At 71.7% G+C, this 112295-nt stretch carries 94 protein-coding genes, 1 pseudogene and 1 riboswitch (1 of these 96 running past the window's edge); of the genes and pseudogenes, 44 read left to right on the forward strand and 51 right to left on the reverse strand.

Features of this window, described 5'->3' with window-relative positions:
- From CLV43_RS13555 to ald, 6 genes are all read right to left on the reverse strand, one after another.
- Positions 1-1790: the 5' end (the start) of an ABC transporter ATP-binding protein gene (locus CLV43_RS13555; protein WP_170155829.1), read on the reverse strand. Its footprint begins 1981 nt before the window's first position; only the first 1790 of its 3771 coding nucleotides appear in the window; the start codon lies at positions 1788-1790; its stop codon lies off the left edge, out of view.
- A gap of 456 nt (positions 1791-2246) precedes the next feature.
- Positions 2247-3122, reverse strand: coding sequence for an ABC-2 transporter permease (locus CLV43_RS13560; protein WP_106187434.1), 876 nt, complete (start codon positions 3120-3122; stop codon positions 2247-2249).
- On the reverse strand, positions 3122-4294 hold the full coding sequence (locus CLV43_RS13565) for an ATP-binding cassette domain-containing protein (RefSeq protein ID WP_106187435.1): 1173 nt from the start codon (positions 4292-4294) through the stop codon (positions 3122-3124). The genes CLV43_RS13560 and CLV43_RS13565 overlap by 1 nt, the downstream gene beginning before the upstream one ends.
- A gap of 82 nt (positions 4295-4376) precedes the next feature.
- Positions 4377-4904: a hypothetical protein gene (locus CLV43_RS49235; RefSeq protein WP_245886391.1), complete on the reverse strand. Its 528-nt coding sequence runs from the start codon at positions 4902-4904 to the stop codon at positions 4377-4379.
- A 6-nt stretch (positions 4905-4910) separates the two neighbouring features.
- On the reverse strand, positions 4911-5111 hold the full coding sequence (locus tag CLV43_RS13575) for a hypothetical protein (RefSeq protein ID WP_106187436.1): 201 nt from the start codon (positions 5109-5111) through the stop codon (positions 4911-4913).
- Between the two features lie 437 nt (positions 5112-5548).
- Positions 5549-6661 (reverse strand): alanine dehydrogenase, encoded by a 1113-nt coding sequence (gene ald, locus CLV43_RS13580; protein WP_106187437.1) that lies wholly within the window; start codon positions 6659-6661, stop codon positions 5549-5551.
- A gap of 231 nt (positions 6662-6892) precedes the next feature.
- Positions 6893-6985: riboswitch (glycine riboswitch) on the forward strand.
- 152 nt (positions 6986-7137) lie between these two features.
- Here ald and gcvH point away from each other — a divergent pair.
- Genes gcvH through galE form a run of 3 tightly spaced genes read left to right on the forward strand, consistent with a single transcriptional unit; the run spans position 7138 to position 9900 of the window.
- Positions 7138-7518, forward strand: coding sequence for a glycine cleavage system protein GcvH (gene gcvH / locus CLV43_RS13585; RefSeq protein ID WP_106187438.1), 381 nt, complete (start codon positions 7138-7140; stop codon positions 7516-7518).
- Positions 7519-8892 (forward strand): L-serine ammonia-lyase, encoded by a 1374-nt coding sequence (locus CLV43_RS13590; RefSeq protein ID WP_106187439.1) that lies wholly within the window; start codon positions 7519-7521, stop codon positions 8890-8892.
- A gap of 60 nt (positions 8893-8952) precedes the next feature.
- Positions 8953-9900 (forward strand): UDP-glucose 4-epimerase GalE, encoded by a 948-nt coding sequence (galE, locus tag CLV43_RS13595; RefSeq protein ID WP_106187440.1) that lies wholly within the window; start codon positions 8953-8955, stop codon positions 9898-9900.
- A 760-nt stretch (positions 9901-10660) separates the two neighbouring features.
- On the opposite strand, the gene CLV43_RS13600 is transcribed toward galE, so the two are convergent.
- Positions 10661-11149, reverse strand: coding sequence for a glutathione peroxidase (locus tag CLV43_RS13600; protein ID WP_106187441.1), 489 nt, complete (start codon positions 11147-11149; stop codon positions 10661-10663).
- 253 nt (positions 11150-11402) lie between these two features.
- On the reverse strand, positions 11403-11780 hold the full coding sequence (locus CLV43_RS13605) for an SSI family serine proteinase inhibitor (RefSeq protein ID WP_106187442.1): 378 nt from the start codon (positions 11778-11780) through the stop codon (positions 11403-11405).
- Between the two features lie 340 nt (positions 11781-12120).
- Between CLV43_RS13605 and CLV43_RS13610 the strand changes: the two genes are divergently transcribed.
- Positions 12121-13416: an MFS transporter gene (locus tag CLV43_RS13610; protein WP_106187443.1), complete on the forward strand. Its 1296-nt coding sequence runs from the start codon at positions 12121-12123 to the stop codon at positions 13414-13416.
- On the opposite strand, the gene rdmE is transcribed toward CLV43_RS13610, so the two are convergent.
- Genes rdmE through CLV43_RS13625 form a run of 3 tightly spaced genes read right to left on the reverse strand, consistent with a single transcriptional unit; the run spans position 13376 to position 16760 of the window.
- Entirely contained in the window at positions 13376-14905 is a 1530-nt protein-coding gene (gene rdmE / locus CLV43_RS13615) for an aklavinone 12-hydroxylase RdmE (protein ID WP_106187444.1), read from the reverse strand. The genes CLV43_RS13610 and rdmE overlap by 41 nt on opposite strands.
- Positions 14906-14931: 26 nt before the next feature.
- Positions 14932-15801, reverse strand: coding sequence for an NAD(+)/NADH kinase (locus tag CLV43_RS13620; RefSeq protein ID WP_106187445.1), 870 nt, complete (start codon positions 15799-15801; stop codon positions 14932-14934).
- Positions 15798-16760 carry an SPFH domain-containing protein gene (locus CLV43_RS13625; RefSeq protein WP_106187446.1) on the reverse strand — a complete coding sequence of 321 codons (963 nt, stop codon included), beginning with the start codon at positions 16758-16760 and terminating at the stop codon, positions 15798-15800. Before CLV43_RS13625 ends, CLV43_RS13620 begins: the two co-directional genes overlap by 4 nt.
- A gap of 84 nt (positions 16761-16844) precedes the next feature.
- Between CLV43_RS13625 and CLV43_RS13630 the strand changes: the two genes are divergently transcribed.
- Positions 16845-17522: an NUDIX hydrolase gene (locus tag CLV43_RS13630; protein ID WP_106187447.1), complete on the forward strand. Its 678-nt coding sequence runs from the start codon at positions 16845-16847 to the stop codon at positions 17520-17522.
- Between the two features lie 42 nt (positions 17523-17564).
- Here CLV43_RS13630 and CLV43_RS13635 read toward each other — a convergent pair whose 3' ends face one another.
- Positions 17565-18602 carry a Gfo/Idh/MocA family oxidoreductase gene (locus CLV43_RS13635; protein WP_106187448.1) on the reverse strand — a complete coding sequence of 346 codons (1038 nt, stop codon included), beginning with the start codon at positions 18600-18602 and terminating at the stop codon, positions 17565-17567.
- A gap of 208 nt (positions 18603-18810) precedes the next feature.
- On the opposite strand from CLV43_RS13635, the gene CLV43_RS13640 reads away from it, so the two are divergent.
- Positions 18811-20112, forward strand: coding sequence for a bifunctional o-acetylhomoserine/o-acetylserine sulfhydrylase (locus CLV43_RS13640; protein ID WP_106187449.1), 1302 nt, complete (start codon positions 18811-18813; stop codon positions 20110-20112).
- A gap of 10 nt (positions 20113-20122) precedes the next feature.
- On the forward strand, positions 20123-21193 hold the full coding sequence (metX, locus tag CLV43_RS13645; RefSeq protein ID WP_106187450.1) for a homoserine O-acetyltransferase MetX: 1071 nt from the start codon (positions 20123-20125) through the stop codon (positions 21191-21193).
- Positions 21194-21250: 57 nt separating this feature from the next.
- Here the strand turns inward: metX and CLV43_RS13650 are convergent, their stop codons facing one another.
- Positions 21251-22822 (reverse strand): cellulose binding domain-containing protein, encoded by a 1572-nt coding sequence (locus CLV43_RS13650; protein ID WP_106187451.1) that lies wholly within the window; start codon positions 22820-22822, stop codon positions 21251-21253.
- A gap of 262 nt (positions 22823-23084) precedes the next feature.
- Positions 23085-23585, reverse strand: coding sequence for a hypothetical protein (locus CLV43_RS13655; RefSeq protein WP_106187452.1), 501 nt, complete (start codon positions 23583-23585; stop codon positions 23085-23087).
- A 175-nt stretch (positions 23586-23760) separates the two neighbouring features.
- Between CLV43_RS13655 and CLV43_RS13660 the strand changes: the two genes are divergently transcribed.
- The 4 genes and pseudogenes from CLV43_RS13660 to CLV43_RS50450 form a co-directional block, all read left to right on the forward strand.
- A complete protein-coding gene (locus tag CLV43_RS13660; RefSeq protein ID WP_211304343.1) occupies positions 23761-24903 on the forward strand; it encodes a sensor histidine kinase in 1143 nt (380 codons plus the stop codon).
- Positions 24900-25553, forward strand: a complete 654-nt coding sequence (locus tag CLV43_RS13665; protein ID WP_106187453.1) for a response regulator transcription factor — start codon at positions 24900-24902, stop codon at positions 25551-25553. Before CLV43_RS13660 ends, CLV43_RS13665 begins: the two co-directional genes overlap by 4 nt.
- 51 nt (positions 25554-25604) lie before the next feature.
- Entirely contained in the window at positions 25605-26372 is a 768-nt protein-coding gene (locus tag CLV43_RS13670) for an alpha/beta hydrolase (RefSeq protein ID WP_106187454.1), read from the forward strand.
- Positions 26369-27250 (forward strand): annotated as a pseudogene (locus CLV43_RS50450) (acyltransferase family protein); the annotation flags it as partial. The gene CLV43_RS13670 and the pseudogene CLV43_RS50450, both read left to right, overlap by 4 nt.
- A gap of 9 nt (positions 27251-27259) precedes the next feature.
- On the opposite strand, the gene CLV43_RS13675 reads toward CLV43_RS50450, so the two are convergent.
- Positions 27260-29344 (reverse strand): phospholipase A2, encoded by a 2085-nt coding sequence (locus CLV43_RS13675; protein WP_245886398.1) that lies wholly within the window; start codon positions 29342-29344, stop codon positions 27260-27262.
- 265 nt (positions 29345-29609) lie between these two features.
- Entirely contained in the window at positions 29610-30215 is a 606-nt protein-coding gene (locus CLV43_RS13680) for an SACE_7040 family transcriptional regulator (protein WP_281262156.1), read from the reverse strand.
- A gap of 201 nt (positions 30216-30416) precedes the next feature.
- On the opposite strand from CLV43_RS13680, the gene CLV43_RS13685 reads away from it, so the two are divergent.
- The 4 genes from CLV43_RS13685 to CLV43_RS13700 all read left to right on the forward strand — a co-directional run bounded on the left by CLV43_RS13685 (position 30417) and on the right by CLV43_RS13700 (position 36033).
- A complete protein-coding gene (locus CLV43_RS13685) occupies positions 30417-31211 on the forward strand; it encodes an SGNH/GDSL hydrolase family protein (RefSeq protein ID WP_106187457.1) in 795 nt (264 codons plus the stop codon).
- A gap of 119 nt (positions 31212-31330) precedes the next feature.
- Entirely contained in the window at positions 31331-32935 is a 1605-nt protein-coding gene (locus CLV43_RS13690) for a carboxyl transferase domain-containing protein (protein WP_106187458.1), read from the forward strand.
- A 5-nt stretch (positions 32936-32940) separates the two neighbouring features.
- Positions 32941-34878, forward strand: coding sequence for an acetyl/propionyl/methylcrotonyl-CoA carboxylase subunit alpha (locus tag CLV43_RS13695; protein ID WP_106187601.1), 1938 nt, complete (start codon positions 32941-32943; stop codon positions 34876-34878).
- Between the two features lie 3 nt (positions 34879-34881).
- Positions 34882-36033 carry an acyl-CoA dehydrogenase family protein gene (locus tag CLV43_RS13700; protein ID WP_106187459.1) on the forward strand — a complete coding sequence of 384 codons (1152 nt, stop codon included), beginning with the start codon at positions 34882-34884 and terminating at the stop codon, positions 36031-36033.
- Between the two features lie 51 nt (positions 36034-36084).
- Here the strand turns inward: CLV43_RS13700 and CLV43_RS13705 are convergent, their stop codons facing one another.
- Positions 36085-36750, reverse strand: coding sequence for a maleylpyruvate isomerase N-terminal domain-containing protein (locus CLV43_RS13705; RefSeq protein WP_106187460.1), 666 nt, complete (start codon positions 36748-36750; stop codon positions 36085-36087).
- Positions 36751-36752: 2 nt separating this feature from the next.
- Entirely contained in the window at positions 36753-38357 is a 1605-nt protein-coding gene (locus CLV43_RS13710) for an acyl-CoA dehydrogenase family protein (protein ID WP_106187461.1), read from the reverse strand.
- Between the two features lie 112 nt (positions 38358-38469).
- Between CLV43_RS13710 and CLV43_RS13715 the strand changes: the two genes are divergently transcribed.
- The 3 genes from CLV43_RS13715 to CLV43_RS13725 all read left to right on the forward strand — a co-directional run bounded on the left by CLV43_RS13715 (position 38470) and on the right by CLV43_RS13725 (position 41843).
- Complete coding sequence (locus tag CLV43_RS13715; RefSeq protein ID WP_106187462.1) at positions 38470-39867, forward strand: FAD-binding oxidoreductase; 1398 nt, start codon at positions 38470-38472, stop codon at positions 39865-39867.
- Positions 39868-39881: 14 nt separating this feature from the next.
- A complete protein-coding gene (locus tag CLV43_RS13720; RefSeq protein ID WP_106187463.1) occupies positions 39882-41114 on the forward strand; it encodes an SAM-dependent methyltransferase in 1233 nt (410 codons plus the stop codon).
- 126 nt (positions 41115-41240) lie between these two features.
- On the forward strand, positions 41241-41843 hold the full coding sequence (locus CLV43_RS13725; RefSeq protein ID WP_106187464.1) for a dihydrofolate reductase family protein: 603 nt from the start codon (positions 41241-41243) through the stop codon (positions 41841-41843).
- A gap of 6 nt (positions 41844-41849) precedes the next feature.
- On the opposite strand, the gene CLV43_RS13730 is transcribed toward CLV43_RS13725, so the two are convergent.
- Positions 41850-42854, reverse strand: coding sequence for an SDR family NAD(P)-dependent oxidoreductase (locus CLV43_RS13730; RefSeq protein ID WP_106187465.1), 1005 nt, complete (start codon positions 42852-42854; stop codon positions 41850-41852).
- Positions 42855-42927: 73 nt separating this feature from the next.
- On the opposite strand from CLV43_RS13730, the gene CLV43_RS13735 reads away from it, so the two are divergent.
- Positions 42928-43833 (forward strand): AraC family transcriptional regulator, encoded by a 906-nt coding sequence (locus CLV43_RS13735; protein ID WP_106187466.1) that lies wholly within the window; start codon positions 42928-42930, stop codon positions 43831-43833.
- A 341-nt stretch (positions 43834-44174) separates the two neighbouring features.
- Here the strand turns inward: CLV43_RS13735 and CLV43_RS13740 are convergent, their stop codons facing one another.
- The 5 genes from CLV43_RS13740 to CLV43_RS13760 all read right to left on the reverse strand — a co-directional run bounded on the left by CLV43_RS13740 (position 44175) and on the right by CLV43_RS13760 (position 50200).
- Positions 44175-45038: a S1C family serine protease gene (locus tag CLV43_RS13740; protein ID WP_211304344.1), complete on the reverse strand. Its 864-nt coding sequence runs from the start codon at positions 45036-45038 to the stop codon at positions 44175-44177.
- Between the two features lie 65 nt (positions 45039-45103).
- Positions 45104-47245, reverse strand: coding sequence for a putative bifunctional diguanylate cyclase/phosphodiesterase (locus tag CLV43_RS13745; protein WP_106187467.1), 2142 nt, complete (start codon positions 47243-47245; stop codon positions 45104-45106).
- 362 nt (positions 47246-47607) lie between these two features.
- Positions 47608-48534 (reverse strand): ABC transporter substrate-binding protein, encoded by a 927-nt coding sequence (locus tag CLV43_RS13750; protein ID WP_245886402.1) that lies wholly within the window; start codon positions 48532-48534, stop codon positions 47608-47610.
- Positions 48534-49049: a GNAT family N-acetyltransferase gene (locus CLV43_RS13755; protein WP_106187468.1), complete on the reverse strand. Its 516-nt coding sequence runs from the start codon at positions 49047-49049 to the stop codon at positions 48534-48536. Before CLV43_RS13755 ends, CLV43_RS13750 begins: the two co-directional genes overlap by 1 nt.
- A complete protein-coding gene (locus tag CLV43_RS13760) occupies positions 49046-50200 on the reverse strand; it encodes an LLM class flavin-dependent oxidoreductase (protein WP_106187469.1) in 1155 nt (384 codons plus the stop codon). The genes CLV43_RS13755 and CLV43_RS13760 overlap by 4 nt, the downstream gene beginning before the upstream one ends.
- Positions 50201-50573: 373 nt before the next feature.
- Between CLV43_RS13760 and CLV43_RS13765 the strand changes: the two genes are divergently transcribed.
- Genes CLV43_RS13765 through CLV43_RS13775 form a run of 3 tightly spaced genes read left to right on the forward strand, consistent with a single transcriptional unit; the run spans position 50574 to position 54156 of the window.
- The gene (locus tag CLV43_RS13765; protein ID WP_106187470.1) at positions 50574-51491 is read left to right on the forward strand and encodes an amino acid ABC transporter permease; all 918 of its coding nucleotides are present in this window, start codon (positions 50574-50576) and stop codon (positions 51489-51491) included.
- Entirely contained in the window at positions 51488-52252 is a 765-nt protein-coding gene (locus CLV43_RS13770; protein ID WP_106187471.1) for an amino acid ABC transporter ATP-binding protein, read from the forward strand. The genes CLV43_RS13765 and CLV43_RS13770 overlap by 4 nt, the downstream gene beginning before the upstream one ends.
- Positions 52249-54156, forward strand: a complete 1908-nt coding sequence (locus CLV43_RS13775; RefSeq protein ID WP_106187472.1) for an FAD/NAD(P)-binding protein — start codon at positions 52249-52251, stop codon at positions 54154-54156. The genes CLV43_RS13770 and CLV43_RS13775 overlap by 4 nt, the downstream gene beginning before the upstream one ends.
- Before the next feature lie 39 nt (positions 54157-54195).
- On the opposite strand, the gene CLV43_RS13780 is transcribed toward CLV43_RS13775, so the two are convergent.
- Positions 54196-54696, reverse strand: a complete 501-nt coding sequence (locus CLV43_RS13780) for a flavin reductase family protein (RefSeq protein WP_106187473.1) — start codon at positions 54694-54696, stop codon at positions 54196-54198.
- A complete protein-coding gene (locus CLV43_RS13785; RefSeq protein ID WP_106187604.1) occupies positions 54696-55250 on the reverse strand; it encodes an NADPH-dependent FMN reductase in 555 nt (184 codons plus the stop codon). Before CLV43_RS13785 ends, CLV43_RS13780 begins: the two co-directional genes overlap by 1 nt.
- 252 nt (positions 55251-55502) lie before the next feature.
- On the opposite strand from CLV43_RS13785, the gene CLV43_RS13790 reads away from it, so the two are divergent.
- A complete protein-coding gene (locus CLV43_RS13790) occupies positions 55503-56009 on the forward strand; it encodes a DinB family protein (RefSeq protein WP_106187474.1) in 507 nt (168 codons plus the stop codon).
- Between the two features lie 246 nt (positions 56010-56255).
- Here CLV43_RS13790 and CLV43_RS13795 read toward each other — a convergent pair whose 3' ends face one another.
- On the reverse strand, positions 56256-57911 hold the full coding sequence (locus tag CLV43_RS13795; RefSeq protein WP_106187475.1) for an FAD-binding dehydrogenase: 1656 nt from the start codon (positions 57909-57911) through the stop codon (positions 56256-56258).
- A gap of 543 nt (positions 57912-58454) precedes the next feature.
- On the opposite strand from CLV43_RS13795, the gene CLV43_RS13800 reads away from it, so the two are divergent.
- The gene (locus tag CLV43_RS13800) at positions 58455-61739 is read left to right on the forward strand and encodes a S8 family serine peptidase (protein ID WP_106187476.1); all 3285 of its coding nucleotides are present in this window, start codon (positions 58455-58457) and stop codon (positions 61737-61739) included.
- Positions 61740-61845: 106 nt separating this feature from the next.
- Here CLV43_RS13800 and CLV43_RS47090 read toward each other — a convergent pair whose 3' ends face one another.
- Positions 61846-62289: a hypothetical protein gene (locus CLV43_RS47090; protein WP_146174757.1), complete on the reverse strand. Its 444-nt coding sequence runs from the start codon at positions 62287-62289 to the stop codon at positions 61846-61848.
- A gap of 105 nt (positions 62290-62394) precedes the next feature.
- Here CLV43_RS47090 and CLV43_RS13810 point away from each other — a divergent pair, with 105 nt between their 5' ends.
- Positions 62395-64626, forward strand: a complete 2232-nt coding sequence (locus CLV43_RS13810) for an alpha-N-acetylglucosaminidase (protein WP_106187478.1) — start codon at positions 62395-62397, stop codon at positions 64624-64626.
- A 57-nt stretch (positions 64627-64683) separates the two neighbouring features.
- Here CLV43_RS13810 and CLV43_RS13815 read toward each other — a convergent pair whose 3' ends face one another.
- Positions 64684-65703: a hypothetical protein gene (locus CLV43_RS13815; RefSeq protein WP_106187479.1), complete on the reverse strand. Its 1020-nt coding sequence runs from the start codon at positions 65701-65703 to the stop codon at positions 64684-64686.
- Between the two features lie 99 nt (positions 65704-65802).
- On the reverse strand, positions 65803-66423 hold the full coding sequence (locus CLV43_RS13820; protein ID WP_170155831.1) for a TetR/AcrR family transcriptional regulator: 621 nt from the start codon (positions 66421-66423) through the stop codon (positions 65803-65805).
- Positions 66424-66492: 69 nt separating this feature from the next.
- Between CLV43_RS13820 and CLV43_RS13825 the strand changes: the two genes are divergently transcribed.
- The 3 genes from CLV43_RS13825 to CLV43_RS13835 are packed head-to-tail and all read left to right on the forward strand — an operon-like array spanning position 66493 to position 69871.
- Positions 66493-67347, forward strand: a complete 855-nt coding sequence (locus CLV43_RS13825; protein ID WP_106187481.1) for a metal-dependent hydrolase — start codon at positions 66493-66495, stop codon at positions 67345-67347.
- Positions 67347-68252, forward strand: a complete 906-nt coding sequence (locus CLV43_RS13830; protein WP_106187482.1) for a PDR/VanB family oxidoreductase — start codon at positions 67347-67349, stop codon at positions 68250-68252. The genes CLV43_RS13825 and CLV43_RS13830 overlap by 1 nt, the downstream gene beginning before the upstream one ends.
- Complete coding sequence (locus CLV43_RS13835) at positions 68249-69871, forward strand: SDR family oxidoreductase (protein WP_106187483.1); 1623 nt, start codon at positions 68249-68251, stop codon at positions 69869-69871. Before CLV43_RS13830 ends, CLV43_RS13835 begins: the two co-directional genes overlap by 4 nt.
- Here CLV43_RS13835 and CLV43_RS13840 read toward each other — a convergent pair.
- The 5 genes from CLV43_RS13840 to CLV43_RS13860 form a co-directional block, all read right to left on the reverse strand.
- A complete protein-coding gene (locus CLV43_RS13840) occupies positions 69868-71145 on the reverse strand; it encodes a M1 family metallopeptidase (RefSeq protein WP_106187484.1) in 1278 nt (425 codons plus the stop codon). The genes CLV43_RS13835 and CLV43_RS13840 overlap by 4 nt on opposite strands.
- Positions 71136-74978 (reverse strand): Pls/PosA family non-ribosomal peptide synthetase, encoded by a 3843-nt coding sequence (locus CLV43_RS13845; protein WP_245886404.1) that lies wholly within the window; start codon positions 74976-74978, stop codon positions 71136-71138. Before CLV43_RS13845 ends, CLV43_RS13840 begins: the two co-directional genes overlap by 10 nt.
- A gap of 261 nt (positions 74979-75239) precedes the next feature.
- Positions 75240-77021 (reverse strand): DUF4153 domain-containing protein, encoded by a 1782-nt coding sequence (locus CLV43_RS13850; protein ID WP_245886406.1) that lies wholly within the window; start codon positions 77019-77021, stop codon positions 75240-75242.
- Positions 77022-77056: 35 nt separating this feature from the next.
- The gene (locus CLV43_RS13855) at positions 77057-78085 is read right to left on the reverse strand and encodes a HAMP domain-containing sensor histidine kinase (RefSeq protein WP_106187606.1); all 1029 of its coding nucleotides are present in this window, start codon (positions 78083-78085) and stop codon (positions 77057-77059) included.
- Between the two features lie 23 nt (positions 78086-78108).
- Positions 78109-78795 (reverse strand): response regulator transcription factor, encoded by a 687-nt coding sequence (locus CLV43_RS13860; protein WP_211304345.1) that lies wholly within the window; start codon positions 78793-78795, stop codon positions 78109-78111.
- 84 nt (positions 78796-78879) lie between these two features.
- Between CLV43_RS13860 and recD2 the strand changes: the two genes are divergently transcribed.
- Positions 78880-81084 carry an SF1B family DNA helicase RecD2 gene (gene recD2, locus CLV43_RS13865; protein WP_106187487.1) on the forward strand — a complete coding sequence of 735 codons (2205 nt, stop codon included), beginning with the start codon at positions 78880-78882 and terminating at the stop codon, positions 81082-81084.
- A gap of 78 nt (positions 81085-81162) precedes the next feature.
- Positions 81163-81771, forward strand: coding sequence for a DUF3558 domain-containing protein (locus CLV43_RS13870; RefSeq protein ID WP_170155832.1), 609 nt, complete (start codon positions 81163-81165; stop codon positions 81769-81771).
- Between the two features lie 332 nt (positions 81772-82103).
- Here CLV43_RS13870 and CLV43_RS13875 read toward each other — a convergent pair whose 3' ends face one another.
- On the reverse strand, positions 82104-82346 hold the full coding sequence (locus CLV43_RS13875; RefSeq protein ID WP_106187489.1) for a DUF2630 family protein: 243 nt from the start codon (positions 82344-82346) through the stop codon (positions 82104-82106).
- Positions 82347-82516: 170 nt separating this feature from the next.
- Here CLV43_RS13875 and CLV43_RS48465 point away from each other — a divergent pair, with 170 nt between their 5' ends.
- Positions 82517-84259 (forward strand): M14 family zinc carboxypeptidase, encoded by a 1743-nt coding sequence (locus CLV43_RS48465; protein ID WP_245886408.1) that lies wholly within the window; start codon positions 82517-82519, stop codon positions 84257-84259.
- 90 nt (positions 84260-84349) lie between these two features.
- On the opposite strand, the gene CLV43_RS13885 is transcribed toward CLV43_RS48465, so the two are convergent.
- Complete coding sequence (locus tag CLV43_RS13885) at positions 84350-85666, reverse strand: hypothetical protein (protein ID WP_106187490.1); 1317 nt, start codon at positions 85664-85666, stop codon at positions 84350-84352.
- 150 nt (positions 85667-85816) lie between these two features.
- Positions 85817-87442 (reverse strand): glycosyl hydrolase family 18 protein, encoded by a 1626-nt coding sequence (locus CLV43_RS13890; RefSeq protein WP_106187491.1) that lies wholly within the window; start codon positions 87440-87442, stop codon positions 85817-85819.
- A gap of 289 nt (positions 87443-87731) precedes the next feature.
- Between CLV43_RS13890 and CLV43_RS13895 the strand changes: the two genes are divergently transcribed.
- From CLV43_RS13895 to CLV43_RS13905, 3 genes are all read left to right on the forward strand, one after another.
- Positions 87732-88838, forward strand: a complete 1107-nt coding sequence (locus CLV43_RS13895) for a serine hydrolase domain-containing protein (RefSeq protein WP_245886410.1) — start codon at positions 87732-87734, stop codon at positions 88836-88838.
- Positions 88839-89192: 354 nt separating this feature from the next.
- Positions 89193-89951 (forward strand): bestrophin-like domain, encoded by a 759-nt coding sequence (locus tag CLV43_RS13900; protein ID WP_106187492.1) that lies wholly within the window; start codon positions 89193-89195, stop codon positions 89949-89951.
- Complete coding sequence (locus CLV43_RS13905) at positions 89948-91060, forward strand: DUF6923 family protein (RefSeq protein WP_106187493.1); 1113 nt, start codon at positions 89948-89950, stop codon at positions 91058-91060. Before CLV43_RS13900 ends, CLV43_RS13905 begins: the two co-directional genes overlap by 4 nt.
- 103 nt (positions 91061-91163) lie before the next feature.
- Here the strand turns inward: CLV43_RS13905 and CLV43_RS13910 are convergent, their stop codons facing one another.
- From CLV43_RS13910 to CLV43_RS13925, 4 genes are read right to left on the reverse strand one after another with little or no spacing between them, the layout of a single operon-like run.
- The gene (locus CLV43_RS13910) at positions 91164-91529 is read right to left on the reverse strand and encodes a hypothetical protein (RefSeq protein WP_106187494.1); all 366 of its coding nucleotides are present in this window, start codon (positions 91527-91529) and stop codon (positions 91164-91166) included.
- A 36-nt stretch (positions 91530-91565) separates the two neighbouring features.
- On the reverse strand, positions 91566-92378 hold the full coding sequence (locus CLV43_RS13915; protein WP_211304346.1) for an SAM-dependent methyltransferase: 813 nt from the start codon (positions 92376-92378) through the stop codon (positions 91566-91568).
- Positions 92375-92851 carry a heme-degrading domain-containing protein gene (locus CLV43_RS13920; RefSeq protein ID WP_106187495.1) on the reverse strand — a complete coding sequence of 159 codons (477 nt, stop codon included), beginning with the start codon at positions 92849-92851 and terminating at the stop codon, positions 92375-92377. Before CLV43_RS13920 ends, CLV43_RS13915 begins: the two co-directional genes overlap by 4 nt.
- Positions 92848-93894 (reverse strand): Gfo/Idh/MocA family protein, encoded by a 1047-nt coding sequence (locus CLV43_RS13925; protein ID WP_106187610.1) that lies wholly within the window; start codon positions 93892-93894, stop codon positions 92848-92850. Before CLV43_RS13925 ends, CLV43_RS13920 begins: the two co-directional genes overlap by 4 nt.
- A gap of 69 nt (positions 93895-93963) precedes the next feature.
- Between CLV43_RS13925 and CLV43_RS13930 the strand changes: the two genes are divergently transcribed.
- The 3 genes from CLV43_RS13930 (at position 93964) to CLV43_RS13940 (ending at position 95902) form a co-directional block, all read left to right on the forward strand.
- A complete protein-coding gene (locus CLV43_RS13930) occupies positions 93964-95040 on the forward strand; it encodes an ROK family transcriptional regulator (protein WP_146174758.1) in 1077 nt (358 codons plus the stop codon).
- Positions 95041-95114: 74 nt separating this feature from the next.
- Positions 95115-95594, forward strand: a complete 480-nt coding sequence (locus CLV43_RS13935; protein ID WP_106187496.1) for a hypothetical protein — start codon at positions 95115-95117, stop codon at positions 95592-95594.
- Complete coding sequence (locus tag CLV43_RS13940) at positions 95591-95902, forward strand: winged helix-turn-helix domain-containing protein (protein ID WP_106187497.1); 312 nt, start codon at positions 95591-95593, stop codon at positions 95900-95902. Before CLV43_RS13935 ends, CLV43_RS13940 begins: the two co-directional genes overlap by 4 nt.
- On the opposite strand, the gene CLV43_RS13945 is transcribed toward CLV43_RS13940, so the two are convergent.
- On the reverse strand, positions 95899-96795 hold the full coding sequence (locus CLV43_RS13945; protein ID WP_106187498.1) for a serine/threonine protein kinase: 897 nt from the start codon (positions 96793-96795) through the stop codon (positions 95899-95901). The genes CLV43_RS13940 and CLV43_RS13945 overlap by 4 nt on opposite strands.
- Before the next feature lie 18 nt (positions 96796-96813).
- Positions 96814-98556, reverse strand: coding sequence for an N-6 DNA methylase (locus CLV43_RS13950; protein ID WP_106187499.1), 1743 nt, complete (start codon positions 98554-98556; stop codon positions 96814-96816).
- A 76-nt stretch (positions 98557-98632) separates the two neighbouring features.
- On the opposite strand from CLV43_RS13950, the gene CLV43_RS13955 reads away from it, so the two are divergent.
- Positions 98633-99382, forward strand: a complete 750-nt coding sequence (locus CLV43_RS13955; protein WP_106187500.1) for a PP2C family protein-serine/threonine phosphatase — start codon at positions 98633-98635, stop codon at positions 99380-99382.
- 27 nt (positions 99383-99409) lie between these two features.
- Here the strand turns inward: CLV43_RS13955 and CLV43_RS13960 are convergent, their stop codons facing one another.
- The gene (locus tag CLV43_RS13960) at positions 99410-100108 is read right to left on the reverse strand and encodes an ArsR/SmtB family transcription factor (protein WP_106187501.1); all 699 of its coding nucleotides are present in this window, start codon (positions 100106-100108) and stop codon (positions 99410-99412) included.
- Between the two features lie 64 nt (positions 100109-100172).
- Here CLV43_RS13960 and CLV43_RS13965 point away from each other — a divergent pair, with 64 nt between their 5' ends.
- Together CLV43_RS13965 and CLV43_RS13970 are read left to right on the forward strand one after the other, a co-directional pair.
- Positions 100173-100736, forward strand: a complete 564-nt coding sequence (locus CLV43_RS13965; protein WP_106187612.1) for a hypothetical protein — start codon at positions 100173-100175, stop codon at positions 100734-100736.
- Positions 100733-101479 (forward strand): isocitrate lyase/PEP mutase family protein, encoded by a 747-nt coding sequence (locus CLV43_RS13970; protein ID WP_106187502.1) that lies wholly within the window; start codon positions 100733-100735, stop codon positions 101477-101479. The genes CLV43_RS13965 and CLV43_RS13970 overlap by 4 nt, the downstream gene beginning before the upstream one ends.
- Positions 101480-101524: 45 nt before the next feature.
- Here the strand turns inward: CLV43_RS13970 and CLV43_RS13975 are convergent, their stop codons facing one another.
- Complete coding sequence (locus tag CLV43_RS13975; protein WP_106187503.1) at positions 101525-102742, reverse strand: alginate lyase family protein; 1218 nt, start codon at positions 102740-102742, stop codon at positions 101525-101527.
- A gap of 165 nt (positions 102743-102907) precedes the next feature.
- Between CLV43_RS13975 and CLV43_RS13980 the strand changes: the two genes are divergently transcribed.
- The 3 genes from CLV43_RS13980 to CLV43_RS13990 all read left to right on the forward strand — a co-directional run bounded on the left by CLV43_RS13980 (position 102908) and on the right by CLV43_RS13990 (position 106036).
- A complete protein-coding gene (locus tag CLV43_RS13980) occupies positions 102908-103783 on the forward strand; it encodes an alpha/beta fold hydrolase (protein WP_106187504.1) in 876 nt (291 codons plus the stop codon).
- Positions 103784-103883: 100 nt separating this feature from the next.
- Positions 103884-105569 (forward strand): PHP domain-containing protein, encoded by a 1686-nt coding sequence (locus tag CLV43_RS13985; RefSeq protein WP_106187505.1) that lies wholly within the window; start codon positions 103884-103886, stop codon positions 105567-105569.
- Positions 105569-106036, forward strand: a complete 468-nt coding sequence (locus CLV43_RS13990) for a hypothetical protein (protein WP_106187506.1) — start codon at positions 105569-105571, stop codon at positions 106034-106036. Before CLV43_RS13985 ends, CLV43_RS13990 begins: the two co-directional genes overlap by 1 nt.
- Positions 106037-106090: 54 nt before the next feature.
- Here CLV43_RS13990 and CLV43_RS13995 read toward each other — a convergent pair whose 3' ends face one another.
- From CLV43_RS13995 to CLV43_RS14015, 5 genes are all read right to left on the reverse strand, one after another.
- On the reverse strand, positions 106091-106981 hold the full coding sequence (locus tag CLV43_RS13995; RefSeq protein ID WP_106187507.1) for an SDR family oxidoreductase: 891 nt from the start codon (positions 106979-106981) through the stop codon (positions 106091-106093).
- A 348-nt stretch (positions 106982-107329) separates the two neighbouring features.
- The gene (locus CLV43_RS14000) at positions 107330-108058 is read right to left on the reverse strand and encodes an SDR family oxidoreductase (protein ID WP_106187508.1); all 729 of its coding nucleotides are present in this window, start codon (positions 108056-108058) and stop codon (positions 107330-107332) included.
- Positions 108059-108140: 82 nt separating this feature from the next.
- Positions 108141-108815 (reverse strand): TetR/AcrR family transcriptional regulator, encoded by a 675-nt coding sequence (locus tag CLV43_RS14005; RefSeq protein ID WP_106187509.1) that lies wholly within the window; start codon positions 108813-108815, stop codon positions 108141-108143.
- A gap of 115 nt (positions 108816-108930) precedes the next feature.
- Entirely contained in the window at positions 108931-111180 is a 2250-nt protein-coding gene (locus tag CLV43_RS14010; RefSeq protein ID WP_106187510.1) for a penicillin acylase family protein, read from the reverse strand.
- A gap of 118 nt (positions 111181-111298) precedes the next feature.
- The gene (locus CLV43_RS14015; RefSeq protein ID WP_106187511.1) at positions 111299-111853 is read right to left on the reverse strand and encodes an ArsR/SmtB family transcription factor; all 555 of its coding nucleotides are present in this window, start codon (positions 111851-111853) and stop codon (positions 111299-111301) included.
- 90 nt (positions 111854-111943) lie between these two features.
- Here CLV43_RS14015 and CLV43_RS14020 point away from each other — a divergent pair, with 90 nt between their 5' ends.
- Positions 111944-112240 carry a FadR/GntR family transcriptional regulator gene (locus CLV43_RS14020; RefSeq protein ID WP_106187512.1) on the forward strand — a complete coding sequence of 99 codons (297 nt, stop codon included), beginning with the start codon at positions 111944-111946 and terminating at the stop codon, positions 112238-112240.
- Positions 112241-112295: the final 55 nt, after the last annotated feature.

Here is a 112295-nt window from a genome sequence, read left to right on the forward strand (position 1 = left end):
TCCGCACGGGTGTCGACCTGCTCGATCGCGTCGGTCGGCCCGGCCAGCAGCTCCCGGAACAGCGCGCACCGCCCGTCCAGCTCCTCGCGCGTCCCCACGTCCACGACCCGGCCGCGGTCGAGCACCGCGATCCGGTCCGCCAACGCCAGCGACGACCGGCGGTGCGCGATCAGCAACGTCGTCCGCCGCGCCGTGACGGCCGCGAGCGTGCGGTGGATCGCGGACTCGGTCGCCGTGTCCACCGCGGAGGTCGCGTCGTCCATGACCAGCACCCGCGGGTCGGTCAGCAGAGCGCGCGCCAACGCCACCCGCTGCCGTTGGCCACCGGACAGCGTGAGCCCGCGCTCGCCGACGACCGTGTCGTAGCCCGCGGGCAGGGCGAGGATGAACTCGTGCGCCTCGGCGGCCTTCGCCGCGGCGACGACCTGCTCGTCGGTGGCGTCCGGGCGGCCGTAGGCGATGTTGGCGCGCAGGGTGTCGGAGAAGAGGAACGCCTCCTCGAACACGACGCCGACGGTGCCGCGCAACGACGACAGCCGCAGGTCGCGCACGTCCACACCGCCGACGGCGATCGAGCCGGCGTGGACGTCGTAGAAGCGGGGGAGCAGCAGCGACACCGTGGACTTGCCGGAGCCCGCCGTGCCGACCAGCGCCAGCGTCTCGCCCGGCCGGACGTCCACGGTGACGTCGGACAGGACCGGTTCGCTGCGGGTGTAGCCGAAGGTCACACCGGACAGGGAGATGCCGACAGGCCCGTCCGGGACGTCCTGGGCACCTTCCTTGTCGACCACGTCCGGCTGCGAGTCGATCAGCTCGTAGACCCGCTCGACACCCGCGCGGGCCAGCTGGGCGTTGACCACCAGACCGGACAGGAGCCGGGTCGGGCCGACGAGGTTGGCCACGTAGGTCGCGAACGCCAGGAACGTGCCGAGGCTGACCTGCCCGTGCAACGCCATCCAGCCGCCCAGCGCGAGCACCGCCACCTGGCCCACCGCGGGCAGCGCCGTCAGGGTCGCCGTGGGCTGGGCGGTCAGCCGGGCCGCCCGCATCCGCTCGGCGAACAGCGACCGGGCCTGCCCCTCCAGCTTGGCGACCTCCCGCACCTCCTGGCCGAAGCCCTTGACCACCCGCACCCCGGTGACCGTCTCCTCGACGTGCTGCGCGAGGTCGGCCGCCCGCTGCTGGGCGGACCAGGTGGCCGGGAACAGGACCAGCCTGCTGCGCGTCGCGATCCACGCCACCGCCGGGACGACGACCAGCGCGATCACGGTGAGCAGCGGCGACAGCCACAGCATCGCGACGATCGCGGCGGCGGTGAACACCACCGTCCCCACGGCCAACGGGACCATCGACAGCAGGCCCTGCACCAGCTGGAGGTCGGTGATCGAACGCGAGACGACCTGACCGGTGCGCAACACGTCCTGCTTGGCGCCGTCGAGACGCTGGACAGCGCCGAAGACGCCCTGGCGGAGGTCGTGCTGGACGTCCAGCGCCAGGCGACCGCCGAGGTAGCGGCGGAGGAACGCGGTCGCGAAGGTGAGCAGCTCCATGCCCACGAGGACCGCGACCAGCAGGGCTAGGCGTTCGGTGCGGCCGATCACGGCGTCGTCGACGGCGAGCTTGACGAGCAGGGGACCGGCGGCCTGGAGACCGACGCCGAGCACGGCCGCCACGACGGAGAGGAGCACCAGGGAGGGGTGCTGCCAGCAGGCGCGGGTGAGCTTGCGGATCCAGCCGGGGGTGTCTGGTGTGTCGGGGGTGCTGGATGTGTCGGGGTCGGAGGTAGTCACGGGGTTCAGGTTAGGGCGGTGCGGGGGAGGGGGTCGGGTTGTTTGCCCTCCCGCTGTGGGAGGCTCTCGGCCCTCTCACTCCGCGAGTTCGGCTCTTGGTCCTCCTACCCCTGGGGAAGCCCTGCCCTGCCCTCCCACCGTGCGAAGCCCGGCCCCCGGCCGTTTCACCCCCTGGGGAAGCCCAGCCCCCGGCGCGCGATTGTCTCAATGCCCGATCTTCGTTGTCAAGACGATAGAGCTGTCTTGACAACGAAGATCGGGCAGGAGGGCGCTGTGGATCGGGGGCAGAGGGGAAGTCTGGCTTCGCCAGCATCGAGCTCCGCTCGACTCAAGCATCGGACTCCGTCCGACACTGCATCCTCGCTGCGCGTCGGACAAGGCCCCAGGCGCTTCGCGCCGGATGCGCGCTGGCGGGCTTCGCCCGTCGTGGTGGGGTGGGTGGTGGGTATCGGCTTCTTAGGTGATGTCCTTGCGTTGGGTTGCGGCCCAGCCGCCCAGGAAGAAGACGGCGGTCCACACGAGGAAGATGAGGCCGCTGAGCCACCAGTCGAAGGCGCCGAGGGCGCCCGCGATGCCGCGGATGACCTCGACGAGTTCGTCGGGGACCACGCCGGCGGTGGAGAGGAAGATGGTGGCGGCGACGGAGCCGGTGAGGCCGTTGACGGAGCCGTTCGGCAGGAAGCCGATGACGGGGACGAGGTCCTGGGCGGCGAGGACCAGTTGGATGCCGTTCTCGAGGATGAGCATGTAGAGCAGCAGCACGATGGTGGTGCCGATCGGGCTGGTCATCAGGGCGCCGACGCCGACGCCGAGCATGGTCATGAGGATCGAGGAGAGGACGCCGACGGCGGCCATGGCGATCCAGCCGGCGGGGTCCGGGAGGGCGGCGGAGTCGGAGGTGAAGGCGATGCCGATGCTGACGGCGGCGACGATGGCGATGCCGTAGATGGCGCCCCAGGCGATGTAGACGATGAGCTTCGCCGACAGCGCGCCGACCCGGTTGGGGGCGGTGAGGAACGTGGTGGTGATGGTGCGCCGGTTGATCTCGTTGGAGATCGCGAGACCGCCGAAGATCATCGGGAAGACGGTGGCGATGTTGATGCTGCGGGCCATCCCGAACACCGACACCTGCCACTGCGACGAGTCGATGCCGAGCAGCTGGGTCAGCTCCTCGGCGTCGGCGCCGTTGACGACGTCCATGACGCTCTTGCCGATGGCACCGGTGCCCAGCGCCCAACCGAGCGCCAGCAGGACCGTGGGGATCATCAGACCCCACCACAGCCCGGTGGTGGTGGTCTTGCGGAACTCCGCCTTGACGAGGTTCATCAACATCAGACGCCGCCCCCGTATCCACCCTGGCCCGGCTGCTGGTAGCCCGGAGGAGGTGTTTGCTGCTGTTGCTGTTGGTAGTCCTGCGGTGGGTACTGCGCGGGCGGGTAGCCCTGCGGCGGGTACTGCTGCGCCGGGAACTGCTGGGACGGGAACTGCTGGGACGGGAACTGCTGGGACGGGGTCGGCGGGGCGTAGTAGCCGCTCTGGTTCGGCGGGCCCGCGTACGGGTTCGGGGCGCCGTAGGGGTTCGGGTTCGGGCCCGCGCCGGTGTACTGGCCGTTGGTCAGCTGGAAGAACAGCTGCTCCAGGTCGACCCGCTCCTCCTGGATGCCGTAGATCGACACCCCGGCCTTCAACGCGCTGTCCGCGACCTGCTTGGCGTCGATGCCGCTGATCGCGAGCCTGCCGTCCGGCACCTGCTCGATCCCGGTCACACCGTCCGCCTGCAACGCCGTGACCAGCGCGGACGCGTCCGACGGCTGGACCAGGACGCGGCTGCGCTGCGACCCGCGGAGCTGGTCGAGGCTGCCGTAGTACATGGTCTGGCCGCGGCTGACGATCACCACCTGGTCCACGGTCTGCTCGACCTCGGCCAGCAGGTGGCTGGAGATCAGCACCGTGCGGCCCTGGCGGGCGTAGCTCTGCAGGAACGTCCGCAGCCACGCGATGCCCTCGGGGTCGAGGCCGTTCGCGGGCTCGTCGAGCACCAGCACCTGCGGGTCGCCGAGCAGCGCGGTCGCGAGCGCGAGCCGCTGCTTCATGCCCAGCGAGAACGCGCCCGCCTTGCGGTGTGCGGCCTGGCCGAGGCCGACCAGCTCCAGCACGTGGTCGGCGGCCTGGTCGGGCACGCCGATCGCCGCCGCGTACACCCGCAGGTGGTTGCGGGCGGAGCGCTTGGGGTGGAACCCCTGCGCCTCCAGCACCGCGCCGACCACCCGACCGGGGTTGCCCAGGTTCCCGAACGGCTGCCCGTTGATCAGCCCGATGCCCGCCGTCGGCGTGACCAGGCCGAGCAGCATGCGCAGGGTCGTCGTCTTCCCCGCGCCGTTCGGACCCAGGAAGCCGGTGACCGAACCCGGTTCCACCGTGAAGCTCAGGTTCTGCACCGCGGTGACCGGACCGAACTGCTTGGTCAGGTTCTGCACCACGATGCGCCCACTGCCGTCGTGCACGCGTTCCCTCCCGATGGCGGGTGTCGTGGCCCCGCTCGGGGTCATCCTGCCTTAACGGGAACGCCCGCCCCGGACGATCGGGTCAATCCGGCAGGGCGTGGCGCGGCCTGCCCGCCACCGGGGCGCGGTGCACGGCCCGTTCCGCCATGTCGGGGATGGGCGGCAGCTCGGTGGTGCGCTCCGTGAGCGACTCGGGCGGCACGACCTCCTCATCGGGGTGGTAGCCGTGCTCGTCGTACTCCGTCGTGGGGAACGCGGGCTCCTCAGCCGCGGATGGCCCGGACGTGGACTCGGACCCTCCCGATCGGGTGAACGGGTTGCGCAGCGGCCTGCGCCGGTCGCGGTGCGCCACGCCCTCGCCGATGAGGTGCTGGTGCGCCATCGTCCAGATCTGGCAAGGCCACCGCCTGCGCCGCAGCCAACCGGGGCACGCACGGCAACGGCTGTCCTCGTCGGGCTGGTGCACGGTCAGCAGCAGCCGCCAGCCGTCCGCGAGCCGGTGGATCTCCGCGCGCGCGAGCGGCACGAGCGACTCCGCTTCGCCCTGTTCAGCGACCTTGTCGAGCAGCGCGAGCCGTTGCAGCACGGCCTTGCGCAGAGCCTCCTCCACCCCGTCTCACCCCTCCGCTGACGAGGCGCTGCTCGCCGCGGCCTGGTCGAGCAGCCGGTGCAACCGCCGGGTCTGCGTGGCGGACATCACAGCCGATTCTCCGGGCGGCGCGACCAGCAGAACACGGTCGTTCTCGACCAGAACGGTCATCGACCGGTCGCGACCGAAGGGGTCGTGGCAGTCGATCCAGCCCTGTGGTTCAGCCATGTGCTCTCCGATCGGAGTGTGCCTGGGCTTCCTGGGTTGACGGGGTGAGAGCGGTCGAACCCGCTGCGTAACGATGTCGCCCCCTGCTAGGTGCATCGGTTCCCGAGGTCCCGAGGCGTACTGGTCCAGGGGGAATTCACTCGTTTGTTTGAGGGCCGAACACGGGCAGTGGTCCACCACCCCGAAGTTCCAAGTCTCGAATCGGTGGGGCAACTGGGCACAACGCCCTGTTGTTGTCTAAGCTTGTGCTCGGCGACCCGCTCCCAGTGACCCCCAGGCTGGTTGAGCGGGTCGCCTCTTTCGTCCCCCGGCTCCTCGTGGGCACAACACCCGAGGGCACGCCATCTCCCCGGACGGCCTCCACCACGTCATCGAGGGCAGCAAAACGCGAACCGGGCGGCTACCTCGGTAGCCGCCCGGCCCGCTGCGCAACGCGATCAGACGACCTGGTCCAGCGGCGTGGAGGCAAGCTCGTGCGCTTGCGCCACCGGGAGGTTGACGAGCTGACCGTCGTGGACGTTCAAGCCCGGCGCGAGCGACCTGTCCGCGCGCAGGGCGGGCAGCCAGCCCTTGTCCGCCAACGCCGCCGCGTAGGGCAGCGTGACGTTCGTGAGGGCGTAGGTGGACGTGCGCGGCACGGCACCGGGCATGTTCGCGACGCAGTAGAAGACGGTGTCGTGCACCGCGTACGTCGGGTCGGCGTGGGTCGTGGGCCGCGAGTCGGCGAAGCAGCCGCCCTGGTCGATCGCGATGTCGACGAGCACCGCGCCCGGCCTCATCCGCGACACCAGCTCGTTGCTGACCAGCTTCGGGGCCTTGGCACCGGGCACCAGCACCGCGCCGATCACCAGGTCGGCCTCGCGCACGGCCTGGTCGACGGCGTAGCTGTTGGACGCGACGGTGCGCAACCGGCCGCCGAACTGGGCGTCGATCTGCCGCAACCGGTCCACGTTCGTGTCCAGGATCTCCACGTCCGCCCCCATGCCGACGGCGATCGTCGCGGCGTTCAGACCCGCGACACCACCACCGATGACGACGACCCGCGCCGGAGCCACACCGGGCACACCACCGGGCAGCACACCACGCCCACCGGACGGCTTCATCAGCGCGAACGCGCCGACCTGCGGGGCCAACCGGCCCGCCACCTCCGACATCGGGGCCAGCAGCGGAAGAGCGCCGTTCGCGGTCTGCACCGTCTCGTAGGCGATCGCGGTCGTACCGGACCCCAGCAGCGCCTCGGTCAACGGCCGGTCCGCAGCCAGGTGCAGGTAGGTGAACAGCACCTGACCCGCCCGCAACCGCGGGTACTCCTCCGCGATGGGCTCCTTCACCTTGAGCACCAGCTCACCCTCGGCCCACACCTCGTCGGCCGTGGCCAGCACCTTCGCCCCGGCCGCCGCGTACTCGGCGTCCGCGATCGCGGAACCGAGACCGGCACCCGCCTCGACGAACACGTCGTGCCCGCGACCGGTCAGCTCGTGCGCACCGGCCGGCGTCAACGCGACGCGGTACTCGTGGTTCTTGATCTCGCGGGGGACGGCGATCCGCACGGTGACTCCTTCGACCTAGGAGAGCGGGAGCTGGGCTGTTGACTCCAAAGGTCCGGCAAGGCCGCGGCACTGTCATCGTGCCGACCGCACCATCGGGTAGGGGGTCGCTTGTGTGAACAGCACAACACCTCGGGGTTTGCGCGTCCGTACGCGCGTTGACACCCGTCCGACGGCGACATAGCTTTCAGCCGTTCGCCAACTGAAGAACGGCCGAGGCGCCCACCGGGCGCCGCACCCCGAGCGGGAGAGCCCCCGGCAGCAGCCGAGGCGCCGAAGGAGCAAGCACCCCGCACACTCTCAGGCACCAAGAACCGCTCGGGCGAGGCGACTCTGGAAAGCGTGCTCCGGCGCGCACCCACGGTGCAAGCCGCGCCCGCGCGGTGAAGCTCTCAGGTCCCATGACAGAGGGGGAGTCGGACCGACCCGAGCGTCGGCGCGGTTGACGCGCGCCGGCCACGAGCCCGTGGAGTGCCGCTGTGGAGTTCCCCGAACACCTCCTCTACACCCCCGAACACGAATGGGTCGACTGGACGCCCGGCACCCAGGAACCGGTCACCGTCGGCATCACCGCCTACGCCGCCGAGTCCCTCGGCGACCTCGTCTACGTGCAGCTGCCCGAGGTCGGCGACCGCGTCACCTCCGGCGCCGTGTGCGGCGAACTGGAGTCGACCAAGTCCGTGAGCGACCTGTACGCACCGGTCAGCGGCGAGGTCGTGGAGACCAACAAGGCCGTCGCCGACGACCCCGCACTGATCAACACCGACCCCTACGCGGCGGGCTGGCTCTTCCGCGTCCGCGTCGAGAACGCCGAAGGCCTCCTCACCGCCGCGAAGTACGCGGAACTGACGGTCAGCTGAATGGCCATCAGCGTCTTCGACCTCTTCTCCGTCGGCATCGGGCCGTCCAGCTCCCACACGGTCGGCCCGATGCGCGCCGCCTCGATGTTCGCCGACCGCCTCCGCGACCGCGGCCACCTCGACGCCGTCACCCGCGTCCACGCCGAGCTGTACGGCTCGCTCGGCGCCACCGGCCACGGCCACGGCAGCCCCAAAGCCGTCCTCCTCGGCCTGGAGGGCCTGCGCCCCGAAGAGGTCGACCCGACCGAGGCCGACGTCCGCGCCGAGGAGATCCGGCTGACCGGACGACTCCGCCTCGCGGGCACCCACGAGATCGGGTTCGTCCACGACAAGCACCTCGTGATGCACCGCCGCAAGTCCCTTCCCCTGCACCCCAACGGAATGCGCTTCGAAGCGTTCACCGCCGAAGGCGCCTCGCTCGACCACGCCGTCTACTACTCGGTCGGCGGCGGCTTCATCGTCGACGAGAACGCCAGCGGCACCGACCGCATCAAAGCCGACACCACACCACTGCCCCACCCGTTCCTGACCGGCGACGACCTCCTCGCCCGCACCAGGGAGACCGGCCTCCCGATCAGCTCGGTCATGCTCGAGAACGAGCAGTCCTGGCGCACCGAGACCGACATCCGCACCGGCCTCCTGCACATCTGGCACGTGATGCAGGAATGCGTCGAACGCGGCTGCACCGTCCACGGCGTCCTCCCCGGCGGCCTCAAAGTCCGCCGACGCGCCGCCGAGATGCGCAAAACCCTCGCGGGCGAACACTTCGCCACCGACCCGCTCCGCGTCATGGACTGGGTCACCCTGTTCGCACTCGCCGTCAACGAGGAGAACGCCGCGGGCGGCCGCGTCGTCACCGCCCCCACCAACGGCGCGGCGGGCATCGTCCCCGCCGTCCTGCACTACTACACCCGTTTCGTACCAGGCGCCTCCGACGACGGCGTCGTCCGCTTCCTCCTCACCGCGGGCGCGGTCGGCGTCCTGTTCAAGGAGAACGCCTCCATCTCCGGCGCCGAGGTCGGCTGCCAGGGCGAAGTCGGCTCGGCCTGCTCCATGGCCGCGGGCGGACTCGCCGAAGTCCTCGGCGGCACCCCCGAACAGGTCGAGAACGCCGCCGAGATCGCCATGGAGCACAACCTCGGCCTCACCTGCGACCCCATCGGCGGCCTCGTCCAGATCCCCTGCATCGAACGCAACGCACTGGCCGCCATCAAAGCCATCACCGCCGCCCGCATGGCACTGCGCGGCGACGGCTCCCACTTCGTGTCGCTCGACAAGGTCATCAAGACCATGCGCGACACCGGCCGCGACATGTCCGTGAAGTACAAGGAGACCGCCCGCGGCGGCCTCGCCGTCAACGTGATCGAGTGCTGACCGCCGGCACCCCCGCGTAGTGTCGTCCCCGCATCGGCAACGACAACTCGGGAGTCACGGATGAAGCTGCTGGTCACAGGTGGTGCCGGGTACATCGGCAGCGCCACGGTCGCCGCACTGCTGGCCGCGGGCCACGCCGTGGAGGTGCTCGACGACCTGTCCACCGGCTTCGCCGACAACGTCCCCGACGGCGCCGTGCTCCACGAACTGCCCCTGAACGCGGCGGCGCAGGTGCTCGACCCCACCTACGACGGGGTCCTGCACTTCGCCGCCAAGATCTCCGTCGCCGAGTCCGTCCGCAAGCCCGACCTGTACTTCGACGTGAACGTCCGCGGCACCATGTCACTGCTCGACGCCATGCGCGCCAACGACGTCAAACGCCTGATCTTCTCCTCCACCGGCTCGATGTACGCCTCCGCCGGCCTGGAACCGCTGACCGAGGAGTCACCGGTCGACCCGCAGAACCCCTACGCCGCCAGCAAGTCCATTGTGGACATGATGCTCCCCTGGGAATGCCAGGCCTCCAGCCTCGGCGCCGTCAGCCTCCGCTACTTCAACGCCGCGGGCGCCAGCGGCCACCTCGGCGAACGCCACACCCCGGAAACCCACCTCATCCCCATGGTGCTCGACGTGGCAGCAGGCAAACGCGACGAATTCCTCCTCTTCGGCGACGACTACCCCACCCCCGACGGCACCCCCGTCCGCGACTACATCCACATCGAAGACCTGGCCACCGCACACGTACTCGCCCTGGCCGCCGCCGAACCCGGCAAGCACAAGATCTACAACCTCGGCAACGGCCGCGGCTTCTCCAACCGCGAAGTCGTCGACGCCGTTCGCTCAGTCACCGGCCGCCCTGTTCCGGTGCGCACGGCGCCTCGGCGGGAGGGTGACGCGGTGGCGAGCGTGGCTTCGGCGGAAAAGGCGCGGACGGAGTTGGGCTGGCGGCAATCGAAGCCGGAGTTGAGGGAGATCATCGCGGACGCTTGGGCGTTCCACAGCGCTTGAGGTGGGGGTCCCACGCCCCGAAACGCGTGAGGCGAGTGGCAAGCCTTGGGCCACGGGACGCACGAGACGTGCCGGCCTCGAACTGGGCCGTGCGCGGGTGGTCGGGGGCTGGGTCGCACGGGGGCGCTCAGAGCGCGTTGCGCAAAGCAAGTGGAACCCCGGACCGCGAACGCATACGGTGAGCGGCCCCTGGCACTCCGGCGCGCGAGGCGCGCGAAGACTCCCGAGCTGCGTAGGGATGCCGGGCTCTCGAACTCCGCACGTGCGTGACGCAGAATGCCCAGACCTCCGACGCAGAATGCCCACCCCTCGCAGCACGTGCCACGAGCGGGGCCCGGATCCCGTATCGGGCGAGCCGGCCTGGAAGCCCCCGGACCATTCGGGAAGCCGCTGGACCATGCGGGACGAGCGGAGCTCCAACCGCGTTGCTGGAGCCCTCGAACCACCTTGCCTGTGCCCTTGAACCGCGTAGCCGGGTCCCGAACCGCGCAGCGCGTCGGTGCGAGCAGTGAGCCCCGGAGGCGAGCAGCGAACTCCGGACGTGAGCAGGTCCGTACGCGAGAAGGGGAGCCCTGGGGGCGAACAGGGAGCTCCGGACGTGAGCAGGTCCGGCTGCGAGCAAGGGGGCCCTGGAGGCAAGCAGGGAGCTCTGGACGCGAGCGGGCCCGGATGCGCGAGCAGGGGAGCCCCGGTTGGTGGGGCTCCCCGGTGCGGCTCAGGCCGGTGCGGCTCAGTCTGGTGCGGCTCGGGCTGGTGCCGGTCAGGCGGGCAGGGCGGCCTCGATGGCCTTGACCACGGCCTCGTCGTCGGGGGTCGTGCGGGGGCGGAAGCGGGCGATCACTTCGCCCTCGGGGCTGATGAGGAACTTCTCGAAGTTCCACGTGACGTCACCGGCGGCACCGTCGGCGTCGGCGGTCTTGGTGAGTTCGGCGTAGACCGGGTGGCGGGCGTCGCCGTTGACCTCGACCTTCTCGAACAGGGGGAACGTGACGCCGTAGGTGGTGGAGCAGAACGTCTCGATCTCCTCGGCGGTGCCCGGCTCCTGGCCGGCGAACTGGTTGCACGGGAACCCGACGACTGAGAAGCCGCGGTCGCCGTACTCCTTCTGGAGCTGCTCGAGGGCCGTGTACTGCGGGGTGAGGCCGCATTTGGAGGCCACGTTCACGACGAGCAGGGCTTTGCCGCGGAGTGGGGCGAGGGTGGTGGGGTCGCCGGAGATGGTGGTGACGGGGATGTCGTAGATGCTCAAGTCTTCGTCGCCCTTCGAGTTGACCTGTCTCCTTTCACCCTACTTCTGCGGGGCGGTGGTGGGTCGGGTGTGTGACGACCTCGGTGGTGGGTGGTGACTGATCTGTTCTCCACAACGTTGAGAGCGCTTCCACGGGTTGCTCCCATCGCTGGTCGTCGGGGCCGAAAAGCCAGTGTTCATGATTTTAGTGAGGGCTGCTACCTGGGGAAACAGTGAATCCATCACCCGATTGGGGGAACTTGGGGTGTGGGGCTCAGAACTGGAAGATGGCGCCGGTGCGGCCGTGCATCACGCAGGTGTTGGAGAAGGTCTGGTCGTACTTGCGGGGCTGGCCGTGCCAGGTACCGGTGGCGGTGGCGTGGACGGGGTCGTAGACGAGGGGGCAGATGGGGTTGCCCTGGGGGTGGGTGCCGATGTGGCCGTCGACGCGTTGGAGTGCGTCGCACGCGGACTGGGCGTGGGGGTGGGTGCCGCCCGCGGGGTCGCAGAGGAGGTCAACGGTGCGCAGGGCGCGGTTCGTGCTGTCCGAGATGGTGAGCACGATCGTGGAGGCGGGGAGGAGTTCGGCGGTGGGTGGGGGGACGGTGGTGAAGGGGAGCAGTGCTGCCAGTAGCAAGGGGAGTGGTGCCATGGGTCCACATTGGCGGGCGTGGCGGCGGATCCACGACCCAACTGGGCGGTAACACCGGATCGGGTGGTCGGCCGCGATGGTTTGTCCGGTGGTCGGACCAGGGCGTCGGATCGGATGACCGGCTGCCGTGGGTGGCCTGGTGGGAGCGGGTCTTGGGCTGGGACGCGGGGTTGGACGGGCGATTGCCTTGGGTGGTTGCCCTGGCTAGAGAGGCGCAGAGCAAGCCGCCGGATCGGGGTGGTCGGCTGTCGTGAGAGGTGGTCTGGCGGGAGTGGGTCGCGGGCCGGGACGCGAACAACCGGTCTGGTCAGAACAAGATCTACTCGGCACGCTGGGACCCATGGGGTCATCAGGGGTGCGTCGGGTCGCGTTCGCCAGTTCCGCGGGCAATGCCGTGGAGCTCTACGATTTCCTGCTCTACGGCACCGCGTCCGCGTTGGTGTTCGACAAGCTGTTCTTCCCCTCGTTCGACGAGCGGATCGGCACGTTGCTGTCGTTGGCCACGTTCGGGGTGGGGTTCCTGGCGCGGCCGTTGGGCGGGGTGGTGATCGGGCACTTCGGGGATCGGGTCGGGCGGCGGGCGATGCTCGTGGTGACGTTGACGGTCACGGGGGTGTGCACGGCGTTGATCGGGGTGTTGCCGACGTACTCGTCGGTCGGTCTGCTGGCGCCGGTGCTGCTCGTCCTGCTGCGGCTGGTGCAGGGGTTCTTCCTGGGTGGTGAGCAGGGCGGGGCGACGTTGATGGTGGTCGAGCACGCGCCACCGGACAGGGCGGGCTGGTACGGCAGTTGGACGTTCCTGGGCTCGCCGTTGGGGTTGTTGCTGGCGAGCGCGGCGATGTCGTTGTCGGTCAGCGCTTCCGGCGAGGACTTCCTGGACTGGGGGTGGCGGGTGCCGTTCCTGGTCAGCCTGGTGCTGGTCGGGGTCGGGTTGTACGTGCGGTTGTCGGTGCAGGAGAGCCCGGTGTTCCGGGAGACCCGTGCCAAGGGCGAGACGGTGAGGTTGCCGATCGCGGAGGTGCTGCGCGGGCACTGGCGCCGGGTGCTGCTCGGGGCGGGGGTGAACTTCGGGTTCAACATGTTCATCTTCGTGCTGGCCACGTTCGCGGCGTCCTACGGGACGAAGCAGCTCGGCATGCCGCGGTCGGTGCTGCTCAACGCGACGCTGGTCGGCTCGTTCGCGCAGGCCGTCGCGATCCTGGTGTTCGCGAGGCTGTCGGACCGGGTCGGGCGGCTGCCGGTGATGCTGGGTGGCGCGGGGTTCCTGGCGGTGTTCGCGTTCCCGCTGTTCTGGTTGCTCGACACCCGGCAGCCGGGTCTGGTGGTGCTGGCGATGGTGATCGGGTTCGCCGGGTCGGCCGCGATCTTCGGGCCGATGCCCGCGTACTACGCGGAGCTGTTCGGCCCGAAGATCCGCTACACCGGGGTGTCGGTGAGCTACCAGCTGGGCGCGGTGCTCGGCGGCGGGCTCTCCCCGGTGGTCGCCGCCGCGCTGCTCGGCCTGACCGCGGACCACGCCAGCTGGCCGGTGTCGCTCTACCTCGTCGGCGGCGCGCTGGTGAGCGGGCTGTGCGTCGTGGCGATCGGCGAGACGATCAGCGGTCGAGCACGACGGCCAGAACCCGCCGAACGCTAGCGGCGGGGTCGATGACGAGGTCCGGGCTGCGCCACGCGACGACGCCGTCCGGGCGGACCAGGGACGCGCCGCGCTCGCCGATCCCGTACTTGGCCGCGAGCTGCCCGGACGGGTCGGTGAGCGCGGGAACCTCGACGCCGCAACCGCTCCACGCGGGGTCGAGGGTGACGAGCACCCACCCGTGGCCGAACAGGTCCACAGTGGACACCTGTTCGCCGCCGCGCTCCACGACCACGTGCGGCGCGCGGAAACCCGCGCGGCCACTGGGTTCGTAGGGGTTCTCCAGCACGTCGTCGTCCTCCGCGAGGACGGCGCCGGACAGGCAGCGGAAGCCGAAGCCCAGCTCGACCGGGTCGATCCCCTCGGGCACGTCCGGCCCTTTCAGCTGCGGCGCGAGGCGTTCCACGTAGTTGTGGTACGACGTGTCGACCACGGCCTGCGCGTACGGCCTGCGCTCCTGGTCGTAGCTCGCCAGCAGCCCCGGCCCCGCCTCGCCCTTCAGCACGGCGGCGAGCTTCCACGCGATGTCGTACCCGTCCTGCACGGCGGTGTTGCCGCCCAGGCCCCCGGTCGGCGGTGTCACCTTCGCCGCGTCGCCGACCAGGAACACCCGGCCGGAGGAGAACCGGTCGGCCATCCACGCGGCCATCTCCCACCGGGCGATGTCGACGATCTTCGGCTCCAGGTCCGGCACGTCGGTGGCGGTCCGCAGCAGCTCGACGCACCGCTGTTCCGGGTAGTCGGCCGCGGACTCGCCGCGCTCCGGGTGGTACTCGACGGTGAGGACGTTGCGGCGCTCGGTGTTCGTCGTGACGAACGCGCCGGTGAACGCGGGGTTCTGGAGGTAGTAGAGGGTCGTCTTGTCGGGCGCTGTGTGGCCGGTGAGGTCCGCGTCGAACACGACCCCGATGTGGTGGGACAGCGACCCGCGGCCGTGCCGTTCGATGCCGAGGCCTTCGCGGACCTTGCCCCGGTGGCCGTCGGCGGCGACGAGGTAGTCGGCCCGCACCGTGCCGATCCGCCCGGTCGGCAGGTCCAGCAGCCGCGCGGTGACACCGGTGTCGTCCTGGGTGAACGACACCAGCTCGGTGCGGAACCGCACCTCGGCGCCGAGCTCGCGGGCGCGGTCCAGCAGCACCGGTTCGACGTGGTCCTGCGAGGCCATGCCGAACGGGGCGGGTGACAGCGCGGACAGGTCGAACTCGCCCTCGTCCGGCACGATCGTCTGGAACACCCGCCCCTTCAGGCTTTCCGCGACCTTGATGACGATCCCGCCGACGCTGCCCGCCATCACCGCGTCCTCGACGCCGCCGAGCCGCATCATCTCCATCGTCCGCGGGGTCTGGCCCGTCGCCTTCGGGTGGACGGCCGTGTGCGCGTGCTTGGCGACGCCGAGCACGCGAATCCCTTGCCTGGCCAGGAAAAGGGTGGCTGACAGCCCACCGAGACCGGCCCCGACCACAAGCACCTGCACATTTTCATCTCCCATGAAAAGTATCTTAGACACTAAGAGTTTCAGTTGACAAGACGCAGGGTGGTCCGCGCCTGGCCGACCTCAACCCGCTGCCCCCAGCCCAGCCGCACCGAGTCCTGCTCGATGCCGTCGCCGAACACCACCAGCCCGTCCGACTCCACGTCGATGACGAGCGGCGAGTCCGTCAGCGACCCCTCGGTGTGCTCGACGCCGGTACCGGGCGACGGCCACGCCTCCCGCACGAACCACGCCAGCCGCCGCTCGGTCGGGGTGGGCAGCACGACCGTGCTGCCGCGCTCCCGCCACACCGACCCGCACCACCCGGTCGCCCCGGTCCCGGTGCCGACCAGCACCCCGGACGACGCCTGCCGCTCCAGGCCCGCGATCCGGTAGCGCGCGGTCTGGTGGCCGGGGTGGCCGATGTAGACCTCGTTCAACGCCAGCAACCTCTGCCCGTCGTCGGACACGGCCTCGACCATCGTGCGCTCCTCGGCCACCGCGGTCCCGTCCGCGACCGCCCGCAGCAGCCGTGCCGCGGCGGCGGGCGCGTGCCGGGCCAGCACGCCGCCGGGTGCGGGGTTCACGCCGATCACCGGCTGCCCGTCGAGGTACTTGGCCACGTTCGCCACCAGTCCGTCCTGGCCGACGACGACCACGACGTCCTCCGGCGCGAACAGGAACCGGGCCAGGTCGTCGCGCTCCACGGAGCCGCGCCGCCAGTCCAGCGGGATCGCCGCCGCCACGGTCGCGAGCGCGGCCTGGTCGGCCGCGTCGCGCCGCGTCACCTCGTCGAGCGTGCGGCCGCGGGTGCCCAGGAAGAAGTCGACCTGCCCGCGGGTCCCGTGGTGGGCCAGCAGGTCCGCGAGCTCGGTCCGCCGGTGCACCACGACGATCCGCGGCGGCAGGCTCACTTCGCGCCCAGCTTCGCGAGCAGCGGCACCAGCATGTCCGGCGTGACCACCAGGCTGTCGATCTTCGGCAGGTGGCCCGCGAGCTCCTTGAGCGCCAAGCCCTGCAGCACGGCGGCGGGCACGTCCCGGTAGGCGGCGAGGTGCGCCGCCTCGGCCGCGGCACGGGCCTCGCCCAGCTCCCGCACCGAGTTCGCCTTGGCCTCGGTCTCGATCGCCGACGCCGCCGCGGCGTCCTCGGCCTGCCGCTTCGCGTTCGTGCCGCGCTGCACGACCAGCTGCTCCTCCCGCTTCGCCAGCTCGATCTGGTTCTGCAGCTCGTTCTCGCCGATCGCCCGCTCCCGCTCGACGGCGCGCGCCCGCCGCTCGTAGGTCGCCCGGTCCGCCTCCTGCTGCACCTGCTCGCGCGCGGTCGTCCGCAGTGCCTTCTCCATCTCCGGTTCCGGCCGGATCGCCACGACCCGCACGTCCACGACCGTGATCCCGGTCTGCGCCGACCGGCCGTCCCCGCCGAGGCCCTCGCCGACCCGGTCGCGCACCGCGCGCACGCCGTCCACCAGGGCGTCGGCCAGCGGCGACCGCGCCAGCACGTCCAGCGCGTGCTGCTGCGCGCTCTCGGTCAGCAGCCCGGCGATCTGCGCCAACGGGTCCCCGCGCCACGAGCCGGTGCCGGGGTCGATCGAGAAGTCGACGCGAGCGGCCGCCAGCGCCGGGTCGGCGACCCGGTAGGTGAGGGTCATCTGCACCGTCACGTCCTGGAAGTCGGCCGTGCGCGCGTGGAACAGCATCGGCAGCTCCCGGTCGTCGACCGGCACCTCCGACAGCACCGCGCTGCGCGGCCGGAACCAGAACGACAGCCCCGTCCCGTCGTGCACGACCTTGCCGTGCTTCACGTGCCGGACGTGCACGGTCGGGGTCCCCCGCAGGTGCTTCAGGCCGGGGTAGCCGGTGATGTCAGCCATGGTGCTGCTCCTTCCGAGTGGTTTTCGTCGGGTTGACGATATGTGCGCCGAGCGTTCTCGTCAACCTGACGATATGATCCTCGCATGGAGCGCTACCCGATTTTCGCGGTGACCGCGGACCTGGTCGTCCTGACGATCAGGGACGACCGGCTGTGCGCGCTGGTGGTGCGGCGCGGGGAGGCGCCGTTCCAGGGCGAGTGGGCGCTGCCGGGCGGGTTCGTGCGGCCGGACGAGGACCTGGACCGGGCGGCGGCGCGGGAGCTGGAGGAGGAGACCGGGCTGGCCGTGGGGACCGTCCACCTGGAACAGCTGCGCAGCTACGGGGCGCCCGCCCGCGACCCGCGGCAGCGGGTGGTGACGGTGGCCTACCTGGCCTTGGCGCCGGACCTGCCGACGCCGAAGGCGGGGACGGACGCGGCCGACGCCCGGTGGGTGCCGGTGGAACGCGCGCGGTCACTCGCGTTCGACCACGACGCGATCCTGGCCGACGGGGTGGAACGGGCGCGGGCGAAGCTGGAGTACACGCCGCTGGCGACCGCGTTCTGCGCGGAGGAGTTCACGGTGGCGGAGCTGCGGCGGGTCTACGAGCTGGTGTGGGGGGCGGAGCTGGACCCGCGGAACTTCCACCGCAAGGTGACCGGGGCGGCGAACCTGCTGGTGCCGACGGGCAGCACGACCACCCGTGACGGCGGACGCCCGGCGCAGCTGTTCCGGCGGGGCACGGCGACGACGCTGCACCCGCCCATGCCGAGGACCGCCTGAGCCGCACGCCTCAGCGGAGGACCGGCCGTGGGAGGACGAGGGCTAGTCGAGCGGCACGACCTGCCGCGTCCGAGCCGAGAGCGCCGCCGCCTCGATCACCTCCAGGCCGATCACCGCGTCCCGCGCGTCCACCGGCGGCGCGTCGCCGTGCAGCACGGCCTTGGCCACGCCCGCGTAGAACAGCTGGTAGGCGCCCGGCTCGGTGCGCACCGGCGACGACTCGGTGCCCGCCCGCAGCTCGCCCCAGGCGGACTCGGGCTCCTCGCCCCAGCCGTCGCCTCCCGGCGCGGTCCCGGCCTTGAGCAGCTCCTCCTGCGGGTCCATCCCGTGCTTCACGTAGGCGGCCTTGTCGCCGAGCACCCGGAACCGCGGTCCGAGGTCGGCGACCAGGGCGCCCGCGTGCAGGTGCGACCGGGTGCCGTCGCGGTGGGTCAGCGACAGGAAGGCGTCGTCCTCGGCCTGGGCGCCGTCGCGCAGGGTCGCGATCTCCGCGTAGACGTCCACCGGCCGTCCGAAGAGGGCGATGGCCTGGTCGACCAGGTGGCTGCCGAGGTCGTAGACGACGCTGCCGAGGTCGGCGGGGTCGCCGGACTCCTTCCAGGTGGCCTTGGGTCGCGGGCGCCAGCGTTCGAAGCGGGACTCGAAGCGGTGCACGGCGCCGAGCGCCCCGTCGGCCAGCAGCTTCTGGACGGTGCGGAAGTCGCCGTCCCAGCGCCGGTTGTGGAACGGGACGAGCACGAGGCCCCGCGCGGCCGCGAGGTCCACCAGGTCGCGCGCCTCGGCGGCCGTGCCGGAGAACGGCTTGTCGACCACGACGTGCAGACCGTGCTCCACAGCGGACCTGGCGTGGGCGTGGTGGAAGCGGTTGGGCGTGGTGACGACGGCGAGGTCGTAGTCGCGGGACCACACGTCGTCGACTGAGGAGAGGATCTCGGCCTCGGGGTAGCGGGCGCGCACCTCGGCCTGGCGGTCGGGGTTGCCGGTCACGACGGCGCTCAGCTCGAGTCCGGGTGTCGTGTGGACGAACGGCGCGTGGAAGGCCGAGCCGCCGAGGCCGTAGCCGATCAGTGCGGTGCGCATGGGACGAACGATAGGCGTCCCACGAGCTGGACGCCCTGTTGCAGGATGTGCACACCGCACTAACGTCGCCGACATGAGCTTGCTCGTGGCACGGCGGCACGCGAACCGCGTGCGCGTCACCGGCATGGCCTGTCGCGGCCTCGCCTGACCCACCGCGTCGCCACCCTCCTCCACCAGCGTGAAAACCTTTACGAAACAGGAGACAGCCATGTCCGCCGACACCACGGCCTGGTCGTTCGAGACCAAGCAGGTCCACGCAGGCGCCACACCCGACCCGGCCACCGGCGCCCGCGCCACGCCGATCTACCAGACGACGTCCTACGTCTTCCGGGACACCGCCCACGGCGCCGCGCTGTTCAGCCTGGCCGAGGCGGGCAACATCTACACGCGCATCAACAACCCGACCCAGGACGTGCTGGAGCAGCGGGTGGCCGCGCTCGAGGGCGGCGTCGCGGCGGTGGCGTTCGCGTCCGGCTCGGCGGCCGTGACGGCGACGATCCTGAACCTCGCCCGCTCGGGCGACCACTTCGTGTCCAGCGCCTCCCTCTACGGCGGCACGTACAACCTGTTCCACTACACGCTGCCGAAGCTGGGCATCGAGGTCACGTTCGTCGACGACCCCGACGACCTGGAGCAGTGGCGCGCCGCGGCGCGGCCGAACACCAAGCTGTTCTTCGCCGAGACGCTGGCGAACCCGCGCTCGCACGTCCTCGACATCACCGCGGTGGCGGAGGTGTCGCACGAGGTCGGCGTGCCGCTGGTCGTGGACAACACCGTGCCCACCCCGTACCTGGTGCGGCCGATCGAGCACGGCGCGGACGTCGTCGTGCACTCGGCGACCAAGTACCTGGGCGGCCACGGCACGACGATCGCGGGTGTCGTGGTGGACGGCGGCACGTTCGACTTCGGCACGGACCGCTTCCCGGACTTCACCGAGCCCGACCCGAGCTACAACGGCCTCCGGTACTGGCCCGCGCTGGGCCCCGGCGCGTTCGCCGCGAAGCTGCGCGTGCAGCTGCTGCGCGACACCGGTGCCGCCATCGCCCCGCTCAACAGCTTCCTGATCATCCAGGGCATCGAGACCCTGTCGCTGCGCATCGACAGGCACGTCGCGAACGCCCAGGCGCTGGCCGAGTGGCTGGAGCGGCGCGACGAGGTCGAGAAGGTCCACTACGCGGGCCTGCCGTCGAGCCCGTGGTACGACAACGCCCGGAAGTACCTGCCCAAGGGCGCGGGCGCGATCGTGTCGTTCGAGCTGCGCGGCGGCGTCGAGGCGGGCCGGGCGTTCGTGGACGGCACCGAGCTGTTCAGCCAGCTCGCGAACATCGGCGACGTGCGCAGCCTGATCGTGCACCCGGCCAGCACCACGCACAGCCAGCTGTCGCCCGACGAGCAGGTCACGACCGGTGTGACGCCGGGGCTGGTGCGGCTGTCGGTCGGCATCGAGGGGATCGAGGACCTCAAGGCCGACCTGGAGGCGGGGTTCCGGTCGGCGAAGTCCGCCCAGTGACGGCGGAGCCGTGACAGCTCAGTCCCCTCGCACCACCGGCGGGTGGCGCGAGGGGGACCCCGTGGGGCGGCGGTCGTGGATCGAGCACGACGGGCCGCTCGCCGGGCTGCCGGGGTTCCGGTTGGCCTACGAGACGTGGGGGACGCTGAACGAGGACCGGTCGAACGCGGTGCTGGTGCTGCACGCGCTGACCGGGGACAGCCACGTGGCCGGGGTGGTCGAGCCGGGACACCCGACACCGGGGTGGTGGGACGCCCTGGTCGGACCGGGCAGGGCGCTGGACCCGGCGCACTGGTTCATCGTGGCGCCGAACGTGCTGGGCGGGTGCCAGGGGAGCACCGGGCCGCTGTCACCCGCACCGGACGGGAAGCCGTGGGGCAGCCGGTTCCCGCTGGTGACCGCCCGCGACCAGGTGGCGGCCGAGGTGGTGCTGGCCGACCGGCTGGGGATCGGCTCGTGGGCAGGCGTGCTGGGCGGGTCGATGGGCGGGATGAGAGCGGTCGAGTGGGCGGTGGGGGAACCGGACCGGGTGCGGGCGCTGCTGCTGCTGGCGGTGCCCGCGGCGTCGTCGGCCGAGCAGATCGCGCTGGCGTCGGCGCAGATCCACGCCGTTCGGGCGGATCCCCTGCTGGGGTTGGGGATCGCACGGCGGATCGCGCACATCAGCTACCGGACGGAGGTGGAGTTGGGGGCGCGGTTCGGGAGGCGGGAGCAGGGGGACGGCAGGTTCGCGGTCGAGTCCTATCTGGACCACCACGCGGAGAAGCTGGTGCGGAGGTTCGACCCGGACAGCTACGTGGTGCTGACGGAGTCGATGAACAGCCACGACGTCGGCCGCGACCGGGGCGGGGTGAAGGCCGCGCTCGGCCGGGTGACCGCGCGGACGATCGTCGCGGGCATCGACACCGACCGGCTGTTCCCACCGGCCCAGCAGGCGGAGTTGGCCGCGGGCATCACCACCGCGGACGACCTCCGGGTCGTCACCTCGGAGTACGGGCACGACGCGTTCCTGATCGAGTCGGAGCAGGTCGGCGCGCTCGTCCGCGAACTGCTCCCGACACGGGTGCCCTCCGACGCGTAGGTCGGAGGGCACCCGGTTTCCTCGCCGGGACGCCTTCGGGGGCGCCTGGCGGAGGGCTCAGAAGCCCGCGGTGATGCGGGTGAACTCCCAGTCGGTCTGGACGATGCCGCTGCAGGAGGCGCTCAGCTCGCTGCCGCCGCCGGGGCAGGTGCGGTCGCGGTTGACGGACCAGAACGCGAGCCTGCCCAGGCCGTTGGACTTGGACCAGGCGGTGATGTTGGACCAGGCGGCGGTGGTCGTCGTCTCCCGCTGGTCGGACACGCCGTTCATGCCGGAGATGCCCACGTGGGAGAAGGCGGTGGCGTCGGACCAGCCGAAGGTGGTCTTGAGCTTGTTCTTGAGTCCGGTGGCGGCGTTGACGGTGTCGGTCTCGATGTTCGAGCTGCCGAAGTCGAACGGCATGATGGTGAAGATGTCGATGTTGGCGTCCAGGGCCTTGGCGCGGTCGATCAGCCTGCCGCCGTAGTAGTTCGGGCCGGTGGTGGTGGTGCCGAACGTGACGATGGTCTGGATGCCGGGGTTGTTCTGCTTGACGATCTTCAGGGCCGTCAGGATGCGGTCCTGGACGGTCTCGTTCTCGAACTCGTCGGAGTTCTCGATGTCGATGTCGATCGCCTTGAGGCCGTAGGCGTTGATGACCTGCTGGTAGGCGCCCGCGAGGGCTTCTGGGGTGGAGCAGTTGGGGCCGAGCTTGTTGCCGCTCCAGCCGCCGAACGAGGGGACGATGTCGCCGCCGTTGGCGCGGATCTCGGCGATGGCGGCGGCGTCGGTGCTGCCGGACAGCGGGCGGCTGCCGTCCCAGGCGGGGTTGCAGCCGCCGGAGGACAGGATGAAGGCCATGGTGAACCACTTGACGCCGGTGTCGCGCATGACCGCGGCCGGGCTGGGCGGGCTGCCCCAGCCCATGTAGAGGTACGGGGCGGCGGACTTCGAGCCGGTGCCGGGATCGGTGCCGCCGGGCTGGGTGGTGGCGGTGACCTGGTTGCTGGCGCCCGAGGTGTTGCCCGCGGCGTCGCGGGCCTTGACGGTGAACGTGTACGAGGTGCCGCCGGTCAGGCCGGAGACCGTGGCGGAGGTGCCGGACGTGGACGTGGCGACGGAACCGTCGCGGTAGACGTCGTAGCCGGTCACGCCGACGTTGTCGGTCGACGCGGTCCAGCTCAGGGACACCGAGCTCTTGGTGGTGCCGGTCGAGCGGAGACCGGACGGGGTGCTGGGGGCGGTCGTGTCGCCGCCGCCACCGCCGGTGCAGGGACCGCCGTTGACGGTGCAGTTGGCCGGGCCGCCGGAACCGGAGCCGACGACGCCGAACGAAGCGGATGCGCCGACACCGACGTCGCCGTTGTAGCTCTTGTTCACCGCGACGTAGTGGTCACCGGATCGGGTGAGGGTCGCGTCCCAGGCGCTGCCGATCGCGGTGCCGGAAGGCAGGTCGAACTCGACGCGCCAGCTCGTGAGGGCGCTGGAGCCGCCGTTGGCGACGGTGAACCGGCCCTCGAATCCGGACCCCCAGTCGCTGGTCTTGACGAACGTCGCGGTCACGCCCGCGGCGGCCGAGGCGGAAGGGGACGTGACGGCGGCGAGTGCCAGTGTGCTCGCTGTCAGCAGGGCGCCGAAGCGGAGTCTCATGGTTCTCCCTGGAGGGGATGGCGGGTGCAGGGGGTGACCGCCCGTTCAGCCTCGGGAAACGTCGGGGCTGGTCAGAGACGAACGATGGTCTGGACCAAATCCCTTGTCAAGGCCTGGAACCGGTCGTGACCGCATTCGCGCAGGCCCGACCGGGACAACATCTCCGAGAACACGACCGACTGCCTTGTCCGCATCACGGCGAACAGGTGACCGGGCGGCCTCCAGGTTCCCTGTCAAGGGCTCTGCCAGGCCGAACGCGCTGTCACTCCTCCAGGGAGTCGGTGATCCAGTCCGGGACCTCGAGGTCGCGCGTCTGGCACTCGGCGGCGAGCTTCACCGTCCACCGCAGCGCCTGGAGCACGACCGTCGCCAGCTCCTGCGGGGCGCCGTTCGTGAGCGCGATCTCGATCTGCTCGGCCGCGGCCTCCTCGTCGCCGTGCACCTCGGCGAGCAGGGTGCGGATCGCCGTGCGCACCGGCGGGTCCGCGTCGTCGATCGGGACCTCCTGGCCGTCCTCGTCGAAGACCTGCATCTTCACCGGGGTGGCACCGCCCGAGCCGAGCGCGGCGACCATGCCGCTGCACTCGGAGAAGAGCAGCAGGACCAGCTCCCTGATCTCCTCGTTGCCCTCGGGAGACCCGCTGAGGTACCCGGTGACCAGGTCGACCGCGACAGCGTCCTCCCCGACCTTGGCCGCGGCCAAGGCCTCGCCCGCCACGGCCGTGAGCCGCGACCAGCGATCCGGATCATGCTGCGAGGTCATCCCACCATCTTTCAACACTTCGGCCGCAGGCGTCCGATCGCCCGTCCTCTGCCCACTGCCTACCGGTTGGTGATCGGGTGCCGCAATGGCTTGTGGTGGTCGGGGTGCGGTGGTACCGGGGTAGGTCACCCCACGGGTGCATGTCCCGCGGACCCGGTCGACCTAGCATCGGCTGGTGATCCGCTCCTTGTTCCAGGTCGTGGCGCTGCGGGACCGCACGCCGGTCCTCGGCACCGTGCCGGGCCACCTGACCCGCGTCGGTCATGCTGTGATCATCGTCTACGCGGTCGTGGTCGCCATCGTGGCGAGCGCGGACTACGTGCGCCAGTACGAGCCAGACGGCCTCTGGGTGGTCTACTTCGCGGTCATCGTCGTCACCTACGGGCTGATGATCCGGTCGCCGCTGGACGCCTGGCGGCTGGGGACGGCGGGGCTGTTCGTCGACCTGGTGCTGCACGGCTCCCCGGCCCCGCTGATGTCGGGCTGGCAGTGGTGCTTCTACGTGCCCGTGGTCCTGGCGGTCGCGGTGCACCACTCCCGGTCGGTCGTGTTCACCACGGGTGTCCTCACCCTGGCCGTGCTCGGGTACGCGGCGGCGCTCAGGGAGGCGGGCTTCTACTGGGAGTCGGCGATCGTGCTGGTCCTGGTGCTGCTGGTCGCCTACACGTTCGGCGCCCGCGGCCGCGCGGAGCAGGTGATCGAGCTGGAACGGGCGGAGAAGGGCGCGCTGGAGGAGCGCGCCCGGATCGCCCGCGAGATGCACGACGTGGTGGCGCACCACATGTCGATGGTGGTCGTGCGCTGCGAGACCGCCCCCTACCGGATCGCGGGCCTGCCGGACGCGGGCGTGCGCGAGTTCGCCGAGCTGGGGGACGCGGCCCGCGGGGCGATCACCGACATGCAGCGCCTGCTCGGCGTGCTGCGCGGCGCCGACCAGGAGGCGGACAAGGCGCCGCAGCCGGGGCTCGGGCAGATCCCCGAGCTCGCCGAGCGCGCGGGCGCGACCGTGGACGTGCCGGAGCTGGACGTGCCGGGGGCGGTCGGGCTGACCGCCTACCGGATCGTGCAGGAGGCGCTGACCAACGCGGCCCGGCACGCGCCGGGCGGTGCGGTGTCGGTCGTGCTGCGGTCCGCGGACGGCGACCTGGAGGTGGTGGTGCGCAATACTCCCGGTGGCGCCTCGCTCGGCGGTGGCGGCGGGCACGGGCTCGCCGGGATGCGGGAACGCGTCGCGGTGCACGGCGGCGAGCTCGCGGCCGGGGCGACCGGGGACGGCGGGTTCGAGGTGGCGGCGCGGATTCCGTTGGGGGACAAGTGATCAGGGTGCTCGTGGTCGACGACCAGGAGATGGTGCGCGAGGGCTTCTCGGCGTTGCTGGACGCGCAGGACGACATCGAGGTCGTCGGGTCCGCGGGTGACGGCGTGGCCGCGGTGACCGCGGTCCGGCGGCTGCTGCCCGACGTGGTGCTGATGGACATCCGGATGCCCGAGATGGACGGGCTCGCCGCGACCAGGCTGCTCGCCGCCGACGAGCACCCGGTGAAGGTGCTGGTGCTGACCACCTTCGACCTCGACGACTACGTGTACGAGGCGCTGCGGGCCGGTGCCAGCGGGTTCCTGCTCAAGCACGCGCCCGCCCGCGAGCTGCTCGACGCCGTCCGGGTCGTCGCCCGCGGCGAGGCGCTGCTCGCGCCCTCGATCACCAAGCGGCTGATCGAGGACTTCGTGCGGTCCCAACCGGTGCAGGGGGTCCGGCCGCGCGCGCTGACCGCGTTGACCGACCGCGAGACCGAGGTGCTGCGGCTGGTCGCGCAGGGGCTGTCGAACACCGAGATCGCCGGACACCTCTTCCTGGCCGAGCAGACCGTCAAGACGCACGTGAGCCGGGTGCTGATGAAGCTCGGCCTGCGCGACCGGGCGCAGGCCGTGATCGCGGCGTACGAGAGCGGGCTCGTGGTACCGGGGTAGCGGGTCCCCGGTGTGACGAACCGGAGGCCGTGGTCTTCCTAGTTTTCGGCCATGCCGAAGACGATCGCGCTCCTCACCGCGCTGCTGATCCTCGCCCCGCCGGTGACCCCGTGGACCGGCGACGACACCCGCGTGCAGGTGCTGCCCGCGTTGCCGGACGACGTGCGGGTGCTGCACTTCGACCCGCGCGGCCGGGGCAGGCTGGTGGCCGCCCTCGGGGATCCCCTGCACGCCAAGCACATCGCGGTCGTGGTTCCGGGGTCCGATGTGGACGTTCCCCGGTTCGGCGCGGTGCTGGCGATGGCGCGGGCGGTGCACCAGGAGGCCGGGCGGCCCGACGACCTCGCGGTGGTCGCGTGGCTCGGGTACGACACCCCGGAGGGAGTCGGCGTGGACGCGGCGACCGGGCGGCTGGCCCGTGCGGGCGCCGAGGCGCTGACCGCGTTCGTGCGGGACCTGCCCCCGACAGCACTGGTCCACCTGCTGTGCCACAGCTACGGGTCCGTCGTCTGCGCGCTGGCGGCGCACGACCTCGACGTGGCCGACATCGTGTTCACCGGCAGCCCCGGTGTGCGGGCCGGGTCGGTGGCCGAGCTCGGCACCGGCGCGCGGGTGTGGGCCGCGCGGGCGGGCCGCGACTGGACGCGGTGGGTGCCGAAGGTGCGGCTGGGGGACCTCGGCCACGGCACCGACCCGACCGGCGCCGGGTTCGGGGCGCGGGTGTTCGACGCGGGCGACGGCAAGCACGACGAGTACTACCGCGCGGGCGGCGACTCGCTGCGGACGATCGCGCGCATCGTGGTCGGGGACGCGCGATGACCGGGCGCGACCCCGTGGTCGACACCGTGCGGGCCGTCGCGGTCGTCGGCGTGGTGACCGGGCACTGGCTGGTCACGTCGCTGGTGGCGGGCGCGGACGGGTTCACGATCGACAGCCCGCTGCGGACGATGCCGTCGTTCACGCCGCTGACGTGGGTGCTCCAGACGCTGGGGCTGTTCTTCTTCGTCGGCGGGTTCGCCGCCACCCGGTCCACGTCGTCGCTGCCCGCGAAGGCGCGGCGGCTCGCCGTGGCGGTCGCGGTGCTGCTCGGGGTGTGGGCGGTCGTCCTGGTGGGGCTGTCGACGCGGGGCGTCCCGCAGAACACCGTGCGGGCGGTGGCGCACCTGGTCGTCACGCCGCTGTGGTTCCTCGGCGTCCACCTCGCGCTGTCGGCGCTGATGCCGGTGTGCCGGTACCTCGACCGGCACCTGGGGGTGGCCGCCGTGCTGCTGCCGGTCCTGCTCGCCCTCCCGGGGGTCGGTGCGGTGAACGTCGTCGCGGTCTGGTGGGCGCCGTGGCAGCTCGGTGTCGCGGTGTCCCGGCTCGGGACGCGGCGCTCGTGGGGGCCACCGCTGCTGGCGGCCGGGATCGCCGGGTACGCGCTGCTGGTGGGCGTGGGCGGGTACCCGGCCAGCGCGGTCGGCGTGCCCGGCGAGCGGTCGAACCTGGCGCCGCCGACGGTGGCGACGCTCGCGCTGGCGTTCGCGCAGATCGGCCTGGTGCTGCTGCTGCGGCCCGCGTTCCTGCCGCGGGTCGTGGCGTGGGTCAACCGGAAGGCGCTGCCGCTGTTCCTGGTGCACCAGAGCGCGCTGCTGGCCGTGGCGCTGCTGGGCTCGGCGTTCGGCAGGCTGCCCGGCCTGCACACCGCGCCCACCGGGCCGCAGTGGCTACACCAGCGCCTCCTGTGGCTGCCGGTGTTCGGCCTTGTCGCTTGGGTGCTGCTTCGAGACGGCGGCCAGCAGCGCCAGCACGATCGTCGTCACGTGCAGGACCACGCCGAGGGTGTTCGGCTCCAGCACCAGCAGCGGCGGCACGCACGCCATCGCGGCCAGCAGCCACGACCGGCGGCCGTGGCAGGTGCCCGCCCGCGCGGTGTGCAGCAGGTACCAGCCGAGCAGCAGGTGGACGAGGTTCTGCAGCGGGTCGACCTGGAGCACGATCAACGTGGCGCTGGTGCCCGCGAACCCCGTCGCGACGAACCCCAGCACGCCGAACGCGCCGAAGGCGACCCCGAGGGTGGCCGCGAGCCTCGACCGGTGCGACTCCGCGGTCGTCCAGCGGGCGCCGGGGAACAGCGACGCGTGCCGCTCGAACCGGTGGAACAGCAGGAGGACCGGCATCAGCAGGAGCACCAGCACGGCCAGCCACCGGGGCCGGGCGAGCCAGTCCGCCACCGTGAACGCGGCCGCGTCCGGGGCGTCGAGCAGCCCGAGCACGCCGACCACGGCGGCGAGGACCGTGAGGTAGCCCAGGTACACGGTCATCGGGGCGGTGCGCGCGAACGCGACGACGCTCCACTGCCGCCTGCCCGCCAGCCACGCCGAGGCGCGGTCGCGCAGCAGGGCCACCAGGCAGATCTGGCCGATCCCGAGGACCAGCAGGCACACCGTCGGCGGGCTCAGGTTCGACGCCGCCTCGCCCGGTAGCGCCATCATCGTGCGCGGGTAGCCGCCGTAGGTGATCAGCGCCAGCAGCACGGGCACCGTCAGCGAGGCGACCACGCTGAGGACCTTGCGGGAGATCCGCCGCAGGCTGCCGTCGGCGTAGAAGAAACCGAGCTGCTGCAGGAGGACCGCGCCGAGCAGCAGGTTCAGGTAGCCGCCGGTGCGCCAGTCGAAGATCGCCCGGACGCCGTCGACCGACACCATGACCACCAGCAGCACCAGCGGCGTGCCGAGCCGCAGCGTCCGGTGCAGCCACGCCATCAGCGGCGTCACCGCGACCGCGACCAGGTAGACGCCGAGGAACCACAACGGGTACGCGATCAGCCGCCCGAACGCCTCCACCCGCACCTTCGGCACGTCCAGCAGCTCCAGGGGCAATGGGAGGACCAGCCACGCCAGCACGAACCCGAGCACGGGCCGCAGCAGCCACGAGATCCGGCTCGACAGGTACCGCCCGTACCCGCCGTGGTCGGCCTGCACCTCCTGCCAGCTCAGCAGGTTCGCGTGGCCGCCCGCGAAGAAGAAGACCGGGACGGCCTGGAGCACCCAGGTCAGCAGCCACAGCCAGTTCGCGCTGACCCCGGCCCAGTGCATGACCGTCAGCACCGACTGGCCGAGCACCACCAGCCCCAGGCTCGCCAGCCGCAGGAACGTCGCGTACCGGTCCTGCGCCGCGGGCCGGGGCGTGAACCCGGCGGGCGCGACCTCCTTGCGGCGCCGCCCCGGCAGCCGGGCGAGCAGGAGGAAGACGACCATCGCGCTGCCGAACCCCCAGGCGAGCACCGGCTCGTGACCCGGAGGGCCCCACCGCTGCCGCCACGAGTTGAACCCGAGCCCGCCCGCGTAGAGCTGCGCCACCGCCCGGCACTGCGTCTCGGAGCCGCGCGGGTTCGCGTGGCACCGCGCCTGCATGTCCCTGGACAGCTGCGCGTCGATCTCCTTGCGCGCGTCCGGTCCCAGCGGCTGGCCCTTGGCCTCGGCGTAGCGCAGCAGGTCGTACCCCAGGTCGTGCGCCTTGCACGCCAGGCTGAAGTCCCACTCGGTCTCGCCCGCGGGCCCGGAGCACTCGCCGGTCGGGTGGAACGCGCGCAGCGTCCCGTCCGCGGTCCGCACCACCTGCGGACTGCGGCCCTGGACCTGGCCGAAGTCGGCGGGGAAGTCGTCGAGCGGGTCGTGCGTCCTGCTCGGGTGCGTCATGGCCTGCACGGCTTTCGCCGCCGCGGCCACCTCACCGCTGAGAGGTCGGTCGTCCGTCGCGCCCGCCGGTCGGGAGGCGATCACGCCGCACACGAACACGGCGAGAGTCACCACCAGGAAGCGGAACCACGTGGGAAAGCGGGACAGGAGCCGGACTCCCGGCCACCCGCCACTGTCGTTTGCCGGTGCGTCACCCATTGGAAAGCCAGGTTACGGAATGACAACGCCCGCTGGCCAGTCGGGTGTTTAACCCCAGGTCAGAGCGTGTGAAGAACTGCATAGGGCGATGATTGAACCTTGTGGTCGGTTCGTTTCACGTCGAAATGGTGCAAAACGCCGCGGTGCCCACTCGGGTCGGATGTCCTGTCGCTCGGTGTCAGACGACAGGTGAGGGATCTTCTTCCAGTACGCCCGTCGTGGTAATCGACGCGAGCGCCATTCTCGACAACAGGGCCGCCATTTGATCCCGGTCCAGATGCGCGCTGTGCGGGGTGGAATTGATCAGCCCGAAAACCGCGTGGGCCGCCGCCCGCGCCGTCGGCTCGTCGACCTCCCGGACGGTCCGCTGGATCGTCTCCACCCACACCTCGACGTACCGCCGCTGCAACGCCCGCACCCGCCGCCGGTCGGGGTCCGTGAGGTTCGCCAGGTTCCGGATCTGCACGGTGATCAGCGCCGGGTCGTCCAGCGCGAAGTCGACGTGCCACCCCACGAGCGCCCGCAGCGCGTCCTCGGGTCCGTCGGAGGCGTCGACCCGCGCGAGCCCGCCGTCCAGCAGCCGCTCGCTGATCGACGTCAGCATCTCCCCGAGCATGGCGTCCTTGCTCCGGAAGTGCCGGTACAGCGCGGGTCCGGAGATGCCCACGGCGGCCCCGATGTCATCGATTCCCACCCCGTGGAACCCGTGGCGGGCGAAGAGCTCGGCGGCCGCGGTCAGGATCTGCTCGCGCCGGTTCGGCTTCGCGGCATCGGTGGTCGACACGTCGGCCATCCTAGGTGCACGCCGTTAGCGGTTGCTAACCATTCGCCCTCGGGGTGGTCTCAGCGGGGTCCGCGGCGGCGATTAACAAGATCAATTCACACGTCGTTAACTCTTGACCCGCCCTATTTATATAGACATATCCCCTGGTAACACTTGATGTGCTTGGCATCACACCCTGCTTGACCCCCTGGGGAGACACCGATGCGCCCTGCCCGCTTGCTGCTCATCGCCGCCTTGGCCGCTGCCGCCGCCCTGTCGACGGCCCTGCCCGCGGCCGCCGCGCCCGCGGCGATCAACTACGTCGCCCTCGGCGACTCCTACTCCTCCGGTCTCGGCACCGGCACGTACATCTCGGGAAGCGGCAGCTGCAAGCGCAGCAACTACGCGTACCCGGCGCTCTGGGCCGCCGCCCACTCGGTCAGCACGTTCACCTTCGTGGCCTGCTCGGGCGCCAAGACGGGTGACGTGGTGGCCAACCAGGTGGCCTCGCTGAACTCCTCCACGACCCTCGCGAGCATCTCGATCGGTGGGAACGACGCCGGGTTCACCGACGTCATCACCACCTGCACCTTCGGGTCGGACCAGGACTGCGTGAACCGCACGAACACCGCCAAGGCCTACGCCCAGAACACCCTGCCGGGCCTGCTGGACAACGTGTACGGGCAGATCCGCGGCAAGGCGCCGTCCGCCAAGGTCGTCGTCCTGGGCTACCCGCGCATCTACAAGGTGCCCGGCTCGTGCAACGTCGGGCTCAGCGACACCAAGCGCGCGGCGATCAACTCCGCGTCCGACGTCCTGGCCACGGTCATCTCGGGCCGCGCGAGCGCCAGGTCGTTCACCTACCAGGACGTCCGCACGGCGTTCACCGGGCACGAGATCTGCTCCGGCGACTGGTGGCTCAACAGCCTCAGCTTCCCGGTGGACGAGTCCTACCACCCGAACCGGAACGGCCAGAAGCTCGGCTACCTGCCCGCGCTCACCGCCGCCACCGGCTGACGTCCGGCCAACCGCGGGGGCCGGGTCGACGACCCGGCCCCCTTCGTGTGGACGGGGTGGTTAACAAGCGCTAACATCCACGGTGGTTAACGACTGCTAACTACCGTCGCGAGGAGACCATGGACGCCCCGGTCCTGCGCACGACCGCCGACCTGTCCGGCGAGGCGTTCCAGCGGTACGCCAAGGAGCACACCACGCTCGTCGACGAGCTGCGCGCCAAGTTGGCGAAGGCGGCACGGGGCGGGCCGGAGAAGTCGCGGGAACGGCACGTGGCGCGCGGCAAGCTCCTCCCGCGCGACCGGGTCGACGCGCTGGTCGACCCCGGCTCGCCGTTCCTGGAGCTCTCGCCGCTGGCCGCCGACGGCCTGTACGGCGACGAGGCACCGGCCGCGGGCATCATCACCGGCGTCGGCCGGGTGTCCGGCCGCGAGTGCGTGGTCGTCGCGAACGACGCCACGGTCAAGGGCGGCACGTACTACCCGATGACCGTCAAGAAGCACCTGCGCGCCCAGGAGGTCGCGCTGCACAACAACCTCCCCTGCGTCTACCTGGTCGACTCGGGCGGCGCGTTCCTGCCCCGCCAGGACGAGGTGTTCCCCGACCGCGAGCACTTCGGCCGGATCTTCTTCAACCAGGCCACGATGTCCAGCCGCGGCATCCCGCAGATCGCCGCGGTGCTGGGGTCGTGCACAGCGGGCGGCGCGTACGTGCCCGCGATGAGCGACGAGGCCGTGATCGTCCGCGGCCAGGGCACGATCTTCCTGGGCGGTCCGCCGCTGGTGAAGGCCGCGACCGGCGAGGTCGTGACGGCCGAGGAGCTGGGCGGCGGCGACCTGCACTCGCGCACCTCCGGCGTCACCGACCACCTCGCGGACGACGACCAGCACGCGCTGCGGATCGTCCGGTCGATCATCGGCACCCTCGGCCCGCGCGCCGAGCGGCCGTGGACGCTGGAGCCGACCGAGGAGCCCGCGGTCGACCCGGCGCAGCTCTACGGCGTCGTGCCGACCGACAGCCGCACCCCCTACGACGTGCGCGAGGTGATCGCGCGGATCGTGGACGGCAGCCGGTTCCAGGAGTTCAAGAAGGAGTACGGCGCGACGCTGGTCACCGGCTTCGCCCGGATCCACGGGCACCCGGTCGGCATCGTCGCCAACAACGGCATCCTGTTCGGCGAGTCCGCCGTCAAGGGCGCGCACTTCGTCGAGCTGTGCGACCAGCGCTCGGTGCCGCTGGTGTTCCTGCAGAACATCAGCGGGTTCATGGTCGGCCGCGAGTACGAGGCGGGCGGCATCGCCAAGCACGGCGCCAAGATGGTCACGGCGGTCGCGTGCGCGCGGGTGCCGAAGTTCACCGTCGTCATCGGCGGCTCGTTCGGCGCGGGCAACTACTCGATGTGCGGCCGGGCGTACTCGCCGCGCTACCTCTGGATGTGGCCCAACGCCCGCATCTCCGTCATGGGCGGCGAGCAGGCGGCCTCGGTCCTGGCGACCGTGCGCCGCGACCAGCTCGGCGACGAGTGGTCGGCGGAGGACGAGGAGGCGTTCAAGGAGCCCATCCGCGCGCAGTACGAGGACCAGGGCAACCCGTACTACTCCACGGCCCGGCTGTGGGACGACGGCGTGATCGACCCGATGGACACCCGGACGGTGCTCGGGCTCGCGCTGTCGACGGCGGCGAACGCGCCGCTGGACCCGGTCTCCTACGGCATCTTCCGGATGTGAGCGGCATGTTCGACAGTGTGCTGGTGGCCAACCGCGGCGAGATCGCGGTCCGCGTGGTCAGGGCGTTGCGGCGCCTGGGGATCCGGTCGGTGGCCGTGTACAGCGACCCGGACGCCGACGCCCGGCACGTGCGCGAGGCGGACGCCGCCGTGCGCATCGGCCCGGCCTCGGCGCGGGAGAGCTACCTCTCGATCGAGCGGATCGTGGACGCCGCGGTGTCCTCGGGCGCGCAGGCCGTGCACCCCGGTTACGGCTTCCTGGCGGAGAACGCCGAGTTCGCCCGCGCGTGCGAGAAGGCGGGGCTGGTGTTCATCGGCCCGAGCCCGGACGCGATCGAGGCGATGGGCGACAAGATCCGCGCCAAGCTGACCGTGCGCGCGGCCGGTGTCCCGGTCGTGCCCGGCCGCACCGAGCCCGGCATGTCCGACGACGCCCTGGTCGACGCGGCCGCCGAGATCGGCTTCCCGGTGCTGCTCAAGCCGTCCGCGGGCGGTGGCGGCAAGGGCATGCGGCTGGTGCACGAGGAGTCGGCGCTGCGCGACGCGATCGAGTCGGCCCGCCGCGAGGCGCGCGGCTCGTTCGGCGACGACACGCTGCTCATCGAGCGGTTCGTCACCAACCCGCGGCACGTCGAGATCCAGGTGCTGGCCGACGCGCACGGCGGCGCCGTGCACCTCGGCGAGCGCGAGTGCAGCCTCCAGCGGCGGCACCAGAAGATCATCGAGGAGGCGCCGTCCCCGCTGCTCGACCCGGAGACCCGCGCGGCGATGGGGCGGGCGGCGGTGGACGCCGCGAAGTCCGTCGGCTACCTCGGCGCGGGCACGGTGGAGTTCATCGTCGACGGCGCGTCCGGCGACTACTTCTTCATGGAGATGAACACCCGCCTCCAGGTCGAGCACCCGGTCACCGAGCTGGTCACCGGCGTCGACCTGGTCGAGTGGCAGCTCAGGGTGGCCTGCGGCGAACCGCTGGACTTCACCGAGGTCCCGCTCGCCGGGCACGCGGTCGAGGCGCGCATCTACGCCGAGGACCCGGCCCGCGGGTTCCTGCCGACCGGTGGCGAGGTGCTGGCGCTGCACGAGCCGGACGACGTGCGGGTCGACTCGGCGCTCCAGGTGGGGCTGCGGGTCGGCAGCGACTACGACCCCATGCTGGCGAAGGTGATCGCGCACGGCCGCACCCGCGAGGAGGCGCTGCGCAAGCTGCACGCCGCGCTCGGCCGGACCGTGCTGCTCGGCGTCACCACGAACATCCCGTTCCTGCGCGCGCTGCTGTCCGATGTGGACGTCCGCGCCGGACGGCTGGACACCGGGCTGGTCGAGCGCAAGCTGGACGAGTTGGTGACCCACGACGTGCCGGACGAGGTGCTGGCCGCCGCCGCGCTCGAACGGCAGCTGGCGCTCGCGGGTCGCGGCACGGACCCGTGGGACCTCACCGGCGGCTGGCGGATCGGCGAGCACGCGTGGACCACCTGGCGGGTCGACGTCGCCGGACGGGACACCACCGAGGTGCGGGTCCGCGGCGACGAGGTCGCGGTGGGGCAGGCGGAACCGGTGCGCCTGCGGGCGGTGGTCCGCGACGGCGAGCTGGTCGTCGGCACCCGCCGCTACGCGATGGCCCGTGCCGGCCGGGTGCTGTGGCTCGGCGCCGAGGGCCGGTCGTGGGCGTTGACCGAGACCGAGCCGCTGGCCGCCGCGGGCGCGGGCAAGGCCGGTGCGGCCGGACCGGTCACCAGCCCGATGCCCGGCACCGTGCTGGTGGTCCGCGCCGCCGTCGGCGACGAGGTCGTCGCGAACCAGGCGTTGTTCGTGGTCGAGGCCATGAAGATGGAGCACACCGTCGTGGCACCCGTCGACGGCGTGCTCGCCGAAGTGAACGTCCAGGCGGGCCAACAGGTCGCGCTGGACCAGACCCTAGCCGTCGTCGTCCCCCACCAGGAGTGACCGATGTTGGACTTCCGCCTCGATGAGGAATACGAAGCGCTGCGCAAGACCGTCGAGGAGTTCGCCCGCGACGAGGTCGCCCCGGTCATCGGCGACCTCTACGAGCGCAACGAGTTCCCCTACGGGATCGTCGCCAAGATGGGCCGCATGGGCCTGTTCGGCCTGCCGTTCCCCGAGGAGCACGGCGGCATGGGCGGTGACTACTTCGCGCTCTGCCTGGCACTGGAGGAGCTGGCCCGCGTCGACTCCTCGGTCGCGATCACCCTGGAGGCGGGCGTCTCGCTCGGCACCATGCCGCTGTTCCGGTTCGGCACCGACGAGCAGCGCGCCCAGTGGCTGCCGCGGATGTGCACCGGCGAGGTGCTCGGCGCGTTCGGGCTGACCGAACCGGGCGGCGGCAGCGACGCGGGCGCCATGCGCACCACCGCGAGGCTGGAGGACGGGCACTGGGTCCTCAACGGCACCAAGGCGTTCATCACCAACTCCGGCACGGACATCACCGGGCTGGTCACGGTGGCCGCCGTCACCGGCACCAAGGAGAACGGCCGCAAGGAGATCTCCGCGATCATCGTGCCCGCCGGCACGCCGGGCTTCACCGTGTCGAAGAAGTACTCCAAGGTCGGCTGGAACGCCTCCGACACCCGCGAGCTGTCCTTCGCCGACTGCCGGGTGCCCGAGGCGAACCTGCTGGGCGAACGCGGCCGCGGCTACGCCCAGTTCCTCCAGACCCTGGACGAGGGCCGGATCGCCATCGCGGCCGTCGGCGTCGGGCTGGCGCAGGGCTGCGTCGACGAGAGCCTGCGCTACGTCGGCGAGCGCGAGGCGTTCGGGCACAAGATCGGCGAGTACCAGGCGATCAAGTTCAAGATCGCCGACATGGAGGTGCGCGCCTACAACGCCCGGCTGGCCTACTACGCCGCCGCGGCCAAGATGCTGCGCGGCGAGCCGTTCAAGAAGGAGGCCGCCATCGCGAAGCTGGTGTCCTCCGAGGCGGCGATGGACAACGCCCGCGAGGCCACCCAGATCTTCGGCGGCTACGGCTTCATGAACGAGTACCCGGTGGGCCGGTTCTACCGCGACGCCAAGATCCTGGAGATCGGCGAGGGCACCAGCGAGGTCCAGCGCATGCTCATCGCGCGCGAGCTGGGGCTGTGACCCGCGCGGGTCGAACCCCCGGCACGGGGTGTCCGGGGTTCGACCCGCGGGTCACGTGGCGTTCATCGCGGTGGTGAGCAGTCGCTTGACCTGGGCGATCCGCTGGAGGTCGCCGCTGACCGACACGTCCCCGCCCCGGTTGTAGAGCCACAGCAGCACCGCGCCCGGCGCGCCCCGCACGGTGGCGTCGGCGTTCTCCGCGTCGACGGGTGCGACGTCGACGCCGAGCGGGTGCACGTCGACCCGCCAGTCGGCGACCCGCAGCCAGTGCGCGCCCCACTCGGTCAGGTCGGCCGCGTAGTCCTGCGGCCAGGTGTGCGTCTCCCGGCGCAGGAACACGTCCAGCATCTCGCCGATCGCGTCGACGGCGAAGTCCTCCGGGAACGGAGTGAGCGGGGCGCCGAGGGCGAGTTCGGCGTCGAACCGGTGGATCGCGGCCTCCTGGGCCATCCGGCGGATCCAGAAGCGGTCCGGACGTTCGGCGAACGCCGCAACGAGAGCGCCGTAGGCGTGGTCCAGCGTGGCGACCGGGGTGAGGTCCGCGGGCTCGGACTCCTTGCCGACCACGGTGCGGAAACCGCGCGCTACGTGCTCCACGAGGTCGCGCACCGACCAGGCGGGGCAGGTGGGCACGGGCACGTCGAGGTCGCCGCCCGCCAGCACGCGCAGGCGGCGGACCTCGTCCGCGAGGATGTCGAGCAGCCGGGAGCTGTCCACGGTCAAGGCTTCGACAGGCCGCGCTCGATGATCGCGCCGGTGTCCACGCCGCGCGGCAGCGTGCCGAACGCGACACCCCAGTCGCCCGCGAGCCGGGAGGCGCAGAACGCGTCCGCGACGGCCGGGTGGCCGAACCGGACGAGCAGGGATCCCTGCAACGCCAACGCCATCCGCTCGACCAGCCGCCGGGCGCGCAGCTCGACGTCGGCGGTGTCCGCCAGCTCGGTCTTCAGGCCGTCGACCGCCGCGTCCAGCCGGTGGTCGGCGCCGCGCGCGGAGTCCAGCTCCTCGAAGAACGCCTGCACGGTCTCGGGCTCGCGGCCCATGGCGCGCAGCACGTCGAGCGCGGCCACGTTGCCCGAACCCTCCCAGATGGACAGCAACGGGGCCTCCCGGTACAACCGGGGCATACCGGACTCCTCGATGTACCCGTTGCCGCCCAGGCACTCCAGCGCCTCGGCCGCGTGCGCGGGCCCGCGCTTGCACACCCAGTACTTGGTCACCGCCAGCGCGAGCCTGCGGAACGCGCCGGACGCGCCCGCGAGGTGCAGGCCGACCGTGGTGGCCGCCTCGGACTCGACCGCCAGGTCCGCGAGGACGTTGCGCATCAGCGGCTGGTCGACCAGGTAGCAGCCGAACGCCTTGCGGTGCGCGGCGTGGTGGGCGGCCTGGGTCAGGCCGAAGCGCATCCCGGACGCGGTGCCGACCACGCAGTCCAGCCGGGTCGTGTTGACCATCTCGATGATGGTCCGCACTCCCCGGCCCTCTTCGCCGACCAGCCAGCCGACCGCGCCGTCGTACTCCAGCTCCGCGGACGCGTTGGACTTGTTGCCGAGCTTGTCCTTGAGGCGCTGCAACGAGATCGCGTTGCGGGTGCCGTCGGGCAGGACCCTGGGCAGCAGGAAGCACGACAGCCCGCCGGGCGCCTGCGCCAGGGTGAGGAACAGGTCGGACATCGGGGCGGAGGTGAACCACTTGTGCCCGGTCAGCAGGAACGCGCCGTCGCCCGCCGGACGGGCGGTGGTGGTGTTCGCGCGGACGTCCGAGCCGCCCTGCTTCTCGGTCATCGACATGCCCGCGATCAGGCCGCGCTTGCCCTCCGGGGCGCGCAGGCCGAAGTCGTACTCCCTGGAGGCGAGCAGCGGCTCGAACCGCTCCGCCAGCTCGGGGGTGGTGCGCAGGGCCGGCACGGCGGCGTAGGTCATCGAGATCGGGCAGCCGTGGCCCGCCTCGGCCTGGTTCCACACGTACATCTTCGCCGCGCGCGCGAGGTGCGCGCCGGGCCGGTCGTCGCGCCACGGTGCCGCGTGCAGGCCGTGACCGACCGCGGTCTCCATCAGCCGGTGCCACGCCGGGTGGAACTCGACCTCGTCGACCCGGTGGCCGTACCGGTCGTGGGTGCGCAGCACCGGCGGGTTCTCGTTCGCCTGCCGCGCGAGGTCCGCGGTCTCCGGCAGCCCGGCGAGCCTGCCGAGCTCGTGCACCTCCGGCTCGGCCCAGCCCGCGCCGCCGCGGTGCAGCGCGTCCAGCAGTGCGGGGTCGGCCGCGACGTCGTGACCGGACAGCGGGGGCACCTGGTTCGTGACCTCGTGTGTGGCGTGCGTCATGCGGACAGGGTAGTCCGACTTCTACTCGTCGGTAATGTCCGGTTCTTCGTTGCTCGGAGGTTTCGCTCGACCACTGTGTGGGATTGGACCGCACCAGTCGGGTGATTTGGGGATGCCGAGAACGATTGATCGGCCTAACGTCGGACCTGTGAGCAGCCACCCTGCGCAGGCGGCTCCGCCAGGAGCCCACCTCGAGGCCGTCACGGCACTGCGCCAGCAGTACGCCGCGATCCCCGCGGGCAGTCCCGTGCGCCTCGCCAAGCCCACCTCCAACCTCTTCCGATTCCGCCAGGACCAGTCGGGCGGGCTCGACGTCGCCCGGTTCGACCGGGTCCTGTCGGTCGACCCCGAGGCCCGCACCGCCCAGGTGCAGGGCATGACCACCTACGAGGACCTGGTCGACGCGACCCTCCCGCACGGGCTGATGCCGCTCGTCGTCCCGCAGCTCAAGACGATCACCCTGGGCGGCGCGGTGGCCGGGCTCGGCATCGAGTCCAGCTCCTTCCGCAACGGGCTCCCGCACGAGTCCGTGACGGAGCTGGAGGTGCTGACCGGCGACGGCGAGGTGGTCGTCGTCCACCCGGAAGACCCGCTGTTCCGGGGTTTCCCCAACTCCTACGGCACGCTCGGCTACGCGCTGCGGCTCGAGATCGAGCTGGAGCCGGTCAAGCCGTTCGTCCGGTTGCGGCACGTCCCGTTCGGCGACGCGCGCGAGTGCGCCGAGGTGATCGCGGGCGTCTGCGCGGACGGCGAGTACCAGGGCGAGCGGGTCGACTTCGTCGACGGCACGGTGTTCGGCGGCACGGAGATGTACCTGACGCTGGCCGACTTCGTCGACGAGGCGCCGGGCACGTCGGACTACACCGGCGACCGGATCTACTACCGCTCGATCCAGGCCCGCCGGACCGACCACCTGACCGTGCGCGACTACATCTGGCGCTGGGACACCGACTGGTTCTGGTGCTCGCGGGCGTTCGGCGCGCAGCAGCCGCTGGTGCGCAAGCTGTGGCCCAAGCGCTACCTGCGGTCCGATGTCTACCGGAAGATCGTCGCGTTCGACCGCAGGCACGGCATCAGCGACCGGCTCTCGAAGGCGGTCCAGGAGCCGGTCATCCAGGACGTGGAGATCCCGGTCGACAAGCTGCCGGAGTTCCTCGACTTCTTCGAGCGCGAGGTCGGGATCAGCCCGGTGTGGCTGTGCCCGGTCCGCCTGCGCGACCGCGCGGGCTGGCCGCTCTACCCGATGGACGCGGAGACCCTGTACGTCAACGTCGGCTTCTGGTCGACCGTGTCGCTGCGTCCGGGGGAGGAGATGGGCAGCCGCAACAGGTCGATCGAGGCGAAGGTGTCCGAGCTGGGTGGGCACAAGTCGCTGTACTCCGACTCCTACTACGAGGAGTCGGAGTTCTGGCAGCACTACAACGGCGAGGCCTACCTGGCCTTGAAGGGGCGGTACGACAAGGGGAGTCGACTCCCCGGCCTGTACGCCAAGTGTGTTCTCCGAAGGTGAAAGGAGCCGGGGTCATGCGGTTGGCGGAGGTGTTCCAATCGGTGGTCGGCAGTGACCAAGCCGTCGAGTTCAGCGCGTACGACGGCAGTCACGCGGGCCCCGAGGGGGCAGGGGTGCGCATCGAGGTGCGCACGCCGATGGCGTTGTCCTACCTGGCTTCCGCGCCAGGCGAGCTCGGGCTGGCCCGCGCTTACGTGACGGGCAACCTGGAGATCATCGGCGACGTGCACGGTGCGCTCGCGCACCTGTCGGAGCTGAGCCTGAGCGAGGTGCCGTGGTCGCAGCGGCTCAACCTGCTCGCACTGCTGGGCAAGGTGCGGGTGAACAACAGGGTGGAGGTGCCCGCGCAGGAACGGCGCCTGCACGGCATGCGCCACTCGAAGGCGCGCGACCGCGAGGCCATCGCGCACCACTACGACGTGGGCAACAAGTTCTACGAGTGGGTCCTCGGCCCGTCGATGGCCTACACCTGCGCGGTGTACCCGGAGGCGGACTCGACCCTAGAGGAAGCCCAGTTCGCCAAGCACGACCTCGTGGCCAGGAAGCTCGGCCTCAAGGAGGGCATGCGGCTGCTCGACGTCGGCTGCGGCTGGGGCGGCATGGTGATGCACGCCGCCAAGCACTACGGCGTCCGCGCGGTCGGCGTCACGCTGTCGCGCAACCAGGCCGAGTGGGCCCAGAAGGCGATCGTCGAGGCCGGGCTGTCGGAGCTGGCCGAGGTCCGCTTCCTGGACTACCGCGACGTCCGCGAGGAGGGCTTCGACGCCATCAGCTCCATCGGCCTGACCGAGCACATCGGCAAGGCCAAGCTGCCCGCCTACTTCCGCTCCCTGTACGGGAAGCTGAAGCCCGGCGGCCGGATGCTCAACCACTGCATCACCCGGCCCAACAACCTCCAGCGGGCGCGCACGGGCGGCTTCATCGACCGGTACGTGTTCCCCGACGGCGAGCTGGTCGGGCCCGGCCACATCGTGTCGCTGATGCACGACACCGGGTTCGAGGTGCGGCACGAGGAGAACATCCGGGAGCACTACGCGCTCACGCTGGCCGCGTGGGGCCGCAACCTGGACGACCACTGGGACGAGGCGGTGGCCGAGGTCGGCGAGGCGCGGGCCCGCGTGTGGCGGCTGTACCTGGCCGCCAGCAGGCTCGGGTTCGACCGGAACAACATCCAGCTGCACCAGGTGCTCGGCGTGAAGCTCAAGGGGACGCAGTCCGGCATGCCGTTGAGGCCGGACTGGGCCTGAGCACATCCGGTTCGGCGACGGGCCGCTCCCTGCCGGGGGCGGCCCGTTCCCGTGTCGCGATGAGTTCCCGGCGGCGCCGCTGTCCAAGTACCGAAGGACTTCGCGGGCGTTCGCAGAGGAGGAGCCATGGGTTCGGTCGTCGTGGACCTGAGCATGTCGTTGGACGGGTTCATCGCGGGCAGCGGGGACGGGCCGTCGAGCCCGCTCGGGCGCGGCGGGGAGGCGCTGTTCCGGTGGATGTCCGCCGGGCCCGAGGAGAACCGGGTCGAAAGCCGGCTCTCGCCGCCGGACGCGAGCAAGGCGGTGGTGGACGAGTGGATGACCGAGGGCGGGGCGATCATCAGCGGCCGCCGGACGTTCGACATCGCCGGTGGCTGGAAGGACGGCCACCCCGTCGACGTGCCGATCTTCGTGGTGACGCACGAGGCGCCCACGAGCGGGCAGTGGAGCCCGCGGGTCAGCTTCGTGACCGACGGGCTGGACCACGCCCTCGAACTCGCGCAGGAGGCCGCCGGGGACCGGACGGTGGCGATCTCCGGCGCGAGCCCCGCCCAGCAGCTGCTGCGGGCGGGGAAGCTGGACGAGATCCAGGTGAGCCTGGTGCCCGTGCTGCTCGGCGGCGGCGTGCGGCTGCTGGAGCACTTCGGCGACGAACCCGTGCAGCTGGAGCAGGTTCGGGTCGTGGAGTCGGAGGGCGTCACGCACCTGAGGTACCGGGTGGTGCGTTGAGCACGGTCAGCCCTTGACGAGCTGTTCGCTCAGCTCCCACAGCCGTCGGGCGGAGTCGGGGTCGACGGAGTGGGGGACGACCTCGGACGGGACGGTCTTCTCGGTGGTGAGGTCGATGGGGCGCGGGGTGTCCATCGGGGAGATGTCGTTGTCCTTCAGGTAGACACCGCCGATGTCGGCGAGCAGCGGGCTGGTCGCGGCGAACACGCTGGTGCTGGCGCCCTGCTGCACGGTCTTCATCCCGCGCTCGGGGGCGATGATCGGGCGCCCGTCCTCGTCGACGAGGCCCATGGCCCGGCGCTGATCCGCCGTCACCGCGCGCCCGTCCTCCGATCGGGACGGTCCCAGGTCGGTGCCGATGATGACGCCGGGGTGCACGGCGTAGCCGCGGATCCCCTCGTCGGCGTAGCGGCGGTCCAGCTCCACGGCGAACAGGACGTTGGCGGTCTTGGACTGGGCGTAGGCCAGCATCGGGTCGTAGCCGGTGGTGAACTGCGGGTCGTCCCAGCGGAAGTCGGCCACCCGCTGGGCGCCGGACGACAGCGTGACGACCCGTGCGCCGTGCGCGGCGCGCAGCGCGGGCAGCAGGGCGAGGGTCAGCTGGAAGTGGCCGAGGTGGTTGGTCGCGAACTGCGACTCGTACCCGCGCGCGTCCCGGAGCAGCGGGCCGCCCATGATGCCCGCGTTGTTGAGCAGGACGTGCAGCGGGCGACCGGAGTCGAGGTAGCGGGCCGCGAACGCCTCGATCGACCCGGGGTCGAGCAGGTCCAGCCGGTAGGTCTCCACGCGCTCGATGCCTGCCAGCGCGGCGGCCGCCGCTTCGGGGTCGCGCGAGCCGACGGTGATGGACGCGCCCGCCGCGCTGAGCGCGCGGGTGGTCTCCAGGCCGAGCCCGACGTGGCCGCCGGTGATGACGACGTTCCGGCCCGACAGGTCGACGCCCCGCAGGACGTCGTCGGCGGTGGACGCCGCGGTGAAACCGGAACCGAGGGGGTGCTGTTTGTGGGTCACACGGCAAAGCTAGGCGCGGTCGGCCGTCCTTTGAATGATTGACGATCCGCTTTTCTTGCTCAAGAGTACGGGCATGGCCGGTGATCAGCTGTCCCAGGTGTTCGACCTCGTCGAGGTCCGCGGTGTGGTGTCCGGCGGGCTCGTGGTGCGCGGCCCGTGGGTGTCGAGCGCGGCCGTCGACTCCTCGCTGAAGTTCTGCGCGGTCGTCGCGGGCCGCGCCCGGCTGTCCGTCGACGGCCTCGCCGAGCCCGTCGACCTGGAGTCGGGCGACGTCGCCGTCCTGACCAACCGCACCTGGCTGCGCGTCGAAGGCGGCATCGGCGACGGACCGCCCCAAGAGGTCGTGCCGGACTGGGACTTCACCACCGACCGCGCCCTCGACCTCTCCTCCGACGACGTCCTCATCGGCGGCCACGTCGACCTCGACCCGGCGGGCGAGGAACTGCTGCTGCGCGCACTGCCGCCGGTCGCGCACGTGCGGTCGTCGGGGCGGTCGGGGGCGAACCTGCGGGGAAGCCTGTACCGGCTGTTCGACGAGATGGCGGCGAACCGGATGGGAGCCTCGTTCGCGATCCGGCAGCACTGCCAACTCCTGCTGCTGGAAGTGATGCGGGCCTACGTGGGACAGGCGGACCTGCCCGCGGGATGGCTGAGGATGCTGGCGGACGAACGGCTGCGGCCCGCGGTGCGGCTGATGCACGAAGAACCGGGAAGGCCCTGGGGGCTGGAGGAACTGGCGCGGGCGGCGGCGATGTCGCGGACGACGTTCGCGGAGAGGTTCCGGGTGGTGGGAGGGGTGCCGCCGCTGACGTACCTGAACCGGTGGCGGATGTTGTTGGCGCGGAAGGCTTTGCGGGGAGGGGATGTGAGGGTGGGGGCGTTGGCGGTGGAGTTGGGGTATGGGTCGGAGAGTGCGTTCAGTACGGCGTTCAAGAGGGAGGTGGGGGTGTCGCCGTTGGGGTATCGGAGGGGGGTGTAGAGGGTTGGGGCGGCTTGGTCTGGTTCGTACGGGGTTCTTGGTTGCGTGGGTGGGTGTGGTCGATTTGACTTGGGGCCCCTCTTTTTGGGCCTCGTCGGGCGAAAAAGGGCAGGTGGTAGAGCTTGCCCGCCGACTCATTGTAGGCCCAAAAACCCCAAGTAAAATCGACCACGGTTGGGTGCTTTTGTTGCGTGCCAGCGGGTTTGGGGTGGTTTGGGGGGTGCTTTGAGCTGCCTTGAGCTGCCTTGAGCTGGCTTGTGGTGCTGTGGGGTGCTTTGGGGTGCTTCGTACGTGAGACCGGCGGTCGCCTGGGGGCGGCCGCCGGTGGTGGGTGGGGTGGGTTAGTTGGCGGAGGCGACCAGTTGGTTGGCGATCTGGGTGGCCTGGTTGCTGGGGATGGAGAAGCCGATGCCGACGCTGCCTGCTTGGTCGGAGGCGGTCGCGGGGGAGTAGATGGCGGAGTTGATGCCGATCACCTGGCCCGAGGAGTTGATGAGCGGGCCGCCGGAGTTGCCGGGGTTGATGGAGGCGTCGGTCTGGATGGCCTGGTAGCTGGTGCCGGCGGAGCGGCGGGTCTCGCCGGCGATGTTGACGGTGCGGTCGAGGGCGCTGACGATGCCGGAGGTGACGGTGCCCTGGAGGCCTTCCGGGGAGCCGATGGCGACGACCTGGTCGCCGACGGCGACGGTGGAGGAGTCGCCGAAGGTGGCGGGGGTCAGGCCGGAGGCGCCGGTGAGCTTGAGGACCGCCAGGTCGCTGTTGGGGTCGGCGCCGATGACGGAGGCGGCGTACTCCTTGCCGTCGTTGGTGGTCACGGAGATCTGCTGGGCGCCGGAGATCACGTGGTTGTTGGTGAGGATCCTGCCGTCGGCGCTGAGCACCACACCGGACCCGATGCCGCTGCCCTGCGCGGCGGTCATGTCGACCTGCACGACGCTGGGGAGCACGGAGGAGGCGATGGCGCTGACGTCCTCTGTGGACGAACCGGTGGAGGTCTTCGCGATCGTGGAGCTGGTCACGGTGGCGTTGACGGCGGTCGGGACGGCGGCGGCCCCGATGAGTCCACCGGCGGTGCCGGCGACCACGGCCGCGGCGAACGCCGCGGCGGTCAGCTTGGTGGACGTGCGGCGCCAGAACCCCGGCGCCTTGGCCTCGTCGTCCAACGACCCGCTCATCGCGGGGAAGCCCTGTCGCATCTCGGTCATGGCTCCACTGTGCCGCCGCCAGTTGTGAGGAACCTGAGCGAACACCCAGGACTTGCCAAGAAGAATCAGCCCGCGAGCACCGCCCGGATGGCGGCGGCGTCGACGGCCTCGCCGAAGAGCGGGCCCTGGGCGAAGGTGACGCCGAGCTCGGCCAGGCGCAGGGCGACGGTCTCGTCGTGGACGCCGTCGGCGAGCAGGGGCTTGCGCAGGACGCCCGACCAGCGGATCAGCGACGTCGCCGCGCTCTCGTCGACGAGGTTCGCGCCGCCGGCGAGGGCGGAGACGATGGAGCCCGCGAACTTGATGCCGTGCAACGGGATCTCGCGCACGCGCTTGCTGGTGACGGCGCCGCCCGTCAGCTGGTCCAGCACCAGGCGGACGCCGCGGCTCGAGAGGATGTCCAGCTCGTCGGCCTGCTCGTCGGTGATGATCGCGGGCAGCGTCTCGTGCAGCTCGAACTGGAGCAGCTTCGGCGGCACGCCGGTGCGCTGGAGCAGCCCGCCGATCTCGGCGACCAGCTCGGGCTCCTGGCAGTGCCGGGCGATGAGGTCCACGCTCATCAGCGGTGCCGCGTCGCCGAACTCGGCGTACCAGCGGCCCGCGTCCTCGCACGCGCGCTCCAGGACCCAGCGGCTCAGCCGCATCACCATGCCGGTGCTGGTGGTCAGCGGCATGAACTGGTCGGGGTCGAGCACCCCGCGGTCGGGGTGGTCCCAGCGCAGCTTCGCCTCCACCGCGACCAGCGCCCGGTCGGACAGGCGGACCACGGGCTGGTAGTCGACCCGGAACTCGCCCAGCTCCAGACCGCCGGGGATGGAGGCGGCGAGCACGCACATGTCCCGGTCGCGCAGGTCGCGCTCGCGGTCGTAGAGCGCCCACTGCGCCTTGCCGTCCGCCTTGGCCCAGCCGAGCGTGATGTCCGCGCAGCGCAGCAGCTCCGAGGCGTCGGCGCCGCGCGACCGGCGGGCGACCACGCCGACGCTGGCCGTCACGGCGATGCCGTGCGCCTCGACGTAGACCGGCTCGGCCAGCAGCTCCAGCGCGTTCTCCACCAGGACGATCACCGAGCGGGTGTCCTTGGGGTCCCTGACCAGCACGCCGAACTCGTCGGGGCCGATCCGGGCGACCTGGCCGACGCCGTCGAACACCGCGCGCAGGTGGTTCGCGACCTCCACCAGGATCCGGTTGCCCACGTCGTGGCCGAACGCGTCGTTGACGACCCGGAACCCGTCGATGTCGAAGTGCGCGAGCACGATGGTGTCCGGGCCCTTGCTGCCCGCGGCGTTCTCCAACCAGCCGAGGTACTGCGCCCGGTTGGCCAGACCGGTCTGCACGTCGTGCAGGCTCTGCCGGACCAGCTGCGTCTGCAGCGCGCGCAGCTCGTTCATGTTCTCGATCATCGCCACGTAGTACGCGGGCTCGCCGGCGGGCGTGCGCACCAGCGAGAGCGCGAGCAGGACCTCGACGACCTCGCCGTCGTGGCGCAGCATCCGGCGCTCGCCGCGCAGGTGGTCGACCTCGCCGGAGGCGAGCTGGTCGACGGCCAGCGCCAGCGACGCCCGGTCGTCGGGGTGCATCAGCGAGCCCGCGGTGAGCTTGCGCAGGTCGGCCGCCGGGTGGCGCAGCAGGCCGACCAGCGCCTCGTTGAAGTCGAGCAGGTGGTCGTCCAGGCCGATCACGGCGATGCTGACGGCGGAGGAGTTGAACACCGCCCGGAACTTCGTCTCGCTGTCGTGCTGCGCCTGCTGGGCGCGGCGGGTCGCGATGACGGCGGCGGTCTTGCTCAGCTCCTGCTGGTCGAGCGTGCGGTCGCGCAGCCCGTCGCTGAACCCGGCGGCCAGCGAGCCCAGCAGCCGCATCAGCCTGCCGTTCCACGACGCGGGCAGGTGGAAGTGGGTGAGCAGGTGCTCGCCGACGAACGCGACCGAGCGCTCCAGGGTCTCCGAGGCGATGAAGTCGTGCTCGACCATCGCCCGGCCGATCCGACGGGCGTGCTCGGGGTCCTCGGGGTCGGCGGAGATGGCCTTCAGCAGCTGCGTGGTGAGCGCGGCGAGCAGCTGTTCGAGCTCCGGGCGCGAGATGTTCGCGAGCACCGTGGCGGAGATCAGGGCGGTCCAGCGGTGCGCGAAGTCCTCTCGGACGAGCGGGAACTCGTCGAGCGCGGTGCCGGGATCGGGAGTCGCCCCCGAGTGGTCGACCATCGCCATTCAGACCCGCTGACCATTTGTGGAATGAAGACCGGTCGTTCCACGGGAACGGCAGGTGCGCACGTCGTGGCTGACTCCTCGCCGAGCGCTGTGCACTGACGCTCCCATTTCACTCGTTCGGGGCTCGCGGGCGGTGCGGGAAGGCAGGTCGACCGCCCCGCGCCGTTCGCGGCACACTCCGTCATAGTCCGCTGGCTCCGGGTGAGCTTACTGACCTGGGTGTGCGTACCCAACCCGAGCACCCGATTTTCGTCCGGATGCGCACTGTGGGCGGCAGGGGGTGCCTACCCGCCGGTAGCCTGCTAAACGAGTTCGGGCCGGACCACCTCGACATGAGGGGGCCCGGCCCGTCCGACGGCCGGTCAGGGGTGTTCCGGCGGGCTGATCCGCGATTCCGGGATGGCCGAGTCCCCGGTGCCCCATTTCGCCAACACGCGCTGGTACGTGCCGTCCTTGATGAGCTTGTTCACCGCCCCCTGGAATGCCGGGGCGAGCGGTGATCCCTTCTTGAACGCGAATCCGACGTCGAGCCGTTTGAATTCGTTCAGGAACGCCAGGTTCGGCTGTCCGGCGGCGGCGTGCCGCAGTCCGTTGATCGTTCCCATGATCACGTCGATGTGCTGCTGCTGGAGACCCAGGAACACCGCGGCGTTGTCGGAGAAGCTCAGCACCTGGTATTCGGGTCTGCCCGCGTCCGGGCAGACGTGCTTCTCCCGTTCCAGGGTCGCCTCGAAGGTGGTCCCGGCGCCCGTGCCGACCTTCAGCCCGCACAGCTGGGTTAGGTCCTTGACCTCCTTGAGCCGGGTGTCGTCCTTGCGCACGGCGAAGCCCTGGCCGTCGTTGATGTAGGTGACGAAGTCGATCGTCTTCTTGCGCGCCTCGGTCACGCCGAAGTTGCCGGTGCCGACCTCGTACTTCCCGCTGGCCAGCGCGGGCAGGATCGCCTCGAAGGAGGCGATCTCGCGGTCGATCCGCACGCCGAGCACCTGCCCGACGGCCGCGGCGATCTCGATGTCGACGCCTTGGAGGGTCTTGTTGTCCTCGGCGTAGAAGGCGGCGGGCGGGACGCTGCCCACCGACGAGGCGAACTTCACCACCCCGGCCTGCCTGGTCGCCTCGGGCAGCAGGGCGGCGATGGCGTCGTCCTTCACGACCGACGCGAGCACGTCGGCGGTCGGCGCGGTGCCGGCACCGGCGTCGGCGGCGCCGCAGCCCGCCGTGGCGAACGCGACGGCGAACGCGAGCATCAGCGCCGCGTAGATCTGGGAGCGCTTGGTCTTCTCGGCCATCAGGTCCAGTGCTCCTCGTAGGGCGGGGTTCTGCACGGCAGGGTCTTCCCGAACGGCAGGGGCCCGGAGGTGGGTGGGGCGGCGTCCACGTCGAACAGCGGCGTGTAGCCGAGGGCCAGGTAGAGCGCCTTCGCCTCGGGCTGGCGGGTCCCGGTGGTGAGGTACACCCGCCGGTAGTCCAGTGCCGCGGCCTCGCGCTCCAGCTCCAGGACGACCCGGCGGCCCAGCCCGCGCCTGCGGTGGCCCGCGGCCGTCCAGATCCGCTTCAGCTCCGCCGTGCGCTCGTCGTAGCGCTTGAACGCGCCACCGGCCACCGGTTCGCCGCCCTCCACCAGCAGCAGCAACGTCCCGTCCGGCGGCTCGAACACCAGCGTCGGGTAGCGCGCCATCTCCTCGCGGGCGCGTTCGCCGTAGCGGGTCACGTACTCGTGCGTCAGCTCGGCCATCATCGGCGCGGTCGCCGGGTCGGCGGGGCTGACCCGGCGCACCTCCAGCCGCACCTGGTCGACGGTCATCCGTCGACCGAGATGGACTCGCGCACGGGCTCCTGGGCCTTCGCCTGGGCCGCTGCCCGCTCGCGGTCGCGCTTGGCGACCTCCTCGCGGACGATCGGGATCACGTACCGGCCGAAGTCGATGGCGTCGTTCAGGATGTGGTAGCCGCGGGCGGACAGGATGTCCACGCCGAGGTCGTAGTAGTCCAGCAGCGCCTCCGCCACCGTCTCCGGCGTGCCGACCAGGGCGTTCGAGTTGCCCGCCCCGCCGGTGGCCGCCGCGGTCGGCGTCCACAGCGCGCGGTCGAACCGCTCGCCCTGCGCGGCGAGCGCGAGCAGCCGCTGGGACCCGGTGTTCTCCGGGTTCGTCAACGAGTGCCGCCTGGTCAGCGTCGCCGTGCCGCCCCTGGTGCGGTTCTTGATCGCCTCCACGGTCCGGTGCGCCTTCTCCCACGCCAGCTCCTCGGTGGCGCCGAGGATCGGTCGGAACGCGACCTGGACGCGCGGCACGTCGGTGCGCCCGGCGTCGAGCGCGGCCCGCTTCACGGACTCGATCTGCTCCGCGGTCTGCGCCAGCGGTTCACCCCACAGGCAGTAGATGTCCGCCTCGGCTCCGCCCGCCCGGTACGCCGCGGGCGAGGAACCGCCGAACGAGACGCCGATCCTGGGCTGCTGCACGGGGAACGTGTCGCTGACGAAGTCGGCGAACCGGTAGTGCGTCCCCTCGTGGTCGAAGGGCTCGTGCGAGGTCCAGGCCTTCTTGACGATCCCGATGTACTCGCGGGTGCGGTCGTAGCGCTCGTCCTTGGTCAGGTAGTCGCCCTCGCGCTGCTGCTCGTGGTCCGTGCCGCCGGTGATGAAGTGCACGGTGAGCCTGCCGTCGCTGATCTGGTCCAACGTGGCGAACGTCTTCGCGGCGAACGTGGGGTAGGACACGTTCGGCCGGTGCGCGAGCAGGATCTGCAGCTTGTCCAGCCGGGTGGCGACGAACGCGGCGACCTGCGCGGGCTCCGGCGAGCCCGAGCCGTAGGCGAACAGCACGCGGTCCCAGCCGTTGTCCTCGTGGGCGCGGGCCAGGCGCAGCGTGTAGTCCTTGTCGAAGGCGGCACCGGTGCGCGCACCGGTCTCCGAACCGTCGTTGGTGCCACCGATACCCAGGAACTCAACAGGCACGTCAGTACTCCCCAGATGTGGTGCGGAGAACGCGCCCCGCGGCGGTGCGGGCGCGAAAGAGGGCACAGCGAGGGCAAGGGCGGACCCGTTGCCGGGGAAGGGAACTCCGGACGGCGCGTTGAGGGAGACGCGCTCGGCGTGGGCTCAGCGCGGACAGGAGGCCGACCACACGCGACCGAGGTCGATGTGGTCGCGGGTGACCAGTCGCAGGCTTCTCACGCCCCCACTGGACCAGCGCCGGGCGCCCCGGTCAACGACCGTCCACATCCCGGAATGCCTTGACGCGCAGCAGTTGCGCGCGCCTACCATCGGGTGCGGCGTTGAGGGACGCGGCACACGTTCCCGTGCACTCCCCCGCCCCCGGAGACCGTCGATGACCGCGTCCACCGATCTCGCACCCCCGCCGACGACCCGAACCGCGCCCGTGGACACCGTCGTGCCGCTGCGCAGACCAGGCCGGTGGGTGTCCGCCGCGCTGGTGCTGGTGGTGCTCGCCGCCGCCGTCCGCTCCATCGTCACCAACGACGCGTTCCAGTGGGACGTCGTCGCCGAGTACTTCACCGCCGACGTCGTGCTGCGCGGACTCGGCACGACGCTGTGGCTGACCGTCCTGACCCTGGTGCTGGGCTTCGCGCTCGGCACCGCGCTGGCCGTGCTGAGGCTGTCGGGCAACCCGGTGCTCGTCGGCGTCAGCTGGGGCTACGTCTGGGTCTTCCGGTCGGTGCCGATGCTGGTGCAGCTGCTGTTCTGGTTCAACATCGGCGCGCTGTACCCGACGCTGTCGTTCGGCATCCCGTTCGGACCGGACTTCGTGAGCGTGAGCTCGACGAACCTGGTCGGCCCCACCGCGGCCGTCGTCATCGGGCTGACCCTGCACGAGGCCGCCTACGCCGCCGAGATCGTCCGCGGCGGCGTCGTCTCGGTGGAACAGGGGCAGGTCGAGGCGGCGTTGGCGCTGGGCATGGGCCGCGGCCGGATCCTGCGCCGGATCGTGCTGCCGCAGGCGATGCGGTCGATCGTCCCGGCCGCGGGCAACGCGCTGATCGGCACGCTCAAGGGCACGTCGGTCGTGAGCGTGCTGGCGGTGCAGGACCTGCTGTTCTCGGTGCAGCTGATCTACAACCGCAACTACCTGATCATCCCGCTGCTGCTGGTCGCGACGGTCTGGTACGTGGTGGTGACCAGCGTGCTCAGCGCGGCGCAGTACTACGTCGAGCGGTACTACGCGCGCGGAGCGGCGCGGGCGCTGCCGCCGACGCCGTGGCAGAGGCTGAAGGGACGGCTGCGATGAGCGCGGCGCTCGTGCGGATCAGCGACCTGCACAAGAGCTACGGCATCACACCGGTGCTGCGCGGTGTGGACCTGGAGGTGCGGCAGGGGGAGGTCACCTGCGTGATCGGGCCGTCCGGGTCGGGCAAGAGCACGCTGCTGCGGTGCGTCAACCACCTGGAGAAGATCAACGCCGGCGAGGTGGAGGTCGACGGCGAGCTGATCGGCTACCGCAGGCGCAGGGGCAGGCTGCACGAGCTGAAGGACCGCGCGATCACCAGGCAGCGCGCGGCGATCGGCATGGTGTCCCAGAACTTCAACCTGTTCCCGCACCTCACCGTGCTGGAGAACGTCATCGAGGCGCCGATGGGCGTGCTGGGCCTCGGTCGGGCCGAGGCCGTGGCGCGGGCCACCGAGCTGGTCGCCCGCGTCGGGCTGGCGGGACGGGAGTCGTCCTACCCGCGGCAGCTCTCCGGCGGGCAGCAGCAGCGGATCGCGATCGCGCGGGCGCTCGCGATGGAGCCGAAGCTGATGCTGTTCGACGAGCCCACCAGCGCGCTCGACCCCGAGCTGGTCGGCGAGGTGCTGGCCGTGATGGCGGACCTGGCGGAGGCGGGGATGACGATGGTCGTGGTGACCCACGAGATGGCGTTCGCCCGGCAGGTCGCGGACACCGTGGTGTTCCTCGACGAGGGCCGGGTGGTCGAGTCCGGGCCACCGGGGGAGCTGCTGGTCGCCCCGCGGCACGCGCGCACCCGCGAGTTCCTCGCCAGGGTCCTGTGAGCGCGCCGCCGGTGGTGCTCGTGCTGGTCGGCGGCGGCCCGCGCGCGGCCGGGCTCGTCGAGCGGATCGCGGTGAACGCGCCGGAGCTCTTCCCCGACGCCCGGCTGGAGGTCCACGTCGTGGACCCGCACCCGGTGGGAGCCGGGCGGGTGTGGCGCTACGAGCAGTCCGGGCTGCTGCGGATGAACTCGATGGCCGCGGACGTCACGATGTTCACCGACAACAGCGTCGTGTGCGACGGTCCGGTGCGGACCGGTCCGTCGCTGGCCGAGTGGGCCGAGGCGGTGCGCTCGGGCGGACTGTCCGATGTGGACCTCCCGGACGACGTGGTGGACGAGCTGGACCGGCTGCTGCCCACCACGTTCCCGAGCAGGCGGCTGCAGAGCGCCTACCTGGCCTGGTTCTACCGGGACGCGGTCGCCGCGCTGCCCGACGGGATCACCGTGCGGCAGCACCGGACGAGGGCGCTGCGGGTCACCGGGTCGCCGCACGGCAGGCAGCGGGTGTGGCTCGCCGACCGCGACCGGCCGCTGGTGGCCGACGCCGTGGTGCTGTCGTTGGGGCACCTGGACGCGGAGATCGGCGCGGGGGAGCGGGAGCTGCTGTCCTACGCCGACGAGCACGGTCTCGCCTACCTGCCGCCGGACTACTCCGCCGACAGCGACCTGTCGGCCGTCCGGGCGGGGGAGGACGTCGTGCTGCGCGGGTTCGGGCTGGCGTTCATCGACCTGATGGTGCTGCTGACCCAGGGCCGCGGCGGGAAGTTCGTGCCGACACCGGACGGGCTGCGCTACGAGCCGTCCGGGCACGAGCCGCGCATCCACGTCGGCTCGCGGCGCGGGGTGCCCTACCACTCCAAGACCGGCTACCGGATGCAGGGCGACCCGCTGCCGCTGCCGCGCTTCTTCGACGCCGCCGTGGCCGACGAGCTGCTCGCCAGGCAGGACCCGTTCGACTTCAAGGCCGACGTGTGGCCGCTGCTGGCCAAGGAGATCGGCTGGGGCTACTACCACGAGCTGTTCACCGGCCACCCCGACCGCGTCCGCCTGCCGTGGCCGGACTTCGCCGCGGCGTACACGGCGCTGTCCTGGTACGACGAGGGGATGACGGCGCTGGTCGAGGCCGCCGTGCCCGCCGTGGAGGACCGGCTCGACTTCGAACGGCTGGACCGGCCGCTCGCCGGGCTGGCGTTCGACGACGGCGAGAGCCTCCAGGAGCACGTCCGGCGGTACGTCGAGGCCGACGTGGCCCGGCGGTCGGACGCGGCCTTCAGCGCGGACCTGGGGGCGTTCATGGCCCTGCTGTCGGTCTACGGGCAGCTGCCCAGGGTGCTGGTCTCGCCCAAGCTCGACCCCGGCTCGAGGCTGGCGCACGCCGACGGGTGGTGGACGGGGTTCTTCAGCTACCAGGCCAGCGGGCCGCCGCCGGACCGGCTGGAGGAGCTGCTCGCGCTGTCCCGCGCGGGGATCGTGCGGTTCCTCGGCGCGGACATGTGGGTGCGGCCGGAGGACGGCGTGTTCCTCGCGGGCAGCGCGAGCGCGCCGGACGTCGTGCGCGCCACCGGGCTGGTCGAGGCCAGGCTGCCCGCGCACGGGCTGGCGGCGACCGCGGACCCGGTGCTGGCGGCGTTGCGCGGGGCCGGGGACGTGGTCGAGGAGCTGCTGTCCGACGGGCGGTCCACCGGGCTGGTCAGGGTCGCCGAGGACAACCGGCTGATCGGCCGCGACGACGCTCCGCACCCGAGGCGGTTCGCGCTCGGGCCGTTCACGACCGGCCGCGCGTTCGCCGCGTTCGCCCGGCCGCGCACCAACGCGCCGGGGTTCCGGCAGAACGACGGGGTGGCCAGGACGCTGCTGCGCTTCCTGGCCGAGGAGGCCGGGAACCGCTCCGAGAGCGTGGCCTGACGCGGGCCGCCGCCGGCGGGTCCGGCGGCGGCCGTCCGGTCAGTCCACCGAGGTGTAGCGGCCCTGGAAGCGGACCAGCGGCGGGGTGCCGCCGGTGTGCTGGATCTCCAGCGGCTCGCCCACCAGCGCGACGTGGTCGCCCACCGCGATCCGCCGCGCCGTCCGGCAGCGCAGCCGCAGCGGGGCGTCCAGCAGGTGCGGCACACCGTCCACATCGGACTCCCAGTTCGTCGTCGGACCGAACCGGTCCGACCCCGTCCTGGCGAACAGGTCCGACAGCTCGCTCTGGCCCGCGTGCAGCAGGTGCACGGCGAACAGCGGCGCCGTCCGCAGCACCGGCCACGCCGACGCGCCGTCGCCGATCCACACCACGATCAGCGGCGGGTGCAGGCTGGCGGAGGTGAACGAGCTGACCGTGACGCCCACCGGGCCGTCCGGGCCCTGCGCGGTCACGATGCTGACCGCCTGCGGGTGGTCGCGCAGCGCCCCGCGCAGGTCGTCGGCCAGGTCCCGCTTGCCCCGCGGAGGAACGACGCCCATCAGGAAACCCCCACTGCCCGTGCCGATCCGACGAGTGCGTTCAGCGTGTCGGCTGTCCCGGTGGCGGTCAACTGCTCGACCAGCGCGGCGGTGAGGGCCTCGTGGTCACCGGTCAGCCGCGCCTCGTTCACGAACAGGCCGGGCCCCGGCACCCGCGCGCCCAGCTCCACGAGGACCGGCCGCAGGTGCAGCTCCACCGCCAGCGCGTGCTTGTCGGAGGCCGCGACCAGCAGCGGCACCGCCACCCGCCCCCTGAGCCACCCGGCGGGCGCCTGGTCGAGCACGGACTTCAGCAGCCCCGTGTAGGTCGCCTTGTAGGTCGGCGAGGCCACCACCAGCACGTCGGCGGCGCCCAGCAGCCCCAACGCCTCCTTGACCCGTGTCCCGCCGGGCGTGAACACCTCCTGCGCGAGCTCGGCCGAGTCCACCACCGCGCCGTTCTCGGCGCCCGCGGTCAGGACCTGGCCGATCGCGTCGCGCAGGGCCAGCGCGGCGTTGAGGGTGCGGGACGCGGGCCTGGGGTTGCCGACCAGGGTGCCGATCACTGCGGACATCGTGAGCTCCTTGCTGCGCAACGGGAATCGGCCGGGTCGTCCGGGTCACCGACAGCGGCAGGAGCACGTGCGGGCGAAGTCCACGTGGCGACGGCGGGTCAGCGGCTCTCCTCGGTTCACACCTCCGAGCATGCGAAGGCGGGCACACCGCGTCAAGGTGGTCCACGGAACGGGACCGACCGGTACCTGACGCGACCTGTCAGGTACGGCTGCCACCGTGACCGCGAGCAACCACCGAAACGGAGACCCGCCATGCCGTCGTTCGTGCCACCCGTCCCCGATGAGCGCACGGCCCTGCTGGGCTACCTGGACAAGCAGCGCGTCGGCCTGCGCAACGCCGTGCGCGGGCTGGACGACGAGCAGCTGGCCAAGGTCCCGAGCGCCAGCGCCCTGTCCCTCGGCGGCCTGCTCAAGCACGTGACCCGGTCCGAACGCCGCTGGGTCCAGGCCGGCCTGGCCGGCCTCCCGTTGCCCGGCCTCTGGCCGATCGTCGACTTCGAGTCCGACTTCGTGCTGACCGCGACCGACACGGCCGAGTTCCTGCTCGCCGACTACGCGGCCTGCGCCCGCGAGACCGAGGACGTCCTGTCCGGCGTCGCCGACCTCGGCGCCCCCTGCGCCCTGCCGGAGGCCGCGCACTGGTCGGCGCGCTGGGTGCTGCTGCACGTCATCGAGGAGACCGCCCGGCACGGCGGCCACGCGGACATCATCCGCGAGTCGCTGGACGGCCGGACCGCGGGCACGCTGGACGCGCCGTGACCCCTCATTCGCCCCGACGGGATTTTCGCGCGCCCCGGCCCGGCGGTTTCGAATCCGCCGTCCCGTGACGTGCGCGCGGTTATCGGGCTGCGCCGGGTAGTACCGGAACGATTTGGTGGTGCCCCGCGCTCGGACGCGTCCGGGAATCACCACTCCGCAATCGGCGACCCTCCCCGGAATGCGCGCGGATCCGGGTGGAATGGAAAAGCCCCCTGGAAGGAGGTGATTCCTCCCAGGGTCGGAAGGTCAGGCGGTGGCCGCCGCCGCGGCCCGGCCCGCCGTGCGGCCGGAGAAGACGCAACCGCCGAGGAAGGTGCCCTCCAGCGCCCGGTAGCCGTGCAGGCCGCCGCCGCCGAACCCGGCGGCCTCACCGGCCGCGTACACGCCGTCCAGCGGCGTCCCGTCGTCCTTCAGCACCCGCGACGACAGGTCCGTGTGCAGGCCGCCCAACGACTTGCGGGTCAGCACGGAGAGCCGGACGGCGATCAGGGGGCCTGCCTTCGGGTCGAGGATGGGGTGGGGCTCGACGACCCGGATCAGCTTGTCGGTCAGGAAGTGGCGGGCCATCGAGATCGCGTTGACCTGCATGTCCTTGCCCAGCCCCGAGGTGACCTGGCGGTCCCGTTCGACGACGACCTTCTCCAGCGCCGACGCGGAGATCAGGTCGCTGCCCACCAGCGCGTTCATCCCCTTGGCCAGCTCGGCGACCGACCGGCCGAAGATGAACTCGGAGGACTGCTTGGCGAAGGCCTCGACGGGGGCCACCGCGCCCGGCAGGGCGCGCTTGAGGACGAGCTTCACGTCCTTGCCGGTCAGGTCGGGGTTCTGCTCCGACCCGGACAGGGCGAACTCCTTGCCGATGATCCGCTGGTTCAGCAGGAACCACGAGTGCTGGTGGCCGGTCTTGACGATGTGCTCCAACGCGCCCAGCGCGTCGAAACCGGGGAACAGCGGGATGGGCAGCCGCTGCCCGGTCGCGTCCAGCCACAGCGACGAGGGGCCGGGCAGGATGCGGATGCCGTGCCTGCTCCAGATCGGCGCGTAGTTCGCGATGCCCTCGGGGTAGTGCCACATGCGGTCTTCGTTGATGAGCCCGCCGCCGGCCTTGCCGACCACCTCGAGCATCTTCCCGTCGACGTGGTCCGGGACGCCGGAGAGCATGTGCTCCGGCGGCGTCCCCATGTTCTTGGGCCAGTTCTTGCGCACCAGGTCGTGGTTGCCGCCGATGCCGCCGGAGGTGACGACCACGGCCTGGGCGCGCAGCTCGAAGTCACCGGCGACCTCGCGGGAGCTCTTCTCGCCGCGCGCGGCGGTGCTCGCCTCCAGCACCTCGCCGCGCACGCCGTCGACCGCGCCCGCGGTCGTGGTCAGCTCGGTGACCCGGTGCCGGAACCGCAGCGTCACCAGGCCCTTCGCCACGCCCTCGCGCACCCGGCGCTCGAACGGGGCGACGATGCCGGGGCCGGTGCCCCAGGTGATGTGGAAGCGCGGCACGGAGTTGCCGTGGCCGCCCGCGAGGTAGCCGCCGCGTTCGGCCCACTGGACGAACGGGAACCACCGCACGCCCTGCGCGTGCAGCCAGGAGCGCTTCTCGCCCGCGGCGAAGTCGACGTAGGCCTCCGCCCACTTGCGCGGCCAGTGGTCGCTGTCGCGGTCGAACGCCGCGGAGCCCATCCAGTCCTGCAGCGCGAGCTCGGCGGAGTCCTTGACCCGGAGCCTGCGCTGTTCGGGGGTGTCGACCAGGAACATGCCGCCGAACGACCAGAAGGCCTGGCCGCCGAGCGACGCCTCCGGCTCCTGGTCGAGCAGGATGACCTTTCGACCTGCGTCCACGAGCTCCGCGGTGGCGACCAGCCCCGCCAGACCCGCGCCGACCACGATGACGTCCGCGTCCTGTGCCATGGGGCGCAGTGTAGGAGGGGTGCCGCCGATCGCGCAGCAGGCGGGACGCCGGACCCGAAAAGTTTTCGCGTCTGGCGGGTCAGGGGGCCGTCGGCCGGTCCCGGAAGGGGGGATTTCCGTCCGGCCGACGGCTGGTCGGCGAGCGGGGGCGCGCCACGGGGCGTCTCGGGGGGATTCGCACCGGCGAGGGGGCACCCGTGCGAACCGACGCCGGGCGCAGCACCCCTGTGCCGACCACTGGTAGAACGGGTGGTGGGGTGCCGATGTTCCCCGCGTGCCGCAGGTCACCACCGGGCGACCCCTGAAAAGGCCGCATCGACCGCCGGGAGGATTTGTTACCGAATTCGGCGGGGAACGTCGTGTTCACCGTTGACACGGGTTGACATTCCCTTCCTTCAGCCCTTGACTGGAGCTGTTCTGCGCCAACCGTTATGAAAATAGGGGTGTCTACCCCTTGGTGGTGTCCGGGACAAGCGACCGTTCAGTCCAATGTGGACTTCATCAATGGGCTGCTTGTCCTATTGTCCGTTCGTGCGCGGGGAGATGTGCTTCCACCATTCCTCCCCCACGAAGGGTCTTTGCGTCGTGATCAAGTCAGGACTTCGGTGGAGACACCGCACCAGCGTGGCACTCCTGGCCGCCGTGCTGGGTTCGACTGGGTTCGGCTTCGCCGCCACCCCCGCACTCGCGCAGCCCGTGCCGCCCGCTCAGGCCGACAAGCAGCTGGACAAGCAGGACCGCGCGCTCATCGCCGAAGCCGAGCAGCAGGGCAAGGCGGACGTCACGCTCCTCGTCGCCGCCGAGGACGGCAAGGTCGAAGCCGCCACCGCCGAGCTGAAGGCGCTCGGCGCGGTCGTCGAGACGACCGACCGGAAGGTCGACTACCTCAAGGTCACGCTGCCCCGCGACAACGCCGAGAAGGCCGCGAAGCTGGCCTCGGTCAACGCCGTCGACGTCGACGGGCTCGTCGAGCTCGACGACCCGAAGATCGAGGGAGCCGCCACGCCGCTGCCGCAGAAGGCACCCGGCGCGAAGACCCCCAAGGACAACCCGTACATGCCGATCGCCGACACCGGCGCGGCGTCGTTCGCCCAGTCCCACCCCAAGTGGGACGGCCGCAACACCACGATCGCCATCCTCGACTCCGGCGTCGACCTGGACCACCCGGCGCTCGCGACCACCACGACCGGTGAGCGCAAGATCGTCGACTGGTACAACGCCAACGCGCCGACCGAGAACGACGGCACGTGGGTCGCGATGTCGAAGGAGCGCTACACCGGCAAGTTCGTCGTCGGCGGCGTCACCTACACGGCCCCGGCCACCGGCGGCCCCTACGCGGTCGGCTTCCTCAAGGAGACCGCGAAGGACCTGGGCGACCCGACCAGCGAGACCGGCGGCGACCTCAACCGCGACGGCGACCGGGTGGACTCGTTCCCCATCCTGCAGGACGTCCTGACCAAGGAGGTCCGGGTCGACCTGGACGGTGACGGCGACTTCACCGACCAGACGGCCATGATCGACTACAAGGTCAAGAAGGACGTCGGCTTCTTCGGCACCGACAACCCGGCCACGCCGATCGCCGAGCGCATGGCGTTCGTCGTGCAGACCAACAGGTCGGTGTACGACAACGGCGGCACCGCCTTCGTCAACATCGGCATCGCGGGCGCCGAGCACGGCACCCACGTCGCGGGCATCACCGCCGCCAACAACATGTTCGGCGGCAAGATGACGGGCGCGGCCCCCGGCGCCAAGCTGATGGCCGTCAAGGTCTGCCTCACCTCGTCGTCCTGCACCAGCAGCGGTCTGCTGGAGGGCGTGCTCTACGCCGCCCGCAACGGCGCCGACGTCGTGAACATCTCCATCGGCGGCCTGCCCGCCCTCAACGACGGCAACAACGCCCGCGCGGAGCTCTACAACCGCACGATCGCCGAGTACAACGTCCAGCTGTTCATCTCGGCGGGCAACAGCGGCGCGGGCGCCAACAGCGTCGGCGACCCGTCGGTGGCCACCGACGCCGTCAGCGTCGGCTCCTACATCTCCAAGGAGACCTGGCTGTCGAACTACGGTTCGGTGACCAAGCAGGGCGACAACCTGCACGGCTTCTCCTCGCGCGGCCCGCGCGAGGACGGCGGCTTCAAGCCGGACATCATCGCGCCCGGCGCGGCCATCTCCACCATCCCGCGCTGGGAGGCCCCCGGCCCCGTCGCGGGCACCTACGAGCTGCCCGCCGGCTACGCCATGCTCCAGGGCACCTCGATGGCGTCCCCGCAGGCGACCGGTGCCGCCGCGCTGCTCATCAGCGCGTACAAGGCGACGCACAACGGCGAGCGCCCCAACGCCGCGAAGCTCCGCAACGCCATCAAGTCCGGCGCGGACTTCCAGAGCGAGTTCGGCGCCTACGAGCAGGGTGCCGGTCTCTTCGACGTCAAGGCCGCCTACAACATCCTCAGCCGCTCCGGCGCCACGGACACCGTGACGACGTCGGTCGAGGTGCACACCGTGCTGTCCGGTCAGCTCAAGCCGACCCCCAACACCGGCGTGGGCATCCACGACCGCGAGGGCGTGACCATCGGCAAGGACTACACCCGCACCTACACGCTGACCCGCACCACGGGCTCGGCGAAGCCGGTGAAGTACAAGGTCGACTGGGACGGCGACAAGAGCGCGTTCGACTCGGCGGGCAGCGTCACGCTGCCGCTGAACACCCCGGTCAAGTTCGACGTGAAGGTCAAGCCGAGGAAGGCGGGCGCCCTGTCCGCGGTCCTCAGCCTGGACAACCCCTCCACGCCGGGTGTCGACGTGCAGACGATGAACACCGTGTTCGCCGCGGCGGACTTCACCGCGGCCAACAAGTACGCGGTCTCGCAGTCCGGCGACATCAGCCGCAACCAGGTCAGCAGCCTCTTCGTGCGGGTGCCCCAGGGCGCCAGCGCGCTGAAGATCGACCTGGTCGGCGGCGGCGACCCCGGCAAGGGCCAGGTGCGCTTCCTGCGCTTCGACCCGACCGGTGTGCCGATCGACCCCACGGCCACCACGTCCTGCTACAACCCCGACGCGGGCGCGGGCTGCTCCACCGGCTCCGCCACCAGCCGCACGGTCAACAACCCGCTGCCGGGCGTCTGGGAGGTCGTGGTCGAGGCCCGGCGCACGTCGGACGCCGACCGCGCGCCGTACAAGGTGACCGCTTCGGTGCTCGGCACCGCGGTCAGCCCCAACCCGGACGTGATCGCGTCCGCGACGCTCGGCACGCCGGTCGCGCGGACCTACCAGGTGACGAACTCGTTGGGCGCGCTCAACGGCCACCTCGTCGGCGGGCCGCTGGCCAGTGCCAGGATCGCCCGTCCCAGCATCGCCAACGGGACGTCGCAGACCTACGACCTGACGGTGCCCGCGGGCGCCACGGCGGTCAGCGCGACCATCGGCAAGACCAGCGACGCCACCGCGGACCTCGACCTGGTCCTCTACAACTGCACCACGGGCACGTGCGTGGTGGCGGGGTCGTCGGCCGACGGCGACTCCGAGGAGTCGGTGACCCTGGCCAACCCGGCCGCGGGTGCGTGGCGGGTCCTCGTGGACGGCTACTCGGTGCCCGCGGGCACCACGGAGTACGACTACATCGACCTCTACGCCGCTCCCTCGCTGGGCTCGGTCGTGGTCAGCGACCCGCTCGCCGACCACGCCGCGGGCACCACGTGGACCGTCGGCGGCACGGTGACCGCCACCGGTCAGCCCGGTGCCGGTCGGGTGCTGCGCGGTGAGCTCCTCGTGCAGACCTCGGAGGGCTCCACCGTCGGCCGCGGCACGGTGGTCGTGCAGTCGGTCGTCTAGCTCCACCGGTCAACGGCGGCGGCCCCCGCACCCACCAGGGGTGCGGGGGCCGCTCCGCGTATTCAGCGGCGGCCCCGCGTGTCCTCGCGCGAGGCCGCCGCGCCCGTCAGGGAGTCGGGTCGGGGACGCCGACGGGTTCCTCGACGTCCACGTGGGTGATGCCCTCCAGGGTGGCCGCCCGCGCGGCCAGCGCGACCGGCACGGTGGCGCGGATGTAGCCGACGGTGCCGTCCTCCGACTCGACCGTCGCGCCCAGGGCGCGCAACGCCCCGGCGGTCGACGCGGTCCGGCCGTCGGCGGTGGCGATGGCGAGCACGACGGTCTCCTGCCGCGCTTGGCGGGCGGCGTCGATGCGCTCCTTGACGGCGGGCGCGGGCGGCGGGCCGGTCGTCGGGGCCGCCGTCAGGTCGGTCGCCGGACCGGGTGTCGTGGCGGGCGCCCCAACGGGTGACGTCGCGCCCGCCGGGGGTGCCGAAGCCCGCCCAGGGGTATCCGAAGGGCGTTGCCCGCATCCCCCGAGCACCCCTGCCATCATGATCGCCACCAGCACGCCTCGCGTCCACCGTCCCACCGTCACCTGGGAAGACGGGGCGAGGCGGCTGGGGGGTTGCACCGTCCGTAAGATCCGAACCTCCCGCCGAAGTGGAGTCCACCCGTGCAGCGCAGAGCACTCGCCGGTGCTGTCGTCCTCGTCCTGCTGGCCGCTCTGGTGGTCACCGACGTGCGGACGACGGGCAAGGCGTTCGTGGACGTCTCCTCGGCGAAGTCCGCGATCACGCGGCTGCTGGGCGGCGACTCGGCCCGCGCGGCGCAGATCGAGGTGCGCACCACCCCGGCGAGCGCGGGCACGGCCGACTCGTTCCGCGTCGGCGGCACCGCCGGGCACGTCCAGCTCTCCGGCACCAGCCAGGTCGCGATCGTGTCCGGGTTCAACTGGTGGCTCAAGTACGTGGCGGGCGGCCACCTGTCCACCAACGGCGACCGCCTCGACCTGCCGCAGACGCTGCCCGCGCCGGAGAAGCCGATCAGCAAGCGCACGACGCTGAGCGACCGGTACGCCTACAACTTCACCGTCTACGGCTACACGATGCCGTACTGGACGTGGACCGAGTGGGAACGCGAGATCGACTACCTCGCGGCCAGCGGCGTGAACCGCGCGCTCGTGCTCGTCGGCCAGGAAGCCGTCTGGTACGACACCTTCCAGTCGTTCGGCATGTCCGAGTCGCAGGTGCGCGACTGGATCGCGCAGCCCTCGTTCCAGCCGTGGCAGTGGTACGGCTCGACGACCGGCTACGACCCGTCCGGCGGCGTGCACGCGGGTCCGGTCAGCGCGGACCTCATCAAGCGCCGGGCCGAGCTCGGCAGGCGCGTGGCGGACCGGATGCGCGAGCTCGGCATCACCCCGGTGTTCCCGGCGTTCGAGGGCCACGTGCCCGACCAGGTGTTCGCCGACGCCAACCCCGGCGCGAACGTGATCCCGCAGGGCGGCTACTCCGGCCACCCTCGGCCGTTCTGGCTGGCGCCGACGGACCCGCTCTACGCCAAGGTCGCCGCGAAGTTCTACGAGGTGCAGAGCAAGCGCTTCGGCGACACCACGCACTACTCCAACGACCTGATGCACGAGGGCGGCGAGCTCGGCGGCGTCGACCTCGGCGAGGCCGGCAAGGCCGTGCAGGACGCGCTGACCCGTGCGCACCCGGACTCCACCTGGGTGCTCCAGGCGTGGCAGGGCAACCCGGAGAAGGACCTGATCGACGCGATCGACCGCAAGCGCGTCCTCGTGCTCGACCTGGACGCCGACGACGGCCCGTCGTGGGAGAAGACCGACGCGTTCTGGGGCGCGCCCTGGGCGTGGGGCACGATCCAGAACTTCGGCGGCAGGCTCGGCGTGTTCGGCAACCTCACCGAGCCCGGCCAGACCCTGCCCGAGATCCGCGCCAAGTCCACCGGGGAGCGCGGCAACCTCGTCGGCACCGCCATGGTGCTGGAGGGCACCCACCTCAACCCCGTGGTGCAGGACCTGTTCGGCGAGATGGTGTGGCGCGACAAGGCCGTCGACCTCGACTCGTGGATCCTCGACTACGCCAAGCGCCGCTACGGCGCGGGCGACGACCCGCACGTCGCCGAGGCGTGGGAGGTCCTGCTCAACACCGCGTACTCGTTCCGCGCCACCGGCCACCAGAGCGGCGAGGGCCCGTACGAGAGCCCGTTCGCCGCGCTGCCCGCGCTGAAGGTCACCTCGGCCTCCTACTTCGGGCCCCCGGAGCCGCGCTACTCCGCGCAGGACTTCGAGCCCGTGCTGGGCGAGCTGCTCCAGGCCGACGCGGCCGTGCGCGAGGAGGAGACCTACAAGTACGACCTGGTCGACGTGACCCGGCAGATCCTCGCGAACCGCGGCCGGTCGACGTTGCAGGAGATCGCCAGGGCGTACGCGGCCAAGGACGTGGCGGCCCTGGACACCCTGACCGACCGCTTCCTCGGGTACATGAAGAGCACCGACGAGCTCCTGGGCACCCAGCGGGACTGGCTGCTCGGCACCTGGCTGGAGAGCGCGAAGGCCTGGGGGAAGACGCCCGAGGAGAAGGCGGCGCTGGAACGCGACGCCCGCGGCATCATCAGCATCTGGTCGGAGAAGGCGTGCGACACGCTCCGCGACTACGCCAACCGCGAGTGGCAGGGCATGGTCTCGAGCTACTACCAGCCGCGCTGGGAGCGGTTCTTCGCCGAGCTGGCCGGGACCGTCGAGAGCGGCGTGCCGCCGACCATCGACTGGTGCGCCAACGGCGTCCAGTGGACCTCGCAGACCACGGAGTTCCCGACCGAGCCCACCGGCGACACCTACGAGGTCGCGAAGCGCATCGCCCAGGAGCTGGGCCTGGAGAACTAGGGCCGGTTCCCCGGATCCGCGGTCGTGCGGTCGTGCACCCGGATCCGGGGATCCGAACTAGCCCCGCGACCAGGGGAACCGGCGGGTCCTGGTGAGCTTGGCCAGCGCACGTCGTGCCTTGGCTGCCAGGTCCTCGTCGTCGGACCGGACGGCCTGTTCGAACGCCGCGACGGCGCCGGGGGTGTCCTTGCGGTCCTTGAGCAGGAGGCCCAAGCGGTAGGCGGAGGTGTGGCTGCCGCGCTCGGAGCCCCGGCGGTAGGCGGCTTCGGCGGCGGCGAGGTCGCCGCGGTCCTGGAGGACGACGCCGTGCTTGTGCGCGCCGTCGGCGTCGCCTCGTTCGTCCATCATCCGCAGCAGCGCCTCGACCTGGTCGGTGTTGCCCAGCTCGCGCACCAGGTCCGGCACGTCCATCCGCTCCAGCGCGGGCTGCCGGGCGCGTTCGGCGAGGTCGGTGCGCCAGTCGGTGCCGGGCAGCGCCGACCCCGGTATCCCGGTGGGCTTCCCCTCCGCCATGTCCTCGCGGATCCGCTCGACCTGCTGCGCCAGGCGTCGGGCGCCCGCGCGGAAGTCCTCCGACACCTCGCCCGCGGCGGGCTCGTCCAGCAGGCGCAGCACCTCGGCGATGGCGTCGGCGGCCTCGGCGAGCCGGGTGCGGCACAGCGCCCGCACGAAGGCGAACGACTGGAGGGCTTGGACGTACTCGTCCCGCACGAGCGGTTCGGGTTGTGCGGCCACGACGTCCCGCAGCAGCCGCACCGCTTCCGCGGTCCGGTCGAGCGCGGGGTCGACGCGGACGCGCAGCGCCTCGATCGTGCCGATGTTGCGCAACCCGTGCGCGGTGCGGAAGTCCACCGCGCGGTCGAGCTGCTCGTCGCGGACGGCGCCCGCGTCCAGCGCGGCGGCCACGGCGTCGCGGAGCACGTCGCCGTCCTGCCGGAACACGTCGGCGGCCTCGGCGAGGCGGCCTGCCCGCAGGAGCTCCTGCGCCTCCTCGTCCAGTGCGGCGATGCCGAAGGTGAAAGCCTCGAAGCCGGTCAGCCGGATCTCCGGCTCACCGCCGGGTAACGCGTCCTCCACAGTGCACCTCTCTCGGGCAGGCGGGGTGTCCCGGTGTGCGGGGGCGTCCCAGTAGTAGCAGCGCCCGTGCGAACTGACCAGGGACCGCGACCGGCCCGGCTACTCCCCGCCGGGGAGCAGGTGCGCGATCCGACCGACGAAGGCCACCACCCGTTCCGGCGTGAAGTGGGCGGAGTCGGTCAGCACCAACCGCCCCGCCATCTCGCCCAGGGCGAGCATCGCGTGGCCGAGCAGTTCGGGGTCGACGTCGGCCGGGCCGCCGCGGGTCTGGAGACCGAGCGCCGCCAACGCCTCCACCTGCGCCAGCAACCCCGCGCGGACCTCCTCCACCCGCGCCCGGAACTCGCGGGGCGTCCCGTCGGGCGGCATCAGCACCAGCCGCCACCGCTCCGGCGCCTCCAGCACCGCGCGGACGAACACCTCGACGGCGTGGGCGAAGGCGTCCTCCGGTCCGCGTTCGGCGAAGTCGACGGGCAGCGCCGCCAGCACCTGCTCGGTGGCCCGCTCCGCCTCGCGCGCCAGCAGGGCGTCGACCACCTCGGCCCGGTTCGCGAACTGCTCGTAGAGCACCGGCTTCGTCACCCCGGCCTCGCGGGCGACCGCCTCCATGGTCAACACCCCGAACCCGTCGCCGATCAGCCGCAGCGCACCGTCGAGCAGCTGGTCCCTGCGCTGTTCGGGTGGCAGGCGGGCGGCGTACTTGCGACGTGTTGTGCGCACCACACCATATTGCTACGGTGGCGTAGCTTTCACAAAGCTACGCAGGCGTAGTAATTGCCGGAGGTCGCGATGGAGCCCGACAACCTCGTGCTGCAACCGAGGGACGTGCACTTCGACTGGACCGCGCTGCCGATGCACTGGGTGCCGGAGGAACCGGTCACGACGCACGTGATGAACGTGCTGCACCTGCTGCTCCCGGCGGGGGAGCGGTGGTTCGTGCGCACGTTCCGGCAGGCCGTCCCGCTGATCACCGACGACGACCTGCGCGAGGACGTGCTGGGCTTCATCGGGCAGGAGGCGACGCACGCCGAGGCGCACGGCGGGGTGCTGGACCACCTGCTGGCGAAGGGCCTCGACCCGCGGCCGTTCACCGACCGGGTGGAGTGGGTGTTCGACCGCGTCCTGGGGGACCGGCCGGGGCTGACCGCCGGGCAGCAGCGGGAGCAGCTGGTCGAGCGGATCGCGATCGTCGCGGCGGTCGAGCACTTCACGGCGTACCTCGGCGACTGGATGCTCAACGCGACGGCGTTCGACCGCGCGGGCGCCGACCCGACGATGCTGGACCTGCTGCGCTGGCACGCCGCCGAGGAGGTCGAGCACCGGAGCGTGGCGTTCGACCTGATGCGCCACCTCGACCGCCGCTACACCCGCCGCGCCCGCGCGATGCTGCTCAGCGCGCCACCTCTGCTGCACCTGTGGGTCCAGGGCGCCCGGTTCCTGATGGCGGCCGACCCGGACGCCGGACGGCTGGCGCTGCGGGACTTCCGCCGCGCGGGCCGCCGCGGCCTGCTGCCGACCGGGTACGACCTGACCCGCGCGTTCCTGCGCTACTTCCACCGCGGCTACCACCCGAAGCAGGAGGGCTCGACCAGCCAGGCCGTCGCGTACCTGGCCACGTCTCCCGCCGCGCGGGACGCGCACTGATGGACCGCTTCCTGCGCGGTCTGGCCCGGTTCACCGACGGCTACCTGAAGGTGTTGCCGCTGCTGGGGAAGGCCGTGCCCGACCGGCCGAACGCCCCGCTGGTGCTGGAGGTCGCGCGCCGGACGAGGGTCGCGCCGGACGTGGTCGCGCTCCGGCTCGTCGGGGACGGCCCGCTGCCCGCGTGGCAACCGGGCTGCCACCTCGACCTGCACCTGCCCTCCGGGCTGCGCAGGCAGTACTCCCTGTGCGGCGACCCCGCCGACCGCGACGGCTACCGGATCGCCGTGCGCCGCGTCGGCGCGGGCTCGGCCGAGGTCCACGACCTGCCGACGGGAACCCGGATCACCGTCCGCGGGCCGCGCAACGCCTTCCCGTTCGTCGCCGGAGGTCCGGTGCTGTTCGTCGCGGGCGGCATCGGCATCACGGCGATCCTGCCGATGGTCCAGGCGTCCCGGCGCGACGGCCTGGACTGGCGGCTGGTCTACGTCGGCCGGGCGCGCGCGATGCCGTTCCTGGACGAGCTGCCGGACGACCGGGTCGAGGTGCGGACCGGCAGGTCGGCGGACCTGCTCCGCGACGCCCACCCCGAGGGCGCGGTCTACTGCTGCGGCCCGCCGTCCATGCTGGACGCGGTCCGGCGCGACTTCGCCTCGGCACGGCTGCACTTCGAGCGGTTCTCACCACCGCCCGTCGTGGACGGACGGCCGTTCTCCCTCGAACTGCGCCGCAGCGGCGTGGTGCTGCCCGTGCCCGCCGACCGGTCCGCGCTCGACGTGCTCAAGGACCTCCGCCCGGACGTCCCCTACTCGTGCCGCCAGGGGTTCTGCGGCACCTGCGAGGTGGGCGGCGTCCGGGTCTGCGTGCAACGCCCGACCGGTGACCGACTCGTGCTGGAGGACCTGTGAACGTGCTGTCCGGTGACGTGCGCCTGGCGGTCCAGGTGCAGGGCGACCCGACCGCGCCCACCGTCGTGCTCGTGCACGGCTACCCCGACACGCACGCCGTGTGGGACGACGTGGTCCCGTTGCTGGTCAAGGACTTCCGCGTCGTCACCTACGACGTGCGCGGCGCGGGCGCCTCCGACCGGCCGCGCGGGCGGGACGCCTACCGGCTGGAACTCCTGAAGCAGGACCTGTTCGCCGTCGTCGACGCGGTCAGCCCGGACCGCCCGGTGCACCTCGTCGCGCACGACTGGGGCTCGATCCAGTCCTGGGAGGCCGTCACCGAACCGGGCGCGCGCATCGCGTCGTTCACCTCGATCTCCGGGCCCTGCCTCGACCACATGGGCCACTGGCTGCGGTCCCGGCCGTCGGTCGCGCACCTGCGGCAGCTCCTGCGGTCCTGGTACGTCCTCGCCTTCCACCTGCCGGTGCTCGCCCCGCTGGTGTGGAAGCTGGGGCTGGCCCGCCGCTGGGGCAACGTGCTGCGCAGGGCCGAGGGCGTCACGCGGAGCCCCGCGCGGACCCTCAAGGCCGACGCCGTCCAGGGGATCGCCCTCTACCGCGCCAACGTCCTGCCCCGCTTCAAGGCACCGCGCCCCCGCCGCACCGACATCCCGGTCCAGGTCGTCCAACCCCTGCGCGACGCCTACGTCGACACCACCCCGTTGGACCTGGAGCGCTGGGTCACCACGCTGCGCCGCCGCACCCTGGCCTGCGGCCACTGGGCACCGCTGACCCACCCCGCGGCCGTGGCGCGCATGGTCGCCGAGTTCGTCCACGACACGTCCCCGAGGCGCGAGCTGGTCGTCGTCACCGGCGGCGGCAGCGGGATCGGCCGTGCCACCGCGCTGGCGTTCGCCAGGCAGGGCGCGCTGGTCGTGGTGTCCGATGTGGACATGGTCAAGGCGCAGGAGACGGCGGCGATGGTCGGCGGGCACGCCTACCGGGTCGACGTGTCCGACGGGCGGGCGATGCGCGCGTGGGCCGAGGAGGTCGCCGCGGCGCACGGCGTCCCGGACGTGCTGGTGAACAACGCGGGCGTCGGGCACTCCGGCTCGTTCCTCAGCACGTCCACCGAGCAGTGGCGGCGCGTCCTGGACGTGAACCTCTGGGGCGTCGTCAACGGCTGCCGCGCGTTCGGCGAGCTGATGGTGGACCGCGCCGAGGGCGGCCACGTCGTGAACCTCTCCTCGGCCGCCGCCTACCTGCCGTCGAAGGTGCTCTCCGCCTACGCCACCAGCAAGGCCGCCGTGTTCATGCTCTCCGACTGCCTGCGCGCCGAGCTCGCCCCCGCGGGCATCGGCGTCTCGACGATCTGCCCCGGTGTGGTGAAGACCGACATCACCGCCACCACCACGTTCTCCGGCGTCGGCGAGGAGGAACAGGCCTGCAAGCAGGCCCGTTCGTCGCGGCTGTACGCACTGCGCGGCTTCGGCCCCGACCGCGTGGCCGCCGAGATCGTCCACGCGGTCCGCACCGGCAAGGCGGTCGTGCCCGTGACGGTGGAGGCCAAAGCGGCCCGCCTGCTGAGCCGGGCCGCACCCTCCGCGCTGCGCGCGATCGCGAAGCTGGACGTGCTCTAGGGCAGCTTCCCGGTGTACAGCCAGGACTGGAAGAACGCCGCCAGCGGGCGGGCCGTGTGCCGCTGGGCGACCGCGATGAACTGGTCCGTGGTGGCGGTGCGGTGCCGGTAGGTGTGCGTCCACTCGCGCAGCGCCGAGAAGAACGCCGCGTCGCCCAGCACGGTCCGCAGGGTGTGCAGGGTGAGCGCGCCGCGCTTGTACACGCGGTCGTCGAACATGTCGTCGACCCCCGGGTCGCCGATGCGGATGTTCTGGCCCTGCCGCAGCAGCGCGACCCTGGTCCTGGTCGCGATGGCGGACGCGGTGGCGCCGCCGGACTCCTCCGACCACAGCCACTCGGCGTACGCGGCGAACCCCTCGTTGAGCCAGATGTCGCGCCAGTCGGCCAGCCCGACGCTGTTGCCGAACCACTGGTGCGCCAGCTCGTGCGCGACCAGCCGTTCGAAGCCGCGCTTGCCGTCGACGTGGTTGGCACCGAACACCGACACGCCCTGCGCCTCGATCGGCACCTCCAGGTCGTCGTCGGTGACCACGACCGAGTACTGGCCGAACGGGTAGGGCCCGAACAGCCGCTCGAACAGCTCCACCATGGCGGGCTGGCGGCCGAAGTCGTGGGCGAACTTCGCGACCAGCCTGGAGGGCACGGCGGCGGGCTGGCCGTCGGTGAGCTCCAGCTCCTCGTACTGTCCTATCTGGACGGTCGCGAGGTAGGTGGCCATCGGTACGTCCTGCTCGTACACCCACGTCGTGGTGCTGCCGCCGACCTTGCCGTCGACCAGGACCCCGTTGGCCACCACGGTGTAGGGCGACGGCGCCGTGACGGTGATCCGGTAGGTCGCCTTCTCCCGCACGGTGTCGTTGCACGGGAACCACGACGGCGCGCCGATCGGCTGGCTGGCCACGATCGCGCCGTCGGCCAGCTGGTCCCAGCCGAGGTCGCCCCACGCCCGCGTGCGGATCGGCCGCGGTGTGCCGACGTAGCGCACCTCCACGGTGAACCGCGTGCCCGCCGCGATGGGCCTGGCCGCCCGCACCCGCAGCTTGCCGCCGCCGTGGGTGAAGCGGACCGGCCTGCCCTCGACGAGCACCCGGTCGACCTTGAACGTGCCGAGGTCCAGCACGAGGCCGGTCAACGCCACGCCCGCGACGACGGTGAGCCGCGCGCGCCCGGACAGCCGGGCGGCGATCGGCTTGTAGTCGAGGTCGAGGTCGTAGTGTGCTACCCGGTACCCCGCGTTCCCGTGCGCTGGGAGGTAGGAGTCCTTCAGCGCCATGCCGAGATCGGGTTTCCGAGCCAGCGGGTGCCCGACGGCACGTCCTCGCCGCGCATCACCAAGGATGCGGGGCCCACCGTCGTGTGCGCGCCGATCGTCGAGCCCGGCAGCACGATCCCGTGCGGCCCGAGCGTCGCGCCCGCGCAGAGCGTCACCTGGTCCATGCGCAAGATCCGATCATGGAACAGGTGCGTCTGCACCACGCACCCCCGGTTCACCGTTGCCCCTTGGTCCAAACGGACCAGGTCGGCCTCCGGCAACCAGTAGGTCTCGCACCACACCCCGCGCCCGACCCTGGCGCCCATCGCGCGCTGCCAGAGCGCCATCAGCGGCGTGCCCGAGACCGAGCCCACCAGCCACGGCACGGCCAGGACCTCGACGAACGTGTCCGCCAGCTCGTTGCGCCAGACGAACGCGCTCCACAGCGGGTACTCCCGCGCGCGGAACTTCCCGACCAGCGACCACTTCGCCACCACGGCCACCGCGCACGCCACGACGCCCGCGGTGAGCAGCAGCACACCACCACCGAGCGCGGCGGCCCAGAAGCCGTTCGCGGCCAGGAACTCGAAGCCCGCCAGGGCCAGCACGGCCAGTGCGAGCGACGCCATCACGGGCACGATCCGGCACAGCTCCACCAGCGCCCGCGCGACCACCAGCCGCCGCGGCGGGGCGAACGTGCGGCTGTCGTCGCCGGCCTCGACCGTGCGCGGCAGCTTGATCGGCGGCATCCCGAGGTAGGAGCTGCCCGCCTTGGCGCGCTTCGGCGTGGAGGACAGGACGCCGACCAAGCCGCGGTTCGGCACCGAACGGCCGGGCGCGGTCATGCCGGAGTTGCCGAGGAACGCGCGCTTGCCGATGCGGGCCGCGGCGATCCGCAGCCAGCCGCCGCCCAGTTCGTAGGAGGCGACCATGGTGTCGTCGGCCAGGAACGCGCCGTCGCCGACCGTGGTCATCTTCGGCAGCGCCACGACCGTCGAGGCCTCGACGTGACGACCGACCTTCATGCCGAGCGCGCGCAGCCACACCGGCGTGAACAGGCTGGCGTACAACGGGAACAGGCCGCCGCGCGCCATGTTCATCAGGCGTTCGGTGGTCCACGCCTGCCAGGCGATCCGGCCGTGCACCGGGTGGTAGCCCTCGCGCAGGCCGATGCTGAGCAGCCGCACCGACACCAGCACGACCAGCGCGTAGGACGCCATCCACGCGAGCGTCGCGACCGGCACGGTCAGCAGCGCGGTGCCCAGCGCGTCGGCGGGACCGGTGGTGGAGCTGAGGAAGTAGCCGACCAGCAGCAGCGCGGGCAGCGCCGTGACGGCCGACAGGGCGGACAGGCCGAACGAGGTCACGCCGTAGGCGAGCGACCAGCGGCGGGACCGCGGCGGCCGGGCCTTGGGCCAGCGGTGCGACGACCGGCCGTCCTTCATCGCGGGCACGCCGGACCAGCGCTGGCCGGTCGGCACCGAGCCGACCACACCGGAGCCGGGGGCGATCTCGGCGCGCTTGCCGATGCGCGCGCCGGGGAACAGGGTGCTGCGCGCGCCGACCGCGGCGCCCGCGCCGACCCGGATCTTGCCGATGTGCAGGCGGTCGCCGTCCAGCCAGTGCCCGGACAGGTCGACCTCGGGCTCGATGGCGCTGTTCTTGCCGAGCTTCAGCATGCCCGTGACCGGTGGCAGCGAGTGCAGGTCCACGCCGGGCGCGACCTTCGCGCCGAGGGCCCGCGCGTAGTGCGTGACCCACGAGCCCGCGAGGTTCGTCGCACCGCTCAGCTCCGCGAGCCGTTCGGCGGCCCACAGCCGCGTGTGGACGCTCCCGCCGCGCGGGTACGTGCCGGGGCGGACGTCGCGCAGCAGCAGCCGGGCACCGCCGGCGGCGATGGCGAGCCGTCCGGGCGGGCTGATCACCAGCGCCCAGCCGACCGCGACCCACGCCCACGAGATCGTCGGGGCCCAGGTGTAGGTGCCGGTCAGCGCCAACACGTTGTTGATCGCGGCCAGCGCGACCGTCCACCGCAGGCCGACCAGCGTGAACAGCGGGACCATCAGCAGGGTCTGGAGCGCTTGCGTCGAGCGGGGCGTCGGCGCGACCTCGCGCACGGACGCGGTCTCGGCGGCGTACTCGTCCAGCCGCGCGGCCAGCGCGCCGAGCGCGGGGTAGGAGTAGATGTCGCTGACCGAGCAGCTGGGGAAGCGGGCGCGGATCAGCGACACGAGCTGCGCACCCGCGAGGCTGCCGCCGCCGCTGGCGAAGAAGTCGTCGGCCGGGCTCGTCGCGGGGGAGCCGAGCAGCTGCCCCCACAGGTCCGCCAGCCACGCCTGCGTGCCGTGCATCCGCACGACCGGGCCTGCGGCGTCCAGTGACGGCAGTGGCCACGGCAGGGCGTCGCGGTCGACCTTGCCGGACGTCTTGGTCGGCAGCGTGTCCACGACGGCCAGCAACGGCACCAAGGCGGCGGGCAGCGCGGCCCGCAGGCGTTCCACGGCGTCCGCTTGGTCGAACTCGTCACTGACGACGTACCCCACGAGCAGCTGCGTGCCCGCCTTGTTCGTGCGCACGGCCGCGGCGGCGCCGGCGACGTTCGGCAGCGCCTGGAGCGCCGCGTCCACCTCGCCCAGCTCGATCCGGCGGCCGCCCAGCTTGATCTGCTCGTCCGCGCGGCCCAGGAACAGCAGGCCCTCGGCCTCGGCGCGGACCAGGTCGCCGCTGCGGTAGGCGCGGTCCCAGCCCAGCGCGGGCAGCGGCGCGTACTTCTCGGCGTCCTTGACCGGGTCGAGGTAGCGGGCCAGGCCGACGCCGCCGATGACCAGCTGGCCGGTCCCGCCCATCGGCACGACCTCGCCCCGCTCGTCCACGACGGCCAGCTCCCAGCCGTCCAGCGGCAGCCCGATGCGCACGGGCCCCTCGCCGGTCAGCCGGGCCGCGCACGCCACCACGGTCGCCTCGGTGGGCCCGTAGGTGTTCCACACCTCGCGCCCCTCCACGGCCAGCCGCTCGGCCAGCTCGGGCGGGCACGCCTCGCCGCCGAAGATCAGCAGCCGCACGTCGTCCAGCGCCTCGGTCGGCCACAGCGCGGCCAGCGTCGGCACCGTGGACACCACGGTGATCTCCTGCTCGACCAGCCACGGCCCCAGGTCCATGCCGGTGCGCACCAGCGAGCGCGGCGCGGGCACCAGGCACGCGCCGTGCCGCCAGGCGAGCCACATCTCCTCGCACGAGGCGTCGAACGCGACCGACAACCCGGCCAGCACCCGGTCGTCCGGGCCGATCGGGTCGTCGGCCAGGAACAGCCGCGCCTCGGCGTCCACGAACGCGGCCGCCGCCCGGTGCGTCACGGCGACGCCCTTGGGCCTGCCGGTCGACCCGGAGGTGAAGATGACCCACGCGTCGTCGTCCGGGTCGGGCTCCCCGACCAGGCCCAGCGGCGTGCCGCGCAGCACCAGCTCGCGGTCCGCGCCGAGCACCGCGCACACGTCCGCCTCGGTGAACACGACGTCCGCGCGCTCGTCCGGGTCCTCCGCGTCAACCGGCACGTACGCCGCGCCCGCGGCCAGCACCGCGAGGATCGACACGTACAGGTCGACCGTGCCCGACGGCACCCGCACGCCGACCTTGTCGCCGAGGCCGATGCCGTCCGCGGCGAGCTTCTGGCGCAGCTCGTCCACGGCGGCCAGCAGGCCGCGGTAGGTCAGCGCGGTGGTGCCGTCGTCCAGCGCGAACGCTTGCGGGTGCGTGCGCGCGGTCTCCGCGAGCACGTCGACCAGCGTCCGCTCGGGCGCGGCCGGGGCCACGTCGAACAGCGCGGGCACAGCGGTGGGAACGAGCTCTTCCTGCACAACGGTCACAGGATCGGGCCAAACGAGCACGGGCGCACGTCATCCTCCGGGATGGGTGGGGGAGCTGCTCCGCACCCGGTGGACGACCGGCCAGGCAGCTGTCGGGCGGCCGCAGTGCCAGCCCTTCGACCTGCGACTTTACCTCCGGGTAACGGATGCTGTCCCCATACCTATACCGCCAGTGGCTGTTGTCACAGATCGCTAACGCCCACGATGGCCCGAACGAGTGAGCAGCTCCCACCATCTGGAACGGTCAAGGCGTCACCTGGTCGTGCTGTACCCGATGTCGCACGAGCGGTCCCACGGAACGGCGTCGAGCAGGGGCCGCGCCCGCTCCCGGCTCAGGTTCCAGGCGTACCAGTCCCGCGTGTCGGCGAGGTCGGACTTCATCCGCACGAGCAGGCAGTCGCGCACGGCCGGGCCCAGCGGGTCGAACGCGGGCACGGCGTCCACGGACAGCGTGGCCAGGTAGGGCAGGTCGATCTTGCCGGTTGCCTGGAACCGCTCGACGTTGTGCTCGGCGATGAACCGGTCCGGGTTCAGCGCGGCCAGCACCAGCAGCGTCGCGATCCCGGTCGCCACCATCGACCGCGGCAGCCAGGCCGCGCGCAGCTTGACGCCCGCGCCGATGACCATCAGGTACACCGCCGCCAGCCACACCTCGCAGGAGAAGACCAGCAGCCGCAGCGCGGTGAACCCGTAGGCCTGCTGGTAGGCCCACATGCGGCTCAGCGCGGAGGCCACGATGACCAGGGTCAGCCCGGCGAGCCCGCCGAGCAGGCCCCGCAGCCACCGCCGGTCGGCCGCCGTCCCGGTCGCCGCGAACCTGGTCGCCACCCCGATGACCACGAGCGTGAGCACGGTGACCGCGAGCAGCTGCCAGAACCCGCTGCGGGCGTACTCGGCGTAGGTCAGCTCGGCCGTGCGCTGCACGTAGTCGTCCCCGCCGAACAGGCTCGCCAGCTGCACGCCGACGAAGACGGCGAACACCACGACCAGCAGCCCGATCGGGACCGCCCACTCGCGGCGGGACACCGTGCGCCGGGTGTGCGGCTCGGCGTCCAGCGGCAGCGCGGTGGCCTGCACGTAGCAGGCGCCGATCGTGCCCAGCCCGATCGTGACGAACAGGAAGCCCCACTCGAACGGCGACACGATGTCGAACTCCGGCACCAGGTCGCCCAGCAGCCCGGCGAACGCCGCGTCCGCGCCCGCCAGCAGCGGCACGAACACCAGCAGCAGGCCCGCGCTGATCAGGATCGTCCGGCCCAGCGCCTTGTCGTGGTGCTCCGGCCGCGCCGCTTTGAGCCCGCGCGCCGCCCACTTGATGCTGGGGAACGGAGCTATCCCGAGTGCGACCCCGCCCAGCACCACGCCCCGCAGCGTCCGGCCGTCGGTGACCGCGAGCGACCCCGCCGCGCACGCCGCCAGCACGCACAGGCTGAACAGCCAGTCGGCGGTCAGGAAGGTGGACACGCTCAACAGCAGCAGCGCGGTGACCGCCCACGCGATGCTCTCCGGCGAACGGCGTCCCGTCGCGGTGAACACCCCGACCACCGCGACGGCCCCGGTGAGCACCCAGCCGATGCCGGGGACGTCCATCGGCAGCATCGCCGCCGCCGCGACCCCCGCCGCCGCGCCCGCGTACAGGACCCGCCTCGACGCCGGGCCCTCCGGCGCCGGCCAGAGCGGGGCCGGGTCCCGGTGCGGCACCGGCGGCCACGGCGGCGCGGCCTGGGCGACCGGAGGAGCGGCCACGGCGACCGACGCCCCGCGGCCTGCGGAGGACGGTTCGGCGGTGGGTATCTCCTCCGCCGGCTTCCCCTCGCCGGTACCGGGTTTCCGATCGCCGGACGTTCCTTCGGGGATCTTCCCCACGGCGTCCTTCTCCTCGGCCCCCTTTCCTCCAGTGCTTTTCCCTTCCGGCGTCCTCCCGGCATCGGACCTCGCGGTCGAGGACCGGACGGGCATCGCGGTCGTGGGAACGGCGTCGATGCGGCGCAGACCGAGTTTCCTGGGCACGCCGGCGGCAGGCTTGTCGTTCATGGGGAACTCCGATTCCGAGGAGCGGGGACGTTCAGCTACAGGACGTCCGACTGGCGGGGAGGTTCAGCGGGCAGGCTGACGCGGATGCGGCAGCCGGGGCCGTCGACCACGGCGATCGTGCCGCCGTGCAGGTCCACGACCCAGCGGGCGATGTTGAGGCCGAGGCCGGTGCCACCGCCACCGGCCCGCTCCCCGCGGGTGAAGCGCTCGAAGACGCGCTCGCGGTCCTCGCGGGCGATGCCGGGACCCTCGTCCACGACCTCGACCACGAGCCCGTCGGCGTCCGACCGGGCGCGCACGTCCACCCGGCCGTCGGCCGGACCGTGCCGGGCGGCGTTGTCCAGCAGGTTGACCACGACCTGGTGCAGCCGTTCGCGGTCGGCGATGGCGGTGGCGCCGGGCGGGCTCACGTCGACGGTGAAGTGCACGCCGCGCTTGCCCGCCGCGGCGGCGACCTCCGCCTCCGCGACGACGTCGGCGAGCATCGGGGCGACCGCGAACTCCTCGCGGTGCAGCACCAGGACACCGGCGTCCACTTTGGACAGGTCGAGCAGCTCGGCGACCAGCCTGCCCAGCCGCTCGGTCTGCGCCAGCGCGGTGCGCATGGTCGGGCCGTCGGCGGGCGCCACCCCGTCGACCACGTTCTCCAGCACCGCCTGCAACGCGGTGATGGGCGTGCGGAGCTCGTGCGACACGTTGGCGATCAGCTCGCGGCGCTGCCGGTCGGCCGCCGCCAGGTCGGCCGCCATCCGGTTGAACGCGCTCGCCAGCTCGCCCACCTCGTCGCGCGCGGTCGCCCTGACCCGCCGCGAGTAGTCGCCCGCCCGCATCGCCCGCGCGGCGGCGGTCATCTCGCGCAGCGGCCTGGTCATGCCGTGCGCGAGCACCTGCGAGGTGAACAGGACGATGACCAGCGCCCCGATCGTGCTGCGCACCGGCAGCCAGCCGATCTGCGACCAGAAGAACGCCCACCCGGCCGTGGTCGGGGCCAGCAGCAGGATGCCGAGCTTCAGCTTGATCGACCGCACCGGGTCCAGCGGCCGGGGCAGCTCCTCCACCAGCATCGCGATGATCGTGCGGAACACGGTCACCTCGGCACCTCCAGCGCGTACCCGACCCCGTGCACCGTCCGGATCAGGTCCGCGCCGAGCTTGCGGCGCAACGCCTTGATGTGGCTGTCGACCGTGCGCGCCCCGGTGCTGTCGTGCCATCCCCACACCTCGCTGAGCAGTCGTTCGCGCGGCTGCACCGCGCGCGGGCGTTCCGCGAGGTGCACCAGCAGCTCGTACTCGGTGGGCGTCAGGTGCGCCTCGACGCCCGCGCGGTGCACCCGCCGTTCGGCCAGGTCGATCTCCAGGTCCGCCAGCTCGATGCGCTCGTCGGTCCTGGGCCGCGCGGCCCGTTCGACCCGGCGCAGCAGCGCGTGCACCCTGGCGGCCAGCTCGCGGATGGAGAACGGCTTCGTCAGGTAGTCGTCCGCGCCGACGGCCAGGCCGACCAGCAGGTCGGTCTCGTCGCCGCGCGCGGTCAGCATCAGCACCGGCACCGGTCGGTGCGCCTGGATCCGGCGGCACACCTCCAGGCCGTCGAAGCCGGGCAGCATCACGTCGAGCACCACCAGGTCGGGCTCGTTCGCCCGTGCGGCGGCGACCCCGGACGGGCCGTCGTGGGCGAGCTCGACCAGGAACCCCTCGGCGCGCAGCCGCGCCGCCACCGACTCGGCGATCGTCAGCTCGTCCTCGACCACCAGCACCCGTCGCTGTCCGCCCGTCATGCGGCCGACCCTAGGGGCTCGGCGTGGAGAGGTCAGGGGCGACTTGTGGAGGTCGTGTGGAGGTGTGCGCCTACGCTGGGCGGCATGCCGGGTGAGGGATCGGTCCTGGAGGCCGTGCTGGAGCGGATCACCTTCGCCAACGAGGAGACGGGCTACACGGTCGCGAAGGTCGACACCGGGCGCGGCAGCGGTGACCTGCTGACCGTCGTCGGCGCGCTGCTCGGCGCCCAGCCCGGCGAGTCGATCCGGATGCGCGGCCGGTGGGGGTCGCACCCGCAGTACGGCAAGCAGTTCTTCGTCGACGACTACACGACCGTGCTGCCCGCGACGATCCAGGGCATCCGCCGGTACCTGGGCTCCGGGCTGATCAAGGGCATCGGGCCGGTGCTCGCGGACAAGATCGTCACGCACTTCGGCGTGGACGCGCTCGACGTCATCGAGCAGGCGCCCGAGCGGCTGATCGAGGTGCCGAAGCTCGGGCCCAAGCGCACCAAGCTGATCGCCGCCGCGTGGGAGGAGCAGAAGGCGATCAAGGAGGTCATGATCTTCCTCCAGGGCGTCGGGGTGTCGACCTCCCTCGCCGTGCGGATCTACAAGCAGTACACCGACAGGTCGATCGACGTCGTCCGCCAGGAGCCCTACCGGCTCGCCTCCGACGTGTGGGGCATCGGGTTCCGCACGGCCGACGTGATCGCGAAGGCCGTCGGCATCCCGCACGACAGCCCGCAGCGGATCAAGGCCGGGCTCCAGTTCACGCTGTCCGAGGCCACCGGCAACGGCAACTGCTTCCTGCCCGAGCAGTCCTTGATCGGCGAGGCCATCAAGATCCTCCAGGTCGACGCCGGACTGGTGATCGACTGCCTCGCCGAGCTGGTGGACGAGGAGGGCGTGGTGCGCGAGGTCCTGCCGGTGGACGGCGAGGACGTGCCCGCGATCTACCTGGTTCCCTTCCACCGCGCGGAGATCTCGGTCGCGGGCCAGCTGCTGCGGCTGCTCGGCACGTCCGACGAGCGGATGCCCGCGTTCGGGTCGGTGGACTGGACGCGCGCGTTCGCGTGGCTCGGCGCGTCGCTCGAGGCCAAGCAGGAGGAGGCCGTGAAGCTCGCGCTGACCCGCAAGGTCGCCGTGCTGACCGGCGGACCCGGCTGCGGCAAGAGCTTCACCGTGCGGTCGATCGTGCGGCTCGCGGCGGCGAAGGGCGCGAAGGTCGTGCTGGCCGCGCCGACCGGCCGGGCCGCCAAGCGGCTGACCGAGCTGACCGGTCACGAGGCCCGCACCGTGCACCGGCTGCTGGAGCTCAAGCCCGGCGGTGACGCGGCGTTCGACCGGGACCGTCCACTGGACGCGGACCTGGTGGTCGTCGACGAGGCGTCCATGCTGGACCTGTTGCTGGCCAACAAGCTCGTCAAGGCCGTCGCGCCCGGCGCCCACCTGCTGCTGGTCGGCGACGTGGACCAGCTGCCGTCCGTCGGTGCGGGGGAGGTGCTGCGCGACGTGCTGGCGCAGGGCAGCCCGGTCCCGAACGTCCGGCTGACGCACATCTTCCGGCAGGCCCAGCAGTCCGGCGTGGTCACCAACGCCCACCGGGTGAACTCCGGCGAGTACCCCGTGGTGCAGGGGCTGCCGGACTTCTTCCTGTTCCCCGTGGAGGAGGCGGAGGAGGCGGCGACGATGACGGTGGACGTGGTCGCCCGCCGCATCCCGGCGAAGTTCGGTCTCAACGCCCGCCGCGACATCCAGGTGCTGGCGCCGATGCACCGCGGACCGGCGGGCGCGGGCGCGTTGAACGCGGTGCTGCAGGAGGCTTTGACGCCCGCCCGCGAAGGTCTGCCGGAACGCCGGTTCGGCGGCCGCGTGTTCCGGGTGGGGGACAAGGTCACGCAGATCCGCAACAACTACGACAAGGGTGTAAATGGTGTCTTCAACGGCACTCTCGGCGTCGTGACCGGACTGGACACCGTCGAGCAGAAGCTCACCGTCCGCACCGACGAGGACGAGGACGTCGACTACGAGTTCGGTGAGCTGGACGAGCTGACGCACGCCTACGCGATGACCATTCACCGTTCACAGGGGAGCGAGTACCCGTGCGTCGTCATCCCGGTGACGACGAGCGCGTGGATGATGTTGCAGCGCAATCTGCTTTACACCGCAATCACCAGGGCGAAGAAGCTCGTAGTCCTCGTCGGATCCCGAAAGGCCATCGGTCAGGCCGTTCGGACCGTCGGCGCAGGTAGACGACACACCGCGCTCGACCACCGGCTGCGACCGCGGTCCGTCCATTTGAGTTGACCCGAAGTTTTCCTAGATCGACGACCACTCTTGTGGGCACACTGCTTCCCGGCAGAACCTCCAGCCGTAAGGACTCCAGTGCGCACCCTGCTCCTCCTCACCGCTTTGACGACACTGGCTTTCGCCACCGCGGGCTGCGGTGACTCCCCGTCCACGCCCGCCGCGGCGGCCGACGGCCTCGGCGACACCACCCAGCACGGCGCACCGCGGGTGGCCTCCCCGATGGTCTTCGCCAACTCCGCGAAGAAACCCTGTGGCCTGCTGACCGAGCCTCAGCTCAAGACACTCGGCATGCCGGGGGTCGAGGGCGTCGCAGGCGCGGGCGACACCGGTCCGATGTGCGACTGGGACGACACCCCCGGTACCAGCGGGCAGCGCGTCAGCTTCACGTTCACCAAGGGCAACGGCAACGGTGGACTCGACCGCGTCTACGAGCTCAAGAGCACCTTCAAGCTGTTCGAGCTCCAGGCGCCCATCCAGGACTACCCCACGCTCCTCAACGCGCCCACGGACGACCGCCTCAAGGGCGTGTGCACCCTGGTCGTCGGCATCACCGACGACCAGATCCTCACCACCACGATCCAGATGCGCACCACCCCGAAGCCCGCGCCGCGCGCGTTCGAGCCGTGCGTCGTGGCCAGGGAAGCGGCCGACCTCGCGCTGACCAGCATCCGCACCGCGGGCTGACCCCGGCGGTGTCGCGCGGCGGCCGACCTCTGGGGTGGTTCTCGGCGGCCGTCACCGCACCGCTCCGGCGCGGTTGGCGCGGAAAGCGTTTTCAGGCATCGGGTCGCGGTGTGCGAGCCGGTGTAGGCCTCGTCTGTCCGACAACCGACAAGTGGTAGCTGACAACCACTTCACGATCGGCGAGCGGGGTGGACCTCGGCGACGAGGCGGGCGACCGCCGACGTCGCCTGCCTCGTCCTGTCCGCATCAGACAGGTTTTTCCCACCCCGTCTCCGTACGCGCCGTCCGGGCCGCCGGTTCGCCCGGAGCGGGCGCGCGGAGACGGTGCCGTCCTACTGGCGGTAGCCCTCGACGGTGCCGGCGTCGCGGGTCTCGGCGGCGTCGGGGTCCATGCCGGCCGCGCGGCGCGCACGGCGTTGGCGGAGCAGGTCCCACGCCTGGTCGAGGCCGACCTCGATCGTGCGCAGGCGGGCCGTCTCCTCGGCGGACAGGCCTTCGCCGATCCTCGAGTTCTCCAGCTCGTGCTCCTCGGCGACCAGCTGGTTGATCCGGGAGATCACTTCTTCGTCGGTCATGGGCTCAGGACTACCCCCACTCCGGGGTGCGCCGCCACTCGACGTGGGCTCCGTCTCCTGGTCCATAACGCCCATGTATGGCCGGTCGGAGGGTGTGCGCGACCCGGTTCGTGCCCCATCCTCCAGCTCAACCCTGCGAAAGGATCAACGTGTTGTCGAGAAAACGTCCGATGGTGTCCTTCGCGGTCGCCCTCGCGGCCGCGGGTGCGGTGATCGCCGGTGGTGCGCCCGGTTCCGCGGGTCCCCTGCCCGACGCGGCCGCGGCGCAGCCCGGTCCGACCTACGTCTACAAGGTGCACGCGCCGCTCGGTCAGCAGTCGCAGGACCTGCTCGGCCGCGGGTTCGACGTGCTGGAGCAGCGCGACGGGGACAGCCTGTTCGTCCTCGGCGGCAAGGACGAGGGCACCCGCCTGCAGCAGGCCGGTTTCACCGCGGTCGTCGACCAGGTGCTGGCCCCGCCGCAGTGGACGCCGCCCGCCAAGAAGTCCCAGGTGGACGCGGCCGACATCAACGAGACCTTCTACGGCGGCTACCACACGGTCAACGCCCACTACGCCCACCTCGACGCCGTCGCGGCCCAGTACCCGTCCCTCACCACGCTCGTCGACTACGGCGACTCGTGGAAGAAGACCCAGGGCGCGGGCGGCTACGACCTGCGGGCCATCTGCATCACCAAGCTCAACGCCGGTGACTGCGCCCTCGACCCGAACGCCCCCAAGCCGCGCTTCTTCGTCATGGGCCAGCTGCACGCCCGCGAGCTCACCACCGGTGACGTCGCCTGGCGCTGGATCGACCACCTCACCTCCGGCTACGGCACCGACGCGAGCGTCACCGCCCTGCTCGACTCCACCGAGGTGTGGGTCGTCCCGCAGGCCAACCCGGACGGCGTCAACATCGTGCAGCAGGGCGGCAACTCGCCGATCTACCAGCGCAAGAACGCCAACGGCACCAACGGTTCCAACTGCGGTGGTTCCGCCAGCAGCCAGCTCGGCATCGACCTGAACCGCAACACCAGCTCCCACTGGGGCGGCCAGGGCACCTCCAGCGCCCCCTGCGACCAGACCTACAAGGGCCCCAGCGCCAACTCCGAGGTCGAGACCCAGGCCCTCCAGTCCCTGTGGCGCAGCCTCTACAAGGACAAGCGCGGCACCGCCCCCGGCGACGCCGCCCCCGCCGACACCACCGGTGTCGTCGTCAGCATGCACAGCTACTCGAACCTGATCCTCTTCCCGTGGGGCTACGACTCCACCCAGAAGGCCGGGAACGACGCCCCGCTGCGCAAGATGGGCACCGACCTCCAGGCCATCGCCGGCTCCGGCTGGACCTCCGGCCAGCCCGGCGAGGTCCTCTACAACGCCGCGGGCGCCACCGACGACTGGGTCTACGACGACCTCGGCGTCGCCAGCTTCGTCTGGGAGATCGGCCCCAGCAGCGGCTCGTGCAGCGGCTTCTTCCCGACCTACTCCTGCCAGGCGGGCACCTTCTGGCCCAAGGTCAAGCCGATGCTGACCTACGCCGCCGACAAGGCCGCCGGCCCCTACGCCACCACCACCCCGCCGCCCACCGGCTGCGACACGAGGACCAACGACACCGACGTCGCCATCCCCGACAACGGCGCCGCGGTCACCAGCACCATCACCATCGCGGACTGCACCGGCAACGCCTCCGCCACCTCCCAGGTCGAGGTCCACGTCAAGCACACCTACCGCGGTGACCTCGTGCTGGACCTGGTCGCCTCCGACGGCTCCTCCTACCGCCTCAAGTCGTCCAACAACGACTCCGGCGACAACATCGACACCACCTACACCGCGAACCTCTCGTCCGAGCTCCGCAACGGCGACTGGAAGCTCAAGGTGCAGGACGTCGCCTCCCAGGACGTCGGCAACATCGACACCTGGAGCCTGACCGTCTAGGAAACACCGGGACACCAAGGGGAAGCGGCCGGTCGGGCACCTCGACCGGCCGCTTCCGCCGTTCCGCGTCGTACGGGGGCCGACTTCCCGCTACCCCACCGAAAGCGCGTACTCCCCGACGCTCCCGTACCCCGTGTACCCGTCCACGCCGGGATCGCCGTACCCGACGCCCTCGACCCGCACCACGTAGTCCCCGGCGGGCAGCTCGCGGGAGAACACCGCGTCCATCCCCTCGGCGACGACCGCCGACACCCGGACCAGCGGCGGGTCCACGACCGCCACGACACCCGACGCCCCGAGCACCGTCATCCGGATGTCCAGGTTCGGGCTGAACCGCGCCGGGAGCGCGGAGACCGCCAGAACCCCACCCCCGTGCCGCACCAGGAAGTCGTCGGAGTCGGCGTCGCTCCCGATGACCCCCGAGACCGTCCCGCCGACCGGCACGGCGCCGACGACGTCGTCGGCCGCCAGCGGGATCCCCTTGCCCGCCATCACCTTGATGTCGTCCTGCCGGTTGGTCGGGTTCCGGTACTCGCCCTTGCTCCACTGCGTGACGGGCTGCTCGTGCGCCGCGCCCATGATCGAGGCCCACCCCTGGTGCCCGGAGTAGTACTCCGACCCGCCGCCCTGCCCGTCGTGCAGCAGCCCCAACGTGTGCCCGGCCTCGTGCGAGGCGACCTCGGCGATCAGCTTCCCGTCCGAGGACCCGGCTCCCGTGTAGGCCCACGACGGCTGGAACGCGTCGTGGTCCACGTACCGGTCGAACACCCCGATGTAGGACTGCCCACCGCACCCGCACCCCGTCACGTCCACCGGCGTGACCACCACGCGGGACCCGAACTCCAGGTCCTCCGCACCGGTCCGCTCGATCCGGTCGGCGGGGGGCTCCTGGGTCGTCACGTCCACCCCGAACGGCCGGAAGTTCTCCGCCGTGGCCAGGAACGCCGCGTACACCGTGTCCCGCTCCGCCGCCCCGAACACCGCGGGATCCCCGTCGGCGTCGTAGGGCGGCGCCACGATCCGCTCGCCACCGCGCCACCGCGTGTCCCGCACCGAGTGCCCGTCGAAGTCCAGGAACAACGTCCGCGCGGCCCCCGGCCGACTGTGCAGCGCGAACACGTCCACCCCCGCGGGCGCGGTCACCTCGGACCGCGCGCCGGCGGGCACCACGGGCTCGACGGACCGGATCCCGTCCGCCGCGTCCACCTCGAAGTGCCCGCCCAGGGCCATCGCCCGCAGCTCCTCCTCGGACACCCCGTTGCGCCCGGCCAACGCCGACGCGTCGTAGCCGGAGGCCAGCACCTCGGCCAACGGCCGGGCGCTTTCCCCCTGCGCGTGCACCGGACCCGTCGACAGCACCGCGATCCCCAACGCCACCACCACCGCGCCGCGAACGACCACCGCCACACCGCCCCCTGAGCCGAACCGGACGAACCGTGGGGGAGCCTACGAAGACCGGGACCAATGGGCCATTCGGACGCACAGGACGCGCAAGACGCACGAGGGGCCCGTGGCTGCTGCCACGGGCCCCTCGTGCGATTCCGGTTCAGCCGGTGATCAGCCGAGACCGTTCTTGATCGCGCTGATCAGCTCGCCGTTCGTCGTGTCGCCCGAGAGCTCCCAGAAGAACGCGCCGCCGAGCCCCTGGTTGTTGGAGTACGCCATCTTGCCGCCGATGGTGGCGGGGGTGTCGTAGCTCCACCAGTTGTTGCCGCACTTGGCGTACGCCGTGCCCGCGACCTGGCCGGTGGCGGGGCAGGAGTTCTTGAGGACCTTGTAGTCCTCGATGCCCGCCTCGACCGACGCGGGCGCCGGGCCGGTCGCCGTGCCGCCGGGGGCGTCCTGCGAGACGCCGGTCCAGCCGCGGCCGTAGAAGCCGATGCCGAGCAGCAGCTTCGAGGACGGGACGCCCTTGCTCTTGAGCTTCTGGATCGCGGCGTCGGAGTAGAAGCCCGGCGTCGGGATGCCGTTGTACGAGGTCAGCGGCGAGTGCGGGGCCGTGGGGCCCTGCGGGGCGAAGCCGCCGAAGTAGTCGTAGGTCATGACGTTGTACCAGTCGACGTACTGCGCCGCGCCGCCGTAGTCGGCGGCGTCGATCTTGCCGCCGTTGGTGCCGTCGGCCGTGATGGCCGCGGTGACCAGGTTCGTGCCGAAGCGCGAGCGCAGGGCGCCCATCAGGTTCTTGAACGCCGGGGCGCCGCTGGTGTCGCAGGAGAGACCGCAGGCGTTCGGGTACTCCCAGTCGATGTCGATGCCGTCGAACACGTCGGCCCAGCGCGGGTCCTCGACCAGCTTGTAGCAGGACTCCGCGAACGCCGCCGGGTTCTGCGCCGCCTGGCCGAAGCCGCCGGACCAGGTCCAGCCGCCGAAGGACCAGATGACCTTGAGGCCGGGGTGCATCCTCTTCAGCTTGCGCAGCTGGTTGAAGCTGCCGCGCAGGGAGCCGGTGTCCCAGGAGTCCGCCACGCCGTCGACGCTGCTCGCCGCGTCGTAGAACTTGTCGTAGTCGGCGTAGGTGTCGTCGTTGGCCGAGCACTGGCCGTTCTTCACGTTGCCGAACGCGTAGTTGATGTGCGTCAGCTTCGCGGCGGAACCGCTCGTCTCGATGTTCTTGACGTGGTAGTTGCGGCCGTAGACGCCCCACTGCACGAAGTAGCCGAGGTTCTTCTTGCCACCGGGCGGGGGAGTCACCGTCGTGGTGGTGGTCGTCGGACCGGTCGTGGTGGTCGTCGTCGTGGTGGTGGTCGTGGTCGTCGTGGTGGTCGTCGTGCCACCGCCGGCGTCGCAGGAGGCGCCGTTCAGCTTGCAGCCGCTGGGGCCGGAGTAGCTACCGGAGTACACGACGTTGAAGCCGAAGCTCACGGTGCCGCCGGCCGCGACGTTGCCGTTCCACGAGTTCTTCACGGTCACGTGCTGACCGCTGGTGGTCTGCGTGCCGTCCCACAGCGAGCTGATCCGGTGGTTGGCGGGGAGGTCGAACTCGACCGTCCAGGTGGCGAGCGAGGACCCGCCGCCGTTCTGGATCGTGTACTTGCCCTCGTACCCGGTGCCCCAGTCGGAGCCCTTGGTGAAGGTCGCCGATACGCCGCCTGCACCGCTTGCCGCGGGCACGACGGTCAGGCCGAGGACCATCGTGGCGACCGCCACGAAACACGCTGTGAGATGCCATCGGATCTTGGTCATCGGGCTCCTTGTCACGGCAGGGAAAGCAGGGTTCTGTGCAACTTGTGGTCCAGACCACTGTGCGGTCAAGGTCTAGACCAGTTGTGTCACTCGAACGGAGTAGCGGGTGAATCGATTTCGTTATCCGCAAACGTTTGCAGGACGGCCGGGCCCCAGGGGTGGTTCGTGGGGGTTTCAGGGGGTTCGGCAGGGCCGGAAGTCGCTCCGCCGGTCACTCTCCGGTAGGTCGTGAGGACTGCTCGCATCCCGAGGAATCCGTGGTGTCAACGGATTCAGGGGAGGAAAGCCGATGAGCGCGATGATCAAGCGCGTCGGCGCGCTGGGGGCGGTCGTCGGACTGGTCGGTCTGGCCGCGGCGGGCACCGCGGTCGCCGACTCGGGTGGACGTGTCGACCGGGTAGTGGTCCAGCGGGCGATCGACGAGCTCGTCGCCAACGGGGCCGCGGGCGTCCAGGTCCGGATCACCGACGGGCGGCGGGGCTTCACGGCCCGCTCGGGGGTCGCCGAGTGGGGCGGGGACCGGCCGGTGCCGACCGACGGGCGGGTCCGGATCGGCGGCCTCACGAAGGTGTTCGTGTCCACGGTCGTGCTCCAGCTCGTCGGCGAGGGCCGGGTCGACCTCGACGCGCCGGTGGCGCGCTACCTGCCGGGGCTGCTGCCCGACGGCGGCCGGATCACCGTCCGGATGCTGCTCCAGCACGCCGGCGGGCTGCACGACTACACCGAGGAGCTGCCGCTCGACCCGGCCGGTTTCGAGGCGATCCGGTACGAGCACCGGGAGCCTGCCGAGCTGGTCGCCCTGTCGACCGCGAAGCCGCTCGACTTCGCGCCCGGCACGGGGTGGAACTACTCCAACGCCGACTACGTCGTGGCGGGGCTGCTCGTCGAGAAGATCACCGGGAAGCCGTACGCGAAGGCCGTCGAGCAGCGGATCCTGCGCCCGCTGCGGCTGCGCGACACCACCTTGCCCGGCGACCGCGTCGACGTGCCCGGTCCGCACGCCCACGGCTACGTGCGGGTCGGCGACCGGGTCGTCGACATCACCAGGGTCAACCCGTCGATCGCCTACTCGGCGGGCGAGATGATCTCCACCACCGCCGACCTCGACCGGTTCGCCACCGCCGTGGCCAGGGGTGAGCTGCTCGAGCCCGCCCAGTTCGCCGAGATGACCGGGCTGACCGACGTGTCGCCCGGCTACGGCCTCGGGCTGGAGACGCGGAAGCCGTCCTGCGGCGCCGAGATCATCGGACACAGCGGCGGCGTCCCCGGGTACAGCAGCCTGATGTTCGCCAGTGAGGACGGTCGCGTCCGGCTCGACGCGTCGTTCACCTCCGCGCCCGGAGGCGGATCGGGTGCGGGCGCGCAGGAGGTGGTCGACGAGGTGTTCTGCGACTGAGTGGGAGCCGGCCTTGAGGGGACCCCCGGTTGGGTTCCCCTCAAGGCGTTCGGCCGACCTGATCCGCCGAACGGTGGATGACCGACCGTGGTCACCGCTGCGCCGGTTGGGCCGATCCGGGCGTCCGGGGGGAGGGGGCGCGTGCCCGATCGGGGGAGATCAACTGCGGTGCACCGCATCGGGTGTGCGAATGTCACCCGACTGATCAGTCCTATTGGGGCACTTGGCTGAACAAGAGCCTGAATCGCGTGTGGACGGACGAACGCCTGCTACTTTGTTGAACGTCATGCGGGCGTTCCGAATATTTGTGGATTGCTTTCGGAGCCCTTTTGTTTTGAGGGTGATCGGAAACGAATGAACATATACTTCGGTGGCATCCTGTGGGTCGGCCTCGCGGCCCTGGTCGCGGCGCTCGCGGCTTACCTGATGCGGCGGTTCGGCTCGGAGGAGGGCCGTGAGGAGAACAACGCCGCGGCAGGCGGTGTCTTCTCCATCGTCGCGGGCCTGAACGCCGTGCTGGTCGCCTTCGTGCTCATCGCGCTGTTCGACGCCACGGGGTCGGCCGACCAGTCCTCCTACCGCGAGGCGGACAGCCTCGTCGCGGCGTCGTGGGCGAGCGACTCGCTGCCCGACGCGACCAAGGAGAAGGTGCACGACCTTTCGCGCGCCTACATGTCCACGGTCATCCGCGAAGAATGGCCGAAAATGCAGGACGGCACCGATGTGTCGTCCATCGGCTGGACGCAATTGGACCAGCTCCGCACCGCGGTCGCGCAATCGCCCGTCGACGACGAGTGGCAGACCGATCGCAAGACCGAGGCCGCCACGAAGTTGTGGGAGGTCTACGAGGCCCGCCAGGACCGCATCAACGCGTCCGGGAACGGCGTCAGCTCCGTCGTCTGGTTCACGATGATCGTCGGCAGCGTCCTGTCCCTGGCGCTCGCGCTCCTGTTCGGCGGTGCGAAGGTCCGGTCGCACATCGTCATCATGGCCACCCTGGCCGCGACCATGACCCTCCTGCTCTACGCCACCTACCAGTTGCAGAACCCCTTCAGCGGCGGCGCCAAGATCGGGCCGGACGCCTTCCAGGCGGCACTGGACCGGTTGCGGTGATCCTCGTCGCCGCACTGGCGTGCGTGGCGCTCCAGGTCGAGGCGGTCTCCGACGACGGACCGTCCACGCTCCTGTCCGTCGAGCTGCCCTCCGGCGCGGCGACCACCGTCGGCGTCCTGGACCACCGCCTCAACGCGCTCGGCTACTCCGAGGCCCAGGACGCCTACTTCGGCGTCACACCACTGGGTGACATCGTCCGCATGGACCACCAGGGCGCCGCCACGACCATCGGCCACGTCCCGCACTCCGGTGTGGTGCAGGCCGTCGCGGGCGCGGTCCACGGCGACCGCTTCTACGTGCGCTCGTCCGGCGCCGTCTACGTCATCGACATCGACCCCGGCAGCCCCGGCTACCTGGGCCTCGTCTCGGCCAGCGTGCTCTGGCCCATCAGCTTCGTCCTGTCGGTGGACGACTTCGACTACAACCCCGCCGACGGCCTGCTCTACGGCGTGGCCACCAAGCTCCTGGGCCACCCCGAGGTCGTCACCATCGACCCCACCACCGGCTGGACCCGTCCCCTGGACCCGGCCATCACCATGCCGGACGGGCCCGGCTACGGCGCCGCCGCCTTCGGCCCCGACGGCGCCCTCTACGCCACCAACAACGACCAAGGCGGCGAGAGCCTGCTCTACCGGGTCGCCCTGGACGGCTCCGGCTCCGTCACGCTGCTGTCCGGGCGCCCCGCGGCGCGGACGATCGACTCCGCGGGCTGCTACGCCGCCGCCACCCCGCCGATCGTGCTGCCCCCGACGACGACCCCGCCGGTAGTCGTCCCGCCGACCGCGCCCCCGACCACGACGACCACCCCCGCCCCGCTGCCCGAGGTCCCGGCCGTCCCGCCTCCGGCGCCGACCACCACGACGACGCCCTCCCCGGTTCCGGCGGGCGCGACCCCGCTCCCGCCGGACGTGCCGCCACCGCCGTCCAGTCCCGCCCCCACCACGCCGAGGTCCGTACCGCCCCCGGTGTTCAAGCCGGACCGCCCGGTGGAGGAGGTCGTCGCGGTCGCCGACCGTCGCACCGAGACCAAGCGCCGCTGGAGCCTCGCGGTCCTGCTGCTCGTGATCGGTGCCGGTGCCGTCGCGGCCCAACGCGCCCGCCGCGCCTGAGCCCGCGGGCCGGACGCGCCGCGGGACGAGCCCGTGAACCGAAAAACCAGGGGTCCCCCGTCGCGGGGGACCCCTGGTTCACGTGGTCACGACAACCCCAGGACTACAAGAGCTCTTCCGGTGCCGCGGGACGCTGCGGCTTGTCGTGCTTGCGGGGCTCGCGCCGGGACTTCGCGTCCTCGATCTGCCGGATCATCTCCTTGCGGACCTCGGTCAGCGCGTGGTCCAGCTCGACCTCGTGCGACGTGGCCACGAACGGCGGCCAGCCCGCGAGGAAGGCCTCGAAGGTCACCTTCTGATCCTTCTGCCCGCGTTCCTTCACCGACAGCGCGAGATCCACTTGCTGGGGCTGCCAGCCCGCGAGATGAGGGGCGAGGTTCGCCAGGGCGTACACGACGCGCCCCTGGTCGGTGGGGCTGAACCCGTTGCCGAGGCGGAGCCGCTGCTCAAGGACTTCGGTGTCACTCATGGAATTACGCTACGCCATCCCCGTGGTCGCCGCGCGTCAGTCGCGCCGCGCGACGGCGGCGTAGAAGCCGACGTGCTCGGTCTTCTCGGTGAGCTCGGGGGTGTGGTCGTGGTGCCACTGCGTGGCGTCCACCAGGCCCGGCGGGATCAGTTCGAGGCCGTCGAGCATGGCGCTGATCTCGGCGTGGCTGCGGGTGTGCACGGGGTTGGCGGAGCGCTTGTAGACCGCCAGCGCGCCCGCGGCCTGCTCGGGGTTGTGGTCGGAGGTCACGTGCGACATCACCACGTAGCTGCCGGGCACGACGACGTCGCGGTAGGCGCCGAGCACGCGCTCGGGGTGGCGCTCGTCGGGCAGGAAGTGCAGGACGGCCACGGCCAGCACGGCGACCGGCTGGGAGAAGTCGATCATCTCCAGCACGGCGGGGGCGGTGAGCACGTCCTGCGGGACGGTGAGGTCGGCCCTGGTGACCGTGGCGTTCGGGTTGTCGCGCAGCAGGTGCTTGCTGTGCGCGTAGGCGACCGGCTCGATGTCGACGTAGGCGATGCGGCTCTCCGGGGCGAGCCCCTGGGCGACCTCGTGCACGTTGCCGACGGTCGGGATGCCGGAGCCGAGGTCGAGGAACTGCCGGATGCCCTGCGACACGCAGAACCGCACGGCGCGGGCGAGGAACGCGCGGTTGGCCCGCACCGCCTCGCGCATCCACGGCATGACCTGGATCGCCTGCTCGGCGAGGGTGCGGTCGGCCTGGAAGTTGTGCGCGCCGCCCAGGTAGTAGTCGTACATCCGCGCCGGGTTCGGCTGCTCCAGGTCGATGTCGTCGACCCCGTAGCGGTCCTGCTCCTGCGTCACTGCGCCTCCTGCAACCCGAGGAACTTCTCCAGCTGTGCCACGACGAACGCGTGGTCGTCGGCCTGGGGAAGTCCGGAGACACCCACCGTGCCGACCGGGCCGACCCCCGTGACGATGACCGGGAAGACCCCGCCGTGCGCCGCGTAGAGGCCGATGTCCAGCCTCGACGACTCGTCGAAGGTACTGCCTCCGACCTGGAACTGCGTCCCCACGTAGTAGGAACTGCGCCCGTAGCGGTCCACGACCCGGCTCTTGCGGTCGATCCAGTCGTCGTTGTCGGCGCACGTGCCCGGCAGGGAGGCGTGGAACAGCCGCTGCCCGTTGCGCCGCACGGAGATGGTGACGGGCAGTCCCTCGGCGCGCGCGGCGTCGAGCAGGTGGATGCCCAGGGCGATGGCGGTCTCGTTGTCGAACCGGGTGAACCGCAGCCGGTCCTCCTGGGCCGCGAGCTCGGCGAGCAGCTCGGCGCTCATACGGCGACCACCTGTCCGGTGTTGGCGGACTCGAACGCGTCCTCGATGATCTCCAGCGCCGCGATGGCCGACTCCGGGTCCACGGGCAGCGGGCCGCCGTCGCGCAGCGCGGTCACCAGCAGCCGGTAGAACTCCTCGTACGCGCCCTTCTCGCTGGGCACGGGGGTGGTGTCGTCGAGCAGGCCGACCTCGCCCCAGGCCGACTCGGGCTCCTCACCCCAACCGGGTCGACCGGGCCGCAGGCCGGCGACGAGCGCGTCCTCCTGGCCGTCCATGCCGCTGATCGTGAACGCGGCCTGCTCGCCGAGCACGCGGAACCGCGGGCCGTGGTTCGCGGCCGACGCGCTGGCCCACAGGTGCGAGCGGACGCCGCTGGTGTGGGTGAGCGCGACGAACACGTCGTCGTCGACCAGCGCGCCGGGGCGGCGGCGGTCGAGCTCGGCGTACACGCTGCGGACCGGGCCGTTGAGCTGCAGGGCCTGGTCGACCAGGTGCGCGCCGAGGTCGTAGAGCAGCCCGCCCGCCTCCTCGGCGGCGCCGAACTCGCGCCAGTTGTCCCAGATCTCCGGCACCCAGCGCTCGTAGCGCGACTCGAACCGGCTGATGGTGCCGAGCCTGCCGCTCTTCACCACCTCGCGGACGGTCTGGAAGTCGCTGTCCCACCGGCGGTTCTGGAACACCGTGAGCGGCACGCCCTTCTCCCGCGCGGCGGCGAGCACGCGGCGCGCGTCGGAGCTGGAGGGCGCGAACGGCTTGTCGACGACGACCGCCTTGCCGTGCGCGATCGCCGCGAGGGCGAGCTCGACGTGGGTCTTGTTCGGGGAGCCGATGACGACGAGGTCGACGTCGGAGGCGAACAGGTCGTCGGCCGTGTCAAGGAGCTCGACGTCCGGGTGGTCGGCGGCCGCCCGCGCGCGGCGTTCGGCGTCCGTGGTCACGATCGCGGTGAGGGCGAGGCCGGGTGTCGAGGAGATCAGCGGGGCGTGGAACACGCGGCCCGCGATCCCGTACCCGATCACGCCGGTGCGGAGGTCAGCTGCCATGAGCAGCATTAAAGCAACGCTGTAGTCTAATCGCCAGCCAAAACGGACAACTCATGCGATCATGGCGCCGTGGCGAACTTGCGGTTCCTGCGTGGGTACAACGACGCGGTGGTGCTCGGACTCGCTCGGCGGGGCGAGCCCATGACCAGGGTCGAGCTCGCCGAGCGCAGCGGCCTCACCCCGCAGGCCGTGTCCAAGATCGTCAGCAGGCTCATCGCCGACGGCCTCCTGGTCGACTCCGGCAGGCGCAACGTCGGCGTCGGCAAGCCCCGCACCCTCGTCCGCCTGGTGTCCTCCAGCCGGGTCGCGCTCGGCGCCGCCGTCGAACGCGACGAGCTGCGCGTCGTCCTCGCCGACCTCTCCGGCGCCGTCGTCGACCGCACGGTCGTCGCCCTGCCCCGCGACTTCGGTCCCGAGGTGTTCGTGGAGGAGCTGGCCAAGCTCGTCGACGTCCTGCTGGCCCGCAACGAGGTCTCCGACGAACGCCTCCTCGGCGTCGGCATCGGCTTCGTCGGCCCCCTGGACCACCGCGACGGCGTCGTCCACGACGCCACCGGCCTGGTCGGCTGGCACGACGTCCCGCTGCGCGACCTCGCCGCGGAACGCCTGGGCCTGTCCGTCGTCGTGGACAAGGACACCAACACCGCCATGATCGCCGAGGCCTGGCGGCGCGGCGACGAGCTCCGCCACGCCGCCCTCGTCATCGTCGGCACGGGTGTCGGCGTGGGCCTGCTGCTCGACGGCCAGGTCCACCGCGGCGCCCGCACCAACGCGGGCGAGTACGGCCACACCACCATCCAGCTCGGCGGCCCCCGGTGCGCCTGCGGCCGGTCGGGCTGCGTCGAGATCGTGCACAACCTCGCGCTCGCCGCGGACGACCTCAAGGGCGCGGTCACCGTCCTGGGCATGGCCGTCGCGGGCCTGGTGCAGCTGCTGGACCTCGACCACGTCGTCCTCGGCGGCCGGGTCGTCCAGAGCGCGCCGGACGTGTACGCCGACGGCATCCGCGAGGTCGTCCGCGAGCAGGTCCCGCGCTCGGACTGGCTGGAGGTCGACATCAGCGTCAGCCCGCTGGGCGACGACCTCGTCGCCGCGGGCGCGGCGATGCTGGTGCTGAGCGAGTTCTACAGCCAGCGCGGACCGTAATCGGGGAAAGTACTTTCCAATCGGGAAAGTACGTGCCATCCTGGACTCGTACCCGACGAGCCCAGGGAGACGTCATGCACGAACAGCCACCCCCGAGTGAAGCCGCCGACGCGCTCGCGGAGATCCGCCAGCGGCACGAGCAGGTGCTCGAGCAGTCGTTGACCCCCAACTGGTTCTGGTGGGTGGTCGGCCTGCTGGTCGTCGGCTTCTCGACCGCCGTCGACACGGAGGACGGTCTGGCCATCGGCATCGGCACCACGGTGTTCGTCCTCGGCCTTTGCGCCGCCGTGGGCGTCGTGGTGGTGCGCTCCCTGCACGCGCAGCCGCGCAGCGAACTGCTCGGCACCGCGGGCGCCCTGCCGATCGCGGGTTTCGTCCTCGCGGTGCTGGCCGTGACGCTGCCCGTCAGCCTGGTGCTGGGGGCGCTCGACACGCCGCACGCGGCGACGTGGGGCTCGCTCGTGTGCGCCGTGCTCATGATCGTGGGCGGCCCGATCCTGATGCGCCGCGTGCGGTCCACCATGCTGGACCGGGTCACGAAGGGATCCCGATGACGGAACCGAAGTTCGACGAGCTGGTCCACGCCCCCACCAGGCTGTCGATCGTCTCGCTGCTCGCGGCCGCGGAGTGGGCGGACTTCAAGTTCCTCCGCGACACCGCGGGCATGTCCGACTCGGCGCTGTCCAAGCAGCTGACCACGTTGGAGGACGCGGGGTACGTGGAGATCCGCAAGCACTTCGTCGGCAAGCGGCCGCGCACCTCCGCGCGGCTCACCCCCGCCGGCCGCACCGCGTTCGACGGGCACGTGGCGGCGTTGCAGGAGATCGTGGCCCGCGCGGGCGCGACCGTCCTGCCGTCCTAGTCCTCCAGCACCCGGCCCACGACCCGCGCGTACATCCGGTCGGGGCTCGGTGTCGTGGGCGGTGTGAGGAAACCCGGCAGCATCGGCAGGTCCACCGCGAACGGCAGCAGCCGTTCGAAGAGGGCGGTGGCGTCGACCGGCCGCCGTTCCGGGTCCTTCTCCAGCATGTCCTGCAACAGCTCGTCCAACGCCACGGGGATCCGCGGCACCGACGACGGCCGCTGCTTCACCTGCTTGTCGAACACCGTGTAAGCGGTCTCCCCGGTGAACAGCTGCCGCCCCGTCAGCATCTCGTGCAGCACGCACCCCAACGCGTACAGGTCGCTGCGCGGCTCGGCGCTGCCCCGCTGGATCTGCTCCGGCGCCATGTACGCGGGCGTGCCGAGCATCTGGCCCCAGCGGGTGAACTGGGCGACGTCGGACTCGCGCAGCACGGCCAGCCCGAAGTCGAGGACCTTCACGCTGCCGTCCGGGCACAGCATGAGGTTCGTGGGCTTGAGGTCCCGGTGGCAGATCGACAGGCTGTGCGCGGCGGCCAGCACGGCGCACGCCTGCGCGGCGATCGACGCGGCCCACGGCACCGGCAGCGGCCCGTGCTCACCGACCAGGTCGGCGACCGTGACCCCGTCGATGAACTGCATGACCTGGAACATCCGGTACTCGTAGACGCCGAAGTCGTAGAGCACCGGCGCGCCCGCGTGCTCCAGCTTGGCCAGGATCCGCGCCTCGCGGGTGAAGCGGTGCTCCATCTCCTCGTCGCGCCCGCCGGGCAGCTGGAGGAACTTGACGGCGACCCGGCGGTCCAGGTGCCGGTCGTAGCCGCCGTGCACGGCACCCATCCCGCCCTGGCCCAGCGGCAGGTCGTCCAGCTCGTACCTGTCGGCGATGAGCATGCGGCCTCCCCAACCGTCCTAACTCCGTGGTCGGAGGTGACCGTCCATCAGGCCGCCAAAGCCTAGCCGGATGACGCTCTCGCCCAACGCGGCCGTCTCGCGCAACGCGTCCTCGAGCACGCCGAGCTGCCGGAACGCCTTCCCGAACGCCTGCTGCTCGGCCAGCGGCAGCCGGGGGACCTGGGTGCGCCGCGCGTCGACCCGGCTCGACCCCTGGTGCGCGCGCGACGCCGCCGCGCGCAGGACGCCCGCGAGGAAGTACGGGTCCAGCCGCTTCGGGTCGACCCGGTAGACCGCCAGGTACGGGCCCAGCACGGCGTGGCAGCCGACGACGCGGGCGGTGCCCATCGGGGACGCGACGACGTCACCCGGCTCCACCTCGACCAGGTCGGGGTCCGGGGTGGTGCGCTCGGACGGCTCCACGCCCGCGGCGAGGTCGTCGGCGGTCAGCACGGGCAGGTCGCCATCGCCGGTGGTGAGCTTCGCGCCCGCGTGCTTCATCGTCAGCAGGCCGCCCTTGGCCAGCTCGCCGATCGTCGTCATCGGCGGCGCCAGCTGGGACGCCTTCTCCAGCTCCGGGGTCGGCAGCGCGGTCTTGCGCAGCGCGGCGAGCGCCTCGACGAACGCGAGGTGCGTGTCCTCGCCCCCGCTGCGCCGCAACGTCTGCACGGCCGGGCTCAGGTCGACGTCCTCGTCGAGCACGTCCACTATCGGCACCGACGGCCCGTCGGTCGGGTCGGTGCGGAACGCGGCCCAGAGCTCGTCCACGGCGGACAGCTCGTCGACCTCGGTCAGCAGCACGTGCGACGGCGTGCGGTCGCCGGGCTCCGGACGGCGCAGCACCCACAGGTCCGGGCCGCCGGGCAGCGTCACGACCGCGCGCAGCGCCCCCGCCCGCAGCAGGTTCGCCCGGATCCGGCGGCCGGGACGGCGGCTGGCCGCGGCCGACGGCATCAGGATCGCCACCAGCCCGCCGGGCTTGGTGTGGCTCAGGCAGTGCTGCACCCACGCCAGCTCCGACTCGCCGCGCGGCGGCAGCCCGTACTCCCAGCGCGGGTCGCCCGCCAGCTCGTCGTAGCCCCACGCGCGCTCGGTGAACGGCGGGTCGCACACGACCGCGTCGGCCAGCTCGCCCGCGAAACCGTCCTGCCGGAGGGCGTCGCCGACGTGGATCTCGCCGGGTTGTGATCGAAGTCGCAGCCGGTGTTCGGCGATGGCCGCGGTGGTCTCGTCGATCTCCTGGCCGAGCACCCGCGCGGCGGGCGTGTCGACCAGCGTCGTGCCCAGGCCGCAGGCCGGGTCGTACAGCGTCCCGCCGTCCGGCTCGGTGAGCCTGACCAGCAGCGCGGCGACGTCCGCCGGGGTGGCGTCAAGTTGCCGCGAGTGGGCGTCGAGGTAGCGCTCGCAGAGGAACTCGAACGCCGCCAGCGGCCCGCGTTCGGCCGCCAGCGGGGCCAGCGTGCCGCCGTTCTCCGACCTCAGCGCGGCCCCCGCCTCGGCCACCCGGTCGCCGAGCGCGAGGTCGTCGCCCGCGCCGCGCAGCCACTGCCAGGCCCGCTCGACCGGGGACACGTCGACGCGCTTCCCGTTGCGCCGCAACCAGTCCTCGACCTCGTTGAGGGAGAACAGCGGACTGGACGCCGTGCCGCCGACCGGCGCGGGGAAGTCCTCGTGCCGCCTGCGCCAGTTGCTCACGGCGGCACGCCCCACGTCGACGAGGCGGGCGATGTCGCCCGCGCTCACGGTGGCGTCCTGGTCCATGTCCTACACCCTAGTTCACAACCGATGCACAGTGGTTCTGCTTGTGAACTGAATCAACCAATGTTTCACTGTTGGCATGACGCACAACCGGCTCGCCCACGCCGTTGGCTCCCATCCAGGGCTCCGCCGCGAGCTGAACGAGGACTCCGCCTGCGCCGAGCCCCCGCTGTACGCCGTCGCCGACGGCATGGGCGGCCACGCGTTCGGCGAGATCGCCAGCGCCACCGCCATCGACGTGCTCGCCCACTACGACGTCACCGGCGACCCGATCCCCGCGTTGACCGCCATGATGGACGAGGTCGCGCTCCGGCTGACCGACATGGCCGAGCAGGACCTGCGGATGCGCGGGATGGGCACGACCCTGACCGCGCTGCTGTGGGTCGACGGGACCAAGTTCGCGGTGGCGCACATCGGCGACTCGCGGTGCTACCTGGTGCGCGACGGCGAGATCTCGCAGGTCACGCGCGACCACACGATGGTGCAGGCGCTCGTGGACGAGGGGCGGATGCCCGCCGAGCAGGCGGTGCTGCACCCCCGGCGGTCGATGCTGATGCGGGCGCTGCAGGCGGGGAACTCGCCGGAGCCGGACGTGTTCCTGCACGAGGTGCAGGTCAACGACCGGTACCTGCTGTGCTCGGACGGGCTGTCCGACGTCGTGGCGCCCGAGGCGATCCTCCAGGTGCTCACGCAGGTCGAGGACCGCGACGAGGTCGTGCTGAAGCTCATCGCGCTGGCCAACGAGGGCGGCGGGCCGGACAACATCACCTGCGTGCTGGTCGACGTGGTCAACGACGAGTGGCTGGAGCACTGGAGCGGGCGGCTCTAGGGCGTGTTCCCGTGCGGGGTGTCCGGCTCAGGACATCCCGGCGCTTGCCATGTCCAGGTCCAGCAGGTCCCGCAGCGCCTGCGCGCCGGCCGGGGTGACGCGGACCGCGCGGGTCGTGCCGATCCGGCGCACCCAGCCCCGTTCCTGGAAGTGCTGGTGCACATGGGCTCCCGCCGCGCCGGCCAGGTGGGTGCGGCGTTCGGTCCAGTCCAGGCAGGGGCGGCTCAGCGGGCGCCGGGCGGCGCGCAGCCGGGCCCCGTCCGCGCCCAGGGGCCCCGTCAGCCAGGCGAGACCGGTGTCGGTCAGGGCGAACCCGCCGGTCTGGGACAGGTATCCCTTGGCGGTCATGGCGTCGGTGATCCCGACGCCCAGCCTGCCCGCGAAGTGGTCGTAGCAGGTCCGTCCCCTGGCCATGGCGGCCGAAGCACCCACCGCGCGGAGCCCCGAGGGCGGCGCGGCGGGTCGTGCGCAGGTCAGCAGGTCCTCGACGAGCTGCGCCACCCGCTGGTCGGCCAGCTGCACGTACCGGTGCCGTCCTTGCCGCCGCTGCACCAGCAGCCCGCCCGCGACGAGCCTGCCCAGGTGCTCGCTGGCCGTCGACGCGGCCACGCCCGCGTGCGCGGCGAGCTCACCGGCGGTCCAGGCGCGGCCGTCCAGCAGGGCGACGCAGAACGCGGCCCTGGTGCGGTCGGCCAGCAGTGCCGCCAGGTTCGCGAGTTCCTCCACGGGTCCAGTGTGCGGCGCGGACCGTTCGGCGCGCACCGAACCGTCGGAGACCTACGGTCGTCGCATGTCGAGCGCGCTGACCGATCCCCGCTACACCGTCCCCCCGGTTCCCGCCGCCGACCAGGGCGTGGCCTGGTTGCGGGCGTCCGTCGCGCGGTTCTGCGACGGGCCCGCCCACGAGCGGCGGCGGGCGCTGGTCGTGGCCGAGCTGGCGGCCGTCGACCCGCGAACATTGGCCGGACGTCGGGGGAGCAGCCCCGTCGCGGTCCTCGCCGAGGCGCTGGGCCTGGCCGTGGCCCCGGAGGACGTCGAGCTGGTGGCGGGGTGCTACCAGCCGCACACCGCCGTCACGCCGGAGGCCGACGACGCGGTGGCGAGGCTGGTCGAGGCCTGCGGCGGGGTGCCCGACGAGCGGACCGCGAACCGGATCGGGCTGCTCGTGCAGGCCTGCGCGGCCACGGCGGCGCTGGTCGCGGGCGTCCACCCGCCGGTGCCGGTGACGCGCCGGGTCGCGCCGGACGGCACGCTGGTCGTGGTCGACCTGACCGACCACCCCTTCGGGCTCGGGGCGCACGCCTGCCCCGGCCGCGAGCACGCGCTGGCCATCGCTGGAGGACCGACCCGATGACGTTCCACGACCTGCACCACGGCGCCGAGCCGTTGCTCCTGCCCAACGCCTGGGACTTCGCGTCGGCGGTCGCGCTGCACGCCGCCGGGTTCGCGGCGATCGGCACGACGAGCCTCGGGGTGGCGGCGGCGCACGGGCTGGCGGACGGGGAAGGCGTGGCGCGCGCCGAGACCGTGGCGTTGGCGCGGATGATCGCCGGGCTGCCCGTGCCGGTGACGGTGGACATCGAGTCCGGGTTCGGGGCGGACGTCGGCGAGCTGGCGGCGGAGCTCGCGGGACTGGGCGTGGCGGGGGTGAACATCGAGGACGGGCGGCCCGGCGGGCGGCTGGCCGACCCGCGGGAGCAGGCGGAGCTGGTGCGGGCGGCCAGGGAGGGCGCCCCCGGACTGTTCGTGAACGCGCGCGTGGACACCCACTGGCTGTCGGTCGACCAGGAGTCCACTGTGGACCGCGCGCGGCGTTACCTGGACGCGGGCGCGGACGGCGTCTTCGTACCGGGACTGGTGCGGGAGCAGGACATCGCGGCCGTGGTGGAGGCGGTGGACGCGCCGCTGAACGTCCTGCACGTGCCCGCGATCGGCCTGAAGGGGTTGGGGGAGCTGGGAGTGCGGCGGGTGAGCACGGGGTCGCTGCTGTTCCGGGCCGCGCTGCACGCCGCCGTCACCACCGCGTGCGCTGTGCGCGACGGCGACCCGGTCGCGGAAGGGATCCCGAGCTACGAGGACGTGCGGCGGCTCGTCTGACCGGCGCACGGCCGCGGGTGGCCGGAGCCACCCGCGGCCGGTGGGCTACGCCGGGTTCTGCGCGTGGGTCAGGGTCTCCCAGGCGATGAACAGGTTGTCGGTGCCCTGCGGGCGCTGCTGCTCGGTGTACTTCTGGGTGTTCGCCATCGTGATGCCCATCCGGGTGTTCAGCGCGTTGAACGCGACCTCGGTCGTCGGGCCGAGGTTCTGGCTGCGGACGCCGCCGCACAGCCACGACGGCATGGCCTCCAGCTGGTAGCGGGTGTGCAGGCCGTACGCGTGCCGCATCCGGTCCTTGTTCTCGCCCCACAGGTCCAGGCCCTGGTGGTGCGCCGTCTCGGCGATGTGCGCCGCGGCGGCCAGCCCGTACCCGGTGTGGGTGAAGTCGCGGCACGTCTCCTGGCTGACGCCGTCCTGGAACGTGGACTGGCCCTGCCAGTACCCGACGATCTCGTCACGGGTGTCGATGCCGCTGCCGGGCGGCGTCCTGGGCAACGCGCCGTCGGTGGTCAGGTAGACGTAGGCGGGCAGCCGGGTGCGGAAGATCGAGACGGCCTTGTCGTAGGCCGCGCGGTCCTCCAGGAACACGGCGATGCCGATGGAGGCCTCCATCATGCTGAGCTCCCAGTTGCCGTTCGTGTTCGCCAGCCCGGCCTGGATCTCCGGCAGGTACGCGGTGCGCAGCATGGTCGCGAACCTGGTCACGCTCGCGGCGGGCCACCCGGTGTAGGTGTAGCGGATGATCTCCGCCGCCTTGGGCCACGACGACCCGGCCCACGCGGTCTGCAGCCGGGCGTTGCTGTTCGTGTGGTCGGTGACGACCGGCGCCCAGGCGTCCATGACCTGGATCGCCTTGGTCGCGTACCGGGTGTCCTTGGTGACGTACCAGGCGAGCGCGAGCGTGTACGCGGCGATCGCGTCCTCCCGCTCGTCGGTGCACCCGTAGTTCGGGTTCGAGTAGGAACCGCATTCCACCACCGCGCGCGGCTTCGCGGTGCGCGTCAGGGAGGCGTACTTGCTGGCCATCATCTGGTCGTAGGCGGATTTCCACGGTTGTGCTCCGGCGAGCACCTTGGTCCGCATGAACTCGAGCTGCGGTTGGCTGACCAGCACGCCGGGGTGGGTGAACGTGGCGGGCGCCGCGATCGACACCCCGCCTTCCGGTGCAGGCCGGGACGCCGTCGCGACCTGGGTCCCGGCTACCGTGAGCAGCGCGGACAGGGCGGCCACGACGATTTTCGCGCGCAGGGGTGATCGGTTCATCTGGTCTCCTCGCAGGGTTTGGGGAGACCGATAGTGTCTGTGGTCCAGACCAGTTAGGTCAACGATTTCCAGTACCGGAACTTTTTCCCCAACTTTATGCCGGACCGGGCAGACTGTCTTTATTCACGCATGTGAACAAATCGAATTGTGGAAAGGTCGCCACCCATGCCGCGTGTGAAGTTCGCAGACCTCGAGCTCGAGTACGACACCTTCGGCGACCCGGCCGACCCGGCCCTGGTCCTCGTGATGGGGCTCGGTGCCCAGATGACGACCTGGGACGAGGGGTTCTGCCGGCTGTTCGCCGACCAGGGCTTCCACGTGGTCCGGTACGACAACCGCGACGTCGGCCTGTCGACCTGGCTCGACCTGCCGCTGCCGGACCTGCCCGCAGTGGCGGCGGGGGACCTGACGACCGCGCCCTACCGGCTCGCCGACCTGGCCGACGACCTGGTCGGCCTGCTCGACGCGCTCGGGATCGACCGCGCGCACGTGGTCGGCGCGTCGATGGGCGGCATGATCGTCCAGCAGGCGGCCATCGACCACCCGGAACGGCTGCTCAGCCTGTGCTCGATCATGTCCACCACCGGCGACCCGAGCGTCGGGCAGGGCAAGCCCGAGGTGATCGCCACGCTCGCCCAGCCGTCGCCGCCGACCCGCGAGGGGATCATCGAGCAGCGCCTGGCCGCGTCGCGGATGACCCGGTCGCCCGGCTTCGACGTGGACGACGACCTCGCGCGCGAGCGCATCGCGGCCAGCCACGACCGCTCGCACCGCCCGTTGGCCTCGCTGCGGCACCTGGCGGCCGTGCTGGCCTCGCCCGACCGCACGCCGGGGCTGCGCGGCGTCACCGTGCCGACCCTGGTCGTGCACGGCTCCGCCGACCCGCTGGTCGGCGTGTCCGGTGGCGAGGCGACGGCGGCGGCCGTGCCGGACGCCGAGCTGCTGGTGGTCGACGGCATGGGCCACGACCTCCCGGAGCAGGTGTGGCCGACCATCGTCGAGGCGGTCACGAGGAACGCCAAGCGCGCCTCGCGGACGTGAGGGTTCACCGGGAGTTCACCGGTTGTCCGACGTGGGTGGGGTTCCGACCGGGGCATGCTCCGCGGCGACGCAGCCGACGCGGGAACGGTGAGCCCAACGCATGTCGCACCACCACGATGGTCACGAGCACCACCACCACGAGGTAGAGCCCGTCGAGGGCAGCTGGCAGGACCCGGCGGACGACCGGCCCGTCGCGGTCGCCCGCCGTCGGTTCCTGGCAGGTCTCGGCGTCGCCGTCGGCGGGGCCGCCCTGGCGGGAACGGGCGCGGGCGAGGCGGCGGCCACCCCGGTCGCGTCGAACCGGTGGGGCACGCCGCAGCGCTGGTACGCGGGCGACCACCACATCCACACCCAGTACTCCGGCGACGGTCAGTACCCGGTCGCCGCGCAGGTCGCCAAGGCCCGCGCGAACGGGCTGGACTGGATGGTCATCACCGACCACGGTGGTGTGGCGCACCAGAAGTTCTCCATCGACCAGGTCACGCCCGACATCGAGAAGGCTCGCAAGGGCAACCGCGACGTCCTGGTCTACCAGGGCCTGGAGTGGAACATCCCCGGCGCCGAGCACGCGACCGTGTTCCTGCCGCCGGACCGCCACACCGTGGACATCCTGCGCGCCTTCGAGGGCGCGTACGACGGCGGCGTGCTGTCGACGTCGGTGGAGAACGGCGGCAAGGGGCTCATCGCGCGGTCTACGTCGGCCGACGGCGAGCCGTACGCGTTGGCGGCGTTGAGGTACCTGGAGGCGCAAGTCCTCAGTGGACGGACCGAGATCGCGCTGATGTTCGCCAACCACCCGGCCCGGCGCGGGGTCGACAGCCCCCACGAGCTGCGCGGTTGGCGCGACGCCGCACCCGGTGTGGCCGTGGGCATGGAGGGCGCGCCGGGCCACCAGGCCTCGGGCATCCCCAAGTCGGCGGGCGGCCGGGGCGGCGCGCGCGGGTACTACGACTCGTCGCCCGGTGTGGACAGCCACCCCGGCTACGCGCCGACCGCGACCGAGAACCCGTACCGCACCTACGGCGGGTTCGACTGGATGACCGCGAAGGTCGGCGGGCTGTGGGACTCGATGCTGGCCGAGGGCAGGCCGTGGTGGGTCACCTCGACCTCCGACGTGCACCAGGTCTTCGGCGACACCCTCACCCCCGGCACGCAGGACTACGAGAAGACCGGCAGCCGCGGGGCGCCCGTCGACTCGGGTGTCGAGCAGACCGGGTTCGGCGACTTCTTCCCCGGCCACTACAGCCGGACCGTGGTGGGCGCGCGGTCGAAGTCGTACGTGGACGTCATGCGTGGCCTGCAGTCCGGCAAGGTGATCGCGGTGCACGGCAGGCTGATCGACGGCCTCGACCTGCGGGTGCGGGCACTGGGTGAGGGCGACAACCGGGGTGTCACGATCGGCGGCCGCACGTTCGTCGAGCGCGGCGGCTCGGTCGAGGTCACCATCGAGGTGACCGGTGCCGGTGGCCCGAACTTCGCCGGTGTGGTGCCGAAGCTGGCCAAGCTCGACCTCGTCGCGGGCCCGGTCACCGGTCCGGCCGTCGACCGCGACACCCTGTCGGCGCCGGGCACCACCGTGGTGAAGTCGTTCGAGGTCACCAAGAACCGGGCGCGGTTCACCCACGTCTTCCGCGACGTCGCGACCGCGTTCTACCTGCGCGTCCGGGGCACCGACGGCAACCGGCTGACCGCCGACGGCGGTCCGGTCATGGACGTCGTCGGTGACGCCGACCCGTGGGCGGACCTGTGGTTCTACGCGAACCCGGTGTTCGTGGACGTGATCTGATGCGCTGGGTGCGGCTGGTCCCGGACTTCACCTCGGTGGGCGCGCACTTCGACCGGCAGGTGCTGTCGGCGCTGGACGACGCCGGAGTCGCCGCCGACCTCGTGCTGACCCACGTCGAGCGCACCGGCTCGGTCGCCGTGACGGTGGTGTCCGCCCGGATCACCGGCGGCCTCGCGCCCGGCACGGAGATCGAGGAGCCCGCCCGGGGGCGCTGCGTGCGGTTCCCCGGCTGGGCGGTGTTGACCGGCACCCACCCGGTGGCGGAGATCGTCGCGGCGACGGCGATCGACGAGGTCGTCGGCATCGGCGCCGCGGTGGCACCGGGGACGTTGGTGGCCACGGCCGGGTACGTGCGGCCCGAGTACCGCGACGGACGCCTGGTCCTGCTCGTCGAACCCGCCGCGGGCGGGGTGTTCCAGCCGTCCGAGGTCGAGCAGCCGCACGAGTGCTGCGCGGGAACCCACTGACAGCAGCCTCTTGGGGAGTCGGCGTCCCGACTCCCCAAGAGGCTGCTGCGGCGATCAGACCCGTGCGGGCGTCAGCAGGTCGGCCAGCCCGATGCGCCCGAGGAACTCCGCCCGGATCCGGTCGGCCACCGCCGCGACCTCCTCGGCACCGTCGTGCGACGGGTCGATGTGCGTCCGGAACGGGCGCGTGCCGTCGGGCAGCCCGACGACCTCCACCACCGCGTCCGCCACGGCCGACACGTCGGCGTCCGGCGCCAGCGCGGCCAACCGCTCCGCCACCTGCGCCGACAACCCGGCGTAGCGCGTCTCGTAGGCGTCGACCGTGGCCTGGTCCGCCGGGCGGCCGCTGTTCGGGAAGTGGTTGGTACCGCTGGTGAACGCGCCCGGCACGATGATCGAGGTCTCGATGCCGAAGCGGGCGACCTCGGCCGCGTAGCTCACCGCGAGCGAGTCCATCGCGGCCTTGGCGGCGAAGTACGGGGCGAGGTAGGGCGGGGTGCCACCGCGGGTGCTGGTGCTGCCGGTCCAGAGGAGCAGACCGTGGCCCTGGGCGCGCAGGACGGGGAGGACGGCGCGGTTGACGCGCTGCGCGCCCAGGACGTTGGTGTCGAAGACGGCGGTCATCTCCTCGGGGGTGAAGGCCTCGGCGGGGCCGGTGACCATGTGACCCGCGTTGTGCATGACGACGTCGATGCGGTCGTGGGTGTCCTTGAGGGTGGCGACGGCGGTGTCGGCGGACTCCTGGCTGGAGACGTCGAGGTCGATGGAGCGGAGGTCGACGTGGTGGGTCTTGGCGTGGGTGGCGTATTCGAGGACCTTGTGGGCGTTGCGGCCGTTGGTGTTGCGCATCCCGGCGTAGACGGTGTGCCCGGCTTGGGCGAGGGCTTTGGCGGAGAGCTCGCCGATGCCGCTGGAGGCGCCGGTGATGAGGATGATCTTGGGCATGGTTGTGTCCTTTGTGGAGTGGGTTTGGTGGGTCTTGCCGAGTGCCGGTGAGGTGGTGCCTCAAAACCGGGTGTCGCTACAGCCGTTTCCGGTGCGGTCGGCTTGACTTGGGGCCCCTTTTTTGGGCTTCGTCGGGCGAAAAAGGGCAGGTGGTAGAGCCTGCCCGCCGACCAATTTTAAGCCCAAAAACCCCAAGTCAAGCCGACCGCACGAGCGGACGAGCACCGCTCGCTTCCAGCTTCGTTGGGCTGTTGGCTTTGGTTCCAGCGTCGTTGGGCGGGTTGTGTTCTGGTTTCAGCGTTGTTGGGCTGTTGGCTTTGCTTGCTTTTATTGTTGTCGTTTGGGGTTTTAGACGATGCCGCCGTTGGAGCGGATGGTCTGGCCGTTGATCCAGCGGGAGGGGCCGGCTAGGAAGGAGACCAAGTCGGCCAGGTCGGTGGGGTGGCCGAGGCGTTCGAGGGGGGCGGCGTGGGCGAGGGTGGCGATGGTCTGGTCGTCCTTGCCGTCGAGGAAGAGTGCGGTGGCGGTGGGGCCGGGGGCGATGGTGTTGACGGTGATGTCGCGGCCGCGCAGTTCCTTGGCGAGGATCATGGTGATGGCTTCGACGGCGCCCTTCGTCGCGGCGTAGGGGGCGTAGTTGGGCATGCGGAGGCCGAGGACGGAGGTGGAGAAGGTGACGATGGCGCCGCCCTCGCGGACGCGGCGGGAAGCCTGTTGGCCGACGACGAAGGTGCCGCGGATGTTGGTGCGGTGCATGCGGTCGAGGGCGTCGAAGTCGATGTCGGCGACAGGGGCGAGGTACATGGTGCCCGCGGCGTGGATGACGACGTCGATGCCGTCGAAGGTGGACTCGGCGGCGTCGAACAGGGCGGTGACCTGGTCGACCTCGGCGACGTCCGCCCGCACGGCGATGGCCTCGCCGCCCGCGGCGGTGATGGCCTCGACGGCGGCCTTGGCCTCGGTCTCGTTGCCCGCGTAGTTGACGACGACGGCGAAGCCGTCCCGGCCGAGGCGTTCGGCGGACTCGCGGCCGATGCCGCGGGAACCACCGGTGACGATCGCGACGCGCTTGCTCATGGTGTTCTCCTCCGAAAAGGGCGTGGGGTATCGCCGGGTGTCGCGGGTGCGACAGCCGTTGGTGCGGAAGGTCTTGTCCGGGTCAGTCGGTGAGGCGGGTGAGCCACTCCTGGAGCAGGCCCGCCTCCGCCGACGTGAGCCGGTCGGGCGGGGACTCGCGCAGCTGGGCGCTGAGCGCGGACGCGGCGCCGTTCCCGTTGCCCGCCACCGCGTCTTCCTCGGGGACGAGGATCGCGGCGTGGACGGCGTCCCGGACACGGGTGGAGACGTCCGGGGTGTAGAGCTCGCGGCGGGTGATGAGCACGAGGGCCACACCGGTGTTGGCGGACATGATCATCTGGGCGGCGGCGTCGACGGACGTGGTCAGCCTGCCCGCGGCGGCGACCCGCTCGACGACCGCGGTCAGCAGCTGCTGCGCCTCGACCGCGGCGGCGGGCGTGCCGCTCACGGTGGGGGAGTACATCAGCCGGTAGTAGCTGGGGTTCTCCAGCGCGAACGCCACGTGGGCGTCCCAGCCGTCCCTCATGTCCTGCACGGGGTCCGCCGACGGCTTCGCCGCCCGCTTGCCCGCGAGGTACTTCTCGAAGCCGTAGTCCACGACGGCCGACAGCAAGCCCTCTTTGTCGCCGAACTGCCGGTAGAGCGCGGGTGCGCCCACCCCGGCGGCCTCGCAGACCGCCCTCGTGGACACGTCCGCCACCGGCGACTCGGCGAGCAGCTCGGCCGCCGCCTCCAGTATCCGTGTTCTCGTGCTCATGGAAGCAACGCTAACACATGGGTCGTAGCCGCGCTACCTCAAACGTGTAAGCGTTGATACGACCGTGAGGGCCACCCCGCTGACGACGGGGGTGGCCCTCACGGGTTCGCGCTGGTCAGAGGTGCTGGCGCACCTGCACGACCCGCAGCTCGGGCGAGGCGAGGATGTCGCGCTCGCAGAACCGCTCCGTCACCCACTGCTTCTTCGAGTACAGCTTCGTCTGGTCGCTGAAGTGCGGCGACGTCGAGTCCGACGACTGGGAGTACGCCAGCAGCGTCACCGCGTCCGGGCACCCGTCGCCGTCGAACGACACGACGTGCAGGTAGGTCGCCCCGTGCTGCATCTCGGTGTAGCCCTTGGCGGGGTCCCACCCGCCGCGGATCGAGTTGAACACGCCCAGCCCGGCCGTGCCGCCGTCGATCGGGATCCGCTCACCGTTGCGCACGACGTACTGGTTGTCGCCCAGCGGGGCGTTCATCGGGATGCCCGCCGTGCGCAGCTCGGCGACCGCCGCGACCAGCGCCTGACCGACCGCGGGGACACCGGTGTCCAGGGTGTTCGGCGTGCCGACCGGGTCGGCGGCGCTGAACGGCACCTTCCACGTCGCCTTGCCGCGGGCCTTGGCCCAGAACCGGTCGAACAGCAGCGCCCCCCGGCTGTCGACATCGTGCTTGCGGTCCCAAGTGGACAGTGCGTCGCACGCGTCGGCGAGGTCCGCCGACATCGTGCGGCACAGCGCCACGGTGTCGTCGAGCACCAGGTCCGCGACGTAGTCCTTGTTCGAGAACATCAGGTCCTGCAACGACTGGCGGCTGTACTTGCCGCCCTTGGCCAGCTCCGTGAGCGCTCCGCGGGTGCGGGCGGTGCGCTCGGTCCCCGTCTTGCCGAGGATCCGGGAGAACCCGGTGACCGGCTGCTTCGGGTTCGTCAGCCAGTAGCTGTCGTTCGAGTTCTCCAGGAAGTCGGCGCGCTGCAACGACGGCAGCTCCGCGGGCCCGAACGCGCCCGCCTGCACGGCGTCGGCGTCGCGACCCCACGCGCAGTCGGTCCGCGACCCGTCGAGCACGGCGATCCCGTCCTCCGCCCAGGTCTTGCGGCCCAGCTCGGTGTTGCACCGCTCCGCGCGCTCGTCGGTCACGTTCGGGATGTTGTGCAGCTGCGAGTACCTCGCCGTGCCCTTCGCGTCCGTGATGAAGATGTTCATCCACGGCAGCCCCTGCGTCTCCTCCAGCGCGCGGAACGCCGAGGCCGTGTCACCGGTCCGCGAGAGGCGTTCCAGCGAGTTGGTCATCCGCAGGTTCTCCGCGTTCGCGTCGGCCAGCGCGTAGGCCGTCGTGTCCGTCCACGGCAGGTCCCGCCCGTCGACGGCGGGCACGATCGGCCCGTACCGGCTCCACCACTGCGGCCTGGTCACCGTCGTGCCGTCCTGCACGGTCACCGTCACGTCCCGGCGCACCATGTCCTCGGGCTTGCCGTCGACCAGGTACTTCGTCCGCTCACCGGGAACCAGCGTCAGCGCGAACACGCTGTAGGTGCGGGTCGTGTCCGCCGCCGTGCCGCTCCACGCGATCGTCGCGTTGTGGCCCAACCAGAGGAACGGGACGCCGACGATGCCGCCGCCCGCCACGTCCATCCGGCCGGGGATCGTCAGGTGCGACTGCCACAGCCGCAGGTCGGGCGTGTTCCACGGCAGGTGCGGGTTCGCCAGCGACAGGCCGCGCCCGGTCACCGTAGAGGCGCTGCCGAGCGCGATCGCGTTGCTGCCGATCGACTGCTCCGGTACCGGCTGCGCCGCCACGATCCCGTCCGCCGCGGCCGCCTGCCCGAACACCATGCCCAGTGCGTAGACGTGCCGGTAGACGTCGAGCTCGGTCATCGGGCGCAGCCACGCCTTGCCCGCGCACGCCGGGTCGGTGATCCGGTTCTCCCGCAGGTACTCCGAGACCCCGGCCGCGTACCCGGCCACGGCCTCGCGCACCTCGGTGGTGGGCCCCAGCCTGTCCTTGCGCGCCACCAGGCGTTCGACCACGCCGGTGTCGTTGACGCCCTGGAAGTACAGGTCGCTGGCCAGGTTCGTCCTGGCCCGCGTCAGCCCGCTCCCGGTCGCCGCGTCCGCGCCGAGGTAGCGCGACCGCGTCCCGGACGTGGTCAACATCGTCTGCGCCAACGAGCACATGTTGTCGTTCGCCGCCGCGTACCCCTGCCCGAACCCGAGGTCCCGGTAGTTGGTCGCGACGATGTGGGGGATGCCGTACTCGGTGTAGCGGATGGTCGCGGACAGCCCTCGGGCGTCGGCCGCCGCGGCCCCCGCCCAGAGCAGCGCCGGTATGGCCAGCAGGGCCGTCAACTTGCTTCGCAGTGGCACGGGTGCTCTTCTTTCCGTGGAGGTTCGTGCTCGTGAAGGCACGCCTTTCGGGGCGTGCGAGGTGCGCGCTTCCACCGCCTGGGTCGTCGAGTTGCCGCTCGGCGACCCAGGGCCCGTCCTAGTCGGGGTCGGGGAAGGCGATGAAGCGGACCAGCAGGCGCCTGGCGTCCGCCGGGGTGTCCTCCGGTGCGCGCCGGTGGCGCTTGAGCAGGGCCATGTAGTCCTCGAAGAACGCCTCGAGCTCGGCACGGGTGACGATGATCGCGCCCCTGGAGAACGGGACGGCGTCGGCCCAGTCGCCCATCTCGGGGCTCTTCTCCTGGAACCTGGCCCAGGACTCCAGGTCCTCCGCGAACTGCTGCTCGCGCAGCCCGTCCAGGACCGCCGCCAGCTCCGGGCTCTGCTCGCTGCGCAACGGGAACCGCAGGTCCCGCGGGACCACCCGCCACCAGCGCTCCTTGCCCTTGCCGAGCGCGGGCTCGTCCTCGATGAACCCGTGCTTGGCCAGTTCGCGGAGGTGGTAGCTGGTCGACCCGGTGTTCTGCCCCAACGCCGCGGCCAGCGTCGTCGACGACGCCGGTGCCCGGCGCAGCTCGGCGAGGATCCGCCGCCGCAACGGGTGGGCGAGTGCCTTCAGCGTCGCCGGGTCGGCGATCTCCTCCGGTGGGGGCATGGGACGAAACTAGCGTGCAGAGATTCCTTTGCACAGTGTTCCCGGCAAAGTTCAGGGTTCTCCCCGAGCCCGCTCAGGGGTGGCCGGGTCGTGCGTCCGGACCTGGACCTGCCTGCGCTGCGCGAGGAGTTCGACGTCAGCCTCACGGCGCTGCGCGAGGCGCTGGAGGTGCTGTCCGCCAAGGGGATCATCGACGCCCGCCAGGAGCGCGGCACGTTCGTCACGCCCCGCTCGTCGTGGAACGTGCTCGACGGCGACGTGACGCGGTGGCGGTCGGCGGGCCCGGTCGACGTGGAGCTGCTGGAGGACCTGGGCGAGGTGCGGTCGATCGCGGTCCCCGCTCTAGATGTTGTGACTAGTGAGGTTGTGAACGGCGTGTCGAGTTGAACAAGCGAGGACCTCTGGGCGAAGTGGATGTGTCTGACGCATCCGATCCGCACAC

The organism is Umezawaea tangerina (genome assembly GCF_003002815.1).
GTDB lineage: Bacteria > Actinomycetota > Actinomycetes > Mycobacteriales > Pseudonocardiaceae > Umezawaea > Umezawaea tangerina.

Bases quoted from the DNA above. Each gene is read 5' to 3' on its own strand.
- CLV43_RS13560 (WP_106187434.1), bottom strand. From the start codon at position 3,122: ATGTTGATGAACCTCGTCAAGGCGGAGTTCCGCAAGACCACCACCACC.
- CLV43_RS13575 (WP_106187436.1), bottom strand. From the start codon at position 5,111: ATGGCTGAACCACAGGGCTGGATCGACTGCCACGACCCCTTCGGTCGC.
- CLV43_RS13590 (WP_106187439.1), top strand. From the start codon at position 7,519: ATGGCCATCAGCGTCTTCGACCTCTTCTCCGTCGGCATCGGGCCGTCC.
- galE (WP_106187440.1), top strand. From the start codon at position 8,953: ATGAAGCTGCTGGTCACAGGTGGTGCCGGGTACATCGGCAGCGCCACG.
- CLV43_RS13605 (WP_106187442.1), bottom strand. From the start codon at position 11,780: ATGGCACCACTCCCCTTGCTACTGGCAGCACTGCTCCCCTTCACCACC.
- CLV43_RS13610 (WP_106187443.1), top strand. From the start codon at position 12,121: ATGGGGTCATCAGGGGTGCGTCGGGTCGCGTTCGCCAGTTCCGCGGGC.
- rdmE (WP_106187444.1), bottom strand. From the start codon at position 14,905: ATGGGAGATGAAAATGTGCAGGTGCTTGTGGTCGGGGCCGGTCTCGGT.
- CLV43_RS13625 (WP_106187446.1), bottom strand. From the start codon at position 16,760: ATGGCTGACATCACCGGCTACCCCGGCCTGAAGCACCTGCGGGGGACC.
- CLV43_RS13630 (WP_106187447.1), top strand. From the start codon at position 16,845: ATGGAGCGCTACCCGATTTTCGCGGTGACCGCGGACCTGGTCGTCCTG.
- CLV43_RS13635 (WP_106187448.1), bottom strand. From the start codon at position 18,602: ATGCGCACCGCACTGATCGGCTACGGCCTCGGCGGCTCGGCCTTCCAC.
- CLV43_RS13640 (WP_106187449.1), top strand. From the start codon at position 18,811: ATGTCCGCCGACACCACGGCCTGGTCGTTCGAGACCAAGCAGGTCCAC.
- CLV43_RS13650 (WP_106187451.1), bottom strand. From the start codon at position 22,822: ATGAGACTCCGCTTCGGCGCCCTGCTGACAGCGAGCACACTGGCACTC.
- CLV43_RS13655 (WP_106187452.1), bottom strand. From the start codon at position 23,585: ATGACCTCGCAGCATGATCCGGATCGCTGGTCGCGGCTCACGGCCGTG.
- CLV43_RS13670 (WP_106187454.1), top strand. From the start codon at position 25,605: ATGCCGAAGACGATCGCGCTCCTCACCGCGCTGCTGATCCTCGCCCCG.
- CLV43_RS13685 (WP_106187457.1), top strand. From the start codon at position 30,417: ATGCGCCCTGCCCGCTTGCTGCTCATCGCCGCCTTGGCCGCTGCCGCC.
- CLV43_RS13690 (WP_106187458.1), top strand. From the start codon at position 31,331: ATGGACGCCCCGGTCCTGCGCACGACCGCCGACCTGTCCGGCGAGGCG.
- CLV43_RS13695 (WP_106187601.1), top strand. From the start codon at position 32,941: ATGTTCGACAGTGTGCTGGTGGCCAACCGCGGCGAGATCGCGGTCCGC.
- CLV43_RS13700 (WP_106187459.1), top strand. From the start codon at position 34,882: ATGTTGGACTTCCGCCTCGATGAGGAATACGAAGCGCTGCGCAAGACC.
- CLV43_RS13710 (WP_106187461.1), bottom strand. From the start codon at position 38,357: ATGACGCACGCCACACACGAGGTCACGAACCAGGTGCCCCCGCTGTCC.
- CLV43_RS13715 (WP_106187462.1), top strand. From the start codon at position 38,470: ATGCCGAGAACGATTGATCGGCCTAACGTCGGACCTGTGAGCAGCCAC.
- CLV43_RS13720 (WP_106187463.1), top strand. From the start codon at position 39,882: ATGCGGTTGGCGGAGGTGTTCCAATCGGTGGTCGGCAGTGACCAAGCC.
- CLV43_RS13725 (WP_106187464.1), top strand. From the start codon at position 41,241: ATGGGTTCGGTCGTCGTGGACCTGAGCATGTCGTTGGACGGGTTCATC.
- CLV43_RS13735 (WP_106187466.1), top strand. From the start codon at position 42,928: ATGGCCGGTGATCAGCTGTCCCAGGTGTTCGACCTCGTCGAGGTCCGC.
- CLV43_RS13740 (WP_211304344.1), bottom strand. From the start codon at position 45,038: ATGACCGAGATGCGACAGGGCTTCCCCGCGATGAGCGGGTCGTTGGAC.
- CLV43_RS13745 (WP_106187467.1), bottom strand. From the start codon at position 47,245: ATGGCGATGGTCGACCACTCGGGGGCGACTCCCGATCCCGGCACCGCG.
- CLV43_RS13750 (WP_245886402.1), bottom strand. From the start codon at position 48,534: ATGGCCGAGAAGACCAAGCGCTCCCAGATCTACGCGGCGCTGATGCTC.
- CLV43_RS13755 (WP_106187468.1), bottom strand. From the start codon at position 49,049: ATGACCGTCGACCAGGTGCGGCTGGAGGTGCGCCGGGTCAGCCCCGCC.
- CLV43_RS13765 (WP_106187470.1), top strand. From the start codon at position 50,574: ATGACCGCGTCCACCGATCTCGCACCCCCGCCGACGACCCGAACCGCG.
- CLV43_RS13770 (WP_106187471.1), top strand. From the start codon at position 51,488: ATGAGCGCGGCGCTCGTGCGGATCAGCGACCTGCACAAGAGCTACGGC.
- CLV43_RS13780 (WP_106187473.1), bottom strand. From the start codon at position 54,696: ATGGGCGTCGTTCCTCCGCGGGGCAAGCGGGACCTGGCCGACGACCTG.
- CLV43_RS13785 (WP_106187604.1), bottom strand. From the start codon at position 55,250: ATGTCCGCAGTGATCGGCACCCTGGTCGGCAACCCCAGGCCCGCGTCC.
- CLV43_RS13790 (WP_106187474.1), top strand. From the start codon at position 55,503: ATGCCGTCGTTCGTGCCACCCGTCCCCGATGAGCGCACGGCCCTGCTG.
- CLV43_RS13795 (WP_106187475.1), bottom strand. From the start codon at position 57,911: ATGGCACAGGACGCGGACGTCATCGTGGTCGGCGCGGGTCTGGCGGGG.
- CLV43_RS13800 (WP_106187476.1), top strand. From the start codon at position 58,455: ATGTGCTTCCACCATTCCTCCCCCACGAAGGGTCTTTGCGTCGTGATC.
- CLV43_RS13825 (WP_106187481.1), top strand. From the start codon at position 66,493: ATGGAGCCCGACAACCTCGTGCTGCAACCGAGGGACGTGCACTTCGAC.
- CLV43_RS13830 (WP_106187482.1), top strand. From the start codon at position 67,347: ATGGACCGCTTCCTGCGCGGTCTGGCCCGGTTCACCGACGGCTACCTG.
- CLV43_RS13840 (WP_106187484.1), bottom strand. From the start codon at position 71,145: ATGGCGCTGAAGGACTCCTACCTCCCAGCGCACGGGAACGCGGGGTAC.
- CLV43_RS13850 (WP_245886406.1), bottom strand. From the start codon at position 77,021: ATGAACGACAAGCCTGCCGCCGGCGTGCCCAGGAAACTCGGTCTGCGC.
- CLV43_RS13855 (WP_106187606.1), bottom strand. From the start codon at position 78,085: ATGCTGGTGGAGGAGCTGCCCCGGCCGCTGGACCCGGTGCGGTCGATC.
- CLV43_RS13860 (WP_211304345.1), bottom strand. From the start codon at position 78,795: ATGACGGGCGGACAGCGACGGGTGCTGGTGGTCGAGGACGAGCTGACG.
- recD2 (WP_106187487.1), top strand. From the start codon at position 78,880: ATGCCGGGTGAGGGATCGGTCCTGGAGGCCGTGCTGGAGCGGATCACC.
- CLV43_RS13875 (WP_106187489.1), bottom strand. From the start codon at position 82,346: ATGACCGACGAAGAAGTGATCTCCCGGATCAACCAGCTGGTCGCCGAG.
- CLV43_RS48465 (WP_245886408.1), top strand. From the start codon at position 82,517: ATGGTGTCCTTCGCGGTCGCCCTCGCGGCCGCGGGTGCGGTGATCGCC.
- CLV43_RS13890 (WP_106187491.1), bottom strand. From the start codon at position 87,442: ATGACCAAGATCCGATGGCATCTCACAGCGTGTTTCGTGGCGGTCGCC.
- CLV43_RS13895 (WP_245886410.1), top strand. From the start codon at position 87,732: ATGAGCGCGATGATCAAGCGCGTCGGCGCGCTGGGGGCGGTCGTCGGA.
- CLV43_RS13900 (WP_106187492.1), top strand. From the start codon at position 89,193: ATGAACATATACTTCGGTGGCATCCTGTGGGTCGGCCTCGCGGCCCTG.
- CLV43_RS13910 (WP_106187494.1), bottom strand. From the start codon at position 91,529: ATGAGTGACACCGAAGTCCTTGAGCAGCGGCTCCGCCTCGGCAACGGG.
- CLV43_RS13920 (WP_106187495.1), bottom strand. From the start codon at position 92,851: ATGAGCGCCGAGCTGCTCGCCGAGCTCGCGGCCCAGGAGGACCGGCTG.
- CLV43_RS13925 (WP_106187610.1), bottom strand. From the start codon at position 93,894: ATGGCAGCTGACCTCCGCACCGGCGTGATCGGGTACGGGATCGCGGGC.
- CLV43_RS13935 (WP_106187496.1), top strand. From the start codon at position 95,115: ATGCACGAACAGCCACCCCCGAGTGAAGCCGCCGACGCGCTCGCGGAG.
- CLV43_RS13940 (WP_106187497.1), top strand. From the start codon at position 95,591: ATGACGGAACCGAAGTTCGACGAGCTGGTCCACGCCCCCACCAGGCTG.
- CLV43_RS13945 (WP_106187498.1), bottom strand. From the start codon at position 96,795: ATGCTCATCGCCGACAGGTACGAGCTGGACGACCTGCCGCTGGGCCAG.
- CLV43_RS13950 (WP_106187499.1), bottom strand. From the start codon at position 98,556: ATGGACCAGGACGCCACCGTGAGCGCGGGCGACATCGCCCGCCTCGTC.
- CLV43_RS13955 (WP_106187500.1), top strand. From the start codon at position 98,633: ATGACGCACAACCGGCTCGCCCACGCCGTTGGCTCCCATCCAGGGCTC.
- CLV43_RS13965 (WP_106187612.1), top strand. From the start codon at position 100,173: ATGTCGAGCGCGCTGACCGATCCCCGCTACACCGTCCCCCCGGTTCCC.
- CLV43_RS13970 (WP_106187502.1), top strand. From the start codon at position 100,733: ATGACGTTCCACGACCTGCACCACGGCGCCGAGCCGTTGCTCCTGCCC.
- CLV43_RS13975 (WP_106187503.1), bottom strand. From the start codon at position 102,742: ATGAACCGATCACCCCTGCGCGCGAAAATCGTCGTGGCCGCCCTGTCC.
- CLV43_RS13980 (WP_106187504.1), top strand. From the start codon at position 102,908: ATGCCGCGTGTGAAGTTCGCAGACCTCGAGCTCGAGTACGACACCTTC.
- CLV43_RS13985 (WP_106187505.1), top strand. From the start codon at position 103,884: ATGTCGCACCACCACGATGGTCACGAGCACCACCACCACGAGGTAGAG.
- CLV43_RS13990 (WP_106187506.1), top strand. From the start codon at position 105,569: ATGCGCTGGGTGCGGCTGGTCCCGGACTTCACCTCGGTGGGCGCGCAC.
- CLV43_RS13995 (WP_106187507.1), bottom strand. From the start codon at position 106,981: ATGCCCAAGATCATCCTCATCACCGGCGCCTCCAGCGGCATCGGCGAG.
- CLV43_RS14000 (WP_106187508.1), bottom strand. From the start codon at position 108,058: ATGAGCAAGCGCGTCGCGATCGTCACCGGTGGTTCCCGCGGCATCGGC.
- CLV43_RS14005 (WP_106187509.1), bottom strand. From the start codon at position 108,815: ATGAGCACGAGAACACGGATACTGGAGGCGGCGGCCGAGCTGCTCGCC.
- CLV43_RS14015 (WP_106187511.1), bottom strand. From the start codon at position 111,853: ATGCCCCCACCGGAGGAGATCGCCGACCCGGCGACGCTGAAGGCACTC.